Genomic DNA, 112,091 nt, shown 5'->3' with positions numbered 1-112,091 from the left:
GATATCGCCCAGCCCGGCAGCCCGCGTCAGCAGCAGGCCAAAGGGCACGGAGCCGCAGAGATAGCCCAGAACAGCGGCAAAGAGCAGGTTGATGTCCATGGCTCAGCGTTCCTCCTGATGCGTATGGACGGTTTGTCCGCCCACAATTGTCCGCATCACCTTGCCAGCAAGCCGCGCGCCCTCAAAGCTGGTATTGCGCGATCTCGACCGGATTTCGTTTTCGCTGACCTGCCAGGGATAGTCGAGATCAAAGAGGATGAGGTCCGCCGGGGCGCCGCTCGCAATGCGGCCGGACGGCAGGCCGAGGATCTCGGCCGGCCGGCTGGTCATGGCGCGCAGCACGGTCAGCAGGTCAACATCACCCGAATGCACGAGCCGCAAGGCGGCGGCCAAGAGGGTTTCGAGTCCGATGGCGCCGTCCGAAGCCTCCGCAAAGGGCTGGCGCTTGACTTCGGTATCCTGCGGATCGTGATCGGAATGGATGGTGTCGATGGTGCCACTGCGCAGGCCTTCGATGACCGCCTGCCGGTCATCCTCCGAACGCAGGGGCGTCGACAGCTTGAAAAAGGTGCGGTAGCGGCCGATGTCGTTTTCGTTGAGCGCCAGATTGTTGATGGAGACGCCCGCCGTAATCGAGGCCTTACGCTTCTTGGCGGTCGCCACGAGCTCGATCGAGGCGGCGCAGGAGATCTGGGCAGCGTGGTATTTGACGCCTGTCAGCGCCGCCAGCTGCAGGTCCCGCGCCAGCGGAATGGTCTCGGCCTCGCGCGGAATGCCCTTGAGACCCAGAATCGTGGCGAAGAGCCCCTCATTCATCACGCCGTCGCCGGTCAGGCTCGCATCGGACACATGGTGCATGATGGTCATGCCGTAATTTGCGGCATAGCTCATGACCGTGCGCAGCAGCGCGGTCGACTGGATGGAGTGGCGTCCGTCGGTGAGGCAGACCGCGCCCGCCTCCTGCAGCAGGCCGAATTCGGTCATTTCCTGACCATTGAGGCCCTTGGTGATGGCGCCGGCCGGCAGCACGTTGACCTTGGAGGTCGCCTTTGCCCGGCGGATCAGGAAGTCCACCAGCGCGCCGTCGTCGACCACGGGCGCCGTGTCCGGCATCATGACGAAGCTGGTGATGCCGCCGGCGGCAGCGGCCTCGCCGGCCGATTGCAGCGTTTCGCGATATTCCTTGCCCGGCTCGCCGGTGAAGACGCGCATGTCGATGAGCCCCGGCGCGAGGATGAGGCCGCGGGCATTGATGACTTCGGCGCCGTCGGGCACACCGATGGGGGCACCCAGGGCAACTTCGGCGATGAGGCCGTTTTCGATCAGCACGGCGCCCGGTTGGTCGGTGCCGCTGGCGGGGTCGACGATGCGGGCGTTTTCGATGAGCACAGGCCGGGTCATGGCTCGTTCCTCGCCGGCAGCAACGCATCGAGCACGGCCATGCGCACAGCAACGCCCATTTCGACCTGGTCGGTGATCACCGAGGCCGGACCATCGGCGATGGCCGGATCGATCTCGACACCCCGGTTCATCGGGCCGGGATGCATGACGATGGCGTCTGGCCTGGCACAGGCCAGCTTTTCGGCATCGAGGCCGTAGAAGCGGTAATATTCGCGCACCGAGGGGATCATGCGGCCATTGGCCCGCTCATGCTGCAGGCGCAGCATCATCACGACGTCGACATCCTTGAGACCCTCACGCATGTCGGTGAAGACCTCGGTGGCGAGGTGCTCGATACCCGCCGGCAGCAGGTTGCGCGGCGCGATGACGCGCGTGCGCACATTGAGCGCGCCGAGCAGCAGCAGGTTGGAGCGCACCACGCGGGAATTGGCGATGTCGCCGCAGATGGCCACTGTGAGCCCGGAAATGCGCCCCTTGTGGCGGCGGATGGTCAGCGCATCGAGCAAGGCCTGGGTCGGGTGCTCATGGGCGCCGTCGCCGGCATTGATCACGGCGCAGCCCACCTTCTGGCTGAGCAGTTCCACCGCGCCGGCTGCCGAATGGCGGACCACGATGACGTCGGGGCGCATGGCGTTGAGCGTAGCGGCGGTATCGACCAAGGTTTCGCCCTTGGACACCGAGCTGGTCTTGACCGACATGTTCATCACCAGCGCGCCGAGGCGCTTGCCGGCAATTTCGAACGAACCCTGCGTGCGGGTCGAGGGCTCGAAGAACAGGTTGATCTGCGTCTTGCCCGAGAGCGTCGGATGACTTTTCCGCTCCTGCCGGGAGACGGGCACCATGCGCTCGGCCCGATCGAGCAGGTCGATGATCTCGTGCTGCTTGAGATCGGCGATCGACAGCAGGTGGCGCTGGTTGAATGGGGGGAAATCGCCGGTGGAGCCGGCAGACGACGTCGAGGCTGTGCTGGCGCTTGCTTGGGCCATGCGCTCCCATCCCTGATATTTGCTGCGGTCTAGCGGAGGCGGGCGGGAGGGGCAAGCCCAAAGGCAAGGAAATCAACGGCCGGGTGAGCGGCCGTTGGGATCAGTGGCGTGCGCGTTGGCGCAGCAGCAGGCCGAGACCGGCGAGGCCCAGGACAAGCTCGACAGCCCCGGCGGCAAGCAGGCTGGAAGACGGCATGCCATCGAGGATGATGGCAACCAGCCGGGAGAGGCCGTAGCTCAGGTAGAGTGCCGAGGTTACGATCATTGCCGCCGGCGTCAGGCGGCCAACGAAGGCTGCCGATGTGGCCAAGAAGCCGGCGGCGAGAACGGCCAATCCGTGCGAGCGCAGTTCGTTGAGCAGGTTGACCTGACCTGCCGGTTCTATGCCATAGCCAGCGTAGAAGGCCACGGGCGCGAACAGAATCATGCCGCCGAGCCCGGTGGCAATGATGCCCGTAGTGATGAGATAGAGGCGGATCACGCCGCCTGCCTCCACGCGCCAGCAGAGGCGGCCTTGCGGCAAAAATCGGCAAAGTCGAGCGGCTGGCGATCCAGCGCGCGCTGGACGCCATCTCCAAGCGACTCGTTGCGACCATCGAAGACTTCGGCGCACAGGTTGGTCAGCAGGTCGGCGTAAAACGGGCCGACTTCGGGCAGCAGGGCAGCGTGGAAAACAGCGCCCGATATCGGCACATACTGCACGGGGCGCCCCGTGACGGCGGCGAGTTCGGCCGCAGCATCGTCAAAGCTGAGCAGCCGCGGACCGGTAACCTCGTAGAGTTCCCCATTGTGCCGCGCGTCGAGCAGGGCCGCTACCGCCACGTCGGCAATATCGTCCACATCGATAAACGGTTCGCGGCGCATGCCGGCGGGCAGGGCGATCGTGCCGCCCATGACCTGGGGATGCAGGTGACCTTCGCTGAAATTCTGGTTGAACCAGCTGGCACGCACCAGGGTGAAATCGAGACCACTGTTTCGCACGATATTTTCGCAGCGGACGGCGCCCTGTTCGCCACGCCCTGACAGCAGGACCAGCTTGCGGACACCCGCGGTCCGCGCGGTCTCGATGAAGCGGGTGATGATTTCGGGGGCGCCCTCGGCGGCGAGATCCGGCACGTAGGAAACATAGGCTACTTCGGTGCCGGCAAGCGCGGGAGCCCAGCCGGAGGGGTCTTCCCAGTCAAAGGCCGGACTGGTGCGGCGGGAGACGGCGCGGACAGCATGGCCGAGGTCGCCGAGCTTGGCGGCAATGCGTGCACCGACCTTGGCGGTGGCGCCGATGACGAGGATAGGGGAGGTTGAAGACATGATTGATCCGGGTTTGATGTTGCGATGCACCCAAGATGAGCGGCGCATTCGGGATCATCAATGATGGTTTGGCCGCATATTTGTGCAGAACGTCCAGACTCGTGGACTATAGGGCCGGTCTGATGGTAGAAGCCCTCATGACCAATGTTCACTTCCAGCCCGCCCCTTTGTCCGATCCGCTTGGCGAGGTGCTGCACATTCTGCACCTCACCGGAACGCTTTATTGCCGGGCCGAGATGACGGCGCCATGGGGCATTGTCATGCCGCAGCTGGTGGATTCGATGATGTTCGTCATCGTCACGTCCGGTCATGGCTGGCTGGTGATGGACGGTCAGGAGCCACTGCTGGTGGGGCAGGGCAGCATGGTGCTTTTGCCGCATGGCCAGAGCTATCGCCTGCTAAGCGCGCCGGATGCCGACGCCCTGCCGCTATTCGACATTCCGGTCGAAAAGATCAGCGAGCGCTATGAGATCATGCGCCATGGCGGCGGTGGCGAGGTGACGCGGGCCACCTCGGGCGTGGTGCAGTTCGACAGTGTCGCCGCCCGGCGGCTGGTCAGCCTCCTGCCACCGGTGCTGCATGTCGATGCCTGGGGTGATGATGCGGCAAACTGGCTGCAAAGCACGCTGGGCCTGGTCGCTCGCGAAGCCAGCACCCTGCGCCCGGGCGGCGAGACGGTGATGACACGGCTGGCGGACATCCTGGTGATCCAGGCCATCCGGGCCTGGCTCGATACGGCGCCGGAGGCCAATCTGGGCTGGCTGGCCGCCCTGCGCGACCCCCAGCTTGGCCATGCGCTGGCCCTGATGCACCGCAGGCCCGAGCGGTCCTGGAGTGTCGCCGAATTGGCGGGCGAGGCAGGCATGTCGCGCTCAGCCTTTTCCGCGCGCTTCACCGACCTGGTGGGGCAGCCCGTCATGCAATATCTGGCGCAATGGCGGCTGCATCTGGCGCGGGCGCAGTTGCTGGAGTCGCGCGATCCAGTTGGGGCTGTCGCCCGGAGGGCGGGCTACGAATCGGAGGCGGCGTTCGGGCGGGCGTTCAAGCAGTTCTTCGGCGTGCCGCCGGGCGGCCTGCGGCGGTCAGCTGTGGCGTAGCCGGTCGAGCGCACCCTGCAGGATATAGCTGGCCGCCAGCTTGTCGACGACTTCGGCGCGGCGGTCGCGGCGCAGGTCGGCCTCGATCATCATGCGGGTGACGGCGCTGGTGGAGAGCCGCTCGTCCCAGAAGGCGATGGGCAGGGCCACCCGCTGTGCCAGGCTCCGGGCAAAGGCACGGGTGGACTGCACGCGTGGGCCTTCCGAGCCATCCATGTTGAGGGGCAGGCCCAAAATGATGGCAACGATGGCGTTCTGCGCGATCAGCTCGTCGAGCCGGATGGCGTCCTGGGTGAACTTGGTGCGCTTGATGGTCTCGAGCGGAGTGGCCGAATAGCGCATGCCGTCGGAAATGGCGACGCCGATAGTCTTGGTGCCAAGGTCGAGGCCCATGATCCGGCCCGTGGCAGGAATCTTCTCGAGCGGATTGGCAAATTCGTCGGTCATTGCAGGCTCGCTTGCCAGTGTCGGCCCGTCCTATAGGCTGGCGCACGGTTTGGCGACAGGAAAGCATGGATGAAACTCACCTGGTTCGGCGGCACGACGATCCGCATCCATATTGGCGGCGCGATTCTGGTGGTCGATGCGGCGGCGGCCCCGGCGGGAATCGATGCGGCCGAGCTGGTCTCGGGCGCGGACCGGGAAATTGCAGATTTCGGGACCGGTCTGCCCGACGTCGATACCGCGCGCTGGAAACTGCGCAAGCCGGTGCGGCTGCTGGATGAGACCGAACATCTGCCAGAGGTCGAGGCCTGGTCGGCCGGGGCAGGGGCCCTGCTGATTGAGGCAGTGGGCGAGCCACCGCTGCTGCTGGTCACCGGCGATATGCCGGCGCTTGGCCGCTGGGCAGAGGGCGCCGTGGTGGTGCTGTTCGGCGACGGGGTGCGCCTGTCAGCGCTGGGCGAGGCCGTGCTGGAGGCGACGCCGCCACGGCTGCTGGCGCTCGCCGGGGACGAGGCGGCCATCGACGCGGCGATACCCGTATTGCGCGAAGGGCTGGATGGAACCGGCCTCGTCGCGCTGCATGCCAGGCTGGCATTGGAAATCTGATCCGGCGCATCAGCCATTTTCATTGTCTTTTCTGCCGCCCCGTTGCTAATAACGCCGCCAACGAGCCGCTATTTCTGGAGTTTGTCATGTCTGTCGACGCCGCAACCGTAAAGCGCATCGCGTGCCTGGCGCGTATCCGCATCGAAGAGAGCGAAGTGGCGAGCTACCAGGGCGAGCTCAATGCGATCCTGGGCTTTGTCGAGCAGCTGACCGAAGTCGATGTCGAGGGTGTCGAGCCCATGACCTCGGTGACGCCGATGGCCCTGCGCCGCCGCGACGACGCCATCACCGATGGTGGCTATGCCGACAAGATCGTCAGCAATGCGCCGCTCAGCGAGGACAATTTCTTCATGGTGCCCAAGGTGGTCGAATAGATGGCGATCAGCATCGCCATAGAGACCCCGCTGCAGGACGACGTGCGTGCGCTTGTCGACAGGCTCAACGCGCATCTGCTGCCGTTGTCGCCGCTGGAATTCCAGTTCAAGATGACAGTGGAGCAGATGGCCGGCGCGGACACGACGCTGTTCGTGGCGCGCGACGAGAGTGGCAAGGCCGTCGGCATGGGTGCGCTCAAGGTGCATTCCGCCGAACTGGGCGAGGTCAAGCGCATGTTCACCGACCCCGAAGTGCGTGGCAAGCGCATCGGCTCGGCACTGCTTGACGCCATCGTGGCCCTGGCGCGCGACAAGGGCCTGCCGGTGCTGATGCTCGAAACCGGCACCGGTGACGGCATGGCCGAAGCCCATCGCCTCTATATGCGCAGCGGTTTCAAGTCGCGCGGACCATTTCTCGATTATCCCGACAGCGAGTGGTCGGCCTTCTACGAAATGCCGCTCAAGGTGGAGGCCAGTGCATGAAGACGGTGCTGATCGTTGCGGGCTTGGCTCTGCTGACCGGCGCCGCGTGGGCGCAGGAAGACCTAGTCATCGACCAGACCAGGCTTTATGTCACCGATCCGGCAGCCTGCCAGGCTTTGGAAAAGCAGGGTGTCGATGCCTGGATGGACATGGATTTCCTGAGCCTGAGCTTTACCGGTGGCATCCAATCGATGGAATTCCACTGCAATTTCTACGACGTGAAGAGCCGGCCCAATACGCCGCTCCTGTTTGTCGATGCCGTTTGCGAAATGCCCGGCGCCCTTTATCCCGACATGCTGGCCATTGCGCCCAATGGCGCGGATTCCATCATCGTCGTTTCCGGCAGCGAAACAACCCTTGGCCTGGCCGGCAGCGACGCGCCGCCTACGGACAATCCCATCGGAACGACCCTTTATCACCGCTGCGACAATCTGAGCGAGATCCCCCTTGACTGACCTGACCAAACTCAGCCTGGCCGACGCCCGCAAGGGCCTTGAAGCCAAGAGCTTCACCGCAACCGAGCTGACCGGCGCCTATCTGTCAGCGATCGAGAAGGCCAATCCGAGCCTCAACGCCTATGTGGCGGTGACGCCAGAGCAGGCTCTCGACATGGCCAAGGCGAGCGACGAGAAGCTCGCCAAGGGACAGGGCGGGCCGCTCGAGGGCATTCCGCTTGGCATCAAGGACCTGTTCGGCACCAAGGGCGTCCATACCCAGGCGGCCAGCCACATCCTGGATGGCTTCAAGCCCGAATATGAATCGACGGTGACGAGCAATCTCTGGCGCGACGGCGCCGTTATGCTGGGCAAGCTCAACATGGACGAGTTCGCCATGGGCTCGTCCAACGAGACCAGCTATTACGGCCCCGTGGTCAACCCGTTCCGAGCGGAAGGCAGCAATGCCAACCTCGTGCCGGGCGGTTCTTCGGGTGGCTCGGCCGCTGCCGTTTCGGCCTGGCTCTGCGCCGGGGCGACGGCCACCGATACCGGCGGCTCGATCCGCCAGCCGGCCGCCTTTACCGGCACTGTCGGCATCAAGCCGACTTACGGCCGTTGCTCGCGCTGGGGCGTGGTGGCCTTCGCCTCCTCGCTCGATCAGGCCGGCCCGATTGCCCGCACCGTGGAAGACGCCGCTCTGATGATGACCTCGATGTCTGGTTACGACGTCAAGGATTCCACCAGCGTCGATCTGGCGGTGCCGGATTTCGCCGCTGCTGTGGAGCGGGGCGTCAAGGGCCTGACCATCGGCGTTCCGCGCGAGTACCGCATGGACGGCATGCCTGCCGAGATCGAAAAGCTCTGGAGCCAGGGGCTGGAATGGCTCAAGGCCGAGGGTGCAACGGTCAAGGATATTTCCCTGCCGCACACCAAATATGCCTTGCCGGCTTACTACATCGTCGCACCGGCGGAGGCCTCTTCCAACCTGGCCCGCTATGACGGCGTCAAGTATGGCTTGCGCGTGTCCGGCAAGGACATCACCGACATGTACGAGCTCACCCGCGCCGCCGGTTTCGGCCGCGAGGTGAAGCGCCGCATCATGATCGGCACCTATGTTCTCTCCGCCGGCTATTTCGACGCCTATTACGTCAAGGCGCAGAAGGTGCGGACGCTGATCAAGAAGGACTTCGAGGATGCCTTCCATGGCGGCGTCGATGCGGTGCTGACCCCCGCCACGCCCTCGGCCGCCTTTGGCGTCGGTGACGAGGCCCTCGCGGCCGATCCGGTGGCGATGTATCTCAACGACATCTTCACGGTGACGGTGAACATGGCCGGCCTGCCGGGCATTGCCGTTCCGGCGGGCAAGGATGGCAAGGGCCTGCCGCTCGGGCTGCAGCTGATCGGCAAGCCGTTCGACGAGGAAACGCTGTTTGCGGCGGCTCGCGTCATCGAGAAGAGCGCCGACATGGACTTTTCGCCCAAGCAGTGGTGGTGAGAGGGACGTTCCGCGCAAGCGGCATTCACCCCTCCTGCCTCCCCCATCAAGGGGGAGGTTTCTCTCCACTCGTGGGCACGATAGTGCCAAGATCGCGCAGCGCCTCGATGGGGGAGGCTGGGAGGCGGTGGTGCCCAAAACTGGGGCCCGGGAATTTACCCCAAATGCCGGCGCCACTTGATTGACACCCCGATCCGCCTTATTTGGCCCCAATGCACAAATTGAAATTGGTTGTGACGCCGCCCAGGCTGGCGTCCGGGCCGACAAGGGTTTCACCGATGGCCTCTGATATCTTTACTTCGCTCGACTGGTCCGAGCCACCCAAGGACATGAGCAAGCCGCTGCAGGCGCTGTGGTGGCTCAAGAAGGGCGAGCTGCGGGTTGGCCCGGAATGGGAACAGGCCCATGTCATCGTGCAGGCGATGGAAGGCGTGCAGGCCTTCGACTGGGTGCATGCCCTGATGCACTGGATCGAGGCCGATATGGGCAATGCCGATTACTGGTATCGCCGCGCCGGCAAGAAGCGCGCGACGGCCAGCGTGGCCAGTGAGTGGGAACATATCGCCGCGGCGCTGAGCGAGGTCACCCGCCACTGACCATTGCCTATTATCAAGAACCCTTGCGTTCCTGGCCTGCTGTGGCAGGCTCTCCTGGTGGGGAGATTCCACTTGAGGAGGAATGAATGGGATTTGACGGTGTAGGCTGGCTTGCGGCCATCATCATCGGCGGCTTGGCCGGTTGGCTCGCCCAGAAGTTCATGAATACCAATACCGGGCTACTGATGAATATCGTGCTCGGTATTGTCGGCGCCATTGTCGCCAGCCTGATACTCGGGCTCCTCGGCATTTCTTTCGGCGGCTGGGTCGGCTACCTCATTGCGGGCTTCATCGGCGCCTGCATCATCATCGCCATCGGCCGCGCAGTAACGCGCTGACGGCAAGTGGATGGCCGGCCCGCGGGCCGACCATCCTGTCCTGCTAGCGGTTGTCGTATTCGCTCCGCACCAGCTCCAGTCCCCGTTTCGTGATGCGATAGGGCTGTCCGTTTTGCGAGCGGATGGCCTTCTTGGCCTTGAGCTTCTTGAACAGCAGCAAAGTGCAGTTGCTCATCAGCCAGCCTTCGCGGTTGAAGAATTCAAGGCCGGTCACCTTGCCGGCGTCGTCTTTGAGCAGCGCAATGCGGCCGCCCTGTGCGAGGGCATGCAGCACCCGCTGTTCGTCTCGTGAAATATCCATGGAAAGTCAGTTGCCTGCAGCAGCGGGCAAAGCCCGCGAACAAACATGATCGGCCGCCGGCATCGCGCACGGTGGTCGACCGGGTTCATTCATGCCCCGTCGCAGATGGACGGGGCTTCAGGCGGTTTCAGACTGACTAGACATGGCATTCAGATAGCGCCGGGCAGGCGTTTTGCGCAAGCGGGGCGGTTGAAATCGTGGCCCGTCCGGTGCAAACCAGCAACAGCAAACCATACTGGAAACCGAAGTGACCGAAGCCAAGTCGCCGCAAGACTGCGCCACCAAGGACGATGTCCGTGCTGAAATCGACCGCATCGACCAGGCTCTGCTGAGCCTGTTTGCCGAACGGCACCGCTATGTGACGCGCATGGCCCAGATCAAGACCGATCCGCATGAGGCGCGCGACCCGGCGCGCATCGAGGCCGTGATCGAGAAAGTCCGCACGCGCAGTTTGGCTCTTGATCTCGACGAAGATCAGGCCGAACTTGTGTGGCGGACCCTGATCGACTGGAACATCAATTACGAGAAGGGCATTATCGCGGCGCGGCGCCGCAGCTAGGGCAGGAGGTCACAATGGCAGGGATTTCCATTCGCAAGGCTGAACCCACTGATGCGCGCCGATTGGCCGATATTGCCTATCGCGCCTGGGAAAGTGGCATCTTCCCGCTGCTGACCGAACAGCCCGGGCTGCGGGAGGCCGAACAACGCCGGCTGACGCAGGCCGTGGCAGAGACGCTGCCGCGCATCATCGTGGCCGAAGTGGATGGTATCGCGGTCGCCTGGTGCTCGCGATCCGGCCGACGCGCCTATATTCCCTTCCTCTTCGTCATGCCCGAACTGCAGGGCCATGGCATTGGCTCGATGCTGCTGCGGCGCATGGAATCGATGCTGGAGCTCGAGGGCGCCGAGCGCGTCCATCTGGAAACGCCGGCCGACAATGTCCGCGCTGTGCGCTTCTACGAGCGGCAGGGTTATCGCATCCTGGCACTGCGGCCGGATGGACGTGCCGCGCATGAACCCTTCATGAGCGTCCATCTCGAAAAACGCCTGCATCCCTTCGATGGCGATATCGACGAGGATTGAGCCATCTTTCCGTCTCTCCTTGAGGGGGAGAAGTGCCCGAAGGGCGGATGAGGGGTTGTCGCCATATCCGCCCGAGGCATGGACGCAATATCCTCAGCGATTGTCCGCTGAACGCGGAGTCGCCCTCTACCTCAAAGGGCGTGGGGAGAAAGAGCCGTTGCATCGCTGGCTCGTCCTCAGTAATCACATAGCCAACCCTCGACTTGCCTTTTCAGGACGTCCAATTGACCCTCATTGATACCCGCACGCCGAACCCCAAGAGCTTCATCGCCGGCTCCACCGGTGACTGGGAGGTCATTATCGGCATGGAAGTCCATGCGCAGGTGACCAGCGAGAGCAAGCTGTTCTCGGGGTCCTCGACCGAATTCGGCAATCCGCCCAATTCCAACGTGTCCTTCGTCGATGCGGCCATGCCCGGCATGCTGCCGACCATCAATGAGGAATGCGTGCGCCAGGCCGTGCGCACCGGTCTGGGTCTCAAGGCGCAGATCAACAAGCGCAGCGTGTTCGACCGCAAGAACTACTTCTATCCCGATCTGCCGCAGGGCTATCAGATCAGCCAGTTCAAGGACCCGATCGTCGGCGAGGGCAAGGTGCTGCTCGACATGCCCGAGGGCCAGATCGAGATCGGCATCGAGCGCCTGCACCTGGAACAGGATGCCGGCAAGTCGATCCATGACCAGCACCCCAACATGAGCTTCGTCGATCTCAATCGCTCCGGCGTGGCGCTGATGGAAATCGTGAGCAAGCCCGACCTGCGCTCCTCGGAAGAAGCCAAGGAATATCTGGGCAAGCTGCGCACCATCCTGCGCTATCTCGGCACCTGCGACGGCAATATGGAGCAGGGCTCCATGCGCGCCGACGTGAATGTCTCGGTGCGGCGCCCTGGCGGCGAATTCGGCACCCGTTGCGAGATCAAGAACGTCAACTCGATCCGCTTTGCCGGCCAGGCCATCGAATATGAGGCGCGCCGCCAGATCGATATCCTGGAAGACGGCGGCACGATCGACCAGGAAACCCGGCTCTACGATCCCAAGACCGGCGAGACGCGCTCGATGCGCAGCAAGGAAGAGGCGCATGACTATCGCTACTTCCCCGATCCGGACCTGCTGCCGCTGGAATTCGACGAGCAATTCGTCAGCATGCTGGCGGCAAAACTGCCCGAGCTGCCAGACGAAAAGAAGCAGCGCTTCGTCACCGACTATGGTGTAACCCCCTATGACGCCATGGTGCTAACGCTTGATCGCGAGACCGCGGACTACTACGAATCCTGCGTGTCCTTCGGCGGCACCAAGCGCGACGGCAAGGCTGTGGCCAACATGCTCAATGCCGACGTGGCCGCCTATGCCAATAGCCAGGGACTGGCCGTGTGGGAGACCCACCTCAAGCCCAGCCAGATCGCCGGCATCGTCGACCTGGTCGCCGCCGGGACGATTTCGTCCAAGGGCGCCAAGGACTTGCTGCAGGTGATCATCGCCGAGGAGCCAGAGGGCGAACCGGCCGAGATCGTCGAACGTCGTGGCATGAAGCAGGTCACCGACATGGGGGCCATCGAGGCCATCGTCGACGACATCATCGCCGCCAACCCCGATCAGGTCGCCAAGGTGCTGGCCAAGCCGACCATGATCGGCTGGTTCGTCGGCCAGGCCATGAAGGCCTCGGGCGGCAAGGCCAACCCGCAGGCGCTCAGCGACCTGATGAAGAAAAAGCTCGGAATCGAATAGCTCCAAGCAGGATCAGGCGCGCGTAGGCGGCTGATCCGTCCCCGGGCCCGGCTCGGGCATGGGCTGGCCGGGAGTAGGGTCTTCCACTGGCTGGGGCGTATCCGGCAGCTCCTGGGGCGGAACTGGATAGGGCTCGACCGGCTGCGGCGGGGGCGGCTCGGGCTGCGGCACGATTTCCGGGATCGGGCGCGGATCGATATCGGGTCTGGGCTGGTTCATGATTGACGCTCCTGTGCTGACAGAAACGTCCCGGTGAGCGGTCTGTTCCGCCTCAGGCCGTCGCGCGATGCCAAAACTTGCCGATGCGGCCATCGATCAGCAACAGGCCTGCAAAGATCACCAGCATGCCCAGGAGCTGGATCGGCAATACGGTCTCCCGCAGCAGGGTTACGCCAAGGATGACGGCCGAAATCGGGGCGATGAAGGTCGTCGTTGCGAAGTTGGTGGCGCCGACGCGCGGCAGGATGCGGTACATGATCTGGAAGGTGAACGCGGTCGAGATCAGGCCGATGGCGGCGGCGGCCAGCCAGGTCTCGGTACGCAGCATGACCGGCGAGCCTTCAACCATGAACGCGATTGGAATGGCGACAATCGCAGCGCCGGTCAGCGCAATGGCGGCCAGGGCGGTCGGCTCCACAGCCTTGAAGCTGCGAGTGATATTGAGCGACAGCGCATAGCAGAGCGTGGCCAGCAGACAGGTGGCGACGGCCCAGAGTTGCGATTGGCCGCCCGAGAGCAAAGCCGGGGAAGCAAGGATGGCAACGCCGGCGAAGCCAACGGCCACACCGGCACTCTTGATGCGCGAGGCCTTCTCGCCGCCAATCCAGAAATGGCTGACGATCACTGTCATGATCGGGGTCAGTGCATTGATGATGGCCGCGACGCCGCTGGCCAGGTTGGCCTGAGCCAGCGGGAACAGGGCAAAGGGAATGGCGTAGGCCAGGATGCCCAGCGCGCCGAGCTTGAGCCAGAGCATCGGAGAACGCGGGATGGGCTTGCGCAGCGCTACCATCACGCCCCAGCAGCCAAGCGCACCGATGCCGACGCGGAACGAGGTGACCCAGAGTGGACCGATCTCGCGGATCAGCACGGCGTTGAAGATAAAGGAGCAGCCCCAGATGGCGCCGAGCAATATGATCCAGAACCAGTCGCGTTGCGCCATGGTGGCCTCCCAGGAGTGAGCCGGGAAACTACGCCTGACGAGAACAAAGGTCGAACCGATTTTGACGATGGGTTCGATCAAATCTGGTGATGACGATTAAGGCGCAGCAATCTTGCCGGAGGCCAGCAGGCGCAGGGCCTCGGGATAGATGCGGTGCTCCTCGATCAGAACGCGTGCGGCCAGACTGTCAGCAGTGTCGCCCGGCAGGACAGGCACTTCCGCCTGCAGGATCGCTGCGCCCTCATCGAGGCCGGGTGTGACGAAGTGGACCGTGCAGCCATGGACGCGGGCGCCATCGGCAAGCGCCCGTTCGTGGGTATGCAGTCCTTTGTAGAGCGGCAACAGGGAGGGGTGGATGTTGATCATCCGCCCGGCCCAGTGATGGACGAAATCGTCGCCCAGGATTCGCATGAACCCGGCGAGGCAGACGATGTCCACATCCCAGCTTTCCAGCGTCTGGGTCATGACATCCTCGAACATGTCGCGGGTGGGGAATTTGCTCTGAGCCAGCGAGGCGGTGGCGATGCCTTCCGCCGCAGCGGTGGCTAGCCCCGGGGCGGCGGCACGGTTGGAGAGCACGCCGACGATCTCGGCCGGGTAGTCGGGAGACCTGGCCGCCTCGATCAAAGTCGACATGTTCGAGCCGCGGCCCGAGATGAGGATGCCGACGCGCTTGCGGGTCATGGGAGGGGCTCCGAGGCTGGATCGTAGAGGGCGAACTCCGCCTCATCCGGTCGCTGGATCGCGGCTGAATAGGCGCGGAGGTCTTCCAGGGTGAGAGGCGGGTTCTCGCGGCCCCGGGCACTGGTGCGCTGAAACAGGGTTTCGAGTGGTGCGTCGACGAAGTGCAGCTCGACCTTGGCACCAAGAGCGCGCGCGCCTTCGCGGAGCATGTCGCGCTCGGAACGACCCCAGGTGCCCCACTCAATGATGGCCGTGCCGCCCAGACGGAGCAGGTCCTGCGCCTGTCGCCACTGCAAGTCCTCAATGCCCTTGCGCATGGCCGTGTCCCAGAGGTCGATGCCGAGGGCATCCATCCAGTCGTCGGGCGAGTAGATGCTGGCATCCAGATGCTCGGCCAGCCGCTTTGCCAGCGTTGTCTTGCCGGCGCCTGGCAGGCCGCAGATGATGATCAGGCGGCCCGAGCCGGGCATCTAGAGCGCCAGCTTGCCATCAAACGTCACGGGCTCGCCCGTGCGGGCTGTCAGCTGGCCAACGACCGAAGCGATCTCGCCCGATGCGTTGAGATGGTCGACAAGCTTCTGGGCATCCTCAGGTGCGACGGCGACCAGCATGCCAACGCCGCAATTGAAGGTGCGCAGCATTTCGCGCTCATCCATGCCGCCGACATGGCTGAGCCAGCCGAAGACCTTGGGGACCGTGATGGCATTGAGGTCGACATGGGCCGCCAGATGGTCGGGCAGCACGCGAGGAATATTGTCGATGAAGCCGCCGCCGGTGATATGGGCCAGTGCCTTGATTCCGATGCCGGCCTTGAGGGCGGCGAGCAGGGGCTTCACATAGATGCGGGTTGGCGTCAGCAGCGCTTCGGACAGCGACTGGCCGGGCGCGAACGGCGCGTCCATGTACCAGTCCACGCCGGACAGTTCGACGATCTTGCGAACCAGCGAATAGCCGTTGGAATGGACACCCGACGAGGCAATCGCGACCAGCGTATCGCCCGCGGCAATATCGGGGCGGGGCAGGAGAGTGCCACGCTCGGCAGCGCCTACAGCAAAGCCGGCCAGGTCGTAATCCTTGCCGTGATACATCCCCGGCATTTCGGCGGTCTCGCCGCCGATCAGCGCGCAGCCGGCAATCCGACAGCCCTCGGCAATGCCCGAAACGATCGCAGTGCCCTGTTCCACGTCGAGCTTGCCGGTGGCGAAGTAGTCGAGAAAGAACAGTGGCTCGGCGCCCTGAACGATGATGTCGTTGACGCACATGGCCACCAGGTCCTGCCCGATGGTGGAATGATTGCCCGTGTCGATGGCAATCTTGAGCTTGGTGCCGACGCCGTCATTGGCCGCAACCAGCACCGGATCGGTGAAGCCGGCGGCCTTGAGATCGAACAGTCCGCCGAAACCGCCAATTTCGCCATCCGCGCCCGGACGGCGCGTGGAACGAACTGCCGGCTTGATGGCTTCTACCAGTGCATTGCCGGCATCGATATCGACGCCGGCCTGCTTGTATGACAGACCGTTTGATGTCAGGTTTTGCGGATCGGACATTGGCCTCAGTACCGTGTGGGGAAAGCGTGCGTAAAGCCGTTACCGGAAGAGCAAGGCGGTTGCCAACGCCGGAGCCGGAAGTTAGACGGCCTGATAGCTTCTCCACCACACCGACGCAAGGGCCGCCGGGCACCATGACACTGCGAAATCAAGTGCTGATCTGGGTCACGTTCCTGGTCGTCCTCATCATGCTGCTCTGGATATTCCGGGGCATCCTGTTGCCGTTCGTCGTGGGTGCGGCGCTGGCCTATCTGCTCAATCCGCTCGTCAACCAGTTGCAGAAGTGGCGTTTCAACCGGGCCTGGGCGACCACGGTGGTGCTGCTCTGCGTCATCACCATCGTGCTCAGCCTGTTCCTGATGTTCCTGCCGCTGATCGGCCAGCAGATCATCGAGCTGTTGCAGCGGGCGCCCCGATACGTGGCAGACCTCCAGGAGCTCTTTGCCCGCTGGTCGCCGGAGATCAACGAGTGGCTCGGCCCCGAGCGGGCTGCCCAGTTGCAGACTGGTATCAATGACCTGACGCGGCAATTGCTCGGCTTCATCACCACGCTGCCGGGAGAGTTGGTCAATATCGGCCTGACGGGCGCGGCGGTAATCGGCTTCACCGTGCTGACGCCCGTGGTGTCATTCTACCTGCTGCTCGATTGGGAGGGCATGGTGCATGGCATCGAGACCCTGCTGCCCAAGGATCACAAGGGCGAAATCAACACCATCCTGAGCGACATCGACAAGGCCATGGCCGGCGTGATCCGCGGGCAGGGCGGCGTGCTGCTGATTGATGCGGCCTTCTATGCCACGGCCCTCAGCCTTATCGGGCTGAATTTCGGGCTGGTCGTGGGCCTTATTGCCGGCCTGCTCAGCTTTGTGCCCTTCGTTGGCTTCATCTTCGGCTTCGGCCTGTCGGTTGGCATTGCCATCGTGCAGTTTTCGGCGGATCCATGGATGGTCGGCGCCGTGGCGGGCATTTTCCTGTTCTGGCAATTCATCGAGGGCAATATTCTCTATCCCAAGCTCGTGGGCTCCTCGATCAACATCAACCCCGTCTGGATGATGTTTGCCTTGCTGGCCCTGGGCGCCGTGTTCGGCTTTGTGGGCCTGCTGCTCGCCGTACCCATGGCGGCCATCGCCTCGGTCCTGGTGCGCTATGGCGTCGCCAAGTACAAATCGAGCACCCTTTATCTAGGGCAGAATGGTGGCCCCCATGGCCCTGCCGGCAATCCCTGACAGCGACGAGCCCAAGGGCCAGCTGACGCTGGAGCTTGGCCACACGCCGGCACACGGGGAAGCAGATTTCCTGGTCGGGGAAGGCAATAGCCTGGCGCACGGCCGCGTCATGGCCTTTCCCCACTGGCCCGACCCGATAACCCTGCTGATTGGCCCCGCCAAGTCGGGCAAGTCGCATCTGGCGCGCATTTTTGCAGATCGCTCGGGCGCGCGTTTTGTCGCCATCGCTGATCTGGAAAAGCTGGCAACAGAGGGAGGCACCGACCCCCTGATCGTCGAGGATGTCGACCGGCTCGGCTATGATGAGTCAGGTCTGTTTCACCTGCTCAACCAATCCATGCGCGAGCTTCGGCCGATGCTGCTGACGGCGCGGGAAGACATTGCGAACTGGCCGCTGACGACGGATGATGTCCGCTCAAGGGCCCGCAGGGCCACTGCCTTCACGCTGGAACTGACGGACGACATTCAATTGTCACAGATGTTCGTGAAACTCTTCGGGGATCGCCAGATCATGGTCGATCCAAAAACCATCGCTTACCTGGTGGCGCGCATGGAGCGCTCCACCGAGGAAGTGGTGATTCTTGCTGACCTCATGGACCGGCTGGCCCTCGCCAAGGGTACGGCCATTACCCGCAGCATCGCCGCCGATGCCCTCGACCGCCGCCGGGCTGCGCTTGGCCAGGCGAGCCACGAACAGGACTGGGATACCCAAGACGATGAATGACCTGAGCGATTTCGCCGAAGCCGATGTGCCGGTTCCCGATACCGAGGCGCTACGCAAGAGCCCGGCGCGTTTCGTCAATCGCGAGGTCAGCTGGCTGCAGTTCAACATGCGGGTGCTCGAAGAAGCGGGCAACACCAATCACCCGCTGCTGGAGCGGCTGCGCTTTGTGTCCATTTCGGCCAACAATCTCGACGAGTTCTACATGGTCCGCGTGGCCGGCCTCAAAGGCCAGATGCGCGCCGGGCTCACCAAACAGAGCGCCGACGGGCTGACCCCGGCCGAGCAGATGGAAGAAATCGCCACGCTGGCCCAGCACCTGCAGCTCGAGCAGCAGGACCACTGGCAAAGCCTGCGTGAGGAACTGTTCGCGCAGAACGTGGTGATCCATGAGGCGGATGACCTGACGACCGATCAGGTCAACTATCTGCAGAAGCTGTTCCGCGAGGAAATCTTCCCGGTGTTGACGCCGATCGCTGTCGATCCGGCGCATCCCTTTCCCTTCATCCCCAATCTGGGTCTGGCACTTGCCTTCGAGCTCAAGCGCCCGGATAACGACCTGCCGCTGACGGCCCTGGTCCGCATTCCCGGCAATCTGGACCGCTTCATCAACCTGCCGAGCGGTCTGGTTTCGGAAGGGCGCAGCGAGGTCGTCACCATCGACACGCTGGTCAAGCTGTTCTTCCACAAGATGTTTCCCGGCCATGAAGTGGTGGGGTCCGGCGCCTTCCGGGTCATTCGCGACAGCGAAATCGAAATCGACGACGAGGCGGCCGATCTGGTGGTCGAATTCGAGACGGCCTTGCGCCAGCGCCGGCGCGGGCAGGTGATCCGGCTGGAAATCGAAAGCTCGATGCCGCGCGCGCTCAAGCGACAGATCAGCGAGCAGCTGGGCGTCAAGGAAGGCGAAGTCTTCGAAGTGCAGGGCTTTCTCGGCCTCGCCGATGCCAGCAAGGTCTGCGACGTCGACCGGCCGGACCTCAAGTTCACGCCCTATCATGCGCGCTTTCCCGAGCGCATCCGCGACTATAACGGCGACAGCTTTGCGGCGATCGGTGCCAAGGACATCCTGGTGCATCATCCGTTCGAGAGCTTCGACGTGGTGGCGCAGTTCCTCATGCAGGCGGCGCGCGACCCTGAAGTGGTCGCCATCAAGCAGACGCTCTATCGCACGTCTGCCAACAGCCCCATCATCAAGGCGCTGGTCTTGGCCGCAGAGGCGGGCAAGTCGGTGACCTGCCTTGTCGAACTCAAGGCGCGCTTCGATGAGGAGGCCAATATCCGCTGGGCGCGCGACCTGGAGCGGGCAGGGGCGCAGGTCGTGTTCGGCTTCATCGAGCTCAAGACGCATGCCAAGCTCAGCCAGGTGGTGCGGCGCGAAAAGGGCAAGCTGGTCAGCTACTGCCATATCGGCACCGGCAACTACCATCCGATCACGGCCAAGATTTATACCGACCTCAGCTACTTCACCATCGATCCGGCAATCACCCGGGACGTAGCGCGGGTCTTCAACTTCATCACCGGCTATGCGCGGCCGACCGAGCTGGAAACCATCGCCGTGTCGCCGGTCAACCTGCGGCAGACACTGCTGAATGACATTGCCCGCGAGATCGAGTTTGCCCGCAATGGGCAGCCGGCCAGCATCCTGTTGAAGATGAACTCGCTGGTCGATCCGCAGATCATCGACGCGCTTTACGATGCAAGCCAGGCCGGGGTGAAGGTTGACCTGATCGTGCGCGGCATCTGCTGCCTGCGGCCAGGCATCCCAGGCTTCTCGGACAATATCCGGGTAAAGTCGATAGTCGGCCGGTTCCTGGAACACAGCCGCATCTACTGTTTCGGCAATGGCGAAGCCATGCCCAACCCGCGCGCCAAGGTCTATATTTCCTCGGCCGACCTGATGGGCCGCAACCTCGATGGGCGCGTCGAAGTGATGGTGCCGATCCTCAACAGGACCGTGCATAAGCAGATCCTCGACCGGATTCTGGTTGCCTATCTGCGCGACAACCAGCAGAGCTGGGAAGTGCTGCCCGATGGCAGCTCGCATCGGATGCGTGTGGCCGAGGGCGACGAGCCCTTCAATGCGCATGACTACTTCATGACCAATCCCTCGCTGTCCGGTCGGGGCAGCGCTGGCGGGGTCGAAGGTGACGAGGGCTAGGTTTGAACCAGTTCTGGGGCGTTGATGCCGATCCGACGGCGCAAGGCCGTATCAAGGGCGCCAAGCCCGTTGCCGTACTCGATATCGGCTCCAACTCCGTGCGTCTGGTGGTCTACGAGCGCCATGCGCGCGCGCTGACGCCGCTCTACAACGAAAAGTCGGCCTGCGCCCTTGGCCGCGGCGTGGGGCAGACCGGGCGCCTTGCCGACGCCAATGTCGCCCAGGCGCTCAACGCCATCAAGCGCTTTGCCCTGGTGGCGCGGATGATGCGGGTGGGCAAGGTCTATGTCCTGGCCACCTCTGCCGTGCGCGACGCTGCGAACCGAAAGGAATTCGTCGATGCCGTCGAGGCGCTGATGGAAACCAAGGTGCAGGTGCTCAGCGGCGAGCAAGAGGCGCATTATGCGGCGCTCGGCGCCGTCGCCGGTATTCCCGGGTTCTCCGGGGTGGTGGGCGATCTGGGCGGGGGGAGTCTCGAACTCTCAAGCATCAGCAATGGCAGTGACACCGACGGGGAATCCTTCGAGATCGGCGTGATCCGGCTGCAGGATGACAGCAATGGCGCGCCGGCCGCAGCTGCCGAGATCATTCGCGAACGCCTGAGCCAGTCCTCCCTGTCAAGGGCCGAAGCCGGCAAGTCCTTTGCGGCGATCGGCGGCACCTGGCGCTCGCTGGCCAAGCTGCATCAGATCGTGCGCGGCTACCCGCTCCGCATGGTGCAGCACTATGTCGTTCCCGCCGAGGAGATGATCCAGTTCTGTGCGGCAATTGTCGGGGCCAGCTCGCTGAAATCCTATGAAGGTGCCGAGCATGTGAGTTCGTCGCGGCGCGAGCTGGTGCCGTTCGGCGCGGCCGTGCTGGCCGAAGTGCTCAAGGCCGGCCGGTTTGCCGATGTGGTGTTCTCGGCGCTCGGCGTCCGTGAAGGCTATCTCTACGGCATGCTCGACCCGCGCGAGCAGGCGATTGATCCGCTGATCCAGGGTGCCGAGGAGCTTTCGGTGCTGCGGTCGCGCTCGCCCTCGCATGCCAGCGATCTTGTCGAGTTTACCGGACAGTTTCTTGCAGCCGCGGGCATGGTCGAAACCGCGGAGCAGGCCCGGTTGCGGACCGTGTCCTGCCTGCTGGCCGATATCGGCTGGCGCGCGCATCCGGACTATCGCGGTCCGCAAAGCGTCGATTCTGTGGCCTACGGATCGCTGAGCGGCGTCGATCACCCCGGACGGGCCTTCCTCGCCCAGGTGATTGCGGTGCGCTATGATGGTCTCAAGAGCAAGACGGCGGCCAAGCTGGCCAGCCTCGGCTCGGCCGAAGTGACGGCCCGCGCCCGGCTGATCGGGGCGCTGTTCCGCGTCGCCTATCCGATGACGGCCGCCATGCCCGGCATCCTGCCGCGAATCCGTTTCGAGATCGCCGGCAACAGCCTATCGCTGGTGCTGCCTGCCGACCTGGCCTTTCTCGACGGCGAGCACCTGCAGGGCCGGCTCGACCAGTTTGCCGGGGTGGCCGGGTTCAAGACGTCAGACGTGCGCATCGGCTGAGCAGCGCGCTACTCGGCCGGCACCGTGTCCTTGACCGCGATTTCCACCACGCCCTTGCGTGTGGCGACGAGCCCGATGCGGCCGTGCTTGATGTCCAGCGCCTTGTCGCCGAACAGCTTGCGCCGCCAGCCCTTGAGCGCCGGGACATCCGCATCGTCGTCCAGCACCAGCGCGTCGATATCGTCAGAGGTGGCGATAATCCTGGCGGCTACCCCATGCTGTTCGGCCACCGATTTGAGCAGCACGCGCACCAGATCGCCAACAGCACCCTTGGGCGAGGGGCCGCGATAGCGCTCGGGCATGTCGGGCAGGTCGGCCTTGCCCAGGGCCTCGACTTCCTTGAGCAGCACCATGATCTCGGCCGCGGCCGAACTGCGGCCGAAGCCGCGCGGAACGGCCCGGAGCTTTTCGAAGGCGTCGGGCGACAGCGGACGCTGCATGGCCAGCTCGAACAGCACGTCGTCCTTGAGCACGCGGCTGCGTGGCTGGTCGCCATCCTGCGCACGCTTTTCGCGCCAGGCGGCCAGTTTCTTCAACGCCGCCAGATCGCGCGGGCGGTTGATTTTCATCTTCAGGCGTTCCCAGGCCTGTTCGGGCTGGACGACGTAGGTGTCGATGCTGCGCAGCACGCCCAGCTCGTCCTCGACCCAGTCCCAGCGCTTGGTTGCATCCACCTGCTTGCGCAATTCGCGGTAGATGTCGCGCAGATGGGTCACGTCCGCCACGGCATAGAGACGCTGTTTCTCGGAGAGTGGGCGCGCGGCCCAGTCCGTGAAGCGGCTGGACTTGTCCAGTTCCACCTGCGTGATGGAGCGCACGAGATTGTCGTAGGAAACGCTGTCGCCGAAGCCGCAGACGCTGGCCGCGATCTGGGTATCGAAGATATTGACCGGCACCTTGCCCGTCAGCTTGACGAAGATTTCGATATCCTGCCGCGCGGCATGGAACACCTTGGTGATGTTCGGATTGGCGAGCAGCGCGAAAAAGGGCGTCAGGTCGAGATCTGGCGCCAGCGGATCGATCAGCACCGCCTCGTCATTGGTCGCCGCCTGGATCAGGCACAGCTTGGGCCAATAAGTCGTTTCGCGCAGAAACTCGGTATCCACCGTCACAAAATCGAACTTCGCAGCGCGCTCGCAGAATGCGGCGAGCACATCTGTGGAAACAATCAGGTCCATACCGGCTTCCGTCTCAAATTCGTCAATATTCTTCCTAGCAGGTGAGGCAGGTGCACTCCAGACCGCATTTGTCGAGTATTGCCCTCGGGTTATCATCGTCGCCGCGCTGATCACGCCCGGTCCGCCCGTTCAACTTGACAAGCCGGGACGCCCATGCGCTTTTCCCGCCAAGATTCCGGCCTTTTTTCAGAGTTCCGACCATGACCTCACACCCCTACCGCTCGCATACCTGCGGGGCCCTCACCGCCAAGGATGCCGGCCAGACCGTGCGCCTCAGCGGCTGGGTGCATCGCATCCGCGACCATGGCGGCCTGCTGTTCATGGATTTGCGCGATCACTACGGGCTGACCCAGGCCGTCATCGACCCTGATTCGCCGGCTTTTGCCGCGGCCGAAAAGGTGCGATCGGAATGGGTGATCCGCATCGATGGCGAAGTGAAGCTGCGCGATGCCGCTGCGGTGAACCCGAACCTGCCTACCGGTACGGTGGAAGTGTTCATCCAGGAGCTGGAAGTGCTGTCGGCTGCCAAGGAGCTGCCGCTGCCGGTGTTTGGCGACCAGGAATATCCCGAGGATGTGCGCCTGCGCTATCGCTTCCTCGATCTGCGCCGCGAGAAGCTGCATGCCAATATCGTCAAGCGCACCAAGGTGATCGCGGCGATGCGTCAGGGCATGACCGAGCAGGGGTTTGCCGAATACTCGACGCCTATCCTGACCGCGTCGTCGCCGGAAGGCGCACGAGATTTCCTGGTCCCCAGCCGCATCCATCCCGGCAAGTTCTTCGCGCTGCCGCAGGCACCCCAGCAATACAAGCAGCTGCTGATGGTGGCGGGCTTTGACCGGTATTTCCAGATTGCGCCATGCTTCCGTGACGAGGACCCGCGCGCTGACCGCCTGCCGGGCGAATTCTACCAGCTCGACCTGGAGATGAGCTTTGTCACCCAGGAAGACGTCTGGAACACCATGACGCCGGTGATCACCTCGATTTTCGAGCAGTTTGCCGAGGGCAAGCGCGTGACCAAGGACTGGCCGCGCATTCCCTATGACACAGCGATCCGGAAATACGGTTCGGACAAGCCCGACCTGCGCAACCCGATCGAGATCGAGGGCGTGACCGAGCACTTTGCCGGTTCAGGCTTCAAGGTCTTCGCCAACCAGATCGAGGCTGACGCCAAGGTCGAGGTCTGGGCAATTCCGGCGAAGAACAAGGCCGGCGCCGAGCCGATCGGCCGGGCCTTCTGCGATCGCATGAATGCCTGGGCGCAGGGCGAGGGTCAGCCGGGCCTGGGCTACATCTTCTTCAAGGATGGGCAGGGCAGTGGCCCCATTGCCAAGAATATCGGCGAAGAGCGGACTGCTGCACTCAAGGCTCAACTTGGTCTCGAAGACGGCGACGCCGTGTTCTTTGTCTGCGGCCGTCCGGAGAAGTTCTACAAGTTTGCCGGCGAAGCCCGCACCAAGGTTGGCACCGATCTCGACGTGATCGATACCGAGCAGTTCGCCTTGTGCTGGATTGTCGACTTCCCCTTCTACGAGTGGAGTGAAGAAGAGAAGCGCGTGGACTTCGCGCACAATCCCTTTTCCATGCCGCAGGGCGGGATCGACGCGCTCAACAGCCAGGATCCGCTGACCATCAAGGCCTATCAGTATGATGCGGTCTGCAATGGCTACGAAATCGCCTCGGGATCGATCCGTAACCAGTTGCCCGAGACCATGGTCAAGGCGTTCGAGCTGACCGGCAAGAGCCGCGACGAGGTCGAGGAACAGTTCGGTGGCCTCTACCGCGCCTTCCAGTATGGTGCCCCGCCGCATGGTGGTGCAGCCTTTGGCGTGGACCGCATCGTCATGCTGCTTTGCGGCGTGCAGAACCTGCGCGAGATCACCGCGTTCCCGATGAATCAGCAGGCCGAAGACCTGCTGATGGGCGCCCCTAGCCCGGCCTCGCCCAAGCAATTGCGTGAGCTGAGCATCCGGCTCAACGCCCCGTTGTAATATATCGACGAACGTTTATTACGAGGCGGCCTCCAACACTGGAGGTCGCCTTTTTCTATTTGGTGTTTTCGTTCGGTTAATCAGCGTTAATGATCCGTTAAAGGCTGCTTGCTACCGATGAGGTAATTGAACGGCTCATTCGGATTCGATCTTGAAGTCGAGATACTCTCATATCCTCACGCTAATGGGTGCGCTGCTGGCGTTCGTTCCCATTGTTGCGGTGGATTATCTGCTGGACGGCTATGTCCGCACGAGAGAAAAGATAACGACGCAACAATATGTTACGACGGTTACCTCACAAATTGAAATCGGTGTGAACGACGCGATCTCGGCGCTTCGCCGAATTCTCGCCGAAAGCCCGTCACTGTGCACGCCGACTTTCGTCGCCAATGTGCAGCGCGAGATCGAATCCAGCCTCAACATGAAGCAGGTGCTCGTCGAGAATACCGATGGCGTGCAGTATTGCGATGCCGTGGGGCGCACAGTCGCCTATTCGCCGCTGTCCGAGAGCCTGCCCATCCCCGCGCATACCGAATCCATCACCGTCGTAAAGCTTGGCGGAATGGACATGCCAGCGCTCAAGATCACCCAGGCGTTCGGGGAGAGCAGGCGCGTCTCGGCCTTCGTGCCGCTGGTTGGGCAAACACAGGCGGGTCTGGCGCAGGGGCTGACGAGTGCTGCGATGATGCGCATCTCGCTGACCAATGGCACGCCGATCTTGAGCGTGGGCAGTTCGACTGATTTTGACCGACGGGATTCCAACGCGGATTTCATCTCTGCGCAAAGCTTTGCGGGCGAAATGCCGCTGAAGGTGGAATATGCCATTCCCTTTGCCATGGCACGCGCCGGATATACCGATCTCGATGTCGGCCTGACCATCATGGCCTGCATTCTGAGCGCCGGTTTCCTGATCCTGTCGCTGAACTATGTGCGGCGCTCGCGCGTGCCGGCCTTCGATCTCGAGCGGGCCATCGCCCGTGGGGAGATCAAGCCTTACTACCAGCCAGTCATCAATCTGCGCACCGGCGAGCTGATGGGCTGCGAAGTGCTGTGCCGCTGGGAGAAGAAGAACGGCCAGGTCGTGCCGCCAGGCGCCTTCATCGACTATGCCGAGGTTACCGGTCTTGCCATGCCGATGACGCTGTCGCTGATGCAGCAGGTCAAGTTCGACCTCGGCGATCTCTGCCAGATGATGCCGGACCTCAAGATTTCCATCAATCTGTTCGAGGGGCATTTCCGCGACGACAGCATCGTCGAGGATGTGCAGGCCATTTTTGGCAATTCGCCGATCAGTTTCCGCCAGCTGGTATTCGAGCTCACCGAGCGACACCCGCTGGCCAACTCCGCCATAGCAAACAGCGTGATCGCTGGCCTGCACGCCCTTGGGGCGCGGCTTGCGCTGGACGATGCGGGCACCGGTCACTCCAATCTGGCTTATCTCGGCACGCTGGGCGTCGACATCATCAAGATCGACCGCATCTTCGTCGATATGGTCAAGCCGGGCACGACCCAGGTTCCGGTGCTCGATGGGCTGATTGCCATGGCCAAGGATCTCGATTGCGAGATTGTCGCCGAGGGTGTCGAGACAGAGGAGCAGGCGCTCTATCTGCGGGCTCGCGGCGTAGTGCAGGCCCAGGGCTTCATCTTTGCGCCTGCGCTCAAGATCGGTGCCTTCCGCGAATTGGCGACGGCCCTCCATGTCACCAAGGAACCGCGCAGCCGGATCGAGAACATCGTCGCCAGTGCCGCCTGAGCCTTTGCGACTTTAGTTTCATCCCGCACCGGACTTACCCACTTTCCATTGCCGGCATTTGATGGCACCAACGCTGCCTGAAGCTATGCCCGTCGCCAACTGGACGCGGGCGAGGAGGATTGCGTGACGACCGACGTCAACGAACAGCGGAAAGCCCTGCGCGAAGCGGCCCTGCATTTCCACGAGTTTCCCAAGCCAGGCAAGCTGGAGATACAGGCGACCAAGCCGCTGGGCAATCAGCGCGACCTGGCCCTGGCCTATTCGCCGGGTGTCGCCGCGCCTTGCGAGGAAATCGCGGAAAATCCGGATGCGGTGGCGCGCTACACCTCCCGGCAAAACCTCGTTGCCGTCATTTCCAATGGCACGGCCGTGCTGGGCCTTGGCAATATCGGCGCGCTGGCCTCCAAGCCGGTGATGGAGGGCAAGGCCGTCCTGTTCAAGAAATTTGCCGGTATCGACGTGTTCGATCTTGAGATCGACGAGATCGACCCGACCAAGTTCATCGATGCCGTGGCGCCGCTCTGGCCGACCTTTGGCGGCATCAATCTCGAAGATATCCGCGCTCCGGACTGTTTCGAGATCGAGGAGGCGCTGCGGGCCCGCATGCCGATCCCGGTGTTCCATGATGATCAGCATGGCACGGCAATCATCGTCGGCGCCGCCGTCCTCAATGGTCTCGAGCTCAAGGGCAAGAAGATCGAGGACGTCAAGATCTGCGCCTCCGGGGCAGGGGCCGCGGCCATTGCCTGCCTCAACGTGCTGGTCGCGCTAGGCGCCAAGCATGAGAATATCTGGGTCGCCGACAAGGATGGCCTGGTCACCCACAAGCGCAATGATGTGAATGACAAGTGGCGCGGCCAGTTCCGCCGCACCAGCGAAGCCACGACCTTGGCCGAAGTGATCGAAGGCGCGGATGTGTTCGTCGGCCTGTCGGGCCCCGGTGCGCTGACGCCGGAAATGCTGCTCAAGATGGCCCCGCGCCCGCTGATCCTCGCGCTGGCCAATCCCAACCCCGAAATCAGCCCTGAACTGGCCAAGGCCACCCGCCCTGACGCCATGGTTTGCACGGGCCGTTCGGACTACCCCAATCAGGTCAACAACGTCCTCTGCTTCCCCTTCATCTTCCGCGGCGCGCTTGACGTGAGCGCCACCACGATCAATGAGGAAATGAAGCTGGCCGCCGTGCGGGCCATCGCCAAGCTGGCGCATGAGCCGGGGCTGGAAGTGTCGCCGTCCGGTGCGCCCGCCGTGTTCGGCCCCGACCACATCATTCCCAATCCCTTCGACCAGCGGCTGATTCTGCGCATCGCGCCGGCCGTGGCCCGTGCGGCCATGGAATCGGGCGTGGCAAAGAAGCCGATTGCCGATTGGGACGCCTATATGGATGGGCTCAACCGCTTCGTCTTCCGCTCCGGCCTGGTGATGAAGCCCATCATCGACCGCGCGCAGGGTCAGAACAAGCGCATTGCCTTCGCCGATGGCGAGGATGAGCGCGTCTTGCGCGCCACCCAGGTGCTGCTCGAAGAACGCATTGCCCGCCCGATCCTGATCGGCCGTCCGGCCGTTATCGAGGCACGCATCGAGCGCTTCGGCCTCAACCTGCGCCCAGGCACGGACTTCGAGGTCATCAACCCTGAAGACGATCCGCGCTACCGCGATTACGTAACGCTGTTCCACTCGCTGGTCGGGCGTGATGGCGTGACGCCGGATACGGCGCGTCAGGTCGTGCGCACCAATACCACGGTGATCGGGGCTCTCGCGGTCAAGCGCGGCGAGGCTGACTCTCTGATCTGCGGATTGCAGGGCCGCTTCATCAAGCATGTGCGCGACATCCGCTCCATCATCGGGCTTCAGGATGGCGTTGCCGATGTTTCGGCGCTCTCCATGCTGATCATGCCGCGCGGCGCCTTCTTCCTCGCCGACACCTATGTGAACCAGGATCCGACCGCCGACGAGATCGTGGGTATTGCCCTGCAGGCGCGTGACCACCTCAAGCGCTTCAATATCGAAGCGAAGGTGGCGCTGCTGAGCTACTCCAACTTTGGTTCGCGCGATGGCGAGAGCGCCTTCAAGATGCGCGAGGCCTATCAGAAGCTGAAGTCCCTGGCCCCGACCATGATCGTGGAAGGCGAGATGCAGGGTGATCTGGCGCTGAGCCAGGAACTGCGCGAGCGCTACATTCCCGACAGCGTGCTCGGCGGTGAAGCCAACCTCCTGATCTTCCCCAATCTCGACGCGGCCAACCTGTCCATGACCCTGCTCAAGGAAATGAACAATGCGCTGTCGGTCGGCCCCATCCTGATGGGCCCGCGCTCGCCGGCTCATATTCTTGCGCCGTCGGTAACCAGCCGCGGGATCGTGAACATGGCTGCCATCGCCGCAACGGAGGCGCTGGAAACATAAGGCCCAGCTTGCCCCAAAAGCGCGCATGCGCTAGAGGCAGGCATCGCCCGCGCTTGGAGGATGTCCGATGAACCAGATCGCTGTGTTCGGTGGTAGCGCGCATCCTCAACTGGCCGCGGAAATCTGCACCCAGCTCGGGGTGCCGCTGCATCCCACAATGGTGAAGCGGTTTTCCAATGACTGCCTCGAAGTGCAGTTGCAGGCCAATTGCCGCGAGCAGGATGTGTTCCTGATCCAGACGCTCAGCGCCCCGGTTCAGGACCATCTGGTGGAATTGCTACTGATGGCCGATGCCGCGCGCGGCGCCTCGGCGGCCCGGATCACCGCCGTCATTCCGCACTATTCCTACGCCCGTTCCGACAAGAAGGACGCGCCGCGTATCTCGCTGGGCGGCCGGCTGGTGGCCGACCTGCTGGCAACGGCCGGCGTCAGCCGTGTCCTGACCATGACGCTGCACTCACCGCAGGTGCATGGCTTTTTCAGCGTGCCGGTCGATCACCTACATGCCTTGAGCGAGCTGGCAGCCTATTTCCAGCGCTACGATCTCAGCAATGCCGTTGTCGTATCGCCCGATCTGGGCAATGCCAAATCCGCCGCCGTCTTCGCCAAGCGCCTTGGCACCCCGGTGGCCGCCGGCGCCAAGGAGCGCATCAGCGACACTCAGGTGCGCATCTCGGCCATTATTGGCGAGGTGAGCGGCCGCGATGTCATCGTGCTGGATGACGAGATCGCCAGCGGCGGCTCGATGATCGAGCTGATGGCGCATCTGCGGGCCAATGGCGCCCGCTCGATCCGCATTGCCTGCACCCATGGCATCTTCGCCGGATCGGCGCTGCAGCGGCTGGCGGCGCAGCCGGACCTGAGCGAGATCGTCTGCACCAATACGCTGCCGATCGCGCCCGACCGGGTCGTCGACAAGCTGACGGTCCTCTCCGTCGCGCCGGCCCTGGCCGAGGCGATGCGCCGTATCAACAGCGGCGAGTCGGTCAGTGCGATCTTCCATGACGTGCCGCTGAGCGACCGCGCCGCCGCAGAGTAGCGACAGCGCGACTGCAACCGGCCATTGGCCCAGACAATTCCGAGGAACAGGCATGATCCGCCACACCGTCGTCTTCACGCTCAAACATGCTGCCGCCTCGGCGGAGGAGGGCGCCTTTCTGCGCGATGCCAGGGTGCTGGAACAGATTCCGGGCGTCGAAAAGTTCGAGCAGCTGCGCCAGGTCAGCCCCAAGAACGGCTATGCCTTCGGCTTTTCCATGGAGTTCGCCGACAAGGCCGCTTATGCGGGATACAATGACCATCCCGACCACGTGGCATTCGTGCGCGATCGCTGGGTGCCCGAAGTGGCCGATTTCCTCGAAATCGACTACGTCCCGCTCGACTAGGACCCAAGGCGCGACCCCGGGGCAACCCGGCCTCCTGCGCCAGTTCAAACAAGTTTGAATCGCACTTTAATTGCATTTCCAATGGGCTGGAAATGTGCGCCTATTGTCCGTGGCGAAAGAGATCGGACGAAACGATGCGCGCCGGGTTGGACCTGCTATACGAACGCCTGCTGACTTTCGGCTACCCAAGGGCCGGAATTGAATGGCTGAAGCGACACAGACTATCCGTCATCCTGGTTCTGGCCTTTGCCAGCTGGCTGCTGCTGCTCGCCCTGATCTGGGCCGGCGTGTGGTATTTTCAGGCGTCGATGGGCAATTTGCGCTCCTGAGCTAGGCGCTGCGAAACCCGGCGTTAAGCCCTTGTGAGCAATAATCGGGCGGTTCACTGATGGTTTGCCCATGCCCACCCGCCTCAAACGTCCCCCATTCTGGCGCCCGCTGGCGCTGACCGTGGCATTACTGGGTTTTCAGGGCTATCTGGGCTTTTCCGCCATTGGCGGGCAGTTCGGCATCGAGAACCGCACGCAGATCCTGCTCGATATCGACCAGCTCAAGGCGCGGTCATCGGCCCTCCAGGCCGAGATCGACGCCTATCGTCACCGCGCCACTCTGATGGATACGCGACGGCTTGATCCCGATATTGTCACGGAGCGGGCCAGGGCCCTCCTGAACATGGCTCATGCAGACGACATCATCGTCATGGTCGATCCGGAGTCGGGTAAACCGCTTTCCGGTAAATTCGAAGAATTAGCCACAGATGAGTTAATGCAACTTATCCAAGCAGATTCAACACTCTAACTGCGATCTGCTGGACCGCGGGAGCATTGCTTTCCCTGCATTGCTTGCACTATGATGCGCAAGTGTGGCCAACTCGGGCCAAGCGGCAAATCCATTTCGATGCGGAGCGTTCTCTATGGCGCGTAAGGCTGTGGCCACCAAGGCCAAGACGCAATCCAACGTACCTCAATTCACTACGGATCAGGACCGCGAGGCGTATCGCGAGATGCTGCTGATCCGGCGTTTCGAGGAAAAGGCCGGCCAGATGTATGGCATGGGTCTGATCGGTGGATTCTGCCACCTCTATATCGGCCAGGAAGCCGTGGTCACCGGCATCACCATGGCCAGCGAGAAGGGCAAGGACGCCCAGATCACCGGCTATCGCGACCACGGCCACATGCTGGTCATGGGGCTGGACCCCAAGGGCGTCATGGCCGAGCTGACCGGTCGCCAGGGTGGCCTGTCGAAAGGCAAGGGCGGCTCGATGCACATGTTCAGCAACGAGCACAAATTCTACGGCGGCAATGGCATTGTCGGTGCGCAGGTCTCGCTCGGCACTGGTCTGGCCTTTGCGGCCAAGTACAAGGGCGACGGCTCCGTGTCGCTGGCCTATTTCGGCGATGGCGCGGCCAACCAGGGCCAGGTCTATGAGAGCTTCAATATGGCCAAGCTCTGGAACCTGCCGGTCGTCTTCATCATCGAAAACAACAAGTATGCAATGGGCACCTCGATCGAGCGTGCAGCGGCCACCACCGATTTCTCCATGCGTGGCGCCTCGTTCGACATTCCGGGCGAGCAGGTCGACGGCATGGACGTGCGCATGGTCTATGATGCCGCCCAGCGCGCCATCGAGCATGCCCGCTCGGGCAAGGGCCCGTTCATCCTCGAAATGCTGACCTACCGCTATCGCGGCCATTCCATGTCCGACCCGGCGAAATATCGCTCCAAGGACGAAGTGACCAAGTATCGCCAGGAACGCGACCCGATCGAGCAGGTCAGGGCGCGCCTCCTGGAGTCCGGTGCCGAGACCGAGGAATCGCTCAAGGCCATCGAGAATGACATCCGCGCCGTGGTCACGGCGGCCGCGGATTTTGCCACCAACGATCCCGAGCCGGATGCATCCGAGCTCTGGACCGACATCACCATCAGCGCCTGAGGCGATAGATGAGCGTTCTGCTCGGCGTCATCACGCTCTTTGCGGTTCTCACCCTCGCCATAGCGGTCATGCAGGCCGTCGCGATGGTTCGGGTGGCCCCGGCAAGCGAGCGGCTGGCCTCGTTCATGCCGCTGGGCTGGTGGAAATTCCGCCAGCTCGAAGCCAAGGCGGGCCCGGCCGCCGCGCAGCCGCTCAATATCTACAAGCGCGCCGTGATTGCCTTCATCGTCTTCCTGCTGCTGGGGCTGGCCCTCAGCAGTTGGACAATCAACCAGACGCCGGCGCCGGATAGCGCTTCCGCCCAGCCGGGGCTGATCAACGATCCGCGCGTCATCCCTGCCGAATTCGCATTCAATACCGACAATCGCCGCGTGGCTGTCATGCCCGGCGCCCTTCTGCTGGAGAGCTGATATGCCCCAAATCCTGATGCCCGCGCTGTCGCCCACCATGGAAGAGGGCAAGCTGTCCAAATGGCTGGTGAAGGTCGGCGATACCGTCAAGTCCGGTGACGTTCTGGCCGAGATCGAGACCGACAAGGCGACGATGGAAGTCGAGTCGGTCGATGAAGGCGTGGTCAAGGAACTGCTGATCGCCGAGGGCACCGAAGGCGTCCTGGTCAATACGCCAATTGCCCTGGTCCTGGCTGAAGGCGAGACCGCTGAGGCCGCTCCGGTTGCCAAGACTGCCCCCGAGCCATCCGAAGCGCCGGTCGTCGCGGCCGAAAAGGCCGCCGAGGCCGCGCCGTCGCAGGCTGCGGTGCCTGCAGCACCCAAGTTCGAAGCCCAGAGCGATCCCGACCTGCCCGAAGGCGTCGAAATGGTCGAGATGACCGTGCGCCAGGCGCTGAACGAGGCCATGGCCGAGGAACTGCGCCGCGACAAGGATGTCTTCGTCATGGGCGAGGAAGTGGCCGAGTACCAGGGCGCCTACAAGATTACCCAGAATCTGCTGCAGGAATTCGGCCCGCAGCGCATCATTGATACGCCGATCACCGAGCATGGCTTTGCCGGCCTGGCCGTTGGCGCGGCTTTCGCCGGCCTCAAGCCGATCGTTGAGTTCATGACCTGGAACTTTGCCATGCAGGCGATCGACCAGATCATCAACTCCGCCGCCAAGCAGCTCTATATGTCGGGCGGCCAGGTCAAGGCGCCGATGGTGTTCCGCGGCCCCAATGGCGCGGCTGCCCGCGTCGGTGCGCAGCACAGCCAGGATTATTCCGCATGGTACAGCCACGTGCCCGGCCTCACCGTCATCGCGCCCTATAGCGCAGCGGACGCCAAGGGCCTGCTCAAGGCCGCCATTCGCTCGCCGAACCCGGTGGTCTTCCTCGAAAACGAAATCCTCTATGGCTCGACCGGCCTCGTGCCCAAGGTCGACGACTTCGTGCTGCCGATCGGCAAGGCCCGCATTGCCCGCAAGGGCGCCGATGTCACCATCGTCTCCTTCTCCATGGGCATGCGTTACGCCACCCAGGCGACCGAGAAGCTGGTTGCCGCCGGCGTCGATGTCGAACTGATCGACCTGCGCACCCTGCGTCCGATGGACAGCGACACCGTGATCGCCTCGGTCAAGAAAACCGGGCGCCTGGTGACGGTGGAAGAGGGCTGGCCGCAGGGCGGTATCGGCTCCGAACTCTCTGCCCGCGTCATGGAGCAGGCCTTCGACTATCTCGATGCGCCAGTCATGCGCGTCACCGGCAAGGATGTGCCCATGCCCTATGCCGCCAACCTTGAAAAGCTGGCGCTGCCGAACGTCGATGAAGTGATCGCGGCGGTCAACGCCGTGACCTACCGCTCGTAAGGAGAACCGGGATGCCAATTGATATCACCATGCCGGCGCTCTCTCCGACGATGGAAGAGGGCAAGCTCGCCAAGTGGCACGTCAAGGAAGGCGACTCTGTCTCCTCCGGTGACGTGATCGCCGAAATCGAAACCGACAAGGCCACGATGGAAGTCGAGGCCGTGGACGAGGGCAAGATCGGCAAGATCATGGTCGCTGAGGGCACCGAGGGCGTGAAGGTCAATGCCGTCATCGCCGTGCTGCTGCAGGAAGGCGAAAGCGCCGATGCAGCTGCGGCGCCCAAGGCGGAAGCCCCCAAGGCTGCTCCGGCCGCTGACGCGCCAAAGGCCGAGGCACCCAAGCCGGCTACCGAGGCGCCCAAGGGTGATGCCGGTGCCGTGACCCGCGCCAATGCCGAGACGCAGGCAGCGCCCGCGGCCAAGGCCGCTCCCGCGCCGACTGCTGCCAAGTCCGAGGGTGGCAAGGTGTTTGCCTCGCCGCTCGCTCGGCGCCTGGCCAAGGAAGCCGGCATCGAAGTTTCGGCGATTTCCGGTTCCGGTCCGAAAGGCCGCGTCGTCAAGTCCGACGTCGAAGCCGCCAAGTCCGGCAAGACCCCGCTCAAGGCTGCGGGTGCCGCTGCCGCATCGGCGCCATCCGCTGGTGGCGCTGCGCCGGCCGGCATGACCAAGGCGCAGGTCCTCGCGCTCTATCCGGAAGGCAGCTACGAGCTGGTGCCGAACGATGGCATGCGCAAGGTCGTGGCCGCGCGCCTGACCGAATCCAAGCAGACCGTGCCGCATTTCTACCTGACGCTCGACTGCAAGATCGATGCGCTGCTGGCGGCGCGCGAGCAGATCAATGCCCAGGCGCCCAAGAGCAAGGAGGGCAAGCCCGCCTACAAGCTTTCGGTCAATGACTTCATCATGAAAGCTTGGGCCGTGGCCTTGCAGCGCGTGCCGATGGCCAATGCCACCTGGGCAGGTGACTCCATCCTCTATCACAAGCGCAGCGACGTTGCCGTGGCGGTCGCCGTTCCCGGCGGGCTGTTCACCCCGGTGGTCAAGAGCTGCGATACCAAGACGCTTCGGGAAATCTCCGAAGAGGTCAAGGATCTGGCGACCCGCGCTCGCAACAAGAAGCTGGCTCCGCATGAATACCAGGGTGGCGCGACCTCGGTCTCCAACCTCGGCATGTTCGGCATCAAGGAATTTGCCGCCGTTATCAACCCGCCGCATGGCACCATCCTCGCCGTCGGCGTGGGCGAAGAGCGTGTCTATGCCGATGCCGGCCAGGTCAAGATTGCCAACTTCATGACGGTGACCCTCTCCTGCGATCACCGGTCGGTGGACGGGGCATTGGGCGCCGAACTGCTCGGCGTGTTCAAGGGCCTGATCGAAAACCCGGTAATGATGCTGGCCTAAGGGGCAGGGCGCATGAAGACCATTCTCGCCTATGGCGACAGTCTGACATTCGGGGCCAATCCGCAGCCCAACGGGCCGCGGCACGCCTATGAAAACCGCTGGCCGACCGTGCTGGAAAAGGGCCTGGGCGGCAAGGCACGGGTGATTGCCGAGGGGCTGGGCGGCCGCACCACGGCGTCGGACGACTGGTATGCCAATGCCGACCGCAATGGCGCCCGCATCCTGCCGACGCTGCTGGAAAGTCATTCGCCGCTCGACATGGTCATCATCATGCTGGGCACCAATGACCTCAAGCCCGCCGTCTGCGGCTCGGCCCTGGAGGCCTCGTTCGGCATGCGCCGGCTGGTGCAGATCATCCGCGGCCACTATGGCGGCAAGGGCGATACCGCGCCACGCATCGTCCTCGTCGCGCCGCCGCTGATCTGCGATACCGAGAATTCCGACATGCTTGGCCATTTCGGTGGTCTCGCGCACGGTCTGGAGCAATCCAGCCAGTTTGCCGCCCATTACGCCCGCCGGGCTGAAGAATGGGATACCGGCTTTTTCGACGCCTCGACGGTGGCCGTGGCCGATCCGCTTGATGGCGTGCATCTCGATGCCAGGAATACGCGGGCGATCGGCGAGGGGCTCGTGCCGGTCGTCAAATCCATGCTGGGTCTTTGACCCGCACCAATAGACTTTTCGGAGGCCCAAATGGCTGACCAATACGACCTTCTCGTCATCGGCGCCGGTCCCGGCGGCTATATTGCCGCCATTCGCGGCGCGCAGCTCGGCATGAAGGTGGGCATTATCGAGCGCGAGCACATGGCGGGCATCTGCTCCAACTGGGGCTGCATTCCCACCAAGGCGCTGCTGCGCTCGGCCGAGATCTACGGCCATATGAGCCACGCCAAGGACTATGGCCTGACGGCCGAAAAGTTCGGCTTCGACATCGACGGCGTGGTGAAGCGCAGCCGCGCCATTGCGGCGCAGATGAACAATGGCGTCCAGTTCTTGATGAAGAAGAACAAGGTCGACATCATCTGGGGCGAGGCCGTCATCACCAAGCCGGGCGAGGTCAAGGTCGCGCCGACCAAGAAGGCCATCGTGCAGCCGCAGGGGCCGGTGCCCAAGAACGCGCTGGGCGAGGGGACCTACAAGGCCAAGAACATCATCATCGCCACTGGCGCCCGCCCGCGCGTGCTGCCCGGCATCGAGCCCGATGGCGACAAGGTCTGGACCTATTTCGAGGCAATGAAGCCGGCCGCCATGCCGAAGAGTCTGGTGGTAATGGGCTCGGGCGCCATCGGCGTCGAGTTCGCCTCCTTCTATCGCTCCATGGGCGCCGAGGTCACGATCATCGAACTGCTGCCGCAGATCATGCCGGTTGAAGATGCCGAAATCGCGGGCCTTGCTCGCAAGCGTCTCGAAAAGCGCGGCATCAAGATCCTGACCGATGCGAAAGTCGAGAAAGTCAGCAAGACAAGTGCCGGCATAACGGCAGATGTCTTGCAGAAAGACGGCAGCAAGCTGCAAGTTTCGGGCGAGAAACTGATCTCGGCAGTCGGCGTTCAGTGCAATATCGAAGGCCTTGGCCTCGAGACTGTCGGCGTCAAGACCGAGCGCGGCGCCATCGTCATCGACGCCTATGGCAAGACAAATGTCGAGGGAATCTGGGCCATTGGCGACGTTGCCGGCCCACCCATGCTGGCCCACAAGGCCGAGCATGAAGCCGTGATCACCGTCGAAAAGATCGCCGGCCTCAAGGTGCATGGCCTCGACAAAACCAAGGTTCCCGGCTGCACCTATTGCGAACCGCAAGTCGCCAGCGTCGGCCTGACCGAGGCAAAAGCCAAGGAATCCGGGCGTGAGATCAAGGTCGGCCGCTTCCCCTTTATCGGCAATGGCAAGGCCATTGCGCTGGGCGAGCCGGACGGGCTGGTCAAGACCATCTTCGACGCCAAGACTGGCGAACTGCTCGGCGCCCACCTGGTGGGCGCGGAAGTTACCGAGCTGATCCAGGGTTTCGTGATCGCCATGAACCTCGAAACGACCGAGGAAGAGCTGATCCACACGATCTTCCCGCACCCGACATTGAGCGAAACCATGAAGGAAAGCGTTCTGGACGCATATGGCCGCGCGCTGAACATGTAGCGCGCGGCTTTTCCACAACCAGATCACAGCTTTTCAAGGAGTTATCCACATGGTCAAGGCAATACAGGTCGGCCTGGGACACTGGGGTTCCAGCTGGACCAAGGACGTTATCCCCAAAGTTCCCAATGTTCAGATGGTGGGCTATGTGGATTCCAATCCCGAGGCCATCCAGCGGGTCCAGACCGAACTCGGGATCGCGGAGAGCCTGTGTTTCCTCAGCCTCGAAGAGGCGATGAAGGCATCGGAAGCGGAGCTCGCGATCTGCACCCTGCGGACCGAGGCGCATTACCCTGTGGTCAAGCGTTGCCTCGAGCTCGGGCTCAGCGTGATCGTCGAAAAGCCATTTGCCTCGACCATTGCCCAGGCCAAGGAACTGGTCGCCCTGGCCAAGGAGACTGGCCGGGTGCTGATGGTGAGCCAGAACTATCGTCACCAGCCGGCCCCCATCGTGGCGGCCGAGCTGATCGGCGCGCAGCGGTTTGGCCCGGTGAACCTGGTCTCCATCGACTTCCGGCGCCATGCGCCGACGCAGGGCTATCGCTATTGGGACATGCCCGATCCGCTCCTCGCCGACATGTCGATCCACCATTTCGATCTGATGCGCATGGTGCTGGGAGATAATCCAAAACGCGTTTCATGCCGCACCTGGAACTCCCCGGCGAGCCCGTTCGGCCATCACCCGATCGGCGTTGCGACACTGGAATTCGAGAAGGGGACCATCGTGTCCTACCGTGGCAGCTGGATGAGCAGCGGGCCGGTGACGCCCTGGGCGGGCGAATGGGTCATGGATTGCTCGGAAGGGCAAATTCTCTGGACCTCGCGCGACCACTTCATGGGCAAGGCCGGGCCTGACCGGGTGACGCTGCAGCCGCTCGACGGCAAGCCCGAGCCGCTGGCGCTGCCGGTACTTGAGCACACGGATCGTGTTGGCACACTGGCTTCCGTCGCCAGGGTCATCGAAACCGGAACGGTGCCCGCCCGCTTCAGCTCGGGTGAAGACAACCTGCACTCGCTGGCGCTGGTGCAGGCAACGATCCTGTCGGCTTCGCGAAACGGCGAATGGGTCGAGCTGGCGGAGGTGCTGCAGTGAGCAGACGATTGGTGCTATCGTCGTGATCGTCGTGGGCCCCGTCGGCTGCGCGATGGGGGCAGGGGCTTGAAGGACACTGCGCGAGAGGCAATATCTCGCGGAGAGTTTGAGAGGGCGCAAAGAATGGCACTACCGGAACGGCAAACTGCGGGCGGCGGGTTCACCATGGGTGGCAACAACAATCGGGCGATCCTGGTCTTCCTGGGCATCGGCATTGTGGCGGGATTTCTCGCCAGCCTGATCGTCGGAGGCGGGGGGCTCATCACCTACCTCATCAGCGGGGTGATCGGGTCATTCGTGGGAGGGTATCTGTTCACGGCGCTGCGGATCGAACTTGGGATTCGCAACGATCTGGTCCGCCAGATCGTGACCTCGACGGTCGGCGCCATCCTTGTCGTGCTGCTGGCACGGCTGATCGCCTAGCGATCATACCTATTAGTCAGGACATCCCTTGGTCACTCTGATCGATAATTCCGCGCTCAAGCCACGCCATCCGGAAAAGGCCAATCGGCCAGACAGCGTGGTGCTGCGCAAGCCGGACTGGATCCGCGTCAAGGCGCCGGGATCGCCGATCTACAAGGAGACCCAGCAGATCGTGCGCGAGAACAATCTAGTCACCGTCTGCGAGGAAGCCGGCTGCCCCAATATCGGTGAGTGCTGGAGCAAGAAGCACGCGACCTTCATGATCATGGGCGAGATCTGTACGCGCGCCTGCGCCTTCTGCAATGTGCGCACAGGCCTGCCGGGGCCGCTCGACGCCAACGAGCCCGAGCGCGTCGCCCAGGCCGTGCAGAAGCTGGGCCTAGAGCACGTCGTCATCACCTCGGTGGACCGCGACGATCTTGCAGATGGCGGCGCGCAGCATTTCGCCGATGTCATCCTGGCCATCCGCGCCCTCAACCCACGCACGACCATCGAAATCCTGACGCCGGACTTCCTGCGCAAGGACGGTGCGCTGGAGATCGTCGTCGCGGCCAAGCCCGATGTGTTCAACCACAATCTCGAGACGGTGCCATCCAAGTATCTCAAGGTGCGCCCCGGCGCCCGCTACTTCCATTCGATCCGGCTGCTGCAGAAGGTCAAGGAACTCGATCCGACCATGTTCACCAAGTCGGGCATCATGGTGGGCCTGGGCGAAGAGCGGAACGAAGTGCTCCAGCTTATGGATGATCTGCGTTCAGCCGATGTGGATTTCCTTACCATCGGTCAGTATCTGCAGCCGACCAAGAAGCATACGCCGCTGATCCGCTTCGTGACGCCGGACGAGTTCAAGTCCTACGCCACGGTGGCCATGGCCAAGGGGTTCGGCCTGGTTTCTTCCAGCCCGCTCACCCGATCCTCCCACCATGCCGGCGAGGACTTCGCCCGGCTCAAGTCTGCCCGGATGGCAAAGCTCGGTCACTGATGAAGCGTTTCTTCGAGCGGCACGTCCCGCATTTGCCACGGCGCATGTTCGAGGTTGTTGCCGATCTGGGCGACTACCCGCGCTTTGTTCCCAACTGCAAGGCCATGGAGGTTCGCAAGGACCCCACCGCCGGCGACAGCGACGTTCGCCTGGCCCGGATGACGCTGTATTTCGGCCCGGTAACGCAAGCCTATACCAGCCGCGTAGCGGTCGATGCGGAGAAGCTGACGATCACGGCCAAGGCCGTGGATGGTCCGTTTGCCTATCTCGATAGCGTGTGGAGCTTCGAGCCAGAGGGCATGGGGACACGGGTGCGCTTCGAGATCGACTTCAAGATCTCCAATCCGTTCATCGCCGCCGTGGCCGAACCGGCCTTCGCGGCCAAGCAGGACGAGATCATGCAGGCCTTCATTGACGAGGCCGATCGCCGTTTTGGCGACTGAGCGTCGTGGCGCGCCGGGTTAACGACCCAAGCCTAGACCTGATCGCTGGTCAGCACCTGCAGCACCAGATCGAGCGCCGCGCTGACGCTGGCCTTGCGAATTTCGTCGCGGCTCAGCGCGCCAAAGCGGTGCTCGATAACCACCGTCGCCAGCTCTGAGGACACAGCCACATAGACCAGCCCCACGGGTTTTTTCTCGCTGCCGCCGTCGGGTCCCGCAATGCCGGTGACCGCCACGGCAAAGTCGGCCCGTGCCGTATTGCGGGCGCCATCGGCCATGGCGCGCGCCACCTGGTTGGAAACCGCGCCATAGTCGCGGATCAGACGGGCCTGCACATGGATCATGCGAGACTTGGCGGCATTGGCATAGGTGACATAGCCGCCATAGACCGCCGCCGATGCGCCGGGAATGTCGGTCAGCGCCGCGGCGATCATGCCGCCGGTGCAGCTTTCGGCGGTCACAATGGTCTGCTGCTTCTCGGTCAGTATCTTGATGATCTGCTTGCCCGGATCGGGCGCACCCTTGGCTGCCATCAATCCCCCCTCGGCATTTCAATGCTTGCACTGGCCATGGCCACGATACCTTCCTCCCGCCCGGTAAACCCGAGCTGCTCACTCGTTGTCGCTTTGACCGCGATTCTTGTGGTCGCGATTCCAAGCGTTTCGCCAATGACAGCCTGCATGGCCGGCACGTGCGCTGCAATCCTCGGCGCTTCGCAGACGATTGTCACGTCGAGATTGACGATTCGACCACCGGCCTTGGCAACAAGTCCGCCAGCATGCTTGAGGAATACCGTCGACGCGGCGCCGCGCCACTGCATATCGGATGGCGGGAAATGCACGCCGATATCGCCCTCGCCAATGGCGCCCAGGATGGCGTCAGTCAGGGCATGCAACGCGACATCGGCATCCGAGTGTCCCTTGAGCTTCTTGTCGTGGGGAATGCGCACGCCGCCCAGCCACACGGCATTGCCGGGCTCGAAGGGGTGCACGTCGAAGCCTGTACCCACGCGGGTTTCCATGGCCTGATCTCCAGAGATAATACGTTCGCCCCGGGCGAAATCCTCGGGATGGGTCAGCTTGATGTTGTTGCGGTCGCCGGGAACCAGCGCGACCTGCAGCCCGGCCCACTCGGCGATCTCAGCGTCATCGGTGAACTGCCGGCGGATGGTCGATGCCCGCATATGGGCGGAAAAGATCTGGCCGAAGCGGAATCCCTGGGGCGTCTGCGCTGCAAAGAGCTGATTGCGGTCCTCGGTTGTCGTCACCTGCTGGCCATCAGCGGAGCGCTTTATGGTGTCGGTGATCGGCAAGGCGGGCAGGGCGCCGTCATTGTGCTTCAGCGCTTCAATGACGTCGCCAATGACCTTGGGCGTCACAAAGGGTCGAGCGGCGTCCTGGATGAGCACCAGATCGGGTCGCAGTGGCGCCAGCGCCTGAAGACCCGCGAGCACAGAGGCCTGACGGGTTTCGCCGCCCGTCACAGGTTCCATCAGCCTGGCATCGGAAAGGCCAAGCGCGGCGGGGCGCTGGGCGTGGTCGGCGTGGATGACCGTCACCACATGCGTCACGTCCGGCACGGCAAGAAAGGCGCGCGTCGTCCGGGCCAGCATGGGAACGCCTGCAATCGGCCGGTACTGCTTGGGCTCGCTGGAGCCGCCGGCGCTGGCGCGCTCGCCTCTGCCGGCGGCGACGATGATGACGGCAATGGATTTTGGACGCATGAAGAACGACTACTCAAGACTTGAAACCGTCACATCAGCGTGGTCTAGCGCCCGCCATGTCATGCGGCAAGTGCAGGGCAGCCGACCCCCGGTATTCACCACATAAGGTGTTGCACGCGTGGTGGTTTTGACTATTGTGCAGGCATTATTCCGAAAATGACCATTTCTGGGGCAGTTAGTGTCTGAGGGTGCCTGCAAGTTGAGCATCGGGAACCACGTGGTTCGCAACAGTGCTTTCCTGGCACCGATGGCCGGAATCACCGATCGGCCATTCCGCAAGATGGCCGAACGGTTTGGCGCAGGCATGGTGGTATCCGAGATGATTGCCAGCAATGCCCTGGCGGTCGGCAACCAGGAAATGGCGCGCAAGCTGGGCCGCCCAAACACGCTGCCGCATATGGTGCAGTTGGCCGGCTGCGAAGCCGAGTGGATGGATCGCGGTGCGCGCATTGCGCAGGATGCTGGTGCCGACATCATCGACATCAATTTTGGCTGCCCGGCCAAGCGGGTCACCAATGGCTATTCCGGCTCGGCGCTGATGCGCGTGCCCGACCACGCCATGACCCTGATCGAGGCCGTGGTGAAGGCGACGCCGCTGCCGGTCACCGTTAAGATGCGGCTGGGTTGGGATGATGAGAGCCTCAATGCGCCTGAAATGGCCCGGCGCGCGGTCGATGCCGGCGTGCAGATGATCACCGTGCATGGTCGCACGCGCCAGCAGTTCTATAAGGGCAGTGCGCGCTGGGAACTGGTGCGGGCCGTGGTCGAGGCGGTCGACGTGCCGGTGGTGGTCAATGGCGACATTGTGGACCTGGAATCGGCGCGCGTAGCGCTCGAGCAGTCCGGCGCGGCCGCGGTCATGCTGGGGCGCGGGGCGCAGGGGCGCCCATGGGCCGTCGGGCAGATCGGGGCAGGGCTGTCCGGGCGGCCCGGCGAGGCAGCGCCGCAGGGCCGGGCACTGACCGCTCTCGTGGCAGAGCACTACGAGGACATGCTGGCCGAATACGGCATCGCCGTGGGCCTGCGGGCCGCGCGCAAGCATCTCGACTGGTACATGCAGGCGGCAGGCATGACGCTCGACAAGACGACGCGCAACGGGCTGCTCAACAGCGAAACGCCCGCGGACGTATTGCGTCAGGTCGAATCCATCTTTTCCAACGAGCAAAGGGCGGCAGCATGAGTGCGATTGAGGCCACCGCGCCGACTGCAGCCAATGCCATTCCCGCGACTTCGGTGCTGCAGGCCCTGCCGCAGCCCATCATTGTCTGCGGTGAGGACCGGCAGATCATCTTCGTGAACTATGCCGCCGAGGCGTTTTTTGGCGCGTCGCTCAGTGTGCTGACGCGGCAGCGGCTGGATGATCTCATTGCCTTCGGTTCGCCCATTATCGGGCTGGTTGAAACCGTTATGCTCCGCCGCGCGCCGATGACCGAATACCGGGTACGCGTCGGTTCCTCGCGCTTTGGGGACGAACGGGTCGCTGATGTCTTTGCCAGCCCCTTGTCGGACAGCGACGGCCGCGTTGCCCTCTTGATCCAGGAGCGGACCATGGCCGACAAGATCGACCGGCAGATGGTGTCGCGCGGCGCCGCCCGCTCAGTGACCGGCCTCGCCTCCATGCTGGCGCACGAGATCAAGAATCCGCTCTCGGGCATTCGCGGCGCAGCGCAGCTGCTGGAGCAGACTGTCACCAGTGATGAAGTGCCATTGGCCCGGTTGATCCGTGAGGAGACGGACCGGATCGTCGGACTGATCGACCGCGTGGAAGTGTTCGGCGACGAGCGCCCGATGGAGCGCGAGCCGATCAACATCCATGTCGTGCTGGATCGGGTCAAACTGCTGGCCCGCAATGGCGTGGCGCGCGGCATTGCCTTTTCCGAAGACTATGACCCTTCGCTGCCGCCAGTTTTTGGCAACCGCGACCAGCTGATCCAGGTCTTCCTGAACCTGGTGAAGAACGCCTCGGAAGCACTTGAGCGGACGCAAAAACCCGAGATCAAGTTCTCAACCGCCTTCCGTCCTGGCATCCGCATCAGCGTCATGGGCGTGTCCGAGCGTATCTCGTTGCCGCTGGAAATCATCATCGAGGACAACGGCCCCGGTGTTCCGCCTGATATCCTGCCCTTCCTCTTCGACCCATTTGTCACCACCAAGCAGAACGGCTCCGGCCTCGGGCTGGCATTGGTGGCCAAGATCGTCGGTGATCATGGCGGCGTCATCGACTGCGACAGCCGACCGGGCCGCACCAAGTTCCGAATACTCCTTCCCGTTGCGAGCGGGGCTTTCCAGACACCAATTGAAGAGGAAGTGGCGAAATGAGCCATGTCGTCCTGCTCGCCGATGATGATGCCGCAATCCGCATGGTGCTCAATCAGGCCCTGACGCGCGCCGGCTATGAGGTGCGCCCCACGGGTAATATCTCCACCATGTGGAACTGGATCAGCCGCGGGGAGGGGGATATCCTCATCACCGACGTCGCCATGCCCGATGGCAATGCCTTCGAGGTCATGCCCAAGATCAAGAAGCTGCGCCCCGATCTGCCGATGATCGTGATGAGCGCGCAGAATACCTTCATGACGGCGATCCGAGCGTCGGAAGTCGGTGCCTACGAATATCTGCCGAAGCCCTTCGACATCACCGAAGTGCTCTCGGTCGTGGCACGGGCCCTGGCAGATGCCAAAAAGCCGACCAATGCCGAGCGCAAGGCGGACGAGCCGGGCGAGACCATGCCGCTGGTGGGGCGCTCCACAGCCATGCAGGATATCTACCGCGCTCTCGCGCGGCTGATGCAGACCGACTTGACCGTGATGATTACCGGCGAGAGCGGCACGGGCAAGGAACTGGTGGCCCGGGCGCTGCATGACTTCGGCAAGCGCCGCAATGGTCCGTTCGTCGCCATCAACATGGCCGCCATTCCGCGTGATCTGATCGAGGCCGAGCTGTTCGGCCATGAGAAGGGCGCCTTTACCGGCGCCAATACGCGCTCATCCGGCCGTTTCGAGCAGGCCGAGGGCGGCACGCTGTTCCTCGACGAAATCGGCGACATGCCGATGGATGCCCAGACCCGACTGCTGCGCGTGCTGCAGGAAGGCGAATATACGATGGTCGGCGGGCGCAGTTCGATCAAGACCAATGTCCGCATCGTTGCCGCCACGCACCGCGATCTCAGCCAGATGATCCGTCAGGGCCTGTTCCGCGAGGACCTCTATTATCGGCTCAACGTCGTGCCGATCCGCCTGCCGCCCCTGCGCGAGCGCGTCGACGACGTGGGCGATCTTGCGGCGCATTTCCTGCGCGTGGCCCAGCGCGAAGGGGAACCGGTCAAGACCATCTCGCCCGAAGCCATTCGGCTAATGCAGAACTATTCCTGGCCGGGCAATGTGCGCGAGCTGGAGAACCTCGTGCGGCGTCTGTCGGCGCTTTATGCCGATGAGAGCATTTCCGCCGAGATCGTGCAGAACGAGCTCAACATCGCCGAACGTCCGTCCGCGCCAGGCGCTGCCGGGCCAATGGATGTGTCGATGGCCGTCGAAACCCATGTCGGGCAGCTGTTGCGCGAATATGAGCCCAACCTGCCGCCCGCTGGCCTCTATCAGCGTGTCATCGACCGCGTCGAAGCGCCCCTGATCGCCATGGCGCTCAATGCCTGCAGCGGCAACCAGATCAAGGCCGCTGACCTGCTTGGGCTCAACCGCAATACTCTGCGCAAGAAGATCCGCATGCACAGCATCGAGATCGTCAAGCACAGTCGCCGGAACTAGGGCGCGTCAATGATTTCCCGCCGGTTGCGATGCTCGCTCAGGGCGAGCGTCAGGCCGGCGGCAACAACAAGAAAGGCGCCGACATAAACCGTCGTCGCCGGCATCTCGCCCCAGAAAAGATAGCCGAACACGAAGCTCCACATCAGTGCACCATATTCCACCGTGCCGAGCACGCTGGCCGGCACGGCCCGCGCCGCCTCGACCAGGGTGAATTGGCCGATGCCGCCCACGAGTCCGGCCGCAATGCACAGCACGATATCGCGAGGCCCCATATCCTGCCAGAACGGGAGGCAGACGGCTCCCATCACTGCAATCTGGATCAGGTTCTGGGCGAAGACCTGCACCAGCGTGCGATCGCTCTTGGATATGGTCCGCATCAGGATCATGGCTACGGCCCAGAACAAGGCCGCTCCCAGCACCATCAGCACCGGCCAGCCAATGGTGAAGCCGCTGGGATTGGCGGCAACGACAATACCAAAGAAGCCGATGGCTGCGCCGCCAACACGCGCGAGGGTCAGCTGTTCCTTGAGGAAGACCACGGCCAGCACCGTCGTCAGCACCGGCGCGACATAGTAGAGCGTCGTCATCTCGGCCAGCTGAAGGTCTCGCCCTGCGCTGTAATACATGACCCATGCCGCGAGCGTCATGAGGCCCCGACCGAGGATCAGCATGCGATTTTTCGAGCGCCATAGATCGACCACCACGCCCTTGCGGCCGATGGCGAGACACAGCGCAATGATAACAATGCAGCGCACGAACAGGATCTGCGGTGCGGGCAGGGCGGTGATCACCGCCTTGATCATGGCGTCATGCACGGCAAACAGCGAATAGGCGCTGATGCCCAATGCCATGCCGGCGAGGCTGGCGGTTTCGACACGGGCGGAAGCGGGGGCGGACAAGGTGGACTCTGTTGCTCGAGAGACGGCAGGTGATGTGCCTGCTGCCGCGTGCCTTGTCCAGTATCTGGCAGACTCAGCACAGCGGGTGCCGGCGCTGCGAGCTCGCCCGAGTGTGTTTTCCGCCGAAGGCGGTGGCGATCAGTGTCACATTTTGGCAACAATTATCTTGAAGGGTCGGCGAAATTGGGTCAGGCTCTGCCCCTTGCGGCAGAGATGGAGTGCCTTGCGGCATTTATGAGTGAAGTAACAGCGAATGAGGAAGCCCGGCAGGGCGTCGCCAGCGATGCGCCCAAACCGGCGCGATCGCTGTTTTCGACTGCCCACAATCGTCCGCTACGCGTTCTCGGCTTCGTCGTCGTCCTGGCTTCCGTGCTGATGTCGTCGATCTCGTTCCTGATTCTGTCGGGAACGACCAATATCGAGCCCTCGACCACCGTCTGGACCGTCATCTGGATCGTCACAGGCGTCCTCGTGCTGCTGGTTATTGCCCTGGTTGTCACTGAGGCTGTCCTGCTGTTCCAGGCGCGCATGCAGCGCCAGGCCGGCGCGGGCATGCAGATCCGCATGGTCACCATGTTCGCGCTGGTGGCAGCCATTCCGGCGGCCATTGTCGCGGTGGTCGCCACCATCGCGCTCAACCAGGGGCTGGACCAGTGGTTCTCCGAGCGCACCCGCGCCATGGTGGAAAGCTCGCGGCTGGTGGCGCGCTCCTATATGCTGGAACACGCTCAGGTCCTGCGCGACGATATCATCTGGGTAGCCGAGGAGCTCGAACAGGCCCGCGCCACCTTCGATGAGGACAGGGACCGTTTCGAACGTATCCTGACCGCTCTCGCCGTGACCCGATCCTTGCCCTTTACCTCGCTGGTCGACGCGCAGGGTGAAACCCTGATGCGCGCGCAGATCGCGGTGCAGGGGGCCTATCCCCAATTGCCGGCTGGCATTACCGAGGGGCTCGTCGAGGGCATACCTGCGGCCATTGCGCCCGGCCGGATCAACCTCGTCGGTTCCGTCATCAAGCTGCGGGGCTATGACGATACGTTTCTGTTCGTCGCCCGGCCTGTCGAGGCCGAAGTGCTCGAATATATGCAGCTCACGGACGAGAACATTTCCGAGTACCGCGAATATGCGTCCAACCGGCTGGTGTTCCAGATCACCTTTACCATCATGTATGTGGGGCTTGCCGTGGTGCTGCTGCTGGCGGCGCTGTGGATCGGCATCGCGCTGGCCAACCGGTTCGTCGACCCCATCCGAAACCTGATGATCGCGTCGAACCGCGTGAGCAGCGGCGACCTCGACGTGCAGGTGCCGGTGCAGGAGGGCAGGGGCGACCTGCGCGACCTGTCCAACGGCTTCAACCGGATGACGCAGCAGCTCAAGAGCCAGCGCGAGGCTCTGCTGACCGCCAGCGAGATGAACGAGAAGCGCCGGCAGTTCACCGAGGCGGTGGTGGAGGGCGTGTCGGCCGGTATTATCGGACTGGATCCGTTTGGCGCGGTCACCCTGGTCAATGCGCGGGCCTGCGAAATGCTCGACCGCGAGGAAATCGACCTTATGGGCGAGCCGATCGAAAAGGTCATGCCACAACTGGCACCGGCCCTGGAACGGGCCCGCTCGGCGCGTCGCGGACAGGTGCGCGACCAGATCCAGCTCGGCAACGAGACCGACCGGCGCACCTATCAGGTCCAGCTGACCCGCGAAGGCTCGATCACCGAATCCAAAGGCTATGTGCTGACCTTTGACGATATTACCGATCTTGAATCGGCGCAGCGCACCAGTGCCTGGGCCGACGTGGCGCGGCGTATCGCCCACGAGATAAAGAACCCGCTGACGCCGATCCAGCTTTCCGCCGAACGCCTCCGCCGCCGCTACGGTGCGCGCCTCGAAGACGACCGCGACGTGTTCGACAAGTGCATCAATACCATCGTCCGCCAGGTTGGTGACATTGGCCGGATGGTGGACGAGTTCTCGGCCTTTGCCCGCATGCCCGAAGCGGCGCCGGAAATCGCCGACCTGTCGGACACGGTCCGGCAAGCCGTGTTCCTGGAAAGCGTACGCCTGCCGCAGATCACGATCCGTACCCTGCTGCCTGAGGATGCCATCCTGGCCTGGTTCGACAATCGCCTGATCGCGCAGTCGATGACCAACCTGATCAAGAATGCCGTCGAGGCCTTTGAGACCGAGGAAATGTCCAAGGACTGGACCCCGACGATCACCGTCGAGGCGCAGGTCGAAGGCAACCATGCCCGGGTCGCAGTGTCCGATAACGGCAAGGGCTGGCCCAAGGAAAATCGCCAGCGCCTGCTGGAGCCCTATATGACGACGCGGGAGAAGGGGACCGGGCTGGGCCTGGCCATCGTCGCCAAGATTATCGAACAGCATGGCGGCATCGTCGAGCTCATCGACGCCGAGCCCGATCCGAACGGAAGGGTCGGTGCCTGCGTTACATTCACACTTCCATTGCAATCGCCCACCAAGACTTCAGCGGCGGAAGCGCCTGACCAGTCGGCGTCCAAATCTGCCCAACAGGAGGAACCGCTCATCTCGGCGGTGGTTCACAAATAATGGCACTCGATATTCTCATCATTGACGACGAAGACGACATCCGCGAACTGATCGCGGGCATCCTCGAGGACGAAGGGTTCGAAGCCCGACAGGCCCACGATGCCGATAGCGGGCTCAACGAGATCGCCCGGCGACGACCCAGCCTGGTCTTCCTCGACATCTGGATGCAGGGCTCGCGCCTTGATGGGTTGCAGCTATTGGACGTGTTCCAGAGCCAGCACCCCGACATGCCCGTGGTGATGATCTCGGGCCACGGCAATGTCGAAACCGCGGTGTCGGCCATCCGCCGTGGCGCCTACGACTATATCGAGAAGCCCTTCAAGATCGACCGGCTACTGCACATCACCCAGCGTGCCATGGAAGCCACGCGGCTGCGCAGCGAAGTGGCAGAGCTCAAGGAACGCTCGGCGAGCAAGAGCGCGGACATGGTCGGCACCTCGCCGGCGCTGCAGCAGGTGCGCGGCATCATCGAAAAATCCGCGCCGACCAATTCGCGCATTTTCATCTCCGGGCCTTCCGGTGCCGGCAAGGGCCTGGTTGCCCGCATGATCCATCAGCGCAGCCCGCGCGCTGAATCCCCCTTTGTCGAGATCAACGCCTCGCTCTACGCTCCCGAGGAAGTCCCGGTGGTGCTGTTCGGCCGTGAAGCCCGGGAAAAGACGGGCATACTCAAGGTCGAGGTGGGGGCGCTGGAGAAGGCCCATGGTGGCACGCTCTATCTTTCCGAGGTGACGACGCTGCCGCCGCAGACCCAGGCGCTGCTGTTACGCACGCTGGTGGAGAACCGGTTCAATCGCGTTGGTGGCACCCAAGCGGTGCCGATCGACGTGCGCATCATTGCCTCCAGTTCGCAAAATGTTGCGGCGCAGATCGAATCCGGCGAATTCCGCTCGGATCTGTTCCATCGCCTCTCCATCGTTCCGCTGCCGCTGACCCCGCTCAAGGAGCGGCGCGAAGACGTTCCGCCGCTGGTTGCCGTGTTCATCGAGCAGGTCTGCCGCATGCACAACCTCCAGCGCCTGACGGTGGGTGACGACGCCATTGCGGTGCTGCAGGCCCAGGAATGGCCCGGCAATGCGCGCCAATTGCGCAACTCCATCGAGCGGCTGCTGATTCTGATGAAGGACCAACAACCCGAGGATGGGGTGATCACGGCGGCCATGCTGCCGTCCGACATCGGCGAGGTGCTGCCCACGGTGGGCGACACCGACGCCTCGGCCCACCTGATGAGCCTGCCGCTGCGCGACGCCCGCGAAGTATTTGAGCGGCAGTATCTGCTGGCCCAGATCGAGCGGTTTGGTGGCAATATTTCCAAGACAGCCGAGTTTGTCGGCATGGAGCGCAGCGCCTTGCACCGTAAAATCAAGTCCCTGGGGCTTTGAAAACCGTTTGATAATTTCTGGCCTGACATGCACATGGTGCGGTAGGCACGAAAAATGATCTGTGCCATAGTGCCTGTTGTGTGATGAATACACGCCGGTGGGGACTGGGCGGCAGTTCCAAAGCCGGCCGGCAGGCAATCGCAACGACAACAGCGACAAGCAATGCCGCGACATAAGAGGCCTGAATGCCCAGCGATAAGCAACCAAATCTCCAGGATTCCTTTCTCAATCACGTTCGCAAGCAGAAGGTGCCGGTCACGATCTTCCTCGTGAATGGCGTGAAGTTGCAGGGTGTGATCACCTGGTTCGACAATTTCTGCCTGCTCCTGCGCCGTGATGCCCAGTCGCAGCTGGTCTATAAGCACGCGATCTCGACCATCATGCCGGGCGCGCCAATTCAGCTGTTCGACCCCGAGCACAACAACGACAGCGACTAAACACAGGCCGTGATGACAGATTTTGACGACGAAGAGGCCGTCCGAAAGGGCGGCCCGCAGGCGTTTATAGACCGGCGCGAAAACCCGACCCGCGCCGGCCTCATCGTGCCTGACGTGCGCGGCCAGATCTCCCAGCATTCGCTCGATGCCCGCAAGGCGGAGTTCGAGGGGCTGGCGGCTGCAATCCGGCTGGACGTGGTCTTCTGCGAGATCATCAAGGTGCGCGAGGTCAAGCCGGCGACCTTTATCGGCGGCGGTCATACCGAGACGCTTGCGGAGCGGGTGAAGGCCGAGCATATCGACCTGCTCCTGGTAGATGCCCCGCTCACAGCAATTCAGCAGCGCAACCTCGAAACTGAAACAGGCGCCAAGGTGCTCGACCGGACCGCATTGATCCTCGAAATCTTCGGGGAACGCGCCGCGACGCGGGAAGGCGTGCTGCAGGTCGAACTGGCCCATCTGAACTATCAGAAGGGCCGTCTCGTGCGCTCCTGGACCCACCTGGAACGCCAGCGCGGCAGCGGTGGTTCAGGCTTCATGGGTGGTCCGGGTGAAACCCAGATTGAAAGCGACCGTCGGCAGATTTCAGACCGCATCGTGCTGCTGGAGGACCGGCTGGACAAGGTCAAGAAGACCCGAGCCCAGCAGCGCCAGCATCGCGAAGGCACGCCGATCGTGGCCCTGGTCGGCTACACCAATGCCGGAAAGTCGAGCTTATTCAATACCTTGACCGGGGCAGGGGTGTTTGCCGAGAACCTGCTCTTTGCCACGCTCGATACCACCGTCCGCAAGCTGACGCTGCCGCATGGCCGCGAGGTCGTGTTGAGCGACACGGTGGGTTTCGTTGCCGATCTACCCACCGATCTGGTTGCTGCCTTCCGCGCGACGCTGGAAGAAGTGCTCGATGCGGACGTGATCCTGCATGCGCGCGATGTGGCCAATCCTGATCATCCGGCGCAGGCCATGGATGTGCTCAAGGTGCTGGGCGAACTCGGCGTTTCGGCTGAAACCACGCCGATCATCGAAGTGTGGAACAAGGTCGATCTCGTCAACGAGGCCGATCTAGTGGGCATCGTTCCGGCCAGCAAGGTGGCTGGCGTTGTTGCGGCCTCGGCAAAGACGGGGCAGGGCCTGGATGCACTGAAGCTCGCCATTGAGAAGGCGCTGGGTGAAAAGAGCCGCACCTACCATGTCCATGTGCCGCACACGGCAGGATCGGATATCGGCTGGCTGCACTCGCATTCGGAAATCGTCTCTCGTGACGAGCCGACCGAGCAAGGTTCGGGCTTCACGGTCCGCGTTGAACCGCGCCACAAGGCGGAATTCCTCGAGCGCTTCAACGGCCGGATCGAGAGTTCCGACGCCTAGGCCTTGTCGGCGGCCCGGACTTCGTTCCAATAGCGATCCAGCCGCTCGAGGCCGGCCTCGCCGGGTTCGATGCTGTCCTCGCGGCAGCGAGCCTCGACGTGGTGGAAGCGGCGGGTAAACTTGTAATTGGCATCGCGCAGGGCCGCCTCGGCGTCGATGCCGGCGTGACGGGCGAGGTTTGCAACAGCGAACAGCAGATCGCCGATTTCTTCATGCACGGCGGCGGCGTTGCCCGATGCCTGCGCCTCGGCGACCTCCGCCAGTTCCTCTTCGACCTTGGCCTGAACCGCCTGAAAGTCGGGCCAGTCGAAGCCGACCTTGGCGGCCCGCTTGGTCAGCTTTTCAGCCCGTGCCAGGGCAGGGAGCACATTGGGGACGTCGTCCAGTATTGACGGCGTGGTCTCGCCCTTACGCGCCGCCTTGGCGGCACGCTCCTCGGCCTTGATGGCTTCCCAGCGGCCCTTGGCGGCGTTGGAGCTGCTGGCATCCATATCGCCGAAGACATGCGGGTGGCGCCGGATCAGTTTCTCCGTAATGCCATAGATGACGTCGCCAATGTCAAATTGGCCCAGTTCGCTCGCCATCTGCGCGTGATAGATGGGCTGCAGCAGCAGATCGCCGAGCTCCTCGCGCAGATCGGCAAAGTCTGCGCGCTCAATTGCATCGGCCACCTCATAGGCTTCCTCGATCGTGTAATGGCGGATGCTGGAGAAATCCTGCTCAAGATCCCAAGGACAACCGCCGACAGGATTGCGCAGGGCGGCCATGATTTCGATGAGGCGGGAGATATCGCGGGACGGCTGCATGGGCATCTCGAAAGGTGTGGAATCGTCGCTTGATCGATCCTAGCAGCTTGCAGGGCGGGCCGCAGGCACCGTCGCAAGCCGCATATCCGTATTTCGCATAATATATATTATGGAACTAAAGCGGATGACGGAACGGGCGGATTGCCTGGGTGTGACGTCATATTCCAGCAGATGGCGGCTTCCCATGCGGCGGACGCTTGCAGCGATGTCATGCGCTTCTGGATCGAGGCCGGCGGCATTGTGCGGTAGTACCAGGTCAAGATCGGGAGCGACAGCGTCCAGCCTAAAGTGAACGCTTGGCGCAAACAATGCGGAGGCCGCCCCTGCCCCGCGCCATGGGCTCGACGCGCCTGGCTGGCTGCGCGATGATAATCATGGCTTCGTGTTCTCGGAGTCGGGGTTGGATGCATGGAATTCCTGAATACCGACCGCCTGAAAACGGGCCTTCTCCTGGTAGCGCTTGTGGGCCTGGTGGCCGGCCTGGTGCTGCAGGTCTCCGGTTGGACTGATGCTGCCCGCATTACCTGGTTCGTCGCGGTTGCGCCGGTCCTGGCAGCACTCCTGGTCGAGATCCTGCGCAGCCTGTGGCGCGGTGAAGTCGGGCTCGACATCGTCGCTGCGCTGTCCATGTCGGCGGCCCTGGCCTTCGGCGAGACGCTGGCGGCGGCCGTCGTTGCTGTGATGTATTCCGGCGGCACATTCCTTGAGAGCTTTGCCGAGGGTCGTGCGCGGCGCGAAATGCATGACCTGCTGTCGCACGTGCCCCGCACGGCGTCCCGGCATCGCAACGGGGGCCTCGAGGACATTTCCCTCGATGAGATCGTGCCGGGCGACCTTCTCCTGATCCGCCAGGGCGATGTGGTGCCGGTGGATGGCACGGTGGCGTCGGACACGGCCCATCTCGATACCTCGGCCCTCACCGGTGAATCGCTGCCGGCCCGGCTCGCCCGGGGCGACGACGCCATGAGTGGCTCGACCAATGCCGGCGAAGCCTTCAACCTCACAGCAACCCATCTGGCCAAGGAAAGCACCTATGCCGGGATCGTCCGGCTGGTCGAGGAAGCACAGCGGTCCAAGGCGCCCATGTCTCGGCTGGCAGACCGCTGGTCGTTGGGCTTTCTGGTGGTGACAGTGGCCATTGCGTCGGCTGCATGGTGGTTCACGGGAGATCCGATCCGGGCGGTTGCCGTGCTGGTCGTGGCGACCCCTTGCCCGCTGATCCTTGCCGTGCCTGTCGCGCTGGTCGCCGGCTTGTCGCGTGCCGCGCATTTTGGCGTTCTCATCAAGGGTGCAGGCCCGCTTGAGACGATGGCGCGGATCCGCACGCTGATCCTCGACAAGACCGGCACGCTGACCGACGGACGCCCGCAGATCGTGTCGATCGACAGCCATGCCGGCATGAACGAAGACGATATCCTGCAACTGGCGGCCACGCTTGAGCAGGCGTCCAAACACCCTGTCGCCCAGGCGCTCGTGGCCGCGGCCAAACTGCGAAACCTGCCGCTTTCCGTGCCGTCCGAGGTGATCGAAGTACCCGGCGACGGCGTGGTCGGGCGGGTCGACGGTCACGCGGTGATTGTCGGTGGCGAGGATTTCGTGGCGAACCGGGTGGGCGGGCCGACGGTGGAGACTTCGGACCTCGCTGCGGGTTCGGTCCTCGTTGCCGTCGCCGTCGATGGTCAGTTCGCCGGGCGCCTCGTGATGGCCGATCCGCTGCGCGAAGGCGTGGGCGGCATGCTCGAACTGCTTCGCGGCCAGGGCATCGGACGCATCCTGCTGGCGACCGGCGATCGGGCGCAGGTGGCAAAACGCGTCACGGATGGTCTGGGCTTTGATGGACTGAGGTCCAGCCTTACCCCTGATCAGAAGGTGCTGCTCGTCCTGACGGAGCGGAAGAACGGCCCCGTGATGATGGTCGGCGACGGAGTCAATGACGCGCCGGCGCTTGCTGCGGCCGATGTCGGCGTGGCCATGGGTGCGCGCGGCGCGGCTGCCTCGGCAGAAGCGGCCGACGTCGTGCTGCTGGTCGACCGGCTCGACCGGCTCGGGCCGGGCATCGAGATCGCAAGGGCCTCGCGCCGCATTGCCGTCGAGAGCGTCGTGGTGGGCATCGGCCTGTCTGTTATCGGCATGGTGGCCGCTGCATTCGGCTATCTGACGCCCGTCCAGGGCGCACTCATTCAGGAAGTCATCGATGTCGCCGTCATCCTGAACGCGCTCCGTGCCTTGCGCATCAAACCGCATGAATTCGCCGGGCCGCTAGCGCTGGCCGAGACGTCGGCCCCCGCAGCATTGAAAGGAGCCTCGCCATGAGCCGTCTCTCCCATTCGGAAGTCCATATGGTCCACCGGATCGGCTGGCTGCGGGCCGCCGTGCTCGGCGCCAATGATGGACTGGTTTCGACCTCGAGCCTTGTGGTCGGCGTGGCGGCGGCGGGATCCGGACAGACGGAAGTTCTGATCGCTGCCCTCGCGGGGCTGGTGGCGGGCGCCATGTCCATGGCCGCAGGCGAATATGTGTCGGTCAGTTCCCAGACCGACGCCGAAAAGGCCGATGTCGCGCGCGAAACACGCGAGCTCGCCGAAACGCCGGAGGCCGAGCTTGAAGAACTGACGCAGATTTATGTCGGACGGGGGCTCGATCGTGAACTGGCCGAGAAAGTGGCTGTGCAACTGACGGAGCGGGATGCGCTTGGCACGCATGCGCGCGACGAATTGGGCATATCCGAGACTGTCACCGCGCATCCCGTCCAGGCGGCGATTGTCTCCGCGCTCACCTTTGCGGTTGGCGCCGTCATTCCGCTGATCGTCGCGCTGCTTGCACCGCCCACCCAGATTACCCTGGTGGTCGCCGTCTCCACCATTGTCGGCCTCGCGGTGCTTGGAGGCCTCGGGGCCTCGGCGGGCGGTGCCGGCATCGTCCGGGGCGCCTTGCGCGTGACACTCTGGGGTGCGCTCGCCATGGCTGCCACAGCCGCGGTCGGCATGCTGTTCGGCGTTACCACCGGATAGGCAGCCGGGCGCCGAGGGCGGAAGCCGTCAGCCGGAGATTGCCTCGTTGACTGCCAGTTCGGCCATGGCGAGCACGGCTTCGCGCGTCCGGGCAGCAGCCACGAAGCGACCGTTGTGGCAGAAGCTCGCCCCAGCGACGCCGCTGACCGCTTCGAGGTCACCATTGGTCAGCCCGGCCCAGGCGGCCGGCAGGTCGGCGCGGACCTCGAAACCCTCGTCGGAGCGGCGAATGGTGGTCAGGCACCAGTCCTTCTCGCGGGGATGCACGACAAAGAGCAGGTGATCGGCACCCGCCTTCTCGATGGCGGGCCGGAAGGGCATGCCCATCGGCAGTTCCAGCACGCGTGCGGAACCCGTCGCGACAATAGCCTGCTGCACGATGGTCTCGGCCCGTAGCTTCGCCGCCCGACGGCCGATACCGGCTTCGACGAAGCTGCGAGCAATGGCCAGCGCGTCGTGAAAGGCCCGGTCATCGGCCTCTGGATCGGTATTGTCGAAATCGGGCTTCAGGGTTTCCAGCAGCGAGGACAGCGACAAGCCCGCCAGCGGTCCGCTGGGGCTGGCGGCTCCGTTGTCCACCAGGTCTATCGGGAGGACGAAGCTGGTGTCGAACGCGGCATGCACCGCCTCGACATGCGCCTCTGGTACGCCGAAGGCCAACAGGTAATCACGCCCGAAATGCTTCCAGACGAGGCCGAAGGAACTGAATGGCTGGCCATCGTCCCGCAGCGGCGCGCCACGCTGGTGGTGATCGAAGATCTGCGCTGCGGCGTCATAAGCGCCACCCACGTCATAGATGATCCGGTCCTGCCCCGGCGTGATCCATTCCGGCGCCCTGCTCCGCACGATCCGGGCCTGCGGAAACAGCCGCGTCAGCACCACGCTGGACAGCAGTTCATCGGCATGGAAGCCACCAGAATGGGTGACGAGGAAAGCTGGAATCATGCCGGAAACGCCTTGTGTGCTCGCGGAAATGCCACCAGATAGAGCATTGCTGGGCGCGATCACAATACGCTAATCACGCCCCATACGAATCCGATGGACAATTTTGACCATTTGGTCAAAAGTATGCCGACGCCGCCGAGCATTTGGGAGAATGGGCATGCGCTTCGGGTACAAGGCCTCGGCCGAACAATTCGCCCCCAATACCCTGCTGAAATTCGCCATCGAAGCCGAAGAGGCCGGCTTTGAGTCGGTGTTCATCAGCGACCATTTCCAGCCCTGGAAGCATACTGACGGCCACGCGCCCTTTGCCCCATCCTGGATGGCCGCAGCCCTGGCGCGCACGGAGAAGCTGGTGGTCGGGACTTCAGTGCTGACGCCAACCTTCCGGCTGCATCCATCCGTGGTGGCGCATGCCTTCGGCACGCTGGGTGCCATGTTCCCCGATCGCGTCATCCTCGGCGTGGGCACCGGCGAGTCGCTCAACGAGGTGCCGTCCACCGGCATGGTCTGGCCTGAACTCAAGGAGCGCTCGGCGCGGCTGCGCGAGGCAGTCACGCTGATCCGCCGGTTGTGGAGCGAGGAACGCGTCAGCTTCGAGGGTGAGTTCTACAAGACGCAGAATGCCACGATCTATGACAAGCCGGATCGCATGGTGTCGATCTACCTGGCGGCCGGTGGCCCGCTCAATGCGAAATATGCCGGCCGCGCCGGCGATGGCTTCATCTGCACCTCCGGCAAGGGCGCTGAACTCTATGTCGATCAGCTCTTGCCCAATGTTGCCGCCGGTCGCGCCGAATCCGGCCGTAATGACCTGCCCTTCGAGCGCATGATCGAGGTCAAGGTCTCCTTCGATACCGACCAGCAGGCGGCGCTCGACAATACCCGTGGCTGGGCGGCTTTGTCCCTGTCGGCCGAGGAAAAGCATTCGGTCGAGGATCCCGCCGAAATGGAGCGGCTTGCTGCCCAGCTCCCCATCGAACGCATCGCCAAGCGCTGGATCGTCTCCAGTGATCCTGACGAGCATGTCGCGGCGATCAAGACCTATATGGACTATGGCTTCGACCACCTCGTGTTCCACGCGCCGGGCGAAGACCAGAGCCGGTTCATAGGGCTCTATGCCAGGGAAATCCTGCCGCGGCTGCGCGCGCTTGCGCCTGCGACCCCTGCCCGATAACGCCGGACATTCTGACCATGCCAATGCCGCGATACACAGTCTGGGGCGTAACGGGTGTTCCCGAAATCGGGCCGGGTGACGACCTTGTCGCGCTGATCGCCGACGCCGTGCGGCAGTCTGCTACCATTGACCCCGATTGCATGCTGCAGGATGGTGACATCCTCGTCATTACCAGCAAGATCGTCTCCAAGGCCGAAGGCATGCAGGTGCCGGTGGGTGACCGCGACAAGGCCATTGCCCAGGACACGGTCCGCATCGTGGCCGAGCGCGTGCATCCCGGCGGCGTCACCCAGATCGTCGAGACCCGCCACGGGCTGATCATGGCCGCCGCCGGCATCGATACGTCCAATGTGCCGGATGGCCTCGCCCTGCGCCTGCCCGAAGACCCCGATCGGTCCGCGCGCCTGCTCTGCCTTGGCCTGCGGGCCCGTTTCGGCGTCGCGCTGGGCATTATCGTGACGGATACGCTGGGTCGTCCCTGGCGTGTCGGCCAGACCGACGTGGCCATTGGCGCCGCGGGCATCCATGTGACCGACGATCTGCGCGGGGGCGTCGACGCCAATGGCAGGCCGCTCAATGTCACCATCACCGTGCTCGCCGACGAGCTGGCCGGCGCCGCCGACCTCGTCAAGGGCAAGGCCAGCGGCATTCCGGTGGCGGTGGTGCGGGGCCTCTCTCGTCTCGTTACCGATACCGAGGCGCCCGGTGCTCGTACCCTGGTGCGCTCGGTCGACGAGGACATGTTCCGCTTCGGCTCCGCCGAGGCCTATCGATTGGGCTATGAAGCCGCGCTCGCCGAAACGCGAGAGCTGAGTTCGCCCCCTGCCAAACGCGTCAAACAGGACTGATCCGCACATGCGTCCCCTGCCCTTGTCTCTCGGCCTTGCCGTACTTCTCGCTTCCTCCGCTCACGTTCTGGCCCAGACCAGCTATCCACTGACCCTCGACAATTGCGGCTTCGCCGTCACGCTGCCCCAGGCGCCCGAACGCGTCGTCACCATCAAGTCGACAGCCACCGAAATGCTGCTGGCGCTTGGTCTCGGCGACAAGATTGTCGGCGTCGGCTTCCAGGATGGCCCGGCGCCGGAGCCCTGGACCAGCGCGGCGGCCGCCCTGCCCGTTCTGTCCGACAAGCTGCCTTCGCAGGAAGTGGTGCTCGAGGCCGAGCCGGAGCTGGTCTATGGAGGATGGGAGAGCAATTTCGTTGCCGATGGCGCCGGTGAACGGCCTACCCTGGCCGGATTGGGGGTGGCCAGCTACGTGTCGCCCGCCGCATGCCGCTCGATCAAGCCGGCCAAGCTGACATTCGACGCGGTCTTTGCCGAGATCGCCGAAATCGGCACCATCTTCGATGCCGGCGGCAGCGCCGACGCCCTGATTGCCGAACAACAGGCCGCACTCGCTGCCATCACCCCGGACACGCGTGGCCTCACCGCTCTCTGGTATTCCTCCGGCACCAAGACACCCTATGTCGGCGCGGGCAGCGGTGCACCGGCCATGATGCTGGAGACACTGGGGCTCGACAATATCATGGCGGACATCGACGAGGGCTGGGTCTCTGCCAGTTGGGAGGCCGTGGTCGACGCCAACCCCGATGTGATCGTGCTGGTCGATGCGGTGTGGAACTCCGCCGAGCAGAAGAAGACGCTGCTGGCCGAGAACCCCATTACCCGTCAGCTTGATGCGGTTGCCAACCAGCGCTACCTCATCGTGCCCTTCCCAGCCTCCGAGGCCGGGGTGCGCAATGTCGGCGCGACGGCGGACATGGCAGCCCAGCTTGCCGGGCTCAGTTTCACCCCGTGAACCGGCCAACGCTGGCAACGCTCGGACTGAGCCTGCTGGCGCTGCTGCTGGCTAGCATGGTGCTGGCCGTGACCCTCGGTCCCGCCGATATCGCGCCCATGGAGGTCTGGCAGACCATAGCCCACCACCTCGGTCTCGTGGCCGAGAGCCCGGTCAATCGGCTGCGGGACGCCATCATCTGGGAGCTGCGCCTGCCCCGCGTCCTCACCGCTGCGGCGGTCGGCGCGGGCCTGGCGCTGTGCGGCGCCGTCATGCAGGCGCTGACCCGCAATCCACTGGCCGATCCCTATCTGCTGGGCCTCTCCTCCGGCGCCTCGCTGGGGGCCGTGGCTTTTCTCCTCCTGGGCGCATCCCTGCTGATGCCGCTCGGTGCCTTCCTCGGCGCCGGGGCCGCCATGGCCTTGACCCTGCTGGTGACCCAGGCGCTCGGCGGCGCTACGCCGACCCGGGCGATCCTGGCCGGTATTTCCATCTCGGCGCTGGCGGCGGCGGCCACGTCCTTCCTCATCTTCTGGTCCGCAACCGGCGATTCCTATCGCGAAATCCTCAGCTGGCTGATGGGTTCGCTCAGCGGCGTCATCTGGTCCGAGGCTCTGCTCGTGCTTGCAGCGCTTGCTGTTGCCGGCTTGCCAATTCTGCTGTCCGGCCGGGCGCTTGACGCCTTTGCCTTCGGCGATACGGCAGCCGCGACGCTGGGTGTCGAGGTCGCCTCCCTGCGCTGGTGGCTGCTGGGTGGTACGGCGCTGTTGACCGGGGTCCTTGTTTCGATTGGTGGCGCCATCGGCTTTGTCGGCCTCATCATTCCCCATGTGGTGCGCCTGATGACCGGCTCGCGCCACCGTCTGCTGCTGCCGGTAGCCATGCTGCTCGGCGCCAGCTTCATGGTGTGGACAGACACGGCCGCACGCAGTCTCTTTGCCCCAAGGGAACTACCGGTCGGCATCATCACCGCCCTGCTCGGTGCACCGATTTTCCTTGCCGTACTGCTCAGATATCGGCGCATCACATGAGCACGGGATTGCGCATCGCCGACCTCACCGTCCGGCTGGGTTCTCAGACCATTCTCAGCGACATCGCACTGACCGCGGCGCCCGGGACCGTCACAGGGCTGATCGGGCCCAATGGCGCGGGCAAGTCGACGCTGATGCGAGCGATGCTGGGCCTCACTCCCCTTGCTTCGGGTACGGTGACCTTCGATGGCACTGACCTGCTCGCCATGCCGCGCCGCAGCCGGGCGCAATTTACGGCCTTTGTCGAACAAAGCGGCGCCACCGACGCCCGTCTTACGGCGCGCGAGGTGGTCATGCTGGGGCGCATTCCCTTCCAGTCGGTCTGGCAGGCCACCCCTGCCCCCGCCGACGGTGGGCAGGTGGATGCGGCCCTGGCAGAGGTCGCCATGGCACCCTTTGCCGATCGCCTCTACCACACGCTTTCGGGTGGCGAGCAGCAGCGCATCCAGATCGCCCGCGCCCTGGCGCAGCAGCCGCGCCTGCTCATCCTCGACGAGCCCACCAACCATCTCGACGTTCATGCGCAACTGACCACGCTCGATCTGTTGCAAAGGCGCGCGCAGGCCGGGGCCACCGTCCTGCTGGCGCTGCACGATCTCAATCTGGCGGCAGCCTTCTGCGACTCGCTGGTTGTGCTGCATCACGGCCGCCAGGTTGCCTTTGGCAGACCCGAGCAGGTGCTCACCCCTGCCCTGCTGCGCCAGGTTTATGAGGTCGATGCCACCCTGCTGCGGCATCCCGGCAGTGGCCGCCCGCTCATCGCCTATGACCTCCCCGCCTGAATCGGCCAGGTCCGCGCAATTGCGATTGACAATCACGACGCGCCGACCCAAAAATTTGATCGACTGGTCAAATTTCTGATCAATACATGCGGGAGGCGCGTATGGAATTCGGCATCACCTTCAAGGGCTTCATCGAGGCCGAGCGAGCCCGCTATCTGGTGCGCGCCGCCGAATATGCCGGCTTCAGCTATTGCTGGTTCTACGATTCCCACATTCTCTGGCGCGATTGCTACGCTGCCATTGCCATGTGCATGGAACACACGACCGACATGCGCTTTGGCCCGCTGGTGACCAATCCTGACGTGCGTGACTGGTCTGTTGCCGCCTCCATCTTCGGCTCCCTGTCCAAGCAGAGCGGTGGCCGTTTTGATCTCGCCGTAGGCCGCGGCGACAGCTCCATGCGCGTCATGGGCAAGAAGCCGGCCACCCTGGCGCGTGTCGCAGACTTCATCGCCAAGACCAAGGCCATGGTGCGCGGCGAGGAAGTTACCTATGGCGAGATCCCGGCTGCGGTGAAGTTCCCCTGGGCCGTCGGGCATGACATGCCGAGCTGGATTGCCGCCTATGGCCCGCTGGCGCTCAAGACCGCGGGCGAGCATGCCGATGGCGTCGTGCTGCAGCTGGCCGATCCCGGACTCTGCAAGTGGTTCACCGACCAGTGCCTCGAGGCCGGTAAGGCCGCCGGCCGCGACATGTCGAATTTCCGCTCAATGGCCGCCGCGCCGGCCTATTTCGGTGACAAGGCCCGTGCCATCGAGGCCACCAAGTGGTTCCCGGCCATGGTGGGCAACCACGTGGCCGACATCGTCGAAAAATATGGCGCCGACAGCGACCAGATCCCGCAGAGCCTTACCAGCTATATCGAGAAGCGCCGCGGCTACGACTATTCCAAGCACGGCCAGGCGGACAATCCATTCCTCGATTTCATCACGCCCGACGTGGTCGAGAACTTCTGCGTGCTGGGTGAGCCGGACGAGCATATCGCCAAGATCCATACGCTCAAGGATGCCGGCGTTACCCAGTTCAACATCTACCTCGATAGCGGCGACGAGGAAGAGATCATTGCCGGCTACGGTCGCCATGTGATCCCGGCATTCCGCTAGGCAATTCGGGTCCCCTCACCACACGATAGGGTGAGTCTCCCCGGTCGCTACATTGACGAAGCCCTCGGGCGCCAGCGGCGAGGGCGCTACCAGCACCCAGCGCCAGGGTGCGCAGGTCAGTGTGGCGAAGGCCAGCCGTTCGGGGAAACCGGGCCACCAGCGTGGCGAGAAGGTGGGCTCATACATCCATTCGATGCTTTCGCCCTCGCGATAGAGCGTTTGCATCTCCGCATCGAGCTCCGCTGCCGGCCGGCAAGTCATCAGCCCACCCACCTCGTAGCGCACCGTCGCCACCAGCTCACCGCGCCGCACCAGCGCCCAGCCGCCCTGCGTTTCGCGCAGCGCGTTGACGGCCTGCGCCATGGCGGCGTCGGACGAGCCGACCACCCAGATATTGTGCTTGTCGTGCCCCATCGAGCAGGCCAGCGCGGTGTCTTCGGTCCTGGGCCCCGTGCCCAGCCAGAACATCCGGGCGGTTTTGCCCTCGCCCGAAAAGCGGTCGACGATGGCGAATTTGGTGATGTTGCGCTCCGCATCGCGCTGCACCAGGCCGTCGACTACGGGAAGTTCGGTGATGATAAACTCATCGGACCAATGGAATGGCCGCAGCAGCGCCGCGCTGACGCTCTCGCGCCCCTCCGGCGCCGCAATGGCAAAGTCGGCCGCCGTCAGCTGTCGATCGATTTTGACGGTCCGTGTCGCCCAGTCCGGCCAGTCGATGCGCGGCAAGGCACCGACATAGTCCCTGCCCCGCGACACCTGCGCGCCATCGGCCCAGACCTCGGCAATGGAAAGGCTCGCAACATCGTCCAGCAGCACCAGGTCGGCAAAGCGTCCCGGTGCGATCGAGCCGACCCAGGGCGTCAGCCGCATATGCCGCGCCGGATTGATCGTGACCAGCTGGATGGCGATCTCGGGCACCAGCCCTGCCTCGATAGCCAGTCGCACATTGTGGTCCGTCGCACCCAGCTTCATCGTGTCCGAGCAGGAGCGGTCGTCGGTACAGAGCGCAAACTGCGACCAGTCCTGCTGCCCGTCGGCCAGAAGGCCGCTGACGATTTCCTTGAGCGAGTGCGGCCTGATCTCCATGAACAGGCCCCGCCGCAGTTTGTCGGCCACCTCTTCCGGCGTCCATGCCTCATGGTCGGAGGCCATGCCGGCGGCGGCGAAGGCGTTGATGTCGTCAATGGCCCGCATGCCTGCCGCGTGCCCCTCGACGACCCCGCGCTGCTCGAACGTTGCGCGGATCATGCCCCAGAGCCGCTCATAGGATGGATTATCCGGATTCCACACCGCCGGCCAATCCATCACTTCATCAAGTCCGGCTACCATCATCTGGCTGCTGAGAAATTCGCGCTGCTCGTCATAGCCGAAATGACCACCGCCCCACTCATAGGCGGTGGGTGGTACGGCCGAACCGGGTAGCGGGAAGATCTTCATCGGCGATCCGGCCAGCCGCGCCTTGAGCCAGAATTCGAGGTTCTTCGGCCCGTTGACGTTGGAGAATTCGTGGCTAGCTTCGCAGGTCCAGGTGCAGCCATGCGGCAGGACCAGGGCCGCCTCGTATTCCGGGGTCAGGTGACTCGATTCGATATGCTTGTGCACTTCGCCAAAGCCGGGCACCGCCGCCAGCTGCGAGCGGTCCACCCGCTCATCCACCTGGCCAGAATATTTTCCCGCCGGCCCCACCCAGGCGATGCGGCGCCCCGAGACGACAATCTCCTGGTTGTCATGCCAGCGCCGTCCATTGACGTCGAGCAGGCGCCCGACGCGGATGGCGCGCGTCGCCGGGCGCTTGCCCAGCGCGACCAGCGCCAGGTGCTGGCGGATGCGGACTTCGTCCGCGGCATTGATCAGAAGGTCGTCGGGCATATCCGTCACGTCAGCTTACCTTCGTCCAATGCCTTGATGATCCAGTCACGGTATTTCTGGTTCTTGTCACTGGCCTCCGGCATGACGCGCGAGGCCTCTTCCATGAAGTAGCGATAGTCACGACCCATTTTCTGGCCGCGCAATGTGTGCATGTCGAGCGCCACATCGGGTATTTCGGGCTGCAACTCGCCGAGAGCCGTGCCGCGCATGGCCCAGTTGACCATGTCGTCGGTGGTGCGCTCCTTGGTCGAGCCTGCCAGCACGCGGATGGCATGGGCGGCAAACAGGAACCGCTCGCCGCCCGGCCGCTGGTAGCGCTTGTGCTGCTGGTAGAGGGTCTCGACCAGTATGGGCGCCTGCGGATTGCCCAGGCCAATATCCTCCACCGCGATGACGCAGAGGCGCGACCACAGCATCTCCTCCATTTCGGCGCTAGTGAGATACATTTCCCAGCCCAGCAGCAGCACATTGTCGAGCATGCCGCGCCGCAGGCATTTCTGCAGCGCCGAGATCACCTCGTCGGCGGCAAAGCCATGCTCGGTGGTGGTGCGCTGCCACGGATCGGGCGGCTGCTGTACCTTCGTCATCGTCCGGCTCCCGTTTCGGCCCTCGGTGTGTTTCTCATGCTTTACCCGGCCCGCATGTCGCGGACCGATTTGCGGATGACCAGGCTGACCGGCAGCCGCGTCAGCGGCTCTGCGTCGGTCTTGTTGATCTGGGCCAGCAGCCGGTCGAACGCCACGCGGCCCATTTCGGCGACCGGCTGCCGGATCGTGGTCAGCGGCGGATCGACCAGTTCGGCAAAGGGCATATCATCGAAACCGACGAGCGAAAGCCCGTCCGGCACGGCTATCCCCGCCTGTCGCGTCGCCTGCAGCACGCCGATGGCGATATAGTCCGAACATGCAAGGATGGCAGTCGGTCGCTGTGCGCTGTGCAGCAGGTGCATCGCCGCTGCCCGGCCGTAGTCGCGGGTATATTGCCCCAGCAAGACCCAGCCCGGACGCACCGCCAGTCCGGCCTCATGCATGGCCCGTTCAAAGCCCGCCAGCCGCTCGCTCACGCTCATCAGCCGTTGCGGTCCGCCGATGATGGCGATCTCGCGATGCCCCGCCTCGATCAGGTGCCGGGTCGCCAGATATCCCCCCTGCTCGTTCTCGACAAAGACGCGCGGGACCGGCACGCCGGGAATATCCTCGTCGAGCAGAACCACATTGTGGTGCGGCTCCAGGAGCGCCGCGAGCGTGCCGTCGTCGGGCTGGTTGGTCATCATGATCAACCCGTCGACATGCTGATCCTGCAGGCGCTGGATCGCATCGATCTCGCGGGCCCGATCGCCCTGGGTCGAGGACATGTAGACGGCATAGCCATGCTGCTGCGCCGCAGCCTCCACGGCCGCCGCCAGCTCGGCGAAGAACGGGTTGGCGATTTCCGGCGTCACAAGGCTTATGGCCTCGGTCTTGCCGGTGGAGAGGCGCTTGGCCAGCAGGTTGGGCCGATAGTTCAGTTTGGCGATGGCCGCGTCGATGCGGTCGCGCGTGGCCTGCGGCAGTTCTATCCGGTTGTTCAGGTAGCGCGAGACCGCCGTCGGCGAGACGCCGGCCGCCTCGGCAACCTCGCTCAGCGTGGCCATGGCGCGCCCTCAGATGGCATGGCGGGCTTGCCACAGGCCAATCAGCCGCAGGCTTTCGGCGACGATTCCCTCAATCAGCGCCTCGCCCTTGGCTGCGGTTGCCGGGCGCGGATCGCCGAAGACGCCGGTCGCGTTGAAATCGCGCAGCTGCATCGGCTCGATGCCGAAGGTCGGCGGAAAGGCGGGATATTCCGGCGCTGCCCGGCTCATATCGACCGCGTCGGGCCGCAGGGCCAGCATCATGGCCGTCTCCACCTCGTCGGCGTGATAGAATCCCGGTCCTGCCGGCTCGCTGTCGCAGATATCCCCAGCCAGCTTTTCCAGATGCGGATAGTCGAGATGGACCACCGGCAGGCCCTCGGCAACGAGCGCGCGTGCCGCCAGGCTTATCGGCTCGCGATTGCCGAAGTGGCCATTGATGATGACAAGGCCGGCGAATCCGTTGCGTCGCACACCCCGCCCGATATCGATGATCACCGCGCGCAAGGTATCGGGTGAGAGCGACAGCGTGCCGGGAAAGGCCTCGTTGTTCCAGGCGTCGCCATAAGCGATCGGTGGCAGCACCACCGCCTCCAGCGCTGCGGCAATGCGGCGGGATACGCCCAGCGCCAGATCCGTATCGGTGGTCAGCGGCAGGTGGGCGCCGTGCTGCTCGCAGGCGCCGATGGCCAGGACGGCCAGTGCCCCCCTGCCCGCGGCCGCGGCGATATCGGGCCAGGCGGTATGGGCGAAGTCTGATGCTATCTTGTGCATTGTTCCAACTAGCATATGGTTTAGGCAAAGGCGCTGTGATTGGATTTGACAAGCCCAAGATAAGTGGCGTTAGATCGGCTTGTAAACCGCTTTACTAATTTGTGGGCAAATGGCTTCGTTTCTGCTTCGTGACGCTACCATCCTGACGGTTGACGCCGCCGACACGGTATTTGCCGAGGGTTGGATCAGCGTCGAGGATGGCCGGATCACCGGCGCGGGGCCAGCTTCAAGCACGCCTGCTGCCAGCAATTTCGATGAAGTCTTGCAGCTTGCTGGCCATTTGCTGCTGCCCGGGCTCGTCAATGCCCACACCCATTCCGCCATGGTGCTGTTTCGCGGCCGCTCCGAGGGGCAGAGCCTGCTCACTATGGATGGCTGGTACAATTCCATCCGCGAACCCGAACTGTCGCTCCAGGCATCCGACATCGGCCCTGCCGTCGCCCTCTCCTGCGCCGAGATGGCGCTGTCGGGCACGACCACATTCTGCGACCAGTATTTCTTTGCCGATGAGATCGCGGCTGCCGCCGGCGAAAGCGGTCTGCGCGCCGTCATTGCCTATGGCATCGTGCAGCTCGGCGACACGGCGCGGGGCGAGGAGGAACTGGCTCGGGCTGCCGCCTTCATCGAGCGCCAGCGTTCGGCCGACGGGCGGATCATCCCTTGGTTCGGTCCTCACGCGCCCTATGTCGACAATTCCGAGGACTTGCTGCGCGCCGAGGTGGCCATGGCGGTCAAGTATGGCGTCGGTATGCACCTGCATATGGCGGCCGGGCCGGAGGACAATGCGGAGACCATGGCCCGCTACGGCCTTACCGCCACGCAGGCGCTGTCGCGTGCCGGATTCTTTGCCGGTCGGGTGCATGCCGCCCACTGCCTCGACCTGAGCGAGGAGGACATTGCCATCTTTGCTGCGGCTCCTGCTGCGTCGGTGTCCTATAATGCCACGGCCGGCCTGCGCTCGGGCCGCGAGGGCATCTGTCCGGCGGTGAGGCTGCGCGAGGCAGGCGTCGTCGTCGCCTTGGGCACCGACAACGTGGCTGCCAACAATTCCTACGACATGATCGCCGAGATGCGCGTCGCGGGGCTCGTCGCGTCCCATCGCGAAGGTCGGGCCCAGCCCATTTCCAGCCGCGAACTGGTGCGCATGGCCACCATCGACGGCGCGCGGGCGCTGGGCCTCGAGCATGAGATCGGCTCGCTCGAAGTGGGCAAGGCCGCCGACATCATCGCCATCGACATGAGTGGACCCGGCTATTCCGAGACTCCCGATGTGGAAACGGTACTGGTCTATTCCGGCAGCGGGCGCGATGTGCGACATGTCTGGGTTGCCGGCGAACCCATCGTCCGGGACCGTACGTTGCTGCGGCGGGGCTATGCCGAAATCCGCAGCGATTATTCCATAACATACAAAGACTTCTGGTCGCGAGTTGAAGCGGCACGAAAGGTAGCTTGAGTTGACGAAGACGAAACTGATCCTGGATACCGATGGCGGCGTGGATGACGCCCAGGCCCTGCTGATGCTGATCGCTGCCGGTCGCACGCCGGATGCCATCACCACGGTATTCGGCAATGTGGGGCTGGATGCGGCCACCCGCAACATCCTGACGACGCTGGCCGTGGTTGGCGCTGAGGTGCCCGTGCACAAGGGCGCCGACCGGCCGCTGACCCAACCCATCATCGATGCCAAGTATATCCACGGCGAAGATGGTCTCGGCGGCGCGCCGCGTCCTGCCACCCTGCCCCAGCCGGCCAGCGAGGATGCCGTCGGCTTCCTGCGCCAGAGCTTCCGCGATGCGGCGGCCAAGGGCGAGCAGATCGATATCCTGATGATCGGTCCGCTGACCAACCTGGCGCTGGCGCTGCGGGTCGAGCCGACGATCATTGCCGGCATCGGCCAGCTGACGATCATGGGCGGCACTGTCTATGGGCGCGGCAACACCACGCCGGCGGCCGAGTTCAACATCTTTGCCGATCCGGAATCGGCGGCGGTCATCTTCCGGTCCGAGATCGACATCGTCGTCGTGCCGTGGGAGCCCTGCGTGACCCACAACATGGTGGGTGCCGATGTGGATGCGGCCTTCGCGCCGATCGACACCAGCCTGGCCAAGGCTTTCTCCGAAGCCCTCGCCGACCATGCCCGCAGGACCAATGCCAGCTATGGCGGCGGCGACGTATTCCGCTTCGTCGATCCGCTGGCGGCAGCCGTCGTCATCGATCCGTCCATCGTCACCAAGTCCATCCGCGCCTCGGTCGACGTGGCGCTGGCGCCTGGCATCACCCGCGGCATGACCGTGGTCGACCTGTCGGGGCGCCTCGGCACGCCCATGGTCACGCTGGTGGAAGAGGCGAAGCTCGACAGCCTGGTTGCCCTCTACACCGCCTCCATCGCCTACAACCCCAACAAGAACTGAAACTTCAGGAGAGCCGTCCATGTCGTTGAAAATTCTGTCTCGCCGGGCCTTTTCCGGCCTTGCGCTTGCCGCCGGACTGATGTCCTCGGCGGCTGTGGTCGCGCAGGAATACACCGCCGACAATCCGCTGAGCGTGGCGCTCGTGCTGCACGGCACGTTGGGCGACAAGAGCTTCCTCGACAGCGCCGCCGCGGGCGTCGAGCAGGCCGCTGGCGAGCTTCCGGTGGAGGTGAAGATCATCGAAGCCGGCTATGACCGTGGTCGCTGGCAGCCCGCCCTGGCTGACGCCGTCGACACCGGTTACGACGTCGTCATCGTCGGCACGTTCGACATGACCGGCTTTGTCGTCGAGCTGGCGCCCGACTACCCCGAAACCAAGTTCATCGTGTTCGACGATGCTCCGGATTTCTCGACCGGTTGCTGCGACAACGTTCTGGCGTTGCAGTACCAGACCTCGTCGGCCGGCTACCTGGCGGGCTACGCTGCCGCAAAGGTGTCGGCCTCGGGCGTGCTGGGCACGATCATCGGCATGGAATTCCCCACCGTCACCGACTTCAAGGTCGGCTTCGATGAGGGCGCCATGGCGGCCAACCCCGATGTGACCATCCTCAACGCCGTTGCCGGCACGTTCAGCGACCCGGCCAAGGGCAAGGAAATCGCCCTGGCGCAGCTCGCCCAGGGTGCGGATGTGATCTTCCCGATCGCCGGGGGCACCGGTATCGGCGCGCTGCAGGCCGTCCGCGATGCTGGCAAACTGGCCGTGGGCGTCGACAGCGACCAGGCGACGATCTTCGCGGCCACCGACCAGGCCCAGGCCGACGTGATCTTCACCTCGGTGGAAAAGAAGGTTGGTGACTCGCTGTTCCTGGCCCTGCAGCAGACGCTGGATGGCAGCGCAGCCTATGGCTCGGCCGTGCTGCTCGGCATGCCGGAAGGCGCCGTCGGCATCTCCAAGAACGCCTATTACGAGAAACTGGTGCCGGCCGAGGTTCGTACCGAAGTCGATGCCCTCGAGGCCGAGATCATTGCCGGCACGCTCGTGCCCGCGACCGCCATGAAGTAATCCGGCCGGCGGCGCCTTGCATGGCGCCGCCGCTTCTCTTCCAACCGGAAAGACGACGCATGAGTGCGCTCCTCGAGGCCATCGGCATTGGCAAGACCTATCCCGGCGGCGTTGTCGCCAATGACGGCGTCAACCTCTCGGTGAATGCCGGGGAGGTCCATGCCGTGGTCGGCGAAAACGGCGCCGGCAAATCCACGCTGATGAAGATCCTGTTCGGCATCGAACATGCCGATCGCGGCGAGCTGCGGCTGGACGGCAAGGTGGTCAACTTCGCCAATCCGCGCGAGGCGATCAACAGCGGCATCGGCATGGTGTTCCAGCATTTCTCGCTGGTCCCGTCCTTCTCGGTCTACGAAAACGTCGTGCTGGGTTCCGAGCCGCATGCCGGCATCCGCTTTGACCGCCAGAAGGCGATCGCGGCGGTGCGCGAACTCTCAGAGAAATTCCGCCTGTCCGTCGATCCCCTCCCCCCGGTCGGCCAATTGCCGGTCGGCCAGCAGCAGCGCGTGGAAATCCTCAAGGCACTCTATCGCGACGCCCGCATCCTGATCCTCGATGAGCCAACGGCCGTGCTTGCTCCACAAGAGGTGGAAGAGCTGTTCGTCGCTGTGCGCGCGCTGGTCGAACAGGGCCGTACGGTGATCTTCATCGCGCACAAGCTGCCCGAAGTGCTCGAGATATCGGACCGCATCACCGTGATGCGCGGTGGCAAGACGGTGGGCCAGGTGGCCGCCCGCGACGTCACCGAACAGAGTCTTGCCACCATAATGGTGGGGCGCGAAGTGGCGCTGCGCGTCGAGCGCGCCAGCAATGACGGCGCCATGGCCTGCGAGATCAAGGCGCTGAAGGTCAAAAGCGAATCCGGCGCTCTGCTGGTGGACGATCTCAACCTGCGCGTGCATGCCGGCGAAATCGTCGGGCTGGTGGGTGTCGAAGGCAATGGCCAATCCGAACTGCTCGAGGCCATTGCCGGCCTGCGACCGATTGCCGATGGCGTCGCCTATCTCGATGGCACCAGCCTCTCGCCGCTGAGCGTGCTGGAGCGGCGCGCCAGGGGTCTCGCCAGCATTCCCGAGGACCGCATCGCGCGCGGCCTGGCCGCCGGTTCCAGCGTGGCCGAGAACCTCGTCGCGACCCGGCTCGATGATCCGCGCTATGTGCGCAATGGCCTGCTCGACCTCAAGGCGATCAAGGCCAATGCGGAGAAGCTGATCGAGCGCTTCTCCATCCGTGTCGGCGGCCCGGGCGCTGCGGTGAGTACGCTGTCGGGCGGCAATATGCAGAAGGTCGTGGTGGCGCGCGAGCTGTCCGAGCAACCCAGGCTGCTGCTGGTCAACCAACCGACGCGGGGTGTCGATCTCGGCGCCACTCAGTTCATCTGGAAGTCGCTGACCGAGGCCCGCGATGCCGGTGCCGCCGTGCTGCTCAGCTCCGCCGACCTTTCCGAACTGCTGGCCCTGTCGGACCGCCTTGTCGTCTTCTACCGCGGCCGCATCGTCGCGGCCTTCGTCAATTCCGATACGCTGACGCCCGAAGCCCTGGGCACCTACATGCTCGGCATTGCCAGCCAGACCCCCGAAGAAATGCAGGGAGGCCTGCGATGAGCATGACGACCCAGGCCGAACTCAGCCGGCGGGACCGGCTCAAGACCATCCGCCGCGAGGCTGGACGCGCACTCGGAGCCGCGCTGATCGCGCTGGGCATTGCCTTTGTCATCGTGCTGTTCACCTCCAAGGCGCCGCTCGAGGCCTTCAATGTGCTGCTCACCGCGCCGATGTCGCGGCCGCGCACCATCGGGCTGTGGATCGACGACGTCGCCAAGCTGACCATTACCGGCCTGGCCTTCAGCCTCGTCTTCCAGGCGCGGCAGTTTTCCATGGGCGTGCAGGGCCAGGTCTATGTCGGCGCGCTGGCGGCTGCCTATGTGGCGCTGTCGCCCATCGGCTCGACCTGGGCGGGCCTGCCGGTCGGGGTGTTCTGCGCCATGCTGGCCGGCGCCTTCTGGGGCTTCATCCCCGGCATTGCCAAGGTCAAGTTCGGCGCCAACGAGATCGTCTCCTCGCTGATGCTGAACTATATCGCCATCGAGCTATGCAACTTCCTGGTGCGCACCAACCTGCCCAAGCCGCAGCCCGGCGTGCTGACCACCAACAATTTCCCCGAAACGGCGGTATTCCCGCCGCTGGTGGATGGCACGCGCATCGACCTGGGCCTGATCTTTGCCCTTGTCGCCGTGCTCGCCGTCTGGTTCGCGCTCTATCGGACCAGCTGGGGCCTCAAGCTGCGCCTTGTCGGGCACAATGCCAATTTCGCCGAATATGCCGGCATCCGCTCCACCGCCATCATGGTCTCGGCCATGACGGCGGCCGGGGCGCTGGGCGGGCTGCTCGGCTCGATGTTCGTGCAGGGCCAGACCTATGGCTATCTGACGGTGCTGTTCGAGGGGAACCTGGCCTTCGAGGGCATTCTCGTCGCCATCGTCGCGCGCAGCCGTCCGCTGGCGGTGCCGGTGGTGGCGCTGTTCTACGGTTATCTGCGGCAGGGCGCGCAGCTGATGAACCTGCGCACCGACGTGCCGTCCGAAGTCATCGGCGTGGTCACCGCCATCATCATCCTGCTTGTCGCCTCTTCCTTTTCCATGCCCGGCCGCCAGTTCTGGGCGCGGATCATGGGGCGGTCGGCGGCTGCCCCGGCGCTGGAGGCACAGAAATGATCGAACTGCTGATGACGGTGCTGTCGACCACCTTCTTCGTCACGGTGGTGCGCACCACGACGCCACTGCTGCTGGCGACATTGGGCGGACTGATCGCCGATCTGGGGGGCGCGCTCAATGTGGCGCTCGAGGGCATGATGCTGGTGGGGTGCCTCACCGCCGTCATCGTCTCGGTCTTCGCCCCCTGGTATGTCGCCGTGCTCGCAGCCGTCCTGGCCGGAGCGCTGCTGGGCGGGGTCATGGCCTTCTTCCACCTGCGGCTCAAGGCCGACATCATCCTGGTCGGCTTTGCCATCAACATCCTGGCGGCGGGCGGCACGGTGTTTGCGCTGACCCTGGCGACGGGCGGCGACAAGGGCACCTCGATCAACCTGACCTCCAAGGCGGTTCCGGCGCTCGACCTCTCCTTCCTTGGCGTCATTCCCGGCATCGGCGATTTCCTCGTCCGCATGCTGTCGGGCCATTCCATCCTGTCCTGGCTTGCCGCCTTCCTGGTCTTTGCCATCTGGTATTTCCTCTACCGCACGCCCTGGGGCCTGTGGCTGCGCGGCGTGGGCGAATATCCGGCCGCCCCGGAAGCGGCAGGCATTCCCGTCAACGCCATCCGCACCTGGAGCCTCCTGGTCTCTGGCGGACTCGCCGCCCTCGGCGGGGCACAACTGGCCATGTTCAACTATATCGGCTTTACCCGCGACATGACGGCGGGCCGCGGTTTCATCGCCTTGGGCGCGGTGCTGCTGGGCGCGCGCCATCCGGTCGGGGCGCTGCTGGCGGCGCTGCTGTTCGGGGTGTTCGAGGCGCTGGCCGTGGTCATGCCGGGGCTCTTCAACTGGATCCCGGCCGAGCTGATCCGGATGATCCCCTTTGTCGTGACCATCCTGGCGCTGTTCCTGTTCAGCTACCGCGCGCTGCAGGCTCGCCGCCTGCGGTCGGCCGGTCACTGATGGCTTGCCAGCCCGGTTCAGGGAGCGCAATTTCCGGGGCTGGCGATGTCGCGACGATCACGGAAACTGCGCCGCTCAGGACGTGAAAACGCCGTTGATAAACCGCTTGACCGAACGGATAGCCCAAAGTTTGGGCTTGCCGAGGTCCAGCCGCAAAAATAGGCTTCGACCAGGGAGCCGCCCATTCGTCAATCCATCGCTGGCGCCCCGCCGGCGATGTATAAGGAAGCTGAAAATGAAAAAAGTTTTCGTCACTGCTCTGGCGCTGTCCGCCACTGCCCTGCTCTCCGCCGCCCCCGCTTCCGCGCAGGGCAAGACGCTCACCATTTCCTGGTGGGGCTTCAACGGCGAAAAGCTCGAATCCATCGTGCTGGCGCCGTTCCGCGAACAGTGCGGCTGCGAGATCGTGTTCGAGACCGGCAATAATGGCGAGCGCCTCAACAAGATCCAGATCCGCAACGGCGGCGGCGTCGATGTGGCCTATTTCTCCGACAGCTTCAGCCAGCAGGGCATCGAAGCTGGCCTGTTCCAGAAGATCGATCCGGCCAAGCTGCCGAACCTGGCGGGCATCTATGACCTCGCCAAGGATCCGCAGGGCGGCTACGGCCCGGCCTATACGATCGGCCGCGTCGGCATCGTCTATGACTCGGCCAAGGTGACCACCCCGATCACCTCGTGGAACGACCTGTGGCGCGAAGACCTGGCATCGTCGCTGTCGCTGCCCGGCATTACCACCACGGCCGGCCCCATGGTGGTCATGAAGGCGGGCGATCATGCCGGCGTCGACGCCTTTACCGATGAAGACGCCGCCTTTGCCGCCGTTGAGGAGCTCAAGCCGAATGTAGTGAAGAACTACAATACCGGCTCGGAGATGATCAACCTGTTCTCGACCGGTGAAGTCAGCGCTGCCATTGCGCAGGATTTCACGCTCGGCCAGATCCGGGCTGCCGTGCCGACCGTGGTCTGGGCCGACCTGGCGGAAGGCTCGATCGCCACGCTCAATACGGTCAATATCCCGGTCGGCGCTGCCGAGCCGGAACTGGCCTATGAGTTCATCAACTTCATCCTCTCCCCCGAAATCCAGCAGCAGCTGGCCGAACAGGGCGTCGATGCACCGGTGGTGACCTCGGTCGAGCTCACCGATGAACAGGCTGCGCTCTGGACCTATGGCGCCGACGTGATCGACGGGTTGCAGCGCGTCGACTACGTCAAGATGAACGCCGCCAAGGGTGGCTGGGTCGATCGCTGGAACGAAATCTTCGGCATGTAAGAGCTGCAGGCGCGGCCCAGCCGCGCCTGTTTCGCATTGAACGAATTACACACGCGGTGTCATCCCGACCTTTGCCGGGGTGACATCGTGGTTGTGGCGCCCATTGAGCGCCACGGAAGGCCCATCAATGAAACGCTTTGCCGGCTGGACCCTGGCCTCCCCCGCGACCCTCTTGGTCGTGGTCTTTCTCGTGCTGCCGGTGCTGGCGACCATTGTCACCACCTTCACCACGCCTGCCGGTCCCCTTGCCACCTATCAGGCCTTTTTCGGCAGCGGCTTCCGCCGCACCGTGCTGATGCGGACCATCCAGGTGTCGCTGGCCACCACGGCGATTGCCCTCGTCATCGGCTTTCTCACCGCCTATGTGGTGTCGCGCGCGCCGGGGTGGCTGAAATCCATCCTCATCATCGCGGCGGTGTTTCCGCTGCTGACCGGCGTCGTGGTGCGCTCCTTTGCCTGGCTCATCATCCTGGGCAAGAACGGCATCCTCAATTCAACCCTGCTGAGCCTGGGCCTGATCGGCGAGCCAATGAGCATGCTCTACACCCAGGGCGCCGTCATCGTGGCCATGGTCTATCTGTTCGTGCCGCTGATGATCCTGACGCTGGTCGGCGTACTGGAGGGCATTCCCGATGATCTGATCCAGGCCTCGGCCTCGCTCGGGGCCAAGCCGTCGGCCACCTTCCTCCAGGTCACCCTGCCACTGGCCGTGCCGGGCCTCATCGTCGGCGCCGTGCTGGTCTTTACCGGAAGCTTCACCTCCTATGCCACGCCGCAATTGCTGGGTGGCGAACAGGTGATGATGATGGGCACGCTGATGTATCAGCAGGCCATGGTGACCTTCGACTGGGTGGCCGCCTCGACCATTGCCGCGGTCATGGTGGTGATCACCATCGCCATCGTGCTGCTGATGACCCGCGTCGCCCGGCGCCTCAACCCGATGGCCGTGTGATGACCCATAAAATCCACCCCCTGCTGATCGCCGGCACCGTCCTTGTCTTCATGTTCCTGGTCGGGCCGCTGATCATCGTGCTGGGCGCCGCGCTCAGCGACACCACCTATCTCACCTTCCCGCCCCAGGGCCTGTCGCTGCGCTGGTTCGAGAACATCTTCCAGATCGACGCCTTCCGCCGCACCATCGTCACCAGCCTGCAGATTGCATTCCTCTCGACCATGATCGCCCTGGTGATCGGTATTCCGGCCGCCTATGCGCTCAACCGGCATCGCATCCAGCTGCCGGGTTGGCTCTCCACCCTGTTCATCCTGCCCGTGCTGGTGCCCGAGCTGGTGCTGGGCTTCTCGCTGCTCAAGAACCTCGCTGTGCAGTTCAATTCGCCGATCTACATCTCGCTGCTGTTCGGTCACTCGCTGCTGGTGCTGCCCTATGTGGTCCGGGTGATCAGCGCCTCGCTCGCCTCCTTCGATTTCTCCATCGAGGAGGCCGCGATCAGCCTCGGTTCGCCGCCGCTCAAGACCTTTTTCACGATCCTCTTACCCAATGTCCGCTCTGGCGTGATCGCGGCCTTCATCCTGGCCTTCATCACTTCGATCAACGATGTGTCGATCTCGATCTTCCTGACCGGACCCGGGCTCTCCACCCTGCCCATCCAGCTGCTCGCGCATATGGAGCAGTTCTTCGATCCCACAGTGGCCTCCGTCTCGGTGCTGCTAATGATTCTCACCGTGGCCGTGATGGCCATTGTCGAGCGCACGCTCGGCCTGACCTTCCTAGCCAAGTAGTATCCATGACCCAGGCCCTTACGCTCCAGTCGATCTCCGCCCATTACGGCACCACCCAGGTGCTGGAAAACCTGTCCCTGTCGGTAGCCGAAGGAGAGCTCGTTTCCCTGCTCGGCGCCAGCGGCTGCGGCAAGACCACGACGCTCCGACTTGTCGCCGGCTTCCTGCAGCCCACTTCGGGCACCATCACCCTGGGTGGTCGTGACCTCACCCGCCTGCCGCCCTATCAGCGTGACATTGGTCTGGTCTTTCAGAACTACGCGCTGTTCCCGCATCTGTCGGTGGCCGACAATGTCGGCTTTGGTCTGAAGCAGCGCGGCATTTCCGGTGCAGACCGCACCAAACGCGTCACTGCCATGCTCGAACGCGTCGGCCTTGCCCATCTAGCCGATCGCCTGCCCGGCGCCCTGTCTGGTGGCCAGAAGCAGCGCGTGGCGCTGGCCCGGGCCCTGGTCATCGAGCCGCCGCTGCTGATGTTCGATGAGCCCCTGAGCAATCTCGATGCCAAGCTGCGCATCGACATGCGTGTCGAGATCCGCCAGCTGCAGCGCGCCAATGGCACCACCTCGGTCTATGTAACGCATGACCAGGAAGAGGCCTTTTCCATCTCTGATCGCGTCGCCATCATGCATGCCGGCCGCATCATGCAGCTCGATACGCCGGAGACGCTGTACCAGCGCCCCGCCAATGCCTTTGTCGCCCGCTTTGTCGGCTTCGAGAATCTCATCGCCATGAAGGTCGTGGCCCGCGACGGAGCCAAGGTTACCGCCGAAGCGCCGGGCGGGGTCAGGCTGACCCTGTCGCTGGAACAGTTCGGCACCATTCCCGACCGCTTCACACTCGCCTGCCGGGCCGATGGCCTGGCCGTCACCGACAACCTCGCCATGGAAGGCATTCCGGCCACGCTGGGCCTGCGCACCTATCTCGGCCGCGCCTACCAGTATCAGTGCGAGACCCCGGCCGGCGCGCTGGTCGCCAATGGTCCGCTGACCCGTCCATTGGAGCCGGGCGTCGCCGCCAAGCTCGTACCGGTGCCGGAACAGTGCACGATCCTGGCGCCGGAAGCGGATTGATGCTGGTGGAAGGCCCGGAATTCGCAGTCGACACCCTCCCCCTTGCGGGGAGGGATCAAGGGTGGGGGGCGGTTGGCCCTTATATCGGGGCTCTCGCACCCCCTCCCACCCTCCCCCGTCGAGGGGGAGGTGCCGCCCGGTGGGTGGTGGACCATAGCGCCACACCATGACGACCATCCTCACCAATGCCTGGCTGCTCACAATCGACCCGGCCCTCACCGAGCACAATCCCGGCTGGCTACAGATCGATGGCACCAGTATCACCGCGCTCGGCTCCGGCACGCCGCCGGTGATCGACAATGCCGAAATCATCGATTGTGGCGGCGATATCGTCATGCCGGGCATGGTCAATACCCACTGCCATATGGGCATGGCGGTGTTCCGGGGCCTCGCTGAAGATGTCGATGACCGGCTCTATCGCTATATCCTGCCGCTGGAGCGCAAGTTCGTCACGCCCGACATGGTCCGCATCGGCTCGGCCCTGTCGGCGCTGGAGATGATCCAAGGCGGCGTCACCACCGTCGCCGACATGTACTATTTCGAAACCGAGGTGGCCAAGGTCTGCGCGGCTGCCGGACTGCGGGCCGTGCTTGGCCAGACCCTGGCCGATTTCGATCCGCCCGACCACAAGAGCTTCGACGAAGGCTTCGCCCGGGTCGAAGAACTGGTCGATGCCTGTGCCGGCCAGCCGCTGCTCACCCCCTCCATCGCCCCGCATGCCCCCTACTCCACGGGCCTCGCCGTGATGGAGCGGATCGCCCAGTGGTCGGCCGACCATCCCGACGTGCCGGTGCAGATGCACCTGGCCGAGAGCACTCTGGAGGTGGACTGGGCCCGCAAGACGCATGGCCAGAGCACGGTGGCCGTCACGCGCGATGCGGGCCTGCTCAAGCCGGGCCTTATTGCGGCCCATTGCCTGCAGCTCGATGATGCCGACATCGCCATGATGGCCGAGGCCGGCGTCCACGCCGTCACCAACCCGCGCTCCAATGGCAAGGCCGGCCGCGGCATTGCCCCGGTGGAGAAAATGCGACGGGCGGGCATCCCGGTCGGCATCGGCAGCGATGGCGCCATGAGCGGCAATACGCTGGACCTGTTCAGCCAGTTCGCACCGGTCTCGATGTTCGCCAAGCTGCTGGGCGGCTCGCGCAAGCCGCTGCCCGCTGTCGACGTCATCCGCATGGCGACCATCGAGGGCGCCACTGTGCTGGGCCTTGCCGACAGGGTCGGATCGCTCGAAGCGGGCAAGCAGGCCGACCTGATCCGGATCAGCCTCGCGGCACCGCGCATCCACCCGATCTACGATGCCTATTCGGCTCTCGTCTTTGCCGCCATGCCGTCGGATGTGACCCATGCAATGGTTGCCGGCCGCTGGCTGATGCGCGACCGCCGCGTCGAGACGCTCGACCCGGCAAAAACCACAAGCGATGCCGTTCATATCGCGGTCATGTTCAAGGCCGAAATGCGGCAGATCGACGAGGTGCCATGACCCAGCTCGACGCTATCCTCGCCCGGGTGGATGCGGATATCCCCCAGAGCCTCGACAGGTTATTCCAGCTGATCCGCATCCCCTCGGTCTCGACCGAGGCGCGCTACGCTGCCAATTGTCGCCGCGCGGCCGAGTGGCTGCGTGAAGAGCTTGGCAGCCTGGGCTTTGACGCGACGGTGCGCGACACCGACGGCCACCCCATGGTGGTGGCGCATGGCCCGGCGGTTGCCGGCCCGCATGTCCTGTTCTACGGCCACTATGACGTGCAGCCGGTCGATCCTCTCAACCTCTGGCACACCGAGCCTTTCGAGCCATCGCTGGCGCCGCAGCCCGATGGGGAGACCCATATCCTGGGTCGCGGCGCATCAGACGACAAAGGGCAGTTGCTGACCTTCATCGAAGCCTGCCGCGCCTTCAAGGCGGTCACCGGCGCCCTGCCGATCCGTATCTCCATGCTGTTCGAGGGCGAGGAAGAGGCCGGCAGCCCCAGCCTCGGGCCGTTCCTGGCCGAGCATGGCGAGGGCCTGCGGGCCGATGTCATGCTGGTCTGCGATACCGACATGTGGGACCGCGATACACCGGCCATCACCACGATGTGGCGCGGCTTTGTCAGCGAAGAGTTCGAAATTACCTGTGCTGACAGGGACTTGCATTCCGGCATGTTCGGCAGCGCCGCGCGGAACGCTGCGCAGGTCATCGGCACCATCATCGGCAGGCTGCGCAACGAGGATGGCAGCGTGGCCATTCCCGGATTCTATGATGGCGTGGTGGAGCTGCCCCAGGCCATAGCCGAGCAGTGGAACCGCCTGCCGTTCGACGCGAGCAAGTTCCTCGCCGATGTTGGCCTATCCACACCAGCCGGGGAAACCGGCCGCTCGGTACTCGAACAGGTCTGGGCCCGTCCCACCTGCGAGATCAACGGCGTCTGGAGCGGCTATACCGGTGACGGCTTCAAGACTGTCATTCCCGCCAAGGCCAGTGCCAAGCTCAGCTTCCGCCTCGTCGCCGGGCAGGATCCGCACCATATCCGACAGCTGTTCCGCGACTATGTGCAGAGCCTCCTGCCGCCCGACTGCACCGTCACGTTCAAGGCCTATGCCGCCGCCCCCGCCCAGATGATGCCCCTCGACGGCACGCTGCTGACCCAGGCCCGCGGGGCGTTAAGCGACGAATGGGGCCGCGAGGCGGCGCTGGCCGGCACGGGTGGTTCCATCCCTATCCTCGGCGAGTTCAAGCAGAAACTCGGCATGGATGCCCTCCTGATCGGCTTTGCCCGCTTCGACAACCGCATCCACAGCCCCAACGAGAAATACGACCTGTCGAGCTTCCACAAGGGCATCCGCTCCTGGGTGCGCATTCTCGCCGCCTTCTCGGAGACCAGATCATGACCATCACCCGCTTTTCCGTCGCCCCGCTGCATGCCAGCACCATGCACCTGGCGGCCGTGGCCGGTGGACGCGCCGCGGCGGACCTGGTCATCACCGGCGCCAGGGTGCTCTCGACCTATTCGGAGCGGATCGCCGGGGACCGGGAGATCTGGCTCGCCAATGGCCGTGTCGCTGCGGTCATGCCGGCTGGTGCGCACAGAAAGGGCCCTGCCCCAAAGGCCATCTATGACGCCAGGGGCGGCATTATCGCGCCGGGCCTGGTCGACCCGCATATTCACATCGAAAGCTCGATGGTGACGGCCTGCGCCTATGCCGAGGCGGCCCTGCTCAATGGCACGACGACGATCTTCTGCGACAGCCACGAGATCGGCAATGTGATGGACGTCGCCGGCGTCGAGGCCATGCTGGACGATGCGCGGATGGCGCCCCTCTCCATCTTCCTCACCGTACCCTCCACTGTCCCCGCCACCTCCCCCGAACTCGAAACCGCCGGCGGCGACCTGACGCCGGACAAGATCGGCGCCCTGTTCGACAAGTGGCCTGAGGCGGTCGCCCTCGGCGAAAAGATGGATTTCGTGCCCGTGGCCATGGGCGACCCGCGCAGCCACTCCATCATTGCCGAAGCCCTCAGGCGTAACCGGCCGGTTTCCGGTCACATCTATGGCCGCGACTTCGTCGCGCCCTATGCGGCCTCGGGCGTCACCGACACGCATGAGGCCATCGATCGCGAGATCGCCAATGACCTCGTCGATGCCGGCATCTGGGTCTTCCTGCGTGGCGGCAATCCGGCGACGCCTTGGAATTCCATCGTCGAGGCGATCAAGCCGATCACCGAGCTGGGCGCCAGCCACAAGCGCTTCTGCGTCTGCACGGACGATCGCGACGCCGATGACCTGCTGAACTTCGGGCTCGACTGGGTGGTGCGCGAAGCCATTCGCTGCGGCATGAAGCCGGAACAGGCCTGGGCCATGGGTTCACTGCATGGCGCCACCCGCTTCGGCATGGGTGACGAGATCGGCGGCCTCGGCGGCGGACGCCGGGCCGATCTGGTGCTGCTCGATGACACGATGAAACCCGTCAGCACATGGTATGGCGGGGAACTGGTGGTCGGTGACCGCAAGGTGACGCCCCTGCTCGAAGCCACGCTCAATCAGCGCTATCGTTATCCCGAGGCGGCCTACAACACCGTCCACCTGCCCAGGGCGCGCAAGCTCGTTCCCGAACTGCCCACGGAGCCCGTCATCGCCAATGCCATCGGCATCGAAATGCCCGGCATCGTGTTGCCGCATCGCAAGGTGGCCATCGAGCCGGCCAATGACTGGTCGACAATTCTCGAGCGCCACGGCCTGAGCTTTGTCACGGTCATCGAGCGCCATGGCAAATCCGATGGCGGCATTGCCCATGGCCTGCTGCAGGATTTCGGCATTCGCAACGGCGCCGTTGGCTCGAGCGTCGGCCATGACAGCCACAATATCATCCTGGCCGGCACCAACGAGGCCGACATGGCCCTGGCGCTCGCCACGATCGAGGCGGCCAAGGGCGGCGTGGTCGTGGTGCAGGATGGCAAGGTGACGGCCTTTGTCGGCCTGCCGGTGGCGGGTCTGCTCTCCGACAAGCGCGTGCATGAGGTGGCCGCGGAGAACCAGGCGCTCAAGCGTGCATGGCAGGATGCGGGCTGCAGCATCCCCTATATGGGGTTCAACCTGATCCCCCTGTCGGTCATTCCGGAGATCCGGATCACCGACAAAGGTCTTGTGAAGGTCCCCGAAATGGTGCTGGCTCCCCTTTATGAACCGACGAGTCGTCATTGACACCGACCCGGGCCTCGACGATGCCGTGGCCATTCTCTTCGCGCTGGCGAGCGGGCGCTTTGACGTCCTGGGTCTGACCACGGTTGCCGGCAATATCGGGCTGGAGCGGACGTCGGCCAATGCCGGCGGCCTGCTTGCCGTCATGGAGCGAGGCGATATCCCCGTGATTTCCGGCGCCGCCACGGCCATGCTGCGCGACAATATCGACGCCATCGTCGTGCATGGGGCCGATGGGCTCCGCGGCATCACCCTGCCCCCGCCCCTGGCTCCGGTCCAGACAGATGCCGTGGCCTGGCTCGCCGAGACGCTGCTGGCGGCGCCAAGCGGTTCCATCGACATTCTTGCGCTGGGCCCGCTGACCAATATCGGCCATCTGGTGAGTGCCTTTCCCGAGGCGGCGGGGCGTATCGGCAACCTGATCGTCATGGGCGGCGCCATTGCCGAGCCCGGCAATTCCGGCCCGGCTTCCGAATTCAACTTTGCCGCTGACCCGGAAGCGGTGGCGCTGGTCTTGCGCTCGGATATCCGGACCACCATCGTGCCGCTGGATGTGACACGCAGATTGCGGGCTGACCGGGCCTATATCGAGGCGCTGCGGGGCAGCAAGGCGGGCGACCTCGTGGCCGACATCCTCACAGCCTATCTGGTCGATGGCAAGCAGAGCCGGCCCCTGCACGACCCTTGCGTGATGCTGCTCGCCCTGGCGCCTGAGCTGTTCGAGATCGAAGTGCTGCGCCTGTCGGTCAATCTAGGGGACGATCCGGATGCCGGCGCGCTGACGCAGACCGATACGGGGTCACCCGTCGCCGTTGCCATGCGCGTCGACGCGGAGCGGGCCCTCGCCCTGTTGGCCAGCGGCTTTCGCTAGGCCAGTTCCTGCTCCACCAGCGCGGTCCAGTAGCGGGCGCCGGTGGGGATCGCCGCGTCGTTGAAGTCGTAGCGGGAATTGTGGTGCAGCGCACCATCCACAGCGGGGCCATTGCCCAGCCAGACATAGCAGCCCGGCGCCCGATTGCTGAATTCGGCGAAGTCGTCGCCGGCGGTGGAGGGCGGGAAATCCGTCACCACGGGTTTACCCGTTACGGCTGCTGCGGCCGCAAAGGCTGCGGCCGTTGCGCCGGCATCGTTGATCACGGGCGCGATGCGGCGCTTGAAGGTGTAGCTGGCGTGGATACCGAACATGCTGGCCACACCCGCCGCCAACTGGCCGATCTCTGCCTCCAGCTGGTCGCGCACCTCTGCCGAATAGGCGCGCGCCGTGCCGCCGATCTGCACATCATCGGGGATGACATTGAGCGCGCGGAAGTCGCCGCCGGTAATGGCGCAGGCGCTGACCACGGCCGGCTGCAGCGGATCGACGCGGCGGGCCACGATGGTGTGGATGGCGGTGAGAAAATGCGCGGCAGCAGTCATGGTATCGCGCCCCAGATGCGGCTTGGCCCCGTGGGTGCCGACGCCGTGAAAGGTCACCTCCCAGCTGTCGGAAGACGCCAGTTGCGGCCCAGTGACCACGGCCATCTCGTCGGGCGCCAGGCCCGGCATGTTGTGCAGGCCGTAGACGGCGTCGATCGGAAAGCGCTCAAGGAAGCCGTCAGCCAGCATGGCCCGCGCCCCACCGCGTCCCTCCTCGGCCGGCTGGAAGATGAAATGCACCGTGCCGGAAAACCGGCGCGTGCGCGCCAGGTGGCGTGCCGCCGCCAGCAGCATCACTGTGTGACCATCGTGGCCGCAGGCATGCATGGTATTGGCGGTGCTGGACTTGTAGGGCACATCGCCCAGTTCGGGCATGGCCAGTGCATCCATATCGGCGCGCAAGGCGATGGAGCGGCTGCCGGTCCCGGCCCGGAGCGTGCCGACAATACCGGTCTTGCCCAGCCCGCGATGGACCTCAATGCCTGCCTCTTCCAGCCATTGCGCGACGATGCCGCTGGTGCGTATTTCCTCGAAGCCGAGTTCGGGATGGGCGTGCAGATCCCGGCGCAGGGCAATCATCGCCTCAAGCTCGAAAGGGTCGTTGTCTCCATGGGTCATGGATTGCTAAGCTCTTGAAAATCAACGTAAGCGCAGCATCCACCATTTGCCGCCAGCCAGCAAGGAAACACGCTCTTGCCTCTCGTTCCGCACCAGTTCTGGCAGGCCATTGACGCAGAGGGGACCCATCTCCAGCCACCCCAGGGCTGGGTGGAAGGGTTTCCTGCGATCCTGCCAGACGGCCGGCAACTGCTGCTGCCCATCCGCGTGCTGCCCGGGGACGGCACGGCGGCGGTCGCTTCGCTGATCATCAACCAGGCCAGTTTTGCGGTGGAAGACGCGATTTCGGCGGCCATGGCCGATCTGTTGCGCCCACACGCACCCGATGTGGTTATCGGCGTACCGACGCTGGGCCTGCCGCTGGCGAACAATGTCGCCCGCCGGCTTGGCCACGATCGCATGGTGGCCCTCGGGACCTCGCGCAAATTCTGGTATCGCGACGAGTTCTCGGCCCCCATGTCGTCGATCACCAGCCCGACGCAGCAGAAGACCATCTATCTCGACCCGCGCTCGCTGCCGCTGCTTGAAGGCAGGCGGGTGGCTGTGGTGGACGATGTCATCAGTTCGGGGACGTCGATGGCGGCGGTCCTCAAATTGCTGGGACAGGCTGGCATCGAACCGGTAGCCATTGTCGCCGCCATGCTGCAGGGCAAGCGCTGGCAGGAGCCGCTGCGGGATTGGCGCGATCGTATCGCGGCGCCGCTGGCCTCGCCGCGACTGCAGCTTAATGCGGCCGGATACTGGGACGCCGAAAGCTAGCGGTTGAGAATTTGCCCGCTGATGACATCGATCTGCATGCCGTCGAAGGCCGGCGTGACATTGGCCGGCGTTTCGGCCTCCGTGCGGGCATAGTCGAGATCGATATGCATATTGGTCAGCACCGCCTGCTTCGGCGCGAAGCGGGCGATCCAGTCCAGCGTTTCGGGCAGGCTCAGATGGCTCGGATGCGGTGTCGGCCGCAGGGCATCGATCACCCACAGGTCGAGCCCGGAAATCGCGTCAAAAGATGCCTCGGGAAAACCCGACAAGTCGCAGGAATAGGCGAAATTGCCGACCCGGAAGCCGAGCGAGCTGATGTTCCCGTGTGCCTGCTCGAAGACCGCGACCGTGATCGTCCCGCCCGGCCCCTGTATCTCCAGCGTGTCGCCAGTGGCGATTTCATGGGCATTGAGGATGGGCGGATAGTCGCTGCCGGGCGGCGAGACGAAGCAATAACCAAAGGCTTCGCGCAGGCGATTGCCGGTTGCGGCATCGAAATAGACGTTGACGCGACGGCGGTTGTGCAGCGCCAGCACGCGCAGGTCATCGATGCCATGGGCGTGGTCGGCATGGGCGTGGGTGTAGAGCACGGCCTCGACGCGGTCGACATTGGCGGCCAGCATCTGCTCGCGCAGGTCACAGCCCGTGTCGATCACAACCCGGGTCGGGGTCTCGCTGCCCTCGCTAAACCCTTCCAGCAAAAGAGAACATCTCAGCCGGCGGTTACGCGGTTCACTGGGGTCGCAGTCGCCCCAGACATTGCCGATGCGCGGCACGCCGCCGGAGGAACCGCAGCCGAGGATGGTGGCAACGATCCGCTGGGCGGCGCTCATGGCTCAGGCGAGCCCGGTCTTGGCGAAGAGGCGGGCGAAGTTGGCGGTGGTCTCGGCCCCGAGCTGTTCGAGGCTGATGCCGCGCACTTCGGCCAGCTTCTCGGCGGTATGGCGAACGAAACTGGGTTCGTTGGACTGGCCGCGATGCGGGATGGGCGCCAGATAAGGTGCATCAGTTTCAACGAGATAGCGGTCGGCCGGGACGAATTTGGCGACGTCGCGGATCTCTTCGGCGTTCTTGAAGGTGATGATTCCGGAGAAGGAAATGTAGCCGTCGAGGGCCAAGGCGCGGCGGGCGAGCTCCTGGCCGGCGGTGAAGCAATGCAGCACGAAGGGGAAGGCGCCGTGCCCGGTTTCTTCCTCAAGGATGGCCGCCATGTCCTCGTCGGCTTGGCGGCTGTGGATAACCAGTGGAAGACCGGTGATCCGGGCGGCTGCAATATGCCGGCGCAGCCCCGTGGCCTGGGCCTCGCGCGGCGCATTGTCGTAGAAGTAATCCAGCCCCGCTTCGCCGATGGCAACGCAGCGCGGATGGGCACTTAGGCGGACAAGTTCATCCACCTCGATATGCAGTTCCTTGTCCGCATTGTGCGGGTGGGTGCCCACCGAGCACCAGACGTTCTCATAACGTTCCGCGATGGCGGTGTATGTGGAAAACTTCTCCACAAGTGTGGATATCGTCACCATGCCGGAGACGCCGGCGGCCTCGGCACGGGCCAGAACGCCGTCGATATCCCCGGCCAGGGCCTCGAAATCGAGGTGGCAATGGCTGTCGATCAGCATGCTATTCCGCCTTGCGTTCAAGGCGGGCAAAGACGCCCTGCGGCACCGGCAATTCGGTGCCAGGCTGCAAGCCTGCTGGTGTCTTGCTGTCAGCAAGCTGGCGGTTTTCTTGCGAAACGCCGAGCTGATCGAGCAAACGGGCGGCGGAAGCAGGCACAAAGGCCTGCATGGGGATGGCAAGACGCCGAACCGTATCGGCCGTCACGTAGAGGACGGTGGCCATGCGGTCCGGATCGGTCTTTTTCAGCGCCCAGGGTTCCTGGCCGGCAAAGTAGTTGTTGGCGGAGCTGAGGGCCGCGATGATCGCGCCGGTGGCTTCGTGGACGAGCTGCTCATCCATGGCCTTTTGCGCGGCGTCGATGGCCGCGCCCACTTCGGCGATGATGGCCTGGTCGGCCTCGGTCAGCGGACCCGGTGTCGGCACCCTGGCGTCGCAGTTCTTGTTGATCATCGACAGCGAGCGCTGCGCCAGGTTGCCCAGGTTGTTGGCGAGGTCGGCATTGACGCGCAGCACGAGCTTTTCGTGGCTGTAGTCGCCGTCATTGCCGAAGGAGACTTCGCGCAGGAAAAAGTAGCGCACGGCGTCGACGCCGAATTCGGCGATCAGCTCGAACGGATCGATGACATTGCCGAGCGACTTGCTCATCTTCTGGCCGTCGACCGTGAGGAAGCCATGGGCGAAGACCCGGTGCTGCACGGGGATGCCGGCGCTCATCAGGAAAGCGGGCCAATAGACGGTGTGGAAGCGGATGATGTCCTTGCCGATGACATGCAGGTCCGCCGGCCAGAACTTCCTGAACAGCTCGCTCTGCTCGTCCGGAAAGCCGACGCCGGTGATGTAGTTGGTCAGGGCATCGACCCACACATACATGACGTGGTCCGGCGCGTCCGGCACGGGAATGCCCCAGTCGAACGTCGTCCGTGAGATCGAGAGGTCCTGCAGGCCACCCTTTACGAAGGAAATGATCTCGTTGCGCCGCTCCTTGGGCGCGATGAAATCGGGATTGGACTCGTAGAGGTCGAGCAGCTTCTGCTGATAGGCCGAGAGGCGGAAGAAATAGGTCGGCTCCTCCACCCAGTTCACCTCGGCGCCGGAGGGGGCGAATTTCTTGCCGTCCTTCTCCGTCAGCTCGTCCTCATCGAAATAGGCCTCGTCGCGGACCGAGTACCAGCCCTTGTAGGTGGACTGGAAAATGTCGCCGTTGTGACTGGCGGCCATCTTCTTCCAGATGGCCTGGCTGGCCTCATGGTGCCGCTGCTCGGTGGTGCGGATGAAGTCGTCGTTGGAAATGTCGAGCGCTTCGGCCAGGCGCCGGAACTCGGCGGAGTTGCGGTCTGCCAGTTCGCGCGGCGTGACGCCCTGGGTGGCGGCCGTCTGCACCATCTTGATGCCGTGCTCGTCGGTGCCGGTCAGGAAATAGACCTCGCGGCCCTCGAGCCGCTTGAAGCGGGCGATGGCGTCCGTCGCGATCATCTCATAGGCGTGGCCGATATGTGGGGCGCCGTTGGGATAGGAAATCGCAGTCGTGACGTAGAAGGGCTTGGCGGTCATTGGGGCTCGGTGGAAACGGTCGTTGCAACGTGCTTCCTGATCGCATCGAAAATGGCGACAAGCGTCTGTTTCATATCCAGATTGATGCTGTCGGCGTCCGCGAAGAGGGCGTGTGCCTTGTCCCATAGCTCGTTGGCGGAGGCAAGGCGTCTGCGATTGTGTGACTGCATGGCGGCGTTGCGGGCCTCATCGGCCATCCAGTCATCCAGCATTTCGCGGGCGAAGGTGAGTTCGGTGCTCTGCGTATCGGCGCCGAGCGCGTCGGCCAGCTGCAGCATGACCCCGGCCGGATGTTGCGCTGGGTTGGCGAGCCAGGCCTGCAGCGCACCAAGCGCGGATTCCGGCTCAAGTGCCAGGGTCTCGAAGGCCCGCCGGGGACGGCCGCCGGCCAGCGCAATGGCACGATCGAGTTCGACCTGGCCCAGGCCCGGATCGTGGTCCAGCAGCACGCCGCGCACGGCCTCGTCGTCCACCGGGCGCAGCGCCACATTGTGGCAGCGCGACTTGATGGTCGGCAGCAGCTGACCGGGGCGGTGCGAGACCAACAGGAAGATGGTGTCCGCGGGCGGCTCTTCCAGCGTCTTGAGCAGGGCATTGGCAGCCGAGGCGTTGCAGTCGTCGATACTGTCGATGATGGCGACGCGGTGCCCCGCCCTGCCCCGCGTGTGATGCAGGCTGTCGCGCAGCTCGCGTACATCCTCGACGCGGATGACCGTGTAATAGCCCTTGCTGTCCTTGAGGCGCCGGCGCAGCAGGAAGAGATTGGGATGCGACAGGGCCGCGACCTGTTCCTCGACGCGGTGCCCCTCTTCGTCGCCGGTTGCCGTCAGGATGGCGGCAGCCAGCTCGAAGGCAAAGGTCGCCTTGCCGATGCCCTGGGGACCATGCAGCAGGATGGCGCCCGGCAGGCGGCGTTCGGCGAGCTGGGCAAGAATGGCCGCGCGGGGCTTGTCATGCCCGCGCGCCTGCTGGCGCCGCTCGGGCGGCAGGATGTCGGCGAGGCCGTCCGGATCGGTCACGCCTGCGAACCGCGCAACAGTTCGGGAAAGCGCTGGCGCACGACTTCCCAAATGGCCGCCTCGAGGGCCTCTTCGGATTGGGCGGCGGAGATCACGACGCAGCGCTCGGGATTGTCACGCGCAATGGCCAGGAAGCCCTCGCGCAGGCGCTTGTGCCAGTCGAGCTCTTCCTTTTCGAAGCGATCGCCGGTCAGCGCCAGGCCATCCTCGACGGCCCGATCGGCGACACGCTTGAAGGCGGCTTCGGGATCCATGTCCAGCACGATGGTCAGGTCCGGCGTGTGCCCATCGAGCGCAAGGGATTCAAGGCCGGCAATGAGCTTGTCATCGACGCCCCCGGTCAGGCCCTGATAGGCGCGGGTGGAATCGTGGAAGCGATCGGACAGCACCCAGGTTCCATTGCGCAGATTGGGCGCGATCAACTGGTTGACGTGGTCGAGGCGCGCGGCAGCGAACAGCACGGCTTCGGCACCCGGCCCCCAGCTTTCCGACCGCCCCTGCAGGATGAAGGAGCGGATGGCCTCGGCCTTGGGTGTTCCGCCCGGCTCGCGGGTGCGCACGGCCTCGATCTCGTGCCGCTGCAGGTTCTGCAGCAGCCGCTTGATCTGCGTGGACTTGCCGACGCCTTCGCCACCCTCAAAGGTGATGAAACGGGCGCGGCTGGCTTTGGAAGTCGGTGCCTGTTGCAACATGTCTTCCGGCTTCATTTGTCTCGATCGGGATCACGTCCACCGGCCGTCACCCTCGGGCTTGACCCGAGGGCTATGCACTTGAGGCGGACTCGTCAAGTGAAGAGCCCTCGGGTCAAGCCCGAGGGTGACGTGCGGTGGCAGATTAATCCAGCTCGGCACGAGTTCACCGGCGTCCTAGAGCCAGCCCAGCGCCAGTTGCTTGAGGGCGTCGGTTGCCTTGCGGAGGATGCCACCCTCTTCCACGGTCTCGGCGGCATAAAGCGGGGCAACCTGCACGAGCTTGTCGTCGCAGAACACGCGCAGTTCGGCAATCTCGTCGCCCTGCATGACCGGGGGCATCAGCGGCCCATTATAGCTGACCGAGGCACTGAGGCAGCGGCGCGAGCCGCGTGGCAGATAGAGGGCAACCTCGCCGTCGCCCATGAGGCCGACGCTGGGGCTGGTGCCGCCATAGACATTGGCGTGGGCGACGATGGCCCCCTCGGGATAGGCGGAGAAGCGTTCGAAGGCGCGGGCGCCCCAGGTGATGAGCTTGCGGCCTTCCTCGGTGCGCTGGGCCATGGAGGTCAGGCCATGCAGTACGGCAATGAGGCGACGGCCGCCCTCGGCGGTCGAGATCACCGAGCCATAGCCGGAGGCCTCGGTATGGCCGGTCTTGAGGCCGTCGACGCCGATGCCGAGTTCGACGAGGGAATTGCGATTGGCCTGCTTGATGCCGTTCCACTCCATCTCCGGCTCGGAGAAGTAGTGGTAGTATTCGGGATATTCGCGGATCAGGTAGCGCGCCAGGTCGGCCAGGTCGCGCGCCGTGGTGTACATGTCCGGGTCGGGCAGACCGGCCGGATTGGTGAAATGCGAATCGGTCAGGCCGATTTCCTCGGCGAGCTCGTTCATCATGGCGGCAAAGCTGGCCTCCGAGCCGGCAATGCCTTCGGCCAGCACGATGGAGGCATCGTTGCCGGACTGGATGATGACCGACCGCAGCAGGTCTTCGACCGCGATCTTTGAATTGAGCTCGGCGAACATGGTGGAGCCGCCCGAGGATGCACCACCCGTGCGCCAGGCATGTTCGGAGACGAAGAATTCGTCGCTCATCCTCAGCCGTCCGGCGCGGATTTCATTGAAGACCACGGCAATGGTCATGAGCTTGGCCATGCTGGCCGGCTCCATGGGCAGATCGGCATCCTTCTGGAAGATCACCGTGCCGGAGGACTCGTCCATCAGAATGGCAAACGGAGCCTGGGTATCGAATTCCGCCTGTGCCCAGCCCGGCGCCGTCAGCGCCAGCACCGTCGCCAATATCTGCCAGATACGCCGCACGTCGCTCCCCCCAAGGCCGGCCTCCACCGGCCGATACTAGTTCAGTTTTATGTCATCGAGGCCCAGTTCGCGAGCCATGTCGAGAACATCAATGCGTGATACGCCGGGCTTGAGATAGGTGAGCGTCAGACGGGTCGCGGACCGGCCATTGACCGTGACCGGCTCTTCGGCAACGGCGCCGAGAATGGCGAATTGCTGGGCGAGGCCCAACGCATTGGCCTCGTCGGTGAAGACGCCGAGGCTCAGGCTGATGGTGCGGGCATCCGCGTCGACGGACTGAACCCAGTCCGCCAGTTCGGGGGCGCGCGTCGCCATGGCGTTGACGGCGGAATGCGCCGTGCCGATAGCGGCATCGGCCTGCTGGGTATCGGCATAGGAGAAGAGGTTGCCAAGGAAGCTGCCGGCGATATCGGCAAGGCTGTTGGTATTGTCGGCATAGGCAAACTGGGTGTTACCGCCACCGCCGAAATCGGCCGGGCCGGAATAGCTGGCCACAAGCATGCGCGTATCGTCGCCTTCCAGCGGCGCGCGGCCGACATACTCGGCCTGGATCTGGGCATGGCCATTGTTGACATAGCCCAGCATGGAGGCAGCGCGGTGCGACAGATCCATGATGCGGCCGGGCATGTAGGGGCCGCGATCGTTGACGCGCACGATGACCGAGCGGCCATTGGCCTGGTTGGTCACGCGCACATAGGATGGCAGCGGTAGCGTCGGATGGGCGCCGGTAATGGCATTGGCGGAGAAGATCTCGCCATTGGCCGTGCGGCGGCCATGGAAATCGGAGCCGTACCAGGACGCTTCGCCGACCGCGACATAGTCCGGCTGCTCGGCGGGCACATAGACCTTGCCACGCACCGTATAGGGCTTGCCGACCTGATAGCGGCCGCCGCCCTTAGGGGGATTGGGATTGCTGGTGACGCGCGGGGAAACGCCGACGCCATACTCGGACGAGGTGAAGGCGGAGCGCTTTACGGTTGCGCCCAGCCCGCCGCCGCTGCTGCAGGCAGCGATCATCGGGGCGACAAGGGCCGCAAGGGCGACAAGGCGAACGGCATGGCGCCAGGAGGTCGTCGTCACGATACTCAAACTCTTACTCTCGTCATACTGCGCGAGCAGATCATAACCGATCCCGCTGTGATGGAGCGCACTGAACAGTTTTCTGGTTTCGGCGAGGTTAAGGGGAACGGACTGTTAGCGATGAGAGTCGCATTTAACGCGAATCTGCTGCAGGTCGGGTGTGCCGGAATGGCGGCCCTACCCTTCTAGGACTGCCATTCGGGCGCAGCCCTCATGGCCTTCGATCCTAAAATCGCTCCACTGGAGCGATCTTATCGGAGGCCGGATCGAAGCTTGCGAAATTGCGGACATAAAGATATCTTTATGTCCTCGGAAAATGCCGAACTTGAGGTGGATGGCGATGAGCCAGCATGACGAAGCCCATATTCCCGACTGGAACGAGGTCCGCGCAGCGCTTGCCAAGGCGGCGAGCGAACGCATCCTGATCCTCGACGGCGCGATGGGCACCATGCTGCAGCGCCGCAAGTTCACCGAGGAGAACTTCCGCGGCGAGCGCTTCAAGGACTGGAAGCTGCCGCTGCAGGGCAATAACGACCTGCTGGTGTTGACCGAGCCCAAGGCCGTCGAGGACATCCATTTCGAATACTACATGGCCGGCGCCGATATCGCCGAGACCAATACCTTCTCGGCGACATCGGTGGCCCAGGCCGACTATGCCTGCGAAAGCGCGGTCTATGACATCAACTACCAGGGCGTGGTCGTCGCCCGCCGGGCGGCGTTGCGGGCCGAGGCGGCTGATGGACGGCGGCGCTTCGTGGCCGGCGCGCTGGGGCCGACCAACAAGACCTCGTCCATGTCGACCGATGTCAGCAGCCCCGGGTTCCGCTCGATCACCTTCGACGAATTGGTCGTGGCCTATGGCGAGGCGCTGCGCGGACTGATCGATGGCGGCGCCGATCTGCTGCTGTTCGAGACCATCACCGACACGCTCAACACCAAGGCCGGCATCTTTGCGGCGCAGCGCCTGTTCGAGGAACGCGGCATCGACGTGCCGATCATGATCTCGGGCACGATCACGGACCTCTCCGGCCGCACGCTGTCGGGGCAGACGCCGACGGCCTTCTGGTATTCGGTGCGCCACGCCAATCCCTTCACCATCGGGCTCAACTGCGCGCTGGGCGCCGACCTGATGCGCGACCATATCGCCGAGCTGTCGGGTGTGGCCGATACGCTCATCTGCGCCTATCCCAATGCCGGACTGCCGAATGAATTCGGCGGCTATGACGAGACGCCCGAGTCCATGGCGAGCCAGCTGGAGACCTTTGCCAGCGAAGGGTTGCTCAACATCGTGGGCGGCTGCTGCGGCTCGACGCCCGACCATATACGCGCCATTGCCGGGGTGGTGAGCAAGTACCAGCCACGCGTGGTGCCCAAGATCGAGCGCATGCTGCGCCTGGCGGGCCTCGAAGCCTTCACGCTGACGCCGGAAATCCCGTTCGTGAATGTGGGCGAGCGCACCAATGTCACGGGCTCGGCCCGCTTCCGCAAGCTGATCACCGCCGGCGACTATACCGCGGCGCTGGATGTGGCGCGCGACCAGGTGGCCAATGGCGCCCAGATCATCGACATCAACATGGATGAGGGGCTGATCGACTCCAAGCAGGTGATGATCGACTTCCTCAACCTGCTGGCGGCCGAACCGGACATCGCCAAGGTGCCGCTGATGATCGACAGCTCCAAGTGGGAGGTGATCGAGGCGGGGCTCAAATGCGTGCAGGGCAAGGCGCTGGTCAATTCCATCTCGATGAAGGAAGGCGAAGAGGCCTTCCTCAAGTCGGCCCGGCTGGTGCGCGCCTATGGCGCGGCCGTTGTGGTGATGGCGTTCGACGAGCAGGGCCAGGCCGATACGCTGGAGCGCAAGGTCGAGATCTGTACGCGGGCCTACAAGCTGCTCACCGAGGTTGTCGGCTTTCCGCCCGAAGACATCGTGTTCGATCCGAACGTCTTCGCGGTGGCGACCGGCATCGAGGAGCATAACGGCTATGGCGTCGCCTTTATCGAGGCGACCAAGATCATCACCGAGACGCTGCCGCACGTGCATATTTCGGGTGGTATCTCGAACCTCAGCTTCTCGTTCCGCGGCAACGAGCCGGTGCGTGAAGCCATGCATGCGGTGTTTTTGTACTATGCCATTCAGAATGGCATGGACATGGGCATCGTCAATGCCGGCCAGCTGGCCGTTTACGAGAGCATCGACCCCGAACTGCGCGACGCCTGCGAGGATGTGATCCTCAACCGCACGCCCGACGGCACGGACCGACTGCTGGCGCTGGCCGAACGCTATCGCGGCACGGCGGGCAAGGAGGCGACGGCCAAGGACCTGAGCTGGCGCGAGAAATCGGTCGAGGACCGTATCGCCCATGCCCTGGTCAACGGTATCACCGAATATATCGACGCCGATACCGACGAGGCGCGGCAGAAATTCGCCCGGCCGCTGCATGTCATCGAAGGGCCGCTGATGGCCGGCATGAGCATTGTCGGCGACCTGTTCGGCTCAGGCAAGATGTTCCTGCCGCAGGTGGTGAAGTCCGCCCGCGTGATGAAGCAGGCCGTGGCCTTGCTGCTGCCCTATATGGAAGCCGAGAAGAATGCCGACGGCAATGCCACCGGCCGCCAGAGCGCCGGCAAGGTGCTGATGGCGACGGTCAAGGGCGACGTGCACGATATCGGCAAGAACATTGTCGGCGTCGTGCTCTCCTGCAACAATTACGAGATCATCGATCTCGGCGTCATGGTGCCGACAGCCAAGATCCTGCAGACGGCGCGCGACGAGAATGTCGACATTATCGGCCTTTCCGGCCTCATTACGCCCTCGCTGGACGAGATGGTGCATGTGGCCGCCGAGATGGAGCGCGAGGGCTTCGACATCCCGCTGCTGATCGGCGGGGCGACGACCAGCCGCGTGCATACCGCGGTCAAGATCCACCCGCGCTACGAACGTGGCCAGGCCGTGCATGTCAACGACGCCAGCCGCGCCGTGGGTGTGGTGGGCAATTTGCTGTCCAAGGACACCAAGGTCTCCTTCATCGCCGATATCCGGGCCGAATATGCCAAGGCGGCGGCTGCACATGAGCGGGCCGAGAGCGAGAAGAAGCGCGTGCCGCTGGCTCTGGCCCGCGCGAATGCCTTCAAGCCCGACTGGAGCAGCTATGTGCCGCCCAAGCCGAGCTTCCTCGGCACCAGGGTCTTCGCCGATGCCAATCTCGAGCAGTTGGCTGCCTATATCGACTGGACGCCCTTCTTCCAGACCTGGGAGCTCAAGGGCCGGTACCCGGCCATCCTCGAAGACGAGCGGCAGGGCGAGGCGGCGCGCCAGCTGTTCGATGATGCCCAGGCCATGCTCAAGCAGATCATTGTCGAAAAGTGGTTCGTGCCGCGCGCCGTGGTCGGCTTCTGGCCGGCCAATGGCGTGGGCGACGATATACGCCTGTTCAAGGACGAGGGCCGCGCCGAGGAACTAGCGACGCTGTTCACCCTGCGCCAGCAGCTGAGCAAGCGGGATGGCAAGCCGCATATGGCGCTGGCCGACTTCGTCGCGCCCACCGGCACGCCGGACTATATCGGCGCCTTCGTGGTCACGGCCGGCATCGAGGAAGTGGCGATCTCCGAGCGCTTCGAGCGGGCCAATGACGATTATTCGTCCATCCTGGTCAAGGCGCTGGCCGATCGCTTCGCCGAGGCCTTTGCCGAGCAGATGCATGAGCGGGTGCGCAAGGAGTTCTGGGGCTATGCAGCCGACGAGACCTTTGCGCCGGAAGACCTGATCGCCGAATCCTATCGCGGCATTCGCCCAGCGCCAGGCTATCCGGCCCAGCCGGACCACACGGAAAAGACCACGCTGTTTCGCCTGCTCGATGCCGAAAAGAATGCCGGCGTCACACTGACGGAGAGCTATGCCATGTGGCCGGGATCATCGGTCTCGGGGCTGTATTTCAGCCATCCGGAATCCTACTATTTCGGCGTGGCAAAGGTGGAGCGCGACCAGGTGGTCGACTATGCAAATCGCAAGGGGATGAGCCTGGAAGAAGTCGAGCGCTGGCTCGGCCCGATCCTCAACTACATCCCCGGCCCTGCCATCGTGGCGGCGGAGTAATGCGATGGGCCGGGTCGAACAGATACCTGTGACACTGGTGACCGAGCCGGGGCGGCTGCTGGCGCTTGACGCTGACACCGCCCTGCTCCGCCTGCCCGCCAATAGCGGGCATGGCCATGAAGACGGGGCCCAGTGCATCGCCTGCGCCATGCGCACCGATGTGCGGGCCCTGCTCTATGACCTGCTGGAAAGCGCCAAGCGGGGCATGCGTCCGCCCTTTACCAAGGTCGTGGTGGATGCCAGTGCCGTGCCTGATCAGTCAGTGGTGATCGCCGCGCTGACCGGCAAGCTGCCCGCGCAGGCCCTGCGCGACCATACGGTGGCGCGGCTGTTCTATCTGGCCGGCGCGGCCTAGCGCCGCCTTTCCCCGACACAGGGGCTCGTCTATCGTGCGGGACAATGCGCTGGGAGATCGAACATGGCCAAACCGACCATTGCATTGGCACTGGGGAGCGGCGCGGCCCGCGGCTGGTCGCATATCGGGGTCATCGATGTCCTGACCGAAGCCGGCATTGTCCCGGACATTGTCTGCGGCACCTCGATGGGCGCCCTGGTCGGGTCGGTCTATGCCAGCGGGCGGCTGGATGCGCTGCGGGACTGGGCGATGGGCGCCGACTGGCGTGCCGTCGCGGCCATGGTCGATCTCAATGTCACCGCCGGCGGCCTGGTGGATGGTGCCAATATCGTCAAATGGCTGTCGGATCTGGGCCTGGCCGGACGCATCGAAGACCTCAAGGTGCCCTTCACGGCCGTAGCCACCGATATCAGCAGCGGGCGGGAAATCTGGTTGCAATCAGGGCCCCTTGCACCGGCAATTCGCGCCTCGATCGGCATGCCGGGCGTGTTCAGCCCGACGCAGATCGACGGCCGGTGGCTGGCCGATGGCGGGCTGGTGAACCCCGTGCCGGTATCGCCCTGCCGGGCCATGGGGGCGGATTATATCATCGCGGTCAATCTCAACGATGACCTGCTGGGCCGGCCGGTGCTGGCCGAGCCACCACCGGCCCCGGTCCAGCTGCCCAAGCCCGAAAGCCTCATGGACCTGATCCGCTCCATCCCGGCTTCGGTGCAGGCGCGCATGTCTGCGCTGCACTTCTTCGGCGCCAACAACCACACACCGAGCTATTTCGACGTGCTCACCAATTCCATCGACATCATGCAGGACCATATCACCCGCTCGCGGCTGGCCGGGGAGCCGCCCCATGCGATGATCATGCCCGTGGTCAATCTCATCGGCCTGATGGACTTCCACCGGGCCGCCGAGGCGATAGCCGAGGGTCGAGCGGCCGCTGAACGTGCCCTGCCCGCTCTGGAGGCCATGCTTAGCGGCCGCAAGCGGCGCTGACGGACGTCGTCACCCTGCAAAGGGCTGCAGCGGCGTATCGAGGCGCAGATAGAGCGGATGCTTGGGCGAACCGTCGGAATTGGTGCCGAAGCACCACAGGTCGATGCCGTCGGCGTGCAGCGCCTCGACGATGGCCTTGCCGGCCGGCGCCAGCGCCCGGTTGAGCTTGCCGTGGCAGAGGATCACCAGATCAGCGCCAGCGGCGGCCTGGCGAATGGCCGGCAGGTTGGCTTCGGAAACGGCCACCACGCCGGGCAGCAGCAGCATTTTGGGGTTGGTGGCCCGGTAGTCGCCCACATTGGCCTTGACCATGCCCGAATAGCCCTCGCGATTGGCAAAGGTCCATTCGCGGGCGCAGGTCGGGTCATTGACGGTAGCATCGGCGGTGCTCGGATTCATGCCGATGAACAGCACATAGCGCTCGGGAAACCGCGCACCCGTCCAGCGACGCATCAGCTGGCGATAGCGCCCATCGGCGCTGAAGGTGGCGTCGCCGCTGACGCCCGGCATCAGGCGCAGACGCACCTTGCCGCCGGGGTCGTGCGCGTCGACGCTCATGCGGTCAGATCGCCCGGCGGCACCAGGCCATTGATCAATGAGGCAGTGGTGACCGTGTTGGCCAGGAGGCAGGCAATGGTCATGGGGCCCACGCCGCCAGGAACCGGCGTGATGGCGCCGGCCACCTCGGCCGCTTCGGCATAGGCGACATCGCCCACCAGGCGCGTCTTGCCCTCGCCCTTTTCGGGCGCCGGGATGCGGTTGATACCCACATCGATGACCGTGGCGCCCGGCTTGATCCAGTCGCCCTTGATCATTTCCGGGCGGCCGACGGCGGCCACGACGATATCGGCACCCCGGACCACATCGGCGAGGTTCTTCGTCTTGGAATGGGCGACGGTGACGGTGCAATTCTCGCGCAGCAGCAGCTGCATCATCGGCTTGCCCACGAGGTTGGAGCGCCCGATGATCACCGCATTGAGCCCGGCCAGCGTGCCGAGCTGGTCGCGCAGCAGCATCAGGCAGCCCAGCGGGGTGCAGGAGACCGGACCCGGCAGGCCGATCTGCACCTTGCCGACATTGGCGGGCGTGAAGCAGTCCACGTCCTTGGCGGGCTCGATCGCCTCGATGACCTTGATCGGATCGATGTGCTTGGGAACCGGCATCTGCACAAGGATGCCATGCACTTGCGGATCCTTGTTGAGGCGATGCACGAGATCAAGGAGATCGGCCTCGGAGGTGTCCTCCGGCAATTCGTGCTTGAACGAGGCCATGCCGACTTCGGCTGTCTGCTTTGCCTTGTTGGTCACATAGACCTGGCTCGCCGGGTCGTGGCCGACAATGACCACCGCGAGGCCGGGCGTGACGCCATGGTCCGCCTTGAGACGCGCCACATGGCCGGCAACGCGACCGCGCAGGCCCTCGGCGAAACTCTTGCCGTCGATGATCTTTGCCGTCATGGGGACCTCCGGTGAACTGGTGGCGCAGCAATAGAAAACGCCGGACACTTCGTCCATCCCCTTGGGCGGGGAATTGCCATGCCGGAAAAGCAGGCTACCGGATCGCCACCACTTCCAGTTCCCGATCGCCCATGCTGACCACATCCCCGACCGATTTGCCCACCAGAGCCCGGGCAATGGGGGACGCATAGGAGATCGAGCCGGCCTGAGGGTTCGCCTCGTCCTCGCCTACAATGCGGTAGGTCTGGACGCGGCCATCGTCGCGGTTGAAGGTGACCGTGCTGCCGAAGGCGACGGTGTCGGTTGCGGTCGGCGCCGGCATCAGCTGGGCACTGCGGACACGTTCGGCAAAGTAGCGGAGGTCGCGCAGCGGGCCGGCGGACTGGCGGCGCTTCTCGTTCACGTCCTCGATCAGCATGGCTGCGTCATAGGCCTGGCGCGCCGCGGCGAGTTGCGCTTCCAGCGCGGAAAGGCCGGCCGCCGTCACCAGGTTTGGTTCGGCGGAGACCGGCCGGTCCGGCAGCAGCGTCTCGGCCGCCGTTTCGGCACTGTCTTCCTTGGTAAAAGCGACGCTCACTGAAGTCTCCGTTCCGACTGTCTGATGCAGGCAATGCGCGCAGGCTCCGGCGCGTTCCACGCCCGGATGCGCGGGCATTGCCGGCCGGCTTAGCTGACGCTCGGGCCGGGCACCTGGTCGAACCAGTCTTCGTCATGCACCACGGCGTCGGATACCACATTGTCGATGCTGGCATGGACCAGCATTTGCGGCATCACCGCCCAGAGCGCCCGCATGTGATCGGTATCTTCATGCGTACGGTGTGCCGCCTCGCTGACAAAGGCCTCGGCCAGCAGCATGCGGTCCGGATGGTCGGGCAGCGGCAGCAGTTCGAAATAGCGGCAACCAGGCTCTTGCCGGCTCTGCTCGGCATGATCCTGCGCGGCGGCGAGAAAGGCCTCGCGCTTGCCCGGCTTGGCCGTCAGGTAACCCACGATCAGTTTCATAGCTCAGCCCTCCCCGCGGCAGGATAGGCTGCCGGCACGCGGCTGCAAAGCCGGTTGCGAAACTGGTTGCGCAGCTAGCCCCACCGGCATGCAGCCGGCGGGGGAGTCGTGGTGGCTCAGGCCGCCTTGACGATTTCGACCAGCTCGACGTCGAAGACGAGATCCTGGCCGGCCAGCGGGTGGTTGGCATCCACCTTGACGCTGGAATCGTCCAGCTCCACCACAGTGATCGGCAGCATGCCGCCGTCGGCGGTGCGGGCCTGCAACTGCGTGCCGACGCGCACGTCGATGCCGGATGGGACCTTGGCGCGGTCGAGCGTCTGGATCGCCTCTGGTCGATGGGGGCCATAGGCCTGGTCGCAGGGGATGGTCACCGTGCTGCGGCTGCCCGGCTCCATGCCGGCAACATGGGCTTCGAGCCCCTTGATCACCTGGCCCAGCCCGAGGGTGAACTCCAGCGGCTCCTTGCCGGCCGAGGAATCGAACTGGGTGCCGTTGGTCAGGCGTCCGGTGTAATTGATACGTACGACGTCGCCCATCTTGGCTTCGGTCATGGCTGTTTCCTTCTGAGATTGCGGGCGCGAAACAGGCTGCCCAATCTAGGTAGGCCGCGCGGCGGGCGCACGACAGCGATGGGCCAATGTAGGGACTGAGGCCGGTATGTAAACCTTTGGGCGGGAAAAAGCCCGCTCAAGCCGACGCGACCGGCCCGGCCGTTTCGGTGCGCAGGGGTATGCAGAGCGGCCTGCCATGCACCGGATCGGTGATGACGCGGCAGCGCACGTCGAAGACACGGGCAATGCCATCCTCGGTCATCAGCTGCTCGGGCGTGCCGGAGGCGGCAATCGCGCCATCGCGCAGGAAGACAAGGTGATCGGCATAGCGCGCGGCCAGGTTGAGATCGTGCAGCACGAGCACCACGGTGCGGCCGAATTCGTCGCGCAGCTGGCGCACGAGATCGAGGCAATCGAGCTGATGAGCCATGTCGAGATGGTTGACCGGCTCATCGAGGCAGACGACATCGGTCTGCTGCGCCAGCACCATGGCAATCCAGACGCGCTGCAACTGCCCGCCCGACAGCGAACCCAGCCGCCTGGCGCGCAGATGGGCGACGCGGGTGCCCGCCATGGCCAGTTCGAGCGCCTCGCCATCATGGCGGCTCCAGGGCTGCAGCATGGACTGGTGCGGATAGCGGCCGAGCCTGACCAGTTCCTCCACTGTCATGTCCTCCGGCGCGGCTGGGCTTTGCGCCAAAAGGCCGATCTGGCGGGCCAGGGCCTTGTCGCCGAGCCCGGCGATATCGACTTCCTCGAGCAGGATCTGCCCGCTGGCGGGCTTGTGCAGCCGCCTTATGGCGCGCAGCAGTGTGGACTTGCCGCAGCCATTGGGGCCGGCCAGCACGGTGATCTTGCCGCGCTCGATGGGCAGCGACAGGGCCTTGAGCACGCTCAGATTGCCATAGGCCAGGCTGAGGTCGCGCACCTCGATACGATAGGGGGAGCGGTTATCCGTCATGGCGTTGCTTGCCCATCAGCAGGAAGAGGAAATAGGGGGCGCCGATGATTGCGGTCACCGTGCCGGCCGGGACTTCGACCGGCGCGAACAGCACGCGCACGATGAGATCGGCGCCCACCAGCATGATGGCGCCGAGCAGGAAGCTGCCGACGAGGCCGGCGAAGATGTTGCGCCCAACCAGCAGCCGCGCGAGATGGGGCGCCATCAGGCCGACAAAGCCGACGCCGCCGACAAAGGCCACCGACAGCGCGGTCAGGGCCGCGGCCAGCGCGAAGATCAGGATGCGGAAGACCGGCAGGTCGAGTCCGATGCCGCGCGCCGAGACTTCGTCGAGATCGGCCGGCGGCAGCTTGCGGCAGGCGACCAGCACCAGCAGCATGATGGGCACCATGGCGATGGCGGTGATCTGGATTTCGCTCCAGTTGACCTCGTTGACGGCGCCGGCCAGCCAACGTGCCGCCTGGCTGGTCTGGTAGATCGGGCCGATCAGCATCAGGATCATGGTGAGCGACTTGGCGACCGCCGCCACGGCAACGCCGAACAACAGAAGGCGGATGGCCGACGAGGCCTGCCGGCCGGAGAGGATGAAGACGAGGCTGATCGCCACCAGCGCGCCGATCGCCGCGGCGACGGGCTGATAGGCGATGGAGGTGACCAGCGCATTGGATTCGTTGGACAGCGCCGCGAGGAAAATGACGACGCCGAGGGCGGCGCCGTCGATCACGCCCAACACGCCGGGCGAAGCCAGCGAATTGCGGGTGATCTTCTGCAGCAGGAAGCCGGCTACCGCCATGCCGCCGCCGGCCAGGATGGCAATGGCGACGCGCGGCAGGCGGAGCTGCAGCACGATGATCTGCTGCGTCCGGTCCCCTGCCCCGAGGATGACGCCGGCGACCTGGTCAAGCGCGATCCAGGTCGAGCCGAAGGCCACGCCGCTCAGGGCCAGCACCGCGAAGGCCAGGGCCAGCAAGCCGAGCGCCAGTGGTGCGCGCATCGTCCCGACAGTTTCGGGCAGACCGTTCATGCCGCCCTCCGCTTGAGCAGCACCAGCAGCACGAGGCCACCAACCACGGCGGTGATGGCGCCGACCGGGGCCTCGGTGGGGTAGATGACGAAACGAGCCGCGACATCGGCCAGGGTGGCATAGATGGCCCCGATCAGCGCCGCCACCGGGATCAGGCGGTCATGCCGCAGGCCCACCAGCCAGCGGGCGGCATGGGGCACGACGAGGCCGACAAAGCCCACCGGGCCGGCCATGGCCACGGCAGCGCCGGTCAGCAGCGACACCGCGACAAAGCTGCCGCCGCGAACGAGCACCAGTGGCACGCCGAGGCCGGTGGCGGTGGAATCATCGGCCTGCAGGGCATCGAGCTGGCGGGCCAGCAGCAGCGCCAGAGCAATGCCAAGAACGATGATCGGCGCCCCGGTCTGCGCTAGCGCCATGGGCCGGTCGACAAAGGCGCCCGACAGCCAGAACAGCAATTGCTGCAGCTGCGCCTCATTGGTGGTCAGCACCACCTCGACCAGCGAATGGCCCAGCCCTGCAATGGTGACGCCGATCAGCACGATGCGCAGTGGTGACAGGCCACCTGCCCCCGCTGCGATGGCAAAGACCAGCAGGCTTGCCGCCAGCGCACCCAGGGCCGCCGCCAGGGAAAGGCCGACCAGCGAGCCGATGCCCAGCCAGAAGCTGGCCACCACGACGCCCAGCGAGGCACCCGCATTGAGGCCCAGCGTGTCGGGCGAAGCGATGCGATTGCGAGCCAGGGTCTGGACGATGACGCCGGCCACCCCGAGCCCCGCCCCGACCAGTGGCGCGATCACCGCGCGTGGCAGGCGCAGATTGGCGATCACCACTGCCGTCTCTGAACCATCAAAGGCAAAGAGCGCCCCCCAGACCTGATCAAGGCCGTAGAGCCGGTATCCCAGCGTCATGCTGCCGAGCAGCGCGCCGCAGAGCGCCGGGGCCAGCCCGGCATAGACGGCGGGCATCGGCAGAGCATGCCGGATTGAGGGGGTGGAAGTCAGGACAGGCTCTTAATGTTGATATTGACAGTCCGGATAAAGTCTGGTGATTGCCCAAATCATTCATGATGACGCTTGTCAAGTTAGAGGATGCGATGCGCACCATTCAGACTGCCCTGACCGCTGCCGCGGTCGCGCTTGCCCTGGCGCTGGCGCCAGCGGCCAGTGCTCGCGAAGTGACCCATTCGATGGGTGTCGCCGATGTGCCGGATGCGCCGCAGCGCGTGGTGGTGCTGACCAATGAAGGCACCGAAGCGCTGCTCGCCATCGGCATCACGCCGGTCGGCGCCGTGCGCTCTTGGCTGGGCGACCCCTGGTATGACCACATTGCCGGGCAAATGGCCGACGTAACCGTGCTGGGCGAGGAATCGGCGGTCGACCTCGAACTGCTGGCGGCGCTGGAGCCCGATCTCATCATCGGTACCAAGGTGCGGCACGAGAAGATCTACGAGCAGCTTTCGGCCATTGCCCCGACAGTGATCTCGGAGCGCCTGCGCGGCGACTGGAAGGTCAATATGGCGCTCTATGCCGAGGCCGTGGGCAAGACGGCGGAGGCAGAAGCGGCCTTTGCCGCCTATGACACCCGCCTCGCGGCGATCAGCGAGCAGCTGGGCGAGGCCAAGGCCGAGCAGATTTCCCTGGTCCGCTTCATGGCTGGGCGCACCCGCATTTACCTCAAGGACACCTTTGCCGGCACGGTTCTCGGCCAGATCGGCTTTGCCCGTCCGGCCAGCCAGGATCGTGATGAATTCGCCGACGAGGTGACCAAGGAACGCATCCCCGATTTCAACGGCGATCGCCTGTTCTACTTCGTCTACGAGACCGGCGATGGGGCCGCCGACAGCGCAGCGGCCGAATGGATGGCCGATCCGCTTTGGGCCGCGCTGCCCGTCGTTCAGGCCGGCAAGGCCCAGCCCGTTTCGGACGCCATCTGGAACACGGCCGGCGGGATCATCGCCGCCAATGTGATGCTCGATGACATCGAGACCATCTACGGGCTGACCTCCACCCGCTGACCCTTGCCACCGGACTGGCCTTGGCCGGCCCGGTGCCTTTTCCCCAACAGACGAGATTGCCCGATGATCCGCTTCCTGCTTGCCGCCGCCCTCATGGGCTCGACCCTCGCACTCGGCCTTGCCGGAGCCGCCACGGGTCGCGAGATCACCCATGCCATGGGCGTGACCGAGGTGCCCGAAGCGCCGCTGCGCGTGGTCATCCTCACCAATGAGGGCACGGAGGCGCTGCTGCATCTGGGCGTGCAGCCCATCGCGGCGGCGCAATCGTGGGAGGGCAATCCCTTCTATCCGCATCTGGCCGACAAGCTGGGCGACGCGGTCTCGCTGGGCACGGAGACGGCGATCAACCTCGAAATGCTGGCCGCGCTCGAACCCGATCTGATCATCGGCACCAAGGTGCGCCAGGAGAAGATCTACCCGCAGCTCTCTGTCATTGCGCCCACCGTGATGTCAGAGACGATCGGCTCGGCCTGGCTGGACAATTACCAGTTCTATGGCGAGGTGCTGGGGCTTGGCGAGGAGGCCAGGGCCAATGTCGCGGCGCTTGAAGCTCATGCCGATGCGCTGGCTGCCTCGATCGGCGATGCCACCAAGGAAACGGTCTCGCTGGTGCGGTTCGCACCCGGCCGGACCCGCATCTATTCCGACCACTCCTTCCCCGGCGTCGTGCTTGACCTCGTGGGCATTGCACGGCCGCCGCTGCAGCGCAGCGAGGAGACCTTCGTTCAGATCGGCCGGGAGCGGATTCCGGAAATGGCGGGCGATCGGATCTTCTACTTCGCGGCTGATGCCGACGATGCGGAATCGCTGACCAATCTGGAAGAATGGCTCAATGACCCGCTCTGGCTGGGTCTGCCCGCCGTCGAGGCCGGCAAGGCGATCCGGGTCGAGGAACTGGCCTGGAATCTCGGGGGCGGTATCTACACCGCCTATATGATGCTCGACGACATTGCCGAGATCTATGGCGTTCCGGCGCCCGCGGCCGACTGATCGATCGCCGGGATGGCCGCTGACCGCACCTTCTGCACCGATTTCGCCCTCGCCCAGGGAGAGCCGCTCGCCGGCACCGGCGCGATGGCGGAACGTCACCTGTTCATCCGCTGGCCCAAGGGCAAGTGGCGGCGCCCGCGCTATCAATCGGCCGGCATGGACGAGGTGCTGCAGCAGGCCATCCACCAGTCCTATGGGCCGGGCCGCTATGTGGGCCTGCTCGAAAGCGACGGGCAGCCCGACCTGGAGCTGGTGTCATTTCCCGACGGCCGGACGGCCTTGCCGTCGAGCCAGGAAGAGGCTGCGGAGCTAATCCGCCTCTGGGCGGGCGGGACGCCGCTCACCGGCCCTGCTTTGCCCCGACCGGTCATCCTTTGCTGCACCGATGCCAAGGTAAATGCCTGCTGCGCCCTCTATGGTTTTCCGATCTACAAGGCGCTGCGCGAAAAGGCCGGTGCGTTCGGTTTCGACGTGATGCAGTGCACCCATTTCGGCGGCTGCCACTTTGCTCCATCGCTGATCGTGATGCCGCAGCGCTCGCGCTATGGACGGCTGACGCCGAACGACATTCCCGCCTTCCTGGCGTCTCTTGCTGCGGGCGAGTTCTACCTGCCCGCCTTCAAGGGGCGGCCGGAGCTGAGCGAAATCGAGCAATGTGTCGAGATCACCGCGGCGCAGTGGGCCGAGGCCAATGGCCTGACACAGGCCGATGTGCGCCTGCTTGACCCTGCCGTTGAGACAGACGGCCGAGCAACTGCCGAGGCCGAGGCCGGCTCTACCCGCCTCCGCATTGCCCTCGAGCAACGCAGCTTTCACGTGCATGGCACCTGCCGCTCGGTGGTCGAGGACGAGGGCAAGGCGGTGCTGCGCTGGGTGGTTACCGCCGTGGTCCCGGAAGCGATGCTCGCGCCGGCCTAGAACCGCGCAAATAAATCCGCTTGCTCCTGTCGACCCGAGGGGGCCTCATCCGTCTAGAGGATGACAACCTCGGGGGATGTGAGAAATGGATATGCGATATGGTTGGGTCATCGTCGCCGCCGGTGCGCTGATCACCTGTGTGGCCTTTGGCGCCATGTTTGCCTTGCCGGTCTATCTGCAACCCATGGCCGACGATACCGGCTGGACCCGCGCCGGTATTTCCGGCGCCATGACGGTGGGCTTCATCGTCATGGGCGTCGCCGGTTTCGGCTGGGGCACGCTCAGCGATCGCATCGGCGCCCGGCCGGTGGTGCTGATCGCTTCTATCCTCTTGGGTTGCGGGCTGTTCCTCGCCAGCCGCGCCACCGAGCTGCTGCACTTCCAGCTGGCTTATGGCGGGCTTATCGGCGCGGCCGGCGGCGCCTATTTCGCGCCGTTGATTTCCACCACGCTGGCGTGGTTCGACAAGAACCGGAGCCTTGCCGTCTCGCTGGTCTCGATCGGCGCCGGCGTCGCCCCGATGATCGTGACGCCGCTGGCCAGCGTGCTGATCGAGACCTATGGCTGGCGCAGCGCCATGCTGATGGTGGCCATCGGCGCCTGGGCGATACTGATCCCGGCCAGCTTCCTCATCCGCCGCGCGCCCCAGGCGGCGGCCGTGGCGCCAGCGGCCGATAGCACGGTTGCGGCGCCCCGCCCGGCCTCGCCTTTTGCGGCATTGCGAACGCCGCAATTTGCCGTGCTTGCCCTGGTGTTCTTCCTCTGCTGCGGCGCCCATTCCGGCCCGATCTTCCACACGGTGAGCTATGCCATGATCTGCGGCGCCTCGGCGCTCGCTGCGGCCAGCATCTACAGTGTCGAAGGTGTTGCAGGACTGTTCGGGCGGCTGATCTTTGGCCTGCTTGCGGACCGGATCGGCGTGAAGCGCGTCATCATCGGCGGGCTGGTGCTGCAGGCGGTCGGCATCTACGCCTATATCTACGTCACCCAGCTCACAGAATTCTACATGCTCGCGGCCGTGCTTGGCATGGCCTATGGCGGGGTCATGCCGCTCTATTCGGTGCTGGCGCGCGACTATTTCGAGCCGCAGGTCATGGGCATGGTGCTGGGGGGCATCACCATGACGTCCTCGATCGGCATGGCGTTCGGCCCGGTCGGAGGCGGCTGGATCTTCGACACTTTCGGGGACTATCACTGGCTCTATGTCAGCTCCGCTGCGATTGGCGTCGCGGCGGCTGTCATGGCGCTGGCCTTCCCGCGGCCCAGCGTGGGCCAGGCGGGAAGGCTGCAGCCGGCCTAGCGCACGGTCAGGCAGGGCTTTCCGCTGGGGCTTCCTCGGCGTCGTCAGGTGCGCCGGCATAGGCTGCCGACAATTCGCGATAATGCCGAGAATTGAGCGCGAGGATGGTCACGCCGACACCGACAAAGCCGGCAATGGTGAAGACCAGGGCGATGCCGCGATCCGGGCCGGTGCCGAACCAACTGCCAATGGCGTCGGCGCCGGCCCCATCCGTCATGAAGGGGATGACGACGAACTGCGTCAACGGCCCGATCAGGAAGGCGGTCAGCGGCGAGGCGGCCTGCTCGATCGACTGGGCAAAGCCGAAGACCCGGCCCTGGCGCTCGAGCGGCACCACCTTTTGCAGCGTCGTGTGCTCGGCGGCCTCCGCATAAGGCCCGAGCAGCATCCAGACAAAGCAGCCTGCGGCCAGCAGCCAGATCGACGGCTGGACGGTGAACACGCAGCACACGCTCCAGGTGATCAGGTTGACCAGCAGCAGCGTGCGCAGCGGATTCTTGCCCAGGCCGAATTTGGAAATGATGATGCCGCTGGCGATGAAGGCGGTGGACAGCACACCGAACAACAGGCCCCAGACCTGCACCGATACCAGCGACAGGCCATAGGCATCGAGCAGCGCCATGAAGATGCCGCCCAGGAAATTGTTGAAGGTGGCGAAGAAGATCAGCGCGAACAGCCCCGGCACGGCGGCGATCACCGCGATGGTGCCCTTGATGTCGACGCGCTTGGGCTCGGCCGGCACGCCCGGTTCGGGCGCAGCGCGCTGCTCGTCGATGCGGACGAAATGCAGGTGCGCAAAGGCCAGCAGCGTGAGGCACAGCGCAAGCACCAGCGTCGCCAGCATGCCGCCCCAGGCGACCAGAAAACCGCTGATGACCGAGGTGGTCAGAAAGCCGATGCCCGACACCATGCCGACCAGCCCATTGGCCTTGTCGCGTTCCCCTTCGGGGATCAGCACGGTGACCAGGGTGGGCAGCGCGATGGAGCGGATATTGCCGGCAATGACGCCCAGCATGACGAGGAAGACGAAGATCCAGAGATAGGCGCCATAGGGGTTCCTGAAGGCCCCTTCGGGCTCCAGCAGCACCATGGCCAGCGTCAGGGTATAGAACGCCGCAGAGACCGCGCTCGAGCCCATCATGGCGAGCTTTTTGGGATTGTGGTCGACGATGCTGCCGAACCAGAAGCCGAAGGCCGCGGTGAACACCAGGTAGACGCCGGCCACCATGCCGGTGGCAAAGACCGAGCGCGTCTCGAGGAAAATCCAGAATGTCAGGGCAAACCAGACGGTGAAATTGGTGATGTTGGCAACCAGGTTGTTGCCGAGAATCTGGTGAAAGGGGTTTCGCATCGTCCTGCCTGCCGCTCTGCGCCGTCGCGCAAGTTTATCGGGAAATCGGGTCAATCCCAACCGATGATGCATGCCGGCGTGCCAGTCTGCGTCAGCAGGGACCGGCCAAGGACGGTTGACCACAGGGCAATCCGACAGATGTTCACTCTCGCGAAACCATGTTGGGGCACCCTTGGCGCATCAGTCAGCGTGAGGTTACCGATGGAAGACCAGGTGAAAAGCCGTGCCTATGCGATGTGGGAAGCCGATGGGCGCCCCGAAGGGCAGGATCAGCAATATTGGTTCAAAGCCGTGGCGGAACTGGCCGGCGCGGCCGCCGCAACGATCAAGCCAGCGCGCAAGCGCAGCCCGCGCGTCAAGAAGGCGGCGTGATCCCGAAGCCCGGCGACCGTGTTGCCGGGCTCAGAGATCCAGCATGCGCGGCCAATAAACGTCGCTGTCGAAGTCTTCGGGAATGGGCGAGAGCCGGGAAATGGCCTGGGCGGCGAACTCGACCTGCAGGGCATAGTGCCGGACATCGTCGGGCATGGGCCGGCCGGTGATGAATTCGCGGGTGCGCCATTCCTGCAGGCGGCAGGATCGGAGACGGCGGCGGGCTTCGGCCTCGACATCCTCGACGAGAATGGACACCACTGCAGACCGCGTCGCCGGGCGCGTCGGCTCGGTCCACTCCCTGCTACCCTCGATCACCGCGAAACGCACTTTGATCCCCTGAAATCCGCTGACATGCATCAGATTGTCACAAGCCCCTTACCGAACCGGTAACGAGACGGCTTGGCAAGCCGTCCGGCCATGCTAGCCTTGCATTCATGACCATCCTCTATGTCATGGCCGCCGAGGCCGAATATGGCCCGCATCTGCGCGCCCGCATTGCCCCGCTGATGACCGGTGTCGGCCCGGTCGAGGCGGCCATTGCCGTCACGCGGGCGCTTGGCGAACGCAGCGGCGCCCTGCCCGGGCTTGTCGTTTCGCTGGGGTCGGCCGGCTCGCGGGTGCTGGAGCAATGCGGCATCTACCAGGCCAGCAGCGTCTCCTATCGCGACATGGATGCCTCGGCTCTGGGTTTTCCCAAGGGACAGACGCCGTTCCTCGACCTGCCGCCGGTCTTGCCGCTGCACACAGTGCCCGGCATCGCGACGGCGAGCCTCTCGACCGGCGGCAATATCGTCTCGGGCGCGGCCTATGACGGCATCGACGCGGAAATGGTGGATATGGAAACCTATGCGGTGCTGCGCGCCTGCCAGGCCTATGGCGTGCCCCTATTGGCGCTGCGTGGCATTTCCGACGGGGCGGACGAGCTCGGTCATGTCGATGACTGGACGCGGTATCTGCATGTTATCGACGAGAAGCTGGCGGCCGCCGTCGACCTGATCGCGGCGTCCTATAGGGGCTAGTTGCCGCCGCCGGCCTTCTTGTCACGACGGGCGCGGCGCCAGGTGCTCCATTTGCGCGTGC

General features: G+C 64.3%; 112 protein-coding genes (2 of these 112 cut by a window edge). 71 read left to right on the top strand and 41 right to left on the bottom strand.

The genetic code is table 11. The features are described 5' to 3' along the window. The 5 genes from plsY to ACLI1C_RS10040 form a co-directional block, all read right to left on the bottom strand. On the bottom strand, positions 1 to 99 hold the 5' end (the start) of the coding sequence (gene plsY / locus ACLI1C_RS10060; RefSeq protein WP_411396724.1) for a glycerol-3-phosphate 1-O-acyltransferase PlsY. It extends 501 nt beyond the left edge of the window; 99 of the gene's 600 nt are visible here — the first part of the coding sequence; its start codon is at positions 97 to 99; the stop codon falls past the left edge of the window. Positions 100 to 102: 3 nt separating this feature from the next. Beyond that, positions 103 to 1,401 (bottom strand): dihydroorotase, encoded by a 1,299-nt coding sequence (pyrC, locus tag ACLI1C_RS10055; protein ID WP_411396723.1) that lies wholly within the window; start codon positions 1,399 to 1,401, stop codon positions 103 to 105. After that, entirely contained in the window at positions 1,398 to 2,387 is a 990-nt protein-coding gene (locus ACLI1C_RS10050) for an aspartate carbamoyltransferase catalytic subunit (protein ID WP_411396722.1), read from the bottom strand. Before ACLI1C_RS10050 ends, pyrC begins: the two co-directional genes overlap by 4 nt. Before the next feature lie 100 nt (positions 2,388 to 2,487). Beyond that, entirely contained in the window at positions 2,488 to 2,868 is a 381-nt protein-coding gene (locus ACLI1C_RS10045; protein WP_411396721.1) for a DUF4345 domain-containing protein, read from the bottom strand. Further along, on the bottom strand, positions 2,865 to 3,695 hold the full coding sequence (locus tag ACLI1C_RS10040) for an NmrA family NAD(P)-binding protein (protein ID WP_411396720.1): 831 nt from the start codon (positions 3,693 to 3,695) through the stop codon (positions 2,865 to 2,867). The genes ACLI1C_RS10045 and ACLI1C_RS10040 overlap by 4 nt, the downstream gene beginning before the upstream one ends. A 122-nt stretch (positions 3,696 to 3,817) precedes the next feature. Between ACLI1C_RS10040 and ACLI1C_RS10035 the strand changes: the two genes are divergently transcribed. Continuing rightward, entirely contained in the window at positions 3,818 to 4,792 is a 975-nt protein-coding gene (locus tag ACLI1C_RS10035; RefSeq protein WP_411396719.1) for a cupin domain-containing protein, read from the top strand. Here ACLI1C_RS10035 and ruvX read toward each other — a convergent pair. Next, on the bottom strand, positions 4,778 to 5,239 hold the full coding sequence (gene ruvX / locus ACLI1C_RS10030; RefSeq protein WP_332691365.1) for a Holliday junction resolvase RuvX: 462 nt from the start codon (positions 5,237 to 5,239) through the stop codon (positions 4,778 to 4,780). The genes ACLI1C_RS10035 and ruvX overlap by 15 nt on opposite strands. A gap of 69 nt (positions 5,240 to 5,308) precedes the next feature. Between ruvX and ACLI1C_RS10025 the strand changes: the two genes are divergently transcribed. The 7 genes from ACLI1C_RS10025 (at position 5,309) to ACLI1C_RS09995 (ending at position 9,565) form a co-directional block, all read left to right on the top strand. Then, positions 5,309 to 5,842 carry a hypothetical protein gene (locus ACLI1C_RS10025; RefSeq protein ID WP_411396718.1) on the top strand — a complete coding sequence of 178 codons (534 nt, stop codon included), beginning with the start codon at positions 5,309 to 5,311 and terminating at the stop codon, positions 5,840 to 5,842. 86 nt (positions 5,843 to 5,928) lie between these two features. Then, positions 5,929 to 6,216: an Asp-tRNA(Asn)/Glu-tRNA(Gln) amidotransferase subunit GatC gene (gatC, locus tag ACLI1C_RS10020; RefSeq protein WP_411396717.1), complete on the top strand. Its 288-nt coding sequence runs from the start codon at positions 5,929 to 5,931 to the stop codon at positions 6,214 to 6,216. Then, the gene (locus ACLI1C_RS10015) at positions 6,217 to 6,699 is read left to right on the top strand and encodes a GNAT family N-acetyltransferase (protein WP_411396716.1); all 483 of its coding nucleotides are present in this window, start codon (positions 6,217 to 6,219) and stop codon (positions 6,697 to 6,699) included. Next, positions 6,696 to 7,154 carry a hypothetical protein gene (locus tag ACLI1C_RS10010; protein ID WP_411396715.1) on the top strand — a complete coding sequence of 153 codons (459 nt, stop codon included), beginning with the start codon at positions 6,696 to 6,698 and terminating at the stop codon, positions 7,152 to 7,154. The genes ACLI1C_RS10015 and ACLI1C_RS10010 overlap by 4 nt, the downstream gene beginning before the upstream one ends. Further along, complete coding sequence (gene gatA / locus ACLI1C_RS10005) at positions 7,147 to 8,631, top strand: Asp-tRNA(Asn)/Glu-tRNA(Gln) amidotransferase subunit GatA (protein ID WP_411396714.1); 1,485 nt, start codon at positions 7,147 to 7,149, stop codon at positions 8,629 to 8,631. Before ACLI1C_RS10010 ends, gatA begins: the two co-directional genes overlap by 8 nt. 278 nt (positions 8,632 to 8,909) lie before the next feature. After that, positions 8,910 to 9,227 (top strand): hypothetical protein, encoded by a 318-nt coding sequence (locus tag ACLI1C_RS10000; protein WP_411396713.1) that lies wholly within the window; start codon positions 8,910 to 8,912, stop codon positions 9,225 to 9,227. Positions 9,228 to 9,313: 86 nt separating this feature from the next. Beyond that, complete coding sequence (locus tag ACLI1C_RS09995; RefSeq protein ID WP_411396712.1) at positions 9,314 to 9,565, top strand: GlsB/YeaQ/YmgE family stress response membrane protein; 252 nt, start codon at positions 9,314 to 9,316, stop codon at positions 9,563 to 9,565. Between the two features lie 43 nt (positions 9,566 to 9,608). Here ACLI1C_RS09995 and ACLI1C_RS09990 read toward each other — a convergent pair whose 3' ends face one another. Continuing rightward, the gene (locus ACLI1C_RS09990) at positions 9,609 to 9,866 is read right to left on the bottom strand and encodes a YjhX family toxin (RefSeq protein WP_411396711.1); all 258 of its coding nucleotides are present in this window, start codon (positions 9,864 to 9,866) and stop codon (positions 9,609 to 9,611) included. A gap of 247 nt (positions 9,867 to 10,113) precedes the next feature. On the opposite strand from ACLI1C_RS09990, the gene ACLI1C_RS09985 reads away from it, so the two are divergent. From ACLI1C_RS09985 to gatB, 3 genes are all read left to right on the top strand, one after another. Continuing rightward, on the top strand, positions 10,114 to 10,425 hold the full coding sequence (locus ACLI1C_RS09985; protein WP_411396710.1) for a chorismate mutase: 312 nt from the start codon (positions 10,114 to 10,116) through the stop codon (positions 10,423 to 10,425). A gap of 14 nt (positions 10,426 to 10,439) precedes the next feature. Beyond that, complete coding sequence (locus ACLI1C_RS09980) at positions 10,440 to 10,949, top strand: N-acetyltransferase family protein (RefSeq protein ID WP_411396709.1); 510 nt, start codon at positions 10,440 to 10,442, stop codon at positions 10,947 to 10,949. Between the two features lie 224 nt (positions 10,950 to 11,173). Beyond that, complete coding sequence (gene gatB, locus ACLI1C_RS09975; RefSeq protein ID WP_411396708.1) at positions 11,174 to 12,673, top strand: Asp-tRNA(Asn)/Glu-tRNA(Gln) amidotransferase subunit GatB; 1,500 nt, start codon at positions 11,174 to 11,176, stop codon at positions 12,671 to 12,673. Between the two features lie 12 nt (positions 12,674 to 12,685). Here the strand turns inward: gatB and ACLI1C_RS09970 are convergent, their stop codons facing one another. The 5 genes from ACLI1C_RS09970 to purM form a co-directional block, all read right to left on the bottom strand. Continuing rightward, positions 12,686 to 12,892 (bottom strand): hypothetical protein, encoded by a 207-nt coding sequence (locus ACLI1C_RS09970; RefSeq protein WP_411396707.1) that lies wholly within the window; start codon positions 12,890 to 12,892, stop codon positions 12,686 to 12,688. 52 nt (positions 12,893 to 12,944) lie between these two features. Beyond that, positions 12,945 to 13,835 (bottom strand): DMT family transporter, encoded by an 891-nt coding sequence (locus ACLI1C_RS09965; RefSeq protein WP_411396706.1) that lies wholly within the window; start codon positions 13,833 to 13,835, stop codon positions 12,945 to 12,947. Between the two features lie 96 nt (positions 13,836 to 13,931). Next, positions 13,932 to 14,519, bottom strand: coding sequence for a phosphoribosylglycinamide formyltransferase (gene purN, locus ACLI1C_RS09960; RefSeq protein WP_411396705.1), 588 nt, complete (start codon positions 14,517 to 14,519; stop codon positions 13,932 to 13,934). Next, a complete protein-coding gene (locus tag ACLI1C_RS09955; RefSeq protein WP_411396704.1) occupies positions 14,516 to 14,989 on the bottom strand; it encodes an AAA family ATPase in 474 nt (157 codons plus the stop codon). The genes purN and ACLI1C_RS09955 overlap by 4 nt, the downstream gene beginning before the upstream one ends. Then, positions 14,990 to 16,066 (bottom strand): phosphoribosylformylglycinamidine cyclo-ligase, encoded by a 1,077-nt coding sequence (purM, locus tag ACLI1C_RS09950; protein ID WP_411396703.1) that lies wholly within the window; start codon positions 16,064 to 16,066, stop codon positions 14,990 to 14,992. It lies immediately after the preceding gene. Positions 16,067 to 16,200: 134 nt separating this feature from the next. Between purM and ACLI1C_RS09945 the strand changes: the two genes are divergently transcribed. The 4 genes from ACLI1C_RS09945 to ACLI1C_RS09930 are packed head-to-tail and all read left to right on the top strand — an operon-like array spanning position 16,201 to position 21,712. Beyond that, a complete protein-coding gene (locus tag ACLI1C_RS09945) occupies positions 16,201 to 17,292 on the top strand; it encodes an AI-2E family transporter (protein WP_411396702.1) in 1,092 nt (363 codons plus the stop codon). Next, positions 17,270 to 18,016, top strand: coding sequence for a hypothetical protein (locus ACLI1C_RS09940; protein ID WP_411396701.1), 747 nt, complete (start codon positions 17,270 to 17,272; stop codon positions 18,014 to 18,016). The genes ACLI1C_RS09945 and ACLI1C_RS09940 overlap by 23 nt, the downstream gene beginning before the upstream one ends. Further along, entirely contained in the window at positions 18,009 to 20,174 is a 2,166-nt protein-coding gene (locus ACLI1C_RS09935; RefSeq protein ID WP_411396700.1) for an RNA degradosome polyphosphate kinase, read from the top strand. Before ACLI1C_RS09940 ends, ACLI1C_RS09935 begins: the two co-directional genes overlap by 8 nt. Positions 20,175 to 20,176: 2 nt before the next feature. Next, on the top strand, positions 20,177 to 21,712 hold the full coding sequence (locus ACLI1C_RS09930; protein WP_411396699.1) for an exopolyphosphatase: 1,536 nt from the start codon (positions 20,177 to 20,179) through the stop codon (positions 21,710 to 21,712). A gap of 8 nt (positions 21,713 to 21,720) precedes the next feature. Here the strand turns inward: ACLI1C_RS09930 and rnd are convergent, their stop codons facing one another. Beyond that, complete coding sequence (gene rnd, locus ACLI1C_RS09925) at positions 21,721 to 22,890, bottom strand: ribonuclease D (RefSeq protein WP_411396698.1); 1,170 nt, start codon at positions 22,888 to 22,890, stop codon at positions 21,721 to 21,723. Positions 22,891 to 23,090: 200 nt separating this feature from the next. Between rnd and aspS the strand changes: the two genes are divergently transcribed. From aspS to ACLI1C_RS09840, 17 genes are all read left to right on the top strand, one after another. Further along, positions 23,091 to 24,881 carry an aspartate--tRNA ligase gene (aspS, locus tag ACLI1C_RS09920; protein WP_411396697.1) on the top strand — a complete coding sequence of 597 codons (1,791 nt, stop codon included), beginning with the start codon at positions 23,091 to 23,093 and terminating at the stop codon, positions 24,879 to 24,881. 313 nt (positions 24,882 to 25,194) lie between these two features. Beyond that, on the top strand, positions 25,195 to 26,634 hold the full coding sequence (locus tag ACLI1C_RS09915) for an EAL domain-containing protein (protein ID WP_411396696.1): 1,440 nt from the start codon (positions 25,195 to 25,197) through the stop codon (positions 26,632 to 26,634). Between the two features lie 123 nt (positions 26,635 to 26,757). After that, the gene (locus tag ACLI1C_RS09910) at positions 26,758 to 29,037 is read left to right on the top strand and encodes an NADP-dependent malic enzyme (RefSeq protein WP_411396695.1); all 2,280 of its coding nucleotides are present in this window, start codon (positions 26,758 to 26,760) and stop codon (positions 29,035 to 29,037) included. Between the two features lie 67 nt (positions 29,038 to 29,104). Continuing rightward, positions 29,105 to 30,076, top strand: a complete 972-nt coding sequence (locus ACLI1C_RS09905; RefSeq protein ID WP_411396694.1) for a ribose-phosphate diphosphokinase — start codon at positions 29,105 to 29,107, stop codon at positions 30,074 to 30,076. A 52-nt stretch (positions 30,077 to 30,128) separates the two neighbouring features. Then, the gene (locus tag ACLI1C_RS09900) at positions 30,129 to 30,422 is read left to right on the top strand and encodes a Dabb family protein (protein WP_411396693.1); all 294 of its coding nucleotides are present in this window, start codon (positions 30,129 to 30,131) and stop codon (positions 30,420 to 30,422) included. A 134-nt stretch (positions 30,423 to 30,556) separates the two neighbouring features. Next, complete coding sequence (locus ACLI1C_RS09895) at positions 30,557 to 30,751, top strand: hypothetical protein (RefSeq protein ID WP_411396692.1); 195 nt, start codon at positions 30,557 to 30,559, stop codon at positions 30,749 to 30,751. 70 nt (positions 30,752 to 30,821) lie between these two features. Then, positions 30,822 to 31,220: an FtsB family cell division protein gene (locus ACLI1C_RS09890; protein WP_411396691.1), complete on the top strand. Its 399-nt coding sequence runs from the start codon at positions 30,822 to 30,824 to the stop codon at positions 31,218 to 31,220. 115 nt (positions 31,221 to 31,335) lie between these two features. Then, positions 31,336 to 32,355, top strand: a complete 1,020-nt coding sequence (gene pdhA, locus ACLI1C_RS09885; protein ID WP_411396690.1) for a pyruvate dehydrogenase (acetyl-transferring) E1 component subunit alpha — start codon at positions 31,336 to 31,338, stop codon at positions 32,353 to 32,355. A gap of 8 nt (positions 32,356 to 32,363) precedes the next feature. Further along, positions 32,364 to 32,765 (top strand): hypothetical protein, encoded by a 402-nt coding sequence (locus tag ACLI1C_RS09880; RefSeq protein ID WP_411396689.1) that lies wholly within the window; start codon positions 32,364 to 32,366, stop codon positions 32,763 to 32,765. Position 32,766: 1 nt separating this feature from the next. Further along, positions 32,767 to 34,155 carry a pyruvate dehydrogenase complex E1 component subunit beta gene (locus ACLI1C_RS09875; protein WP_411396688.1) on the top strand — a complete coding sequence of 463 codons (1,389 nt, stop codon included), beginning with the start codon at positions 32,767 to 32,769 and terminating at the stop codon, positions 34,153 to 34,155. Positions 34,156 to 34,166: 11 nt separating this feature from the next. Next, entirely contained in the window at positions 34,167 to 35,555 is a 1,389-nt protein-coding gene (locus ACLI1C_RS09870) for a pyruvate dehydrogenase complex dihydrolipoamide acetyltransferase (protein ID WP_411396687.1), read from the top strand. 12 nt (positions 35,556 to 35,567) lie between these two features. Further along, positions 35,568 to 36,218, top strand: a complete 651-nt coding sequence (locus tag ACLI1C_RS09865) for an SGNH/GDSL hydrolase family protein (RefSeq protein WP_411396686.1) — start codon at positions 35,568 to 35,570, stop codon at positions 36,216 to 36,218. A 30-nt stretch (positions 36,219 to 36,248) separates the two neighbouring features. Then, positions 36,249 to 37,688: a dihydrolipoyl dehydrogenase gene (lpdA, locus tag ACLI1C_RS09860; protein WP_411396685.1), complete on the top strand. Its 1,440-nt coding sequence runs from the start codon at positions 36,249 to 36,251 to the stop codon at positions 37,686 to 37,688. Between the two features lie 49 nt (positions 37,689 to 37,737). Continuing rightward, positions 37,738 to 38,778 carry a Gfo/Idh/MocA family protein gene (locus ACLI1C_RS09855; protein ID WP_411396684.1) on the top strand — a complete coding sequence of 347 codons (1,041 nt, stop codon included), beginning with the start codon at positions 37,738 to 37,740 and terminating at the stop codon, positions 38,776 to 38,778. Between the two features lie 165 nt (positions 38,779 to 38,943). Then, positions 38,944 to 39,201, top strand: coding sequence for a GlsB/YeaQ/YmgE family stress response membrane protein (locus ACLI1C_RS09850; protein ID WP_411398288.1), 258 nt, complete (start codon positions 38,944 to 38,946; stop codon positions 39,199 to 39,201). Positions 39,202 to 39,229: 28 nt separating this feature from the next. Then, positions 39,230 to 40,183: a lipoyl synthase gene (gene lipA, locus ACLI1C_RS09845; protein ID WP_411396683.1), complete on the top strand. Its 954-nt coding sequence runs from the start codon at positions 39,230 to 39,232 to the stop codon at positions 40,181 to 40,183. After that, positions 40,183 to 40,626 carry a type II toxin-antitoxin system RatA family toxin gene (locus ACLI1C_RS09840; RefSeq protein ID WP_411396682.1) on the top strand — a complete coding sequence of 148 codons (444 nt, stop codon included), beginning with the start codon at positions 40,183 to 40,185 and terminating at the stop codon, positions 40,624 to 40,626. The genes lipA and ACLI1C_RS09840 overlap by 1 nt, the downstream gene beginning before the upstream one ends. A 32-nt stretch (positions 40,627 to 40,658) precedes the next feature. Here the strand turns inward: ACLI1C_RS09840 and ACLI1C_RS09835 are convergent, their stop codons facing one another. Together ACLI1C_RS09835 and ACLI1C_RS09830 are read right to left on the bottom strand one after the other, a co-directional pair. Continuing rightward, positions 40,659 to 41,159 (bottom strand): CinA family protein, encoded by a 501-nt coding sequence (locus tag ACLI1C_RS09835; protein WP_411396681.1) that lies wholly within the window; start codon positions 41,157 to 41,159, stop codon positions 40,659 to 40,661. After that, positions 41,159 to 42,349: a bifunctional 2-C-methyl-D-erythritol 4-phosphate cytidylyltransferase/2-C-methyl-D-erythritol 2,4-cyclodiphosphate synthase gene (locus ACLI1C_RS09830; RefSeq protein ID WP_411396680.1), complete on the bottom strand. Its 1,191-nt coding sequence runs from the start codon at positions 42,347 to 42,349 to the stop codon at positions 41,159 to 41,161. The genes ACLI1C_RS09835 and ACLI1C_RS09830 overlap by 1 nt, the downstream gene beginning before the upstream one ends. 217 nt (positions 42,350 to 42,566) lie before the next feature. Here ACLI1C_RS09830 and dusB point away from each other — a divergent pair, with 217 nt between their 5' ends. Genes dusB through ntrC form a run of 3 tightly spaced genes read left to right on the top strand, consistent with a single transcriptional unit; the run spans position 42,567 to position 46,110 of the window. Further along, complete coding sequence (dusB, locus tag ACLI1C_RS09825; protein ID WP_411396679.1) at positions 42,567 to 43,529, top strand: tRNA dihydrouridine synthase DusB; 963 nt, start codon at positions 42,567 to 42,569, stop codon at positions 43,527 to 43,529. Further along, on the top strand, positions 43,526 to 44,668 hold the full coding sequence (locus ACLI1C_RS09820; RefSeq protein ID WP_411396678.1) for a two-component system sensor histidine kinase NtrB: 1,143 nt from the start codon (positions 43,526 to 43,528) through the stop codon (positions 44,666 to 44,668). Before dusB ends, ACLI1C_RS09820 begins: the two co-directional genes overlap by 4 nt. Beyond that, on the top strand, positions 44,665 to 46,110 hold the full coding sequence (gene ntrC / locus ACLI1C_RS09815; RefSeq protein WP_411396677.1) for a nitrogen regulation protein NR(I): 1,446 nt from the start codon (positions 44,665 to 44,667) through the stop codon (positions 46,108 to 46,110). Before ACLI1C_RS09820 ends, ntrC begins: the two co-directional genes overlap by 4 nt. Here ntrC and ACLI1C_RS09810 read toward each other — a convergent pair. Beyond that, positions 46,107 to 47,009: a DMT family transporter gene (locus tag ACLI1C_RS09810; protein WP_411396676.1), complete on the bottom strand. Its 903-nt coding sequence runs from the start codon at positions 47,007 to 47,009 to the stop codon at positions 46,107 to 46,109. The genes ntrC and ACLI1C_RS09810 overlap by 4 nt on opposite strands. A 234-nt stretch (positions 47,010 to 47,243) precedes the next feature. Between ACLI1C_RS09810 and ACLI1C_RS09805 the strand changes: the two genes are divergently transcribed. From ACLI1C_RS09805 to hflX, 4 genes are all read left to right on the top strand, one after another. Further along, positions 47,244 to 49,574: an ATP-binding protein gene (locus tag ACLI1C_RS09805; protein ID WP_411396675.1), complete on the top strand. Its 2,331-nt coding sequence runs from the start codon at positions 47,244 to 47,246 to the stop codon at positions 49,572 to 49,574. Beyond that, positions 49,574 to 50,956: a sigma-54-dependent transcriptional regulator gene (locus ACLI1C_RS09800; protein WP_411396674.1), complete on the top strand. Its 1,383-nt coding sequence runs from the start codon at positions 49,574 to 49,576 to the stop codon at positions 50,954 to 50,956. Before ACLI1C_RS09805 ends, ACLI1C_RS09800 begins: the two co-directional genes overlap by 1 nt. A 185-nt stretch (positions 50,957 to 51,141) precedes the next feature. Further along, positions 51,142 to 51,393 carry an RNA chaperone Hfq gene (gene hfq, locus ACLI1C_RS09795; protein WP_411396673.1) on the top strand — a complete coding sequence of 84 codons (252 nt, stop codon included), beginning with the start codon at positions 51,142 to 51,144 and terminating at the stop codon, positions 51,391 to 51,393. Between the two features lie 12 nt (positions 51,394 to 51,405). Beyond that, positions 51,406 to 52,761, top strand: a complete 1,356-nt coding sequence (gene hflX / locus ACLI1C_RS09790; protein ID WP_411396672.1) for a GTPase HflX — start codon at positions 51,406 to 51,408, stop codon at positions 52,759 to 52,761. Here hflX and mazG read toward each other — a convergent pair. Then, on the bottom strand, positions 52,758 to 53,567 hold the full coding sequence (gene mazG / locus ACLI1C_RS09785) for a nucleoside triphosphate pyrophosphohydrolase (RefSeq protein WP_411396671.1): 810 nt from the start codon (positions 53,565 to 53,567) through the stop codon (positions 52,758 to 52,760). The two genes, hflX and mazG, sit on opposite strands and share 4 nt — an antisense overlap. 408 nt (positions 53,568 to 53,975) lie before the next feature. On the opposite strand from mazG, the gene ACLI1C_RS09780 reads away from it, so the two are divergent. Both ACLI1C_RS09780 and ACLI1C_RS09775 read left to right on the top strand, forming a co-directional pair. Then, positions 53,976 to 55,880 carry a heavy metal translocating P-type ATPase gene (locus ACLI1C_RS09780; protein WP_411396670.1) on the top strand — a complete coding sequence of 635 codons (1,905 nt, stop codon included), beginning with the start codon at positions 53,976 to 53,978 and terminating at the stop codon, positions 55,878 to 55,880. Beyond that, positions 55,877 to 56,578, top strand: coding sequence for a VIT family protein (locus ACLI1C_RS09775; RefSeq protein ID WP_411396669.1), 702 nt, complete (start codon positions 55,877 to 55,879; stop codon positions 56,576 to 56,578). Before ACLI1C_RS09780 ends, ACLI1C_RS09775 begins: the two co-directional genes overlap by 4 nt. Before the next feature lie 27 nt (positions 56,579 to 56,605). Here the strand turns inward: ACLI1C_RS09775 and ACLI1C_RS09770 are convergent, their stop codons facing one another. Beyond that, a complete protein-coding gene (locus tag ACLI1C_RS09770; protein WP_411396668.1) occupies positions 56,606 to 57,523 on the bottom strand; it encodes an MYG1 family protein in 918 nt (305 codons plus the stop codon). Between the two features lie 157 nt (positions 57,524 to 57,680). Here ACLI1C_RS09770 and fgd point away from each other — a divergent pair, with 157 nt between their 5' ends. The 6 genes from fgd (at position 57,681) to ACLI1C_RS09740 (ending at position 63,395) form a co-directional block, all read left to right on the top strand. Then, on the top strand, positions 57,681 to 58,697 hold the full coding sequence (gene fgd, locus ACLI1C_RS09765; RefSeq protein ID WP_411396667.1) for a glucose-6-phosphate dehydrogenase (coenzyme-F420): 1,017 nt from the start codon (positions 57,681 to 57,683) through the stop codon (positions 58,695 to 58,697). 23 nt (positions 58,698 to 58,720) lie between these two features. Continuing rightward, positions 58,721 to 59,545: a coenzyme F420-0:L-glutamate ligase gene (cofE, locus tag ACLI1C_RS09760; protein ID WP_411396666.1), complete on the top strand. Its 825-nt coding sequence runs from the start codon at positions 58,721 to 58,723 to the stop codon at positions 59,543 to 59,545. A gap of 7 nt (positions 59,546 to 59,552) precedes the next feature. Further along, on the top strand, positions 59,553 to 60,500 hold the full coding sequence (locus ACLI1C_RS09755) for a putative F420-0 ABC transporter substrate-binding protein (protein WP_411396665.1): 948 nt from the start codon (positions 59,553 to 59,555) through the stop codon (positions 60,498 to 60,500). After that, positions 60,497 to 61,510, top strand: coding sequence for a putative F420-0 ABC transporter permease subunit (locus tag ACLI1C_RS09750; RefSeq protein ID WP_411396664.1), 1,014 nt, complete (start codon positions 60,497 to 60,499; stop codon positions 61,508 to 61,510). Before ACLI1C_RS09755 ends, ACLI1C_RS09750 begins: the two co-directional genes overlap by 4 nt. Further along, a complete protein-coding gene (locus ACLI1C_RS09745; RefSeq protein ID WP_411396663.1) occupies positions 61,507 to 62,292 on the top strand; it encodes an ABC transporter ATP-binding protein in 786 nt (261 codons plus the stop codon). The genes ACLI1C_RS09750 and ACLI1C_RS09745 overlap by 4 nt, the downstream gene beginning before the upstream one ends. Positions 62,293 to 62,393: 101 nt before the next feature. Continuing rightward, entirely contained in the window at positions 62,394 to 63,395 is a 1,002-nt protein-coding gene (locus tag ACLI1C_RS09740) for a TIGR03842 family LLM class F420-dependent oxidoreductase (protein WP_411396662.1), read from the top strand. A gap of 15 nt (positions 63,396 to 63,410) precedes the next feature. Here ACLI1C_RS09740 and ACLI1C_RS09735 read toward each other — a convergent pair whose 3' ends face one another. From ACLI1C_RS09735 to ACLI1C_RS09720, 4 genes are read right to left on the bottom strand one after another with little or no spacing between them, the layout of a single operon-like run. Further along, positions 63,411 to 65,267, bottom strand: a complete 1,857-nt coding sequence (locus tag ACLI1C_RS09735; RefSeq protein WP_411396661.1) for an adenine deaminase — start codon at positions 65,265 to 65,267, stop codon at positions 63,411 to 63,413. Positions 65,268 to 65,272: 5 nt separating this feature from the next. Continuing rightward, positions 65,273 to 65,854: an AAA family ATPase gene (locus ACLI1C_RS09730; RefSeq protein WP_411396660.1), complete on the bottom strand. Its 582-nt coding sequence runs from the start codon at positions 65,852 to 65,854 to the stop codon at positions 65,273 to 65,275. Positions 65,855 to 65,895: 41 nt separating this feature from the next. Next, positions 65,896 to 66,900 carry a LacI family DNA-binding transcriptional regulator gene (locus tag ACLI1C_RS09725; protein ID WP_411396659.1) on the bottom strand — a complete coding sequence of 335 codons (1,005 nt, stop codon included), beginning with the start codon at positions 66,898 to 66,900 and terminating at the stop codon, positions 65,896 to 65,898. 9 nt (positions 66,901 to 66,909) lie between these two features. Continuing rightward, positions 66,910 to 67,653: a creatininase family protein gene (locus ACLI1C_RS09720; protein ID WP_411396658.1), complete on the bottom strand. Its 744-nt coding sequence runs from the start codon at positions 67,651 to 67,653 to the stop codon at positions 66,910 to 66,912. A gap of 109 nt (positions 67,654 to 67,762) precedes the next feature. On the opposite strand from ACLI1C_RS09720, the gene ACLI1C_RS09715 reads away from it, so the two are divergent. The 14 genes from ACLI1C_RS09715 to ACLI1C_RS09650 all read left to right on the top strand — a co-directional run bounded on the left by ACLI1C_RS09715 (position 67,763) and on the right by ACLI1C_RS09650 (position 84,423). Further along, positions 67,763 to 69,106 carry an amidohydrolase family protein gene (locus ACLI1C_RS09715; RefSeq protein WP_411396657.1) on the top strand — a complete coding sequence of 448 codons (1,344 nt, stop codon included), beginning with the start codon at positions 67,763 to 67,765 and terminating at the stop codon, positions 69,104 to 69,106. Between the two features lies 1 nt (position 69,107). Continuing rightward, a complete protein-coding gene (locus ACLI1C_RS09710) occupies positions 69,108 to 70,064 on the top strand; it encodes a nucleoside hydrolase (protein ID WP_411396656.1) in 957 nt (318 codons plus the stop codon). 19 nt (positions 70,065 to 70,083) lie between these two features. Next, on the top strand, positions 70,084 to 71,127 hold the full coding sequence (locus ACLI1C_RS09705; protein ID WP_411396655.1) for a BMP family lipoprotein: 1,044 nt from the start codon (positions 70,084 to 70,086) through the stop codon (positions 71,125 to 71,127). A gap of 59 nt (positions 71,128 to 71,186) precedes the next feature. After that, positions 71,187 to 72,731 carry an ABC transporter ATP-binding protein gene (locus ACLI1C_RS09700; RefSeq protein ID WP_411396654.1) on the top strand — a complete coding sequence of 515 codons (1,545 nt, stop codon included), beginning with the start codon at positions 71,187 to 71,189 and terminating at the stop codon, positions 72,729 to 72,731. After that, entirely contained in the window at positions 72,728 to 73,840 is a 1,113-nt protein-coding gene (locus ACLI1C_RS09695) for an ABC transporter permease (protein WP_411396653.1), read from the top strand. The genes ACLI1C_RS09700 and ACLI1C_RS09695 overlap by 4 nt, the downstream gene beginning before the upstream one ends. Next, positions 73,837 to 74,784, top strand: a complete 948-nt coding sequence (locus tag ACLI1C_RS09690; protein ID WP_411396652.1) for an ABC transporter permease — start codon at positions 73,837 to 73,839, stop codon at positions 74,782 to 74,784. The genes ACLI1C_RS09695 and ACLI1C_RS09690 overlap by 4 nt, the downstream gene beginning before the upstream one ends. Before the next feature lie 235 nt (positions 74,785 to 75,019). Beyond that, the gene (locus ACLI1C_RS09685; protein WP_411396651.1) at positions 75,020 to 76,054 is read left to right on the top strand and encodes an ABC transporter substrate-binding protein; all 1,035 of its coding nucleotides are present in this window, start codon (positions 75,020 to 75,022) and stop codon (positions 76,052 to 76,054) included. 127 nt (positions 76,055 to 76,181) lie between these two features. Next, a complete protein-coding gene (locus tag ACLI1C_RS09680) occupies positions 76,182 to 77,006 on the top strand; it encodes an ABC transporter permease (RefSeq protein ID WP_411396650.1) in 825 nt (274 codons plus the stop codon). Next, the gene (locus ACLI1C_RS09675) at positions 77,003 to 77,794 is read left to right on the top strand and encodes an ABC transporter permease (protein WP_411396649.1); all 792 of its coding nucleotides are present in this window, start codon (positions 77,003 to 77,005) and stop codon (positions 77,792 to 77,794) included. The genes ACLI1C_RS09680 and ACLI1C_RS09675 overlap by 4 nt, the downstream gene beginning before the upstream one ends. Before the next feature lie 5 nt (positions 77,795 to 77,799). Further along, entirely contained in the window at positions 77,800 to 78,867 is a 1,068-nt protein-coding gene (locus ACLI1C_RS09670; protein ID WP_411396648.1) for an ABC transporter ATP-binding protein, read from the top strand. Between the two features lie 166 nt (positions 78,868 to 79,033). Then, positions 79,034 to 80,356 (top strand): amidohydrolase family protein, encoded by a 1,323-nt coding sequence (locus ACLI1C_RS09665; RefSeq protein ID WP_411396647.1) that lies wholly within the window; start codon positions 79,034 to 79,036, stop codon positions 80,354 to 80,356. Then, the gene (locus tag ACLI1C_RS09660; protein ID WP_411396646.1) at positions 80,353 to 81,744 is read left to right on the top strand and encodes a M20/M25/M40 family metallo-hydrolase; all 1,392 of its coding nucleotides are present in this window, start codon (positions 80,353 to 80,355) and stop codon (positions 81,742 to 81,744) included. Before ACLI1C_RS09665 ends, ACLI1C_RS09660 begins: the two co-directional genes overlap by 4 nt. Then, a complete protein-coding gene (locus ACLI1C_RS09655) occupies positions 81,738 to 83,555 on the top strand; it encodes an adenine deaminase C-terminal domain-containing protein (protein ID WP_411398286.1) in 1,818 nt (605 codons plus the stop codon). The genes ACLI1C_RS09660 and ACLI1C_RS09655 overlap by 7 nt, the downstream gene beginning before the upstream one ends. Beyond that, positions 83,533 to 84,423, top strand: a complete 891-nt coding sequence (locus tag ACLI1C_RS09650; protein ID WP_411396645.1) for a nucleoside hydrolase — start codon at positions 83,533 to 83,535, stop codon at positions 84,421 to 84,423. The genes ACLI1C_RS09655 and ACLI1C_RS09650 overlap by 23 nt, the downstream gene beginning before the upstream one ends. On the opposite strand, the gene ACLI1C_RS09645 is transcribed toward ACLI1C_RS09650, so the two are convergent. After that, positions 84,420 to 85,586: a M20 aminoacylase family protein gene (locus ACLI1C_RS09645; RefSeq protein WP_411396644.1), complete on the bottom strand. Its 1,167-nt coding sequence runs from the start codon at positions 85,584 to 85,586 to the stop codon at positions 84,420 to 84,422. The genes ACLI1C_RS09650 and ACLI1C_RS09645 overlap by 4 nt on opposite strands. 75 nt (positions 85,587 to 85,661) lie before the next feature. On the opposite strand from ACLI1C_RS09645, the gene ACLI1C_RS09640 reads away from it, so the two are divergent. After that, positions 85,662 to 86,345 carry a phosphoribosyltransferase gene (locus tag ACLI1C_RS09640; protein ID WP_411396643.1) on the top strand — a complete coding sequence of 228 codons (684 nt, stop codon included), beginning with the start codon at positions 85,662 to 85,664 and terminating at the stop codon, positions 86,343 to 86,345. Here ACLI1C_RS09640 and ACLI1C_RS09635 read toward each other — a convergent pair. The 7 genes from ACLI1C_RS09635 to ACLI1C_RS09605 form a co-directional block, all read right to left on the bottom strand. Next, a complete protein-coding gene (locus ACLI1C_RS09635) occupies positions 86,342 to 87,178 on the bottom strand; it encodes an MBL fold metallo-hydrolase (RefSeq protein ID WP_411396642.1) in 837 nt (278 codons plus the stop codon). The two genes, ACLI1C_RS09640 and ACLI1C_RS09635, sit on opposite strands and share 4 nt — an antisense overlap. Positions 87,179 to 87,181: 3 nt before the next feature. After that, entirely contained in the window at positions 87,182 to 87,961 is a 780-nt protein-coding gene (locus ACLI1C_RS09630) for a TatD family hydrolase (RefSeq protein WP_411396641.1), read from the bottom strand. Position 87,962: 1 nt separating this feature from the next. Further along, positions 87,963 to 89,513, bottom strand: coding sequence for a methionine--tRNA ligase (metG, locus tag ACLI1C_RS09625; protein WP_411396640.1), 1,551 nt, complete (start codon positions 89,511 to 89,513; stop codon positions 87,963 to 87,965). Next, positions 89,510 to 90,532 carry an AAA family ATPase gene (locus ACLI1C_RS09620; RefSeq protein ID WP_411396639.1) on the bottom strand — a complete coding sequence of 341 codons (1,023 nt, stop codon included), beginning with the start codon at positions 90,530 to 90,532 and terminating at the stop codon, positions 89,510 to 89,512. The genes metG and ACLI1C_RS09620 overlap by 4 nt, the downstream gene beginning before the upstream one ends. After that, the gene (tmk, locus tag ACLI1C_RS09615; protein ID WP_411396638.1) at positions 90,529 to 91,224 is read right to left on the bottom strand and encodes a dTMP kinase; all 696 of its coding nucleotides are present in this window, start codon (positions 91,222 to 91,224) and stop codon (positions 90,529 to 90,531) included. Before tmk ends, ACLI1C_RS09620 begins: the two co-directional genes overlap by 4 nt. 174 nt (positions 91,225 to 91,398) lie before the next feature. Further along, a complete protein-coding gene (locus ACLI1C_RS09610; RefSeq protein ID WP_411396637.1) occupies positions 91,399 to 92,544 on the bottom strand; it encodes a D-alanyl-D-alanine carboxypeptidase family protein in 1,146 nt (381 codons plus the stop codon). A gap of 36 nt (positions 92,545 to 92,580) precedes the next feature. Further along, the gene (locus ACLI1C_RS09605; protein ID WP_411396636.1) at positions 92,581 to 93,624 is read right to left on the bottom strand and encodes a septal ring lytic transglycosylase RlpA family protein; all 1,044 of its coding nucleotides are present in this window, start codon (positions 93,622 to 93,624) and stop codon (positions 92,581 to 92,583) included. Positions 93,625 to 93,964: 340 nt separating this feature from the next. Between ACLI1C_RS09605 and metH the strand changes: the two genes are divergently transcribed. From metH to ACLI1C_RS09590, 3 genes are all read left to right on the top strand, one after another. Further along, on the top strand, positions 93,965 to 97,717 hold the full coding sequence (metH, locus tag ACLI1C_RS09600) for a methionine synthase (RefSeq protein WP_411396635.1): 3,753 nt from the start codon (positions 93,965 to 93,967) through the stop codon (positions 97,715 to 97,717). Between the two features lie 4 nt (positions 97,718 to 97,721). Further along, a complete protein-coding gene (locus tag ACLI1C_RS09595) occupies positions 97,722 to 98,072 on the top strand; it encodes a hypothetical protein (RefSeq protein WP_411396634.1) in 351 nt (116 codons plus the stop codon). Between the two features lie 63 nt (positions 98,073 to 98,135). Beyond that, positions 98,136 to 99,062, top strand: a complete 927-nt coding sequence (locus ACLI1C_RS09590) for a patatin-like phospholipase family protein (protein ID WP_411396633.1) — start codon at positions 98,136 to 98,138, stop codon at positions 99,060 to 99,062. A gap of 9 nt (positions 99,063 to 99,071) precedes the next feature. Here the strand turns inward: ACLI1C_RS09590 and ACLI1C_RS09585 are convergent, their stop codons facing one another. The 8 genes from ACLI1C_RS09585 to ACLI1C_RS09550 all read right to left on the bottom strand — a co-directional run bounded on the left by ACLI1C_RS09585 (position 99,072) and on the right by ACLI1C_RS09550 (position 105,028). Next, complete coding sequence (locus tag ACLI1C_RS09585; protein WP_411396632.1) at positions 99,072 to 99,620, bottom strand: DUF1643 domain-containing protein; 549 nt, start codon at positions 99,618 to 99,620, stop codon at positions 99,072 to 99,074. After that, on the bottom strand, positions 99,617 to 100,519 hold the full coding sequence (gene folD / locus ACLI1C_RS09580; protein WP_411396631.1) for a bifunctional methylenetetrahydrofolate dehydrogenase/methenyltetrahydrofolate cyclohydrolase FolD: 903 nt from the start codon (positions 100,517 to 100,519) through the stop codon (positions 99,617 to 99,619). The genes ACLI1C_RS09585 and folD overlap by 4 nt, the downstream gene beginning before the upstream one ends. 94 nt (positions 100,520 to 100,613) lie before the next feature. After that, positions 100,614 to 101,096: a transcription elongation factor GreA gene (gene greA / locus ACLI1C_RS09575; RefSeq protein WP_411396630.1), complete on the bottom strand. Its 483-nt coding sequence runs from the start codon at positions 101,094 to 101,096 to the stop codon at positions 100,614 to 100,616. 89 nt (positions 101,097 to 101,185) lie between these two features. Further along, on the bottom strand, positions 101,186 to 101,521 hold the full coding sequence (locus ACLI1C_RS09570) for a putative quinol monooxygenase (protein WP_411396629.1): 336 nt from the start codon (positions 101,519 to 101,521) through the stop codon (positions 101,186 to 101,188). Between the two features lie 116 nt (positions 101,522 to 101,637). Continuing rightward, complete coding sequence (locus ACLI1C_RS09565; RefSeq protein WP_411396628.1) at positions 101,638 to 102,075, bottom strand: FKBP-type peptidyl-prolyl cis-trans isomerase; 438 nt, start codon at positions 102,073 to 102,075, stop codon at positions 101,638 to 101,640. 136 nt (positions 102,076 to 102,211) lie between these two features. Beyond that, positions 102,212 to 103,036 (bottom strand): ABC transporter ATP-binding protein, encoded by an 825-nt coding sequence (locus ACLI1C_RS09560; protein WP_411396627.1) that lies wholly within the window; start codon positions 103,034 to 103,036, stop codon positions 102,212 to 102,214. Then, entirely contained in the window at positions 103,026 to 104,060 is a 1,035-nt protein-coding gene (locus ACLI1C_RS09555) for a FecCD family ABC transporter permease (RefSeq protein ID WP_411396626.1), read from the bottom strand. Before ACLI1C_RS09555 ends, ACLI1C_RS09560 begins: the two co-directional genes overlap by 11 nt. Continuing rightward, positions 104,057 to 105,028, bottom strand: coding sequence for a FecCD family ABC transporter permease (locus ACLI1C_RS09550; protein ID WP_411396625.1), 972 nt, complete (start codon positions 105,026 to 105,028; stop codon positions 104,057 to 104,059). Before ACLI1C_RS09550 ends, ACLI1C_RS09555 begins: the two co-directional genes overlap by 4 nt. Before the next feature lie 128 nt (positions 105,029 to 105,156). On the opposite strand from ACLI1C_RS09550, the gene ACLI1C_RS09545 reads away from it, so the two are divergent. From ACLI1C_RS09545 to ACLI1C_RS09530, 4 genes are all read left to right on the top strand, one after another. Beyond that, on the top strand, positions 105,157 to 106,077 hold the full coding sequence (locus ACLI1C_RS09545) for an ABC transporter substrate-binding protein (RefSeq protein ID WP_411396624.1): 921 nt from the start codon (positions 105,157 to 105,159) through the stop codon (positions 106,075 to 106,077). 63 nt (positions 106,078 to 106,140) lie between these two features. Further along, positions 106,141 to 107,067: an ABC transporter substrate-binding protein gene (locus ACLI1C_RS09540; RefSeq protein ID WP_411396623.1), complete on the top strand. Its 927-nt coding sequence runs from the start codon at positions 106,141 to 106,143 to the stop codon at positions 107,065 to 107,067. Between the two features lie 12 nt (positions 107,068 to 107,079). Continuing rightward, the gene (locus ACLI1C_RS09535) at positions 107,080 to 107,985 is read left to right on the top strand and encodes a sucrase ferredoxin (RefSeq protein WP_411396622.1); all 906 of its coding nucleotides are present in this window, start codon (positions 107,080 to 107,082) and stop codon (positions 107,983 to 107,985) included. 85 nt (positions 107,986 to 108,070) lie between these two features. Continuing rightward, positions 108,071 to 109,285, top strand: a complete 1,215-nt coding sequence (locus ACLI1C_RS09530) for an MFS transporter (protein WP_411396621.1) — start codon at positions 108,071 to 108,073, stop codon at positions 109,283 to 109,285. Between the two features lie 7 nt (positions 109,286 to 109,292). On the opposite strand, the gene ACLI1C_RS09525 is transcribed toward ACLI1C_RS09530, so the two are convergent. Beyond that, positions 109,293 to 110,636 (bottom strand): MFS transporter, encoded by a 1,344-nt coding sequence (locus ACLI1C_RS09525; protein ID WP_411396620.1) that lies wholly within the window; start codon positions 110,634 to 110,636, stop codon positions 109,293 to 109,295. Positions 110,637 to 110,837: 201 nt separating this feature from the next. Here ACLI1C_RS09525 and ACLI1C_RS09520 point away from each other — a divergent pair, with 201 nt between their 5' ends. Beyond that, positions 110,838 to 111,008 carry a DUF2934 domain-containing protein gene (locus ACLI1C_RS09520; RefSeq protein WP_411396619.1) on the top strand — a complete coding sequence of 57 codons (171 nt, stop codon included), beginning with the start codon at positions 110,838 to 110,840 and terminating at the stop codon, positions 111,006 to 111,008. Between the two features lie 30 nt (positions 111,009 to 111,038). Here the strand turns inward: ACLI1C_RS09520 and ACLI1C_RS09515 are convergent, their stop codons facing one another. Next, positions 111,039 to 111,338, bottom strand: a complete 300-nt coding sequence (locus ACLI1C_RS09515) for a hypothetical protein (RefSeq protein ID WP_411396618.1) — start codon at positions 111,336 to 111,338, stop codon at positions 111,039 to 111,041. Positions 111,339 to 111,445: 107 nt separating this feature from the next. On the opposite strand from ACLI1C_RS09515, the gene ACLI1C_RS09510 reads away from it, so the two are divergent. Next, complete coding sequence (locus ACLI1C_RS09510) at positions 111,446 to 112,030, top strand: 5'-methylthioadenosine/S-adenosylhomocysteine nucleosidase (RefSeq protein ID WP_411396617.1); 585 nt, start codon at positions 111,446 to 111,448, stop codon at positions 112,028 to 112,030. Here ACLI1C_RS09510 and ACLI1C_RS09505 read toward each other — a convergent pair. Then, positions 112,027 to 112,091, bottom strand: the final stretch of a protein-coding gene (locus tag ACLI1C_RS09505; RefSeq protein ID WP_411396616.1) for a hypothetical protein. The gene runs 268 nt beyond the window's last position; only the last 65 of its 333 coding nucleotides appear in the window; its start codon lies beyond the right edge, outside the window; its stop codon occupies positions 112,027 to 112,029. The genes ACLI1C_RS09510 and ACLI1C_RS09505 overlap by 4 nt on opposite strands.

The organism is Devosia sp. XGJD_8, assembly GCF_046614475.1.
GTDB lineage: Bacteria > Pseudomonadota > Alphaproteobacteria > Rhizobiales > Devosiaceae > Devosia.
The sequence above is the reverse complement of the archived record's forward strand: the minus strand, read 5'-3'. Positions and strand labels throughout refer to the sequence as shown.

Bases quoted from the DNA above. Each gene is read 5' to 3' on its own strand.
- ACLI1C_RS09630 (WP_411396641.1), bottom strand. From the start codon at position 87,961: ATGCTGATCGACAGCCATTGCCACCTCGATTTCGAGGCCCTGGCCGGG.
- ACLI1C_RS09935 (WP_411396700.1), top strand. From the start codon at position 18,009: ATGAATGACCTGAGCGATTTCGCCGAAGCCGATGTGCCGGTTCCCGAT.
- hflX (WP_411396672.1), top strand. From the start codon at position 51,406: ATGACAGATTTTGACGACGAAGAGGCCGTCCGAAAGGGCGGCCCGCAG.
- ruvX (WP_332691365.1), bottom strand. From the start codon at position 5,239: ATGACCGACGAATTTGCCAATCCGCTCGAGAAGATTCCTGCCACGGGC.
- ACLI1C_RS10000 (WP_411396713.1), top strand. From the start codon at position 8,910: ATGGCCTCTGATATCTTTACTTCGCTCGACTGGTCCGAGCCACCCAAG.
- ACLI1C_RS09535 (WP_411396622.1), top strand. From the start codon at position 107,080: ATGGCCGCTGACCGCACCTTCTGCACCGATTTCGCCCTCGCCCAGGGA.
- ACLI1C_RS09840 (WP_411396682.1), top strand. From the start codon at position 40,183: ATGAAGCGTTTCTTCGAGCGGCACGTCCCGCATTTGCCACGGCGCATG.
- aspS (WP_411396697.1), top strand. From the start codon at position 23,091: ATGACCTCACACCCCTACCGCTCGCATACCTGCGGGGCCCTCACCGCC.
- pdhA (WP_411396690.1), top strand. From the start codon at position 31,336: ATGGCGCGTAAGGCTGTGGCCACCAAGGCCAAGACGCAATCCAACGTA.
- ACLI1C_RS09550 (WP_411396625.1), bottom strand. From the start codon at position 105,028: ATGCCCGCCGTCTATGCCGGGCTGGCCCCGGCGCTCTGCGGCGCGCTG.
- ACLI1C_RS09945 (WP_411396702.1), top strand. From the start codon at position 16,201: ATGACACTGCGAAATCAAGTGCTGATCTGGGTCACGTTCCTGGTCGTC.
- ACLI1C_RS09850 (WP_411398288.1), top strand. From the start codon at position 38,944: ATGGGTGGCAACAACAATCGGGCGATCCTGGTCTTCCTGGGCATCGGC.
- ACLI1C_RS10025 (WP_411396718.1), top strand. From the start codon at position 5,309: ATGAAACTCACCTGGTTCGGCGGCACGACGATCCGCATCCATATTGGC.
- ACLI1C_RS09730 (WP_411396660.1), bottom strand. From the start codon at position 65,854: ATGACGAAGGTACAGCAGCCGCCCGATCCGTGGCAGCGCACCACCACC.
- folD (WP_411396631.1), bottom strand. From the start codon at position 100,519: ATGACGGCAAAGATCATCGACGGCAAGAGTTTCGCCGAGGGCCTGCGC.
- ACLI1C_RS09660 (WP_411396646.1), top strand. From the start codon at position 80,353: ATGACCCAGCTCGACGCTATCCTCGCCCGGGTGGATGCGGATATCCCC.
- ACLI1C_RS09855 (WP_411396684.1), top strand. From the start codon at position 37,738: ATGGTCAAGGCAATACAGGTCGGCCTGGGACACTGGGGTTCCAGCTGG.
- ACLI1C_RS09820 (WP_411396678.1), top strand. From the start codon at position 43,526: ATGAGTGCGATTGAGGCCACCGCGCCGACTGCAGCCAATGCCATTCCC.
- ACLI1C_RS09835 (WP_411396681.1), bottom strand. From the start codon at position 41,159: ATGGCAGCCAAGGGTGCGCCCGATCCGGGCAAGCAGATCATCAAGATA.
- ACLI1C_RS09670 (WP_411396648.1), top strand. From the start codon at position 77,800: ATGACCCAGGCCCTTACGCTCCAGTCGATCTCCGCCCATTACGGCACC.
- ACLI1C_RS09560 (WP_411396627.1), bottom strand. From the start codon at position 103,036: ATGACGGATAACCGCTCCCCCTATCGTATCGAGGTGCGCGACCTCAGC.
- ACLI1C_RS09830 (WP_411396680.1), bottom strand. From the start codon at position 42,349: ATGCGTCCAAAATCCATTGCCGTCATCATCGTCGCCGCCGGCAGAGGC.
- ACLI1C_RS09645 (WP_411396644.1), bottom strand. From the start codon at position 85,586: ATGACCCATGGAGACAACGACCCTTTCGAGCTTGAGGCGATGATTGCC.
- ACLI1C_RS09585 (WP_411396632.1), bottom strand. From the start codon at position 99,620: ATGAGCGTCGACGCGCACGACCCCGGCGGCAAGGTGCGTCTGCGCCTG.
- purN (WP_411396705.1), bottom strand. From the start codon at position 14,519: ATGACCCGCAAGCGCGTCGGCATCCTCATCTCGGGCCGCGGCTCGAAC.
- ACLI1C_RS09700 (WP_411396654.1), top strand. From the start codon at position 71,187: ATGAGTGCGCTCCTCGAGGCCATCGGCATTGGCAAGACCTATCCCGGC.
- ACLI1C_RS09740 (WP_411396662.1), top strand. From the start codon at position 62,394: ATGGAATTCGGCATCACCTTCAAGGGCTTCATCGAGGCCGAGCGAGCC.
- ACLI1C_RS09715 (WP_411396657.1), top strand. From the start codon at position 67,763: ATGGCTTCGTTTCTGCTTCGTGACGCTACCATCCTGACGGTTGACGCC.
- gatC (WP_411396717.1), top strand. From the start codon at position 5,929: ATGTCTGTCGACGCCGCAACCGTAAAGCGCATCGCGTGCCTGGCGCGT.
- ACLI1C_RS09745 (WP_411396663.1), top strand. From the start codon at position 61,507: ATGAGCACGGGATTGCGCATCGCCGACCTCACCGTCCGGCTGGGTTCT.
- ACLI1C_RS09510 (WP_411396617.1), top strand. From the start codon at position 111,446: ATGACCATCCTCTATGTCATGGCCGCCGAGGCCGAATATGGCCCGCAT.
- ACLI1C_RS09770 (WP_411396668.1), bottom strand. From the start codon at position 57,523: ATGATTCCAGCTTTCCTCGTCACCCATTCTGGTGGCTTCCATGCCGAT.
- ACLI1C_RS09680 (WP_411396650.1), top strand. From the start codon at position 76,182: ATGAAACGCTTTGCCGGCTGGACCCTGGCCTCCCCCGCGACCCTCTTG.
- ACLI1C_RS09685 (WP_411396651.1), top strand. From the start codon at position 75,020: ATGAAAAAAGTTTTCGTCACTGCTCTGGCGCTGTCCGCCACTGCCCTG.
- ACLI1C_RS10035 (WP_411396719.1), top strand. From the start codon at position 3,818: ATGGTAGAAGCCCTCATGACCAATGTTCACTTCCAGCCCGCCCCTTTG.
- ACLI1C_RS09555 (WP_411396626.1), bottom strand. From the start codon at position 104,060: ATGAACGGTCTGCCCGAAACTGTCGGGACGATGCGCGCACCACTGGCG.
- ACLI1C_RS09970 (WP_411396707.1), bottom strand. From the start codon at position 12,892: ATGAACCAGCCCAGACCCGATATCGATCCGCGCCCGATCCCGGAAATC.
- ACLI1C_RS09665 (WP_411396647.1), top strand. From the start codon at position 79,034: ATGACGACCATCCTCACCAATGCCTGGCTGCTCACAATCGACCCGGCC.
- ACLI1C_RS09735 (WP_411396661.1), bottom strand. From the start codon at position 65,267: ATGCCCGACGACCTTCTGATCAATGCCGCGGACGAAGTCCGCATCCGC.
- ntrC (WP_411396677.1), top strand. From the start codon at position 44,665: ATGAGCCATGTCGTCCTGCTCGCCGATGATGATGCCGCAATCCGCATG.
- tmk (WP_411396638.1), bottom strand. From the start codon at position 91,224: ATGTTGCAACAGGCACCGACTTCCAAAGCCAGCCGCGCCCGTTTCATC.
- ACLI1C_RS09805 (WP_411396675.1), top strand. From the start codon at position 47,244: ATGAGTGAAGTAACAGCGAATGAGGAAGCCCGGCAGGGCGTCGCCAGC.
- ACLI1C_RS09955 (WP_411396704.1), bottom strand. From the start codon at position 14,989: ATGCCCGGCTCGGGCCGCCTGATCATCATCTGCGGCCTGCCAGGCGCC.
- ACLI1C_RS10015 (WP_411396716.1), top strand. From the start codon at position 6,217: ATGGCGATCAGCATCGCCATAGAGACCCCGCTGCAGGACGACGTGCGT.
- ACLI1C_RS10040 (WP_411396720.1), bottom strand. From the start codon at position 3,695: ATGTCTTCAACCTCCCCTATCCTCGTCATCGGCGCCACCGCCAAGGTC.
- ACLI1C_RS09540 (WP_411396623.1), top strand. From the start codon at position 106,141: ATGATCCGCTTCCTGCTTGCCGCCGCCCTCATGGGCTCGACCCTCGCA.
- cofE (WP_411396666.1), top strand. From the start codon at position 58,721: ATGCCGCGATACACAGTCTGGGGCGTAACGGGTGTTCCCGAAATCGGG.
- ACLI1C_RS09520 (WP_411396619.1), top strand. From the start codon at position 110,838: ATGGAAGACCAGGTGAAAAGCCGTGCCTATGCGATGTGGGAAGCCGAT.
- ACLI1C_RS09995 (WP_411396712.1), top strand. From the start codon at position 9,314: ATGGGATTTGACGGTGTAGGCTGGCTTGCGGCCATCATCATCGGCGGC.
- ACLI1C_RS09565 (WP_411396628.1), bottom strand. From the start codon at position 102,075: ATGACCGAAGCCAAGATGGGCGACGTCGTACGTATCAATTACACCGGA.
- ACLI1C_RS09755 (WP_411396665.1), top strand. From the start codon at position 59,553: ATGCGTCCCCTGCCCTTGTCTCTCGGCCTTGCCGTACTTCTCGCTTCC.
- metH (WP_411396635.1), top strand. From the start codon at position 93,965: ATGAGCCAGCATGACGAAGCCCATATTCCCGACTGGAACGAGGTCCGC.
- ACLI1C_RS09525 (WP_411396620.1), bottom strand. From the start codon at position 110,636: ATGCGAAACCCCTTTCACCAGATTCTCGGCAACAACCTGGTTGCCAAC.
- ACLI1C_RS09590 (WP_411396633.1), top strand. From the start codon at position 98,136: ATGGCCAAACCGACCATTGCATTGGCACTGGGGAGCGGCGCGGCCCGC.
- lpdA (WP_411396685.1), top strand. From the start codon at position 36,249: ATGGCTGACCAATACGACCTTCTCGTCATCGGCGCCGGTCCCGGCGGC.
- ACLI1C_RS10010 (WP_411396715.1), top strand. From the start codon at position 6,696: ATGAAGACGGTGCTGATCGTTGCGGGCTTGGCTCTGCTGACCGGCGCC.
- rnd (WP_411396698.1), bottom strand. From the start codon at position 22,890: ATGGACCTGATTGTTTCCACAGATGTGCTCGCCGCATTCTGCGAGCGC.
- ACLI1C_RS09635 (WP_411396642.1), bottom strand. From the start codon at position 87,178: ATGAGCGCCGCCCAGCGGATCGTTGCCACCATCCTCGGCTGCGGTTCC.
- ACLI1C_RS09875 (WP_411396688.1), top strand. From the start codon at position 32,767: ATGCCCCAAATCCTGATGCCCGCGCTGTCGCCCACCATGGAAGAGGGC.
- metG (WP_411396640.1), bottom strand. From the start codon at position 89,513: ATGACCGCCAAGCCCTTCTACGTCACGACTGCGATTTCCTATCCCAAC.
- ACLI1C_RS09690 (WP_411396652.1), top strand. From the start codon at position 73,837: ATGATCGAACTGCTGATGACGGTGCTGTCGACCACCTTCTTCGTCACG.
- ACLI1C_RS09900 (WP_411396693.1), top strand. From the start codon at position 30,129: ATGATCCGCCACACCGTCGTCTTCACGCTCAAACATGCTGCCGCCTCG.
- ACLI1C_RS09780 (WP_411396670.1), top strand. From the start codon at position 53,976: ATGGAATTCCTGAATACCGACCGCCTGAAAACGGGCCTTCTCCTGGTA.
- ACLI1C_RS09705 (WP_411396655.1), top strand. From the start codon at position 70,084: ATGTCGTTGAAAATTCTGTCTCGCCGGGCCTTTTCCGGCCTTGCGCTT.
- ACLI1C_RS09720 (WP_411396658.1), bottom strand. From the start codon at position 67,653: ATGCACAAGATAGCATCAGACTTCGCCCATACCGCCTGGCCCGATATC.
- hfq (WP_411396673.1), top strand. From the start codon at position 51,142: ATGCCCAGCGATAAGCAACCAAATCTCCAGGATTCCTTTCTCAATCAC.
- purM (WP_411396703.1), bottom strand. From the start codon at position 16,066: ATGTCCGATCCGCAAAACCTGACATCAAACGGTCTGTCATACAAGCAG.
- ACLI1C_RS09545 (WP_411396624.1), top strand. From the start codon at position 105,157: ATGCGCACCATTCAGACTGCCCTGACCGCTGCCGCGGTCGCGCTTGCC.
- ACLI1C_RS09775 (WP_411396669.1), top strand. From the start codon at position 55,877: ATGAGCCGTCTCTCCCATTCGGAAGTCCATATGGTCCACCGGATCGGC.
- pyrC (WP_411396723.1), bottom strand. From the start codon at position 1,401: ATGACCCGGCCTGTGCTCATCGAAAACGCCCGCATCGTCGACCCCGCC.
- ACLI1C_RS09595 (WP_411396634.1), top strand. From the start codon at position 97,722: ATGGGCCGGGTCGAACAGATACCTGTGACACTGGTGACCGAGCCGGGG.
- ACLI1C_RS09895 (WP_411396692.1), top strand. From the start codon at position 30,557: ATGCGCGCCGGGTTGGACCTGCTATACGAACGCCTGCTGACTTTCGGC.
- ACLI1C_RS09695 (WP_411396653.1), top strand. From the start codon at position 72,728: ATGAGCATGACGACCCAGGCCGAACTCAGCCGGCGGGACCGGCTCAAG.
- ACLI1C_RS09965 (WP_411396706.1), bottom strand. From the start codon at position 13,835: ATGGCGCAACGCGACTGGTTCTGGATCATATTGCTCGGCGCCATCTGG.
- ACLI1C_RS09650 (WP_411396645.1), top strand. From the start codon at position 83,533: ATGAACCGACGAGTCGTCATTGACACCGACCCGGGCCTCGACGATGCC.
- ACLI1C_RS09530 (WP_411396621.1), top strand. From the start codon at position 108,071: ATGGATATGCGATATGGTTGGGTCATCGTCGCCGCCGGTGCGCTGATC.
- ACLI1C_RS09890 (WP_411396691.1), top strand. From the start codon at position 30,822: ATGCCCACCCGCCTCAAACGTCCCCCATTCTGGCGCCCGCTGGCGCTG.
- ACLI1C_RS09880 (WP_411396689.1), top strand. From the start codon at position 32,364: ATGAGCGTTCTGCTCGGCGTCATCACGCTCTTTGCGGTTCTCACCCTC.
- ACLI1C_RS09980 (WP_411396709.1), top strand. From the start codon at position 10,440: ATGGCAGGGATTTCCATTCGCAAGGCTGAACCCACTGATGCGCGCCGA.
- ACLI1C_RS09570 (WP_411396629.1), bottom strand. From the start codon at position 101,521: ATGAAACTGATCGTGGGTTACCTGACGGCCAAGCCGGGCAAGCGCGAG.
- ACLI1C_RS10050 (WP_411396722.1), bottom strand. From the start codon at position 2,387: ATGGCCCAAGCAAGCGCCAGCACAGCCTCGACGTCGTCTGCCGGCTCC.
- fgd (WP_411396667.1), top strand. From the start codon at position 57,681: ATGCGCTTCGGGTACAAGGCCTCGGCCGAACAATTCGCCCCCAATACC.
- ACLI1C_RS09940 (WP_411396701.1), top strand. From the start codon at position 17,270: ATGGCCCTGCCGGCAATCCCTGACAGCGACGAGCCCAAGGGCCAGCTG.
- ACLI1C_RS09905 (WP_411396694.1), top strand. From the start codon at position 29,105: ATGAACCAGATCGCTGTGTTCGGTGGTAGCGCGCATCCTCAACTGGCC.
- ACLI1C_RS09870 (WP_411396687.1), top strand. From the start codon at position 34,167: ATGCCAATTGATATCACCATGCCGGCGCTCTCTCCGACGATGGAAGAG.
- ACLI1C_RS09725 (WP_411396659.1), bottom strand. From the start codon at position 66,900: ATGGCCACGCTGAGCGAGGTTGCCGAGGCGGCCGGCGTCTCGCCGACG.
- ACLI1C_RS09865 (WP_411396686.1), top strand. From the start codon at position 35,568: ATGAAGACCATTCTCGCCTATGGCGACAGTCTGACATTCGGGGCCAAT.
- ACLI1C_RS09800 (WP_411396674.1), top strand. From the start codon at position 49,574: ATGGCACTCGATATTCTCATCATTGACGACGAAGACGACATCCGCGAA.
- mazG (WP_411396671.1), bottom strand. From the start codon at position 53,567: ATGCAGCCGTCCCGCGATATCTCCCGCCTCATCGAAATCATGGCCGCC.
- ACLI1C_RS09990 (WP_411396711.1), bottom strand. From the start codon at position 9,866: ATGGATATTTCACGAGACGAACAGCGGGTGCTGCATGCCCTCGCACAG.